This is a genomic window from Pseudoduganella sp. LjRoot289, from assembly GCF_964252925.1.
In the GTDB taxonomy this organism is placed as follows: Bacteria; Pseudomonadota; Gammaproteobacteria; order Burkholderiales; family Burkholderiaceae_D; genus Rugamonas.
The window spans coordinates 1,189,737-1,305,079 of record NZ_CAXUPN020000001.1; the positions used below are offsets into that span (position 1 = coordinate 1,189,737).

The 115,343-nt window shown below is 65.8% G+C and carries 94 protein-coding genes (2 of these 94 cut by a window edge); 68 read left to right on the forward strand and 26 right to left on the reverse strand.

Features of this window, described 5'->3' with window-relative positions:
- The 19 genes from ACSQ8Y_RS05205 to ACSQ8Y_RS05295 form a co-directional block, all read left to right on the forward strand.
- Nucleotides 1–330: the end of a fumarylacetoacetate hydrolase family protein gene (locus ACSQ8Y_RS05205; RefSeq protein ID WP_436265391.1), read on the forward strand. It extends 378 nt beyond the left edge of the window; only the last 330 of its 708 coding nucleotides appear in the window; its start codon lies off the left edge, out of view; its stop codon occupies nt 328–330.
- Nucleotides 331–332: 2 nt separating this feature from the next.
- A complete protein-coding gene (locus tag ACSQ8Y_RS05210; protein ID WP_436265392.1) occupies nt 333–1,586 on the forward strand; it encodes an aromatic ring-hydroxylating dioxygenase subunit alpha in 1,254 nt (417 codons plus the stop codon).
- Complete coding sequence (locus tag ACSQ8Y_RS05215; RefSeq protein ID WP_436265393.1) at nt 1,583–2,062, forward strand: aromatic-ring-hydroxylating dioxygenase subunit beta; 480 nt, start codon at nt 1,583–1,585, stop codon at nt 2,060–2,062. The genes ACSQ8Y_RS05210 and ACSQ8Y_RS05215 overlap by 4 nt, the downstream gene beginning before the upstream one ends.
- 10 nt (nt 2,063–2,072) lie before the next feature.
- On the forward strand, nt 2,073–2,387 hold the full coding sequence (locus ACSQ8Y_RS05220) for a non-heme iron oxygenase ferredoxin subunit (RefSeq protein ID WP_436265394.1): 315 nt from the start codon (nt 2,073–2,075) through the stop codon (nt 2,385–2,387).
- 41 nt (nt 2,388–2,428) lie between these two features.
- Nucleotides 2,429–3,604 (forward strand): ABC transporter substrate-binding protein, encoded by a 1,176-nt coding sequence (locus tag ACSQ8Y_RS05225; protein WP_436265395.1) that lies wholly within the window; start codon nt 2,429–2,431, stop codon nt 3,602–3,604.
- An 11-nt stretch (nt 3,605–3,615) separates the two neighbouring features.
- On the forward strand, nt 3,616–4,536 hold the full coding sequence (locus ACSQ8Y_RS05230) for a branched-chain amino acid ABC transporter permease (RefSeq protein ID WP_436265396.1): 921 nt from the start codon (nt 3,616–3,618) through the stop codon (nt 4,534–4,536).
- The gene (locus ACSQ8Y_RS05235; protein ID WP_436265397.1) at nt 4,536–5,588 is read left to right on the forward strand and encodes a branched-chain amino acid ABC transporter permease; all 1,053 of its coding nucleotides are present in this window, start codon (nt 4,536–4,538) and stop codon (nt 5,586–5,588) included. Before ACSQ8Y_RS05230 ends, ACSQ8Y_RS05235 begins: the two co-directional genes overlap by 1 nt.
- Nucleotides 5,585–6,337, forward strand: coding sequence for an ABC transporter ATP-binding protein (locus ACSQ8Y_RS05240; RefSeq protein WP_436265398.1), 753 nt, complete (start codon nt 5,585–5,587; stop codon nt 6,335–6,337). Before ACSQ8Y_RS05235 ends, ACSQ8Y_RS05240 begins: the two co-directional genes overlap by 4 nt.
- Nucleotides 6,334–7,056: an ABC transporter ATP-binding protein gene (locus tag ACSQ8Y_RS05245; RefSeq protein WP_436265399.1), complete on the forward strand. Its 723-nt coding sequence runs from the start codon at nt 6,334–6,336 to the stop codon at nt 7,054–7,056. The genes ACSQ8Y_RS05240 and ACSQ8Y_RS05245 overlap by 4 nt, the downstream gene beginning before the upstream one ends.
- On the forward strand, nt 7,056–7,766 hold the full coding sequence (maiA, locus tag ACSQ8Y_RS05250) for a maleylacetoacetate isomerase (protein ID WP_436265400.1): 711 nt from the start codon (nt 7,056–7,058) through the stop codon (nt 7,764–7,766). Before ACSQ8Y_RS05245 ends, maiA begins: the two co-directional genes overlap by 1 nt.
- A gap of 50 nt (nt 7,767–7,816) precedes the next feature.
- Nucleotides 7,817–8,917, forward strand: a complete 1,101-nt coding sequence (locus ACSQ8Y_RS05255; protein ID WP_436265401.1) for a porin — start codon at nt 7,817–7,819, stop codon at nt 8,915–8,917.
- Between the two features lie 68 nt (nt 8,918–8,985).
- Nucleotides 8,986–9,450 (forward strand): cache domain-containing protein, encoded by a 465-nt coding sequence (locus tag ACSQ8Y_RS05260; RefSeq protein ID WP_436265402.1) that lies wholly within the window; start codon nt 8,986–8,988, stop codon nt 9,448–9,450.
- A 66-nt stretch (nt 9,451–9,516) separates the two neighbouring features.
- Nucleotides 9,517–10,248, forward strand: a complete 732-nt coding sequence (locus ACSQ8Y_RS05265; RefSeq protein WP_436265403.1) for a 4'-phosphopantetheinyl transferase family protein — start codon at nt 9,517–9,519, stop codon at nt 10,246–10,248.
- A 155-nt stretch (nt 10,249–10,403) separates the two neighbouring features.
- Entirely contained in the window at nt 10,404–17,342 is a 6,939-nt protein-coding gene (locus tag ACSQ8Y_RS05270) for an SDR family NAD(P)-dependent oxidoreductase (protein ID WP_436265404.1), read from the forward strand.
- Nucleotides 17,339–21,613: an amino acid adenylation domain-containing protein gene (locus ACSQ8Y_RS05275; RefSeq protein WP_436265405.1), complete on the forward strand. Its 4,275-nt coding sequence runs from the start codon at nt 17,339–17,341 to the stop codon at nt 21,611–21,613. The genes ACSQ8Y_RS05270 and ACSQ8Y_RS05275 overlap by 4 nt, the downstream gene beginning before the upstream one ends.
- On the forward strand, nt 21,610–23,121 hold the full coding sequence (locus ACSQ8Y_RS05280) for a thioester reductase domain-containing protein (RefSeq protein ID WP_436265406.1): 1,512 nt from the start codon (nt 21,610–21,612) through the stop codon (nt 23,119–23,121). The genes ACSQ8Y_RS05275 and ACSQ8Y_RS05280 overlap by 4 nt, the downstream gene beginning before the upstream one ends.
- Before the next feature lie 5 nt (nt 23,122–23,126).
- Nucleotides 23,127–24,704: a GMC family oxidoreductase gene (locus ACSQ8Y_RS05285; RefSeq protein ID WP_436265407.1), complete on the forward strand. Its 1,578-nt coding sequence runs from the start codon at nt 23,127–23,129 to the stop codon at nt 24,702–24,704.
- 24 nt (nt 24,705–24,728) lie between these two features.
- Nucleotides 24,729–25,526 (forward strand): thioesterase II family protein, encoded by a 798-nt coding sequence (locus ACSQ8Y_RS05290; RefSeq protein ID WP_436265408.1) that lies wholly within the window; start codon nt 24,729–24,731, stop codon nt 25,524–25,526.
- A complete protein-coding gene (locus ACSQ8Y_RS05295) occupies nt 25,516–27,096 on the forward strand; it encodes a GMC family oxidoreductase (RefSeq protein WP_436265409.1) in 1,581 nt (526 codons plus the stop codon). The genes ACSQ8Y_RS05290 and ACSQ8Y_RS05295 overlap by 11 nt, the downstream gene beginning before the upstream one ends.
- 69 nt (nt 27,097–27,165) lie before the next feature.
- Here the strand turns inward: ACSQ8Y_RS05295 and ACSQ8Y_RS05300 are convergent, their stop codons facing one another.
- Entirely contained in the window at nt 27,166–28,755 is a 1,590-nt protein-coding gene (locus ACSQ8Y_RS05300; RefSeq protein WP_436265410.1) for a methyl-accepting chemotaxis protein, read from the reverse strand.
- A 175-nt stretch (nt 28,756–28,930) separates the two neighbouring features.
- The gene (locus ACSQ8Y_RS05305) at nt 28,931–29,893 is read right to left on the reverse strand and encodes a DMT family transporter (protein WP_436265411.1); all 963 of its coding nucleotides are present in this window, start codon (nt 29,891–29,893) and stop codon (nt 28,931–28,933) included.
- Nucleotides 29,894–30,010: 117 nt separating this feature from the next.
- On the opposite strand from ACSQ8Y_RS05305, the gene ACSQ8Y_RS05310 reads away from it, so the two are divergent.
- Complete coding sequence (locus ACSQ8Y_RS05310) at nt 30,011–30,889, forward strand: LysR family transcriptional regulator (RefSeq protein WP_436265412.1); 879 nt, start codon at nt 30,011–30,013, stop codon at nt 30,887–30,889.
- Between the two features lie 21 nt (nt 30,890–30,910).
- Here ACSQ8Y_RS05310 and ACSQ8Y_RS05315 read toward each other — a convergent pair whose 3' ends face one another.
- Together ACSQ8Y_RS05315 and ACSQ8Y_RS05320 are read right to left on the reverse strand one after the other, a co-directional pair.
- On the reverse strand, nt 30,911–31,825 hold the full coding sequence (locus ACSQ8Y_RS05315; protein WP_436269756.1) for a cupin-like domain-containing protein: 915 nt from the start codon (nt 31,823–31,825) through the stop codon (nt 30,911–30,913).
- Between the two features lie 34 nt (nt 31,826–31,859).
- Nucleotides 31,860–32,729: a LysR family transcriptional regulator gene (locus ACSQ8Y_RS05320; protein ID WP_436265413.1), complete on the reverse strand. Its 870-nt coding sequence runs from the start codon at nt 32,727–32,729 to the stop codon at nt 31,860–31,862.
- Between the two features lie 108 nt (nt 32,730–32,837).
- Here ACSQ8Y_RS05320 and ACSQ8Y_RS05325 point away from each other — a divergent pair, with 108 nt between their 5' ends.
- The 7 genes from ACSQ8Y_RS05325 (at nt 32,838) to ACSQ8Y_RS05355 (ending at nt 37,304) form a co-directional block, all read left to right on the forward strand.
- Nucleotides 32,838–33,200 carry a cupin domain-containing protein gene (locus ACSQ8Y_RS05325; protein WP_436265414.1) on the forward strand — a complete coding sequence of 121 codons (363 nt, stop codon included), beginning with the start codon at nt 32,838–32,840 and terminating at the stop codon, nt 33,198–33,200.
- Between the two features lie 124 nt (nt 33,201–33,324).
- Nucleotides 33,325–34,497, forward strand: a complete 1,173-nt coding sequence (locus tag ACSQ8Y_RS05330) for an acyltransferase family protein (protein WP_436265415.1) — start codon at nt 33,325–33,327, stop codon at nt 34,495–34,497.
- A 161-nt stretch (nt 34,498–34,658) separates the two neighbouring features.
- Nucleotides 34,659–35,606 carry a Gfo/Idh/MocA family protein gene (locus ACSQ8Y_RS05335; RefSeq protein ID WP_436265416.1) on the forward strand — a complete coding sequence of 316 codons (948 nt, stop codon included), beginning with the start codon at nt 34,659–34,661 and terminating at the stop codon, nt 35,604–35,606.
- A gap of 93 nt (nt 35,607–35,699) precedes the next feature.
- On the forward strand, nt 35,700–35,852 hold the full coding sequence (locus ACSQ8Y_RS05340; RefSeq protein WP_436265417.1) for a hypothetical protein: 153 nt from the start codon (nt 35,700–35,702) through the stop codon (nt 35,850–35,852).
- Nucleotides 35,853–36,048: 196 nt separating this feature from the next.
- The gene (locus tag ACSQ8Y_RS05345) at nt 36,049–36,255 is read left to right on the forward strand and encodes a FitA-like ribbon-helix-helix domain-containing protein (protein ID WP_436265418.1); all 207 of its coding nucleotides are present in this window, start codon (nt 36,049–36,051) and stop codon (nt 36,253–36,255) included.
- Nucleotides 36,256–36,476: 221 nt separating this feature from the next.
- Nucleotides 36,477–36,704 (forward strand): hypothetical protein, encoded by a 228-nt coding sequence (locus tag ACSQ8Y_RS05350; RefSeq protein WP_436265419.1) that lies wholly within the window; start codon nt 36,477–36,479, stop codon nt 36,702–36,704.
- Nucleotides 36,705–36,749: 45 nt separating this feature from the next.
- Nucleotides 36,750–37,304, forward strand: a complete 555-nt coding sequence (locus tag ACSQ8Y_RS05355; protein ID WP_436265420.1) for a protein tyrosine phosphatase family protein — start codon at nt 36,750–36,752, stop codon at nt 37,302–37,304.
- Between the two features lie 103 nt (nt 37,305–37,407).
- Here ACSQ8Y_RS05355 and ACSQ8Y_RS05360 read toward each other — a convergent pair whose 3' ends face one another.
- The 3 genes from ACSQ8Y_RS05360 to ACSQ8Y_RS05370 form a co-directional block, all read right to left on the reverse strand.
- Complete coding sequence (locus ACSQ8Y_RS05360) at nt 37,408–38,331, reverse strand: YiiX/YebB-like N1pC/P60 family cysteine hydrolase (protein ID WP_436265421.1); 924 nt, start codon at nt 38,329–38,331, stop codon at nt 37,408–37,410.
- A gap of 536 nt (nt 38,332–38,867) precedes the next feature.
- On the reverse strand, nt 38,868–39,347 hold the full coding sequence (locus tag ACSQ8Y_RS05365; RefSeq protein WP_436265422.1) for a hypothetical protein: 480 nt from the start codon (nt 39,345–39,347) through the stop codon (nt 38,868–38,870).
- Between the two features lie 374 nt (nt 39,348–39,721).
- Complete coding sequence (locus ACSQ8Y_RS05370; RefSeq protein WP_436265423.1) at nt 39,722–41,953, reverse strand: NADP-dependent isocitrate dehydrogenase; 2,232 nt, start codon at nt 41,951–41,953, stop codon at nt 39,722–39,724.
- Nucleotides 41,954–42,276: 323 nt separating this feature from the next.
- On the opposite strand from ACSQ8Y_RS05370, the gene ACSQ8Y_RS05375 reads away from it, so the two are divergent.
- From ACSQ8Y_RS05375 to ACSQ8Y_RS05390, 4 genes are all read left to right on the forward strand, one after another.
- The gene (locus ACSQ8Y_RS05375; RefSeq protein WP_436265424.1) at nt 42,277–45,426 is read left to right on the forward strand and encodes a glycoside hydrolase family 2 TIM barrel-domain containing protein; all 3,150 of its coding nucleotides are present in this window, start codon (nt 42,277–42,279) and stop codon (nt 45,424–45,426) included.
- Between the two features lie 21 nt (nt 45,427–45,447).
- Nucleotides 45,448–46,356: a family 43 glycosylhydrolase gene (locus ACSQ8Y_RS05380; RefSeq protein WP_436265425.1), complete on the forward strand. Its 909-nt coding sequence runs from the start codon at nt 45,448–45,450 to the stop codon at nt 46,354–46,356.
- 119 nt (nt 46,357–46,475) lie between these two features.
- Complete coding sequence (hppD, locus tag ACSQ8Y_RS05385) at nt 46,476–47,564, forward strand: 4-hydroxyphenylpyruvate dioxygenase (RefSeq protein WP_436265426.1); 1,089 nt, start codon at nt 46,476–46,478, stop codon at nt 47,562–47,564.
- 10 nt (nt 47,565–47,574) lie between these two features.
- Nucleotides 47,575–48,777, forward strand: coding sequence for an aromatic amino acid transaminase (locus ACSQ8Y_RS05390; protein WP_436265427.1), 1,203 nt, complete (start codon nt 47,575–47,577; stop codon nt 48,775–48,777).
- Nucleotides 48,778–49,143: 366 nt separating this feature from the next.
- Here ACSQ8Y_RS05390 and ACSQ8Y_RS05395 read toward each other — a convergent pair whose 3' ends face one another.
- From ACSQ8Y_RS05395 to ACSQ8Y_RS05415, 5 genes are all read right to left on the reverse strand, one after another.
- Complete coding sequence (locus ACSQ8Y_RS05395; protein ID WP_436269757.1) at nt 49,144–50,031, reverse strand: DUF2145 domain-containing protein; 888 nt, start codon at nt 50,029–50,031, stop codon at nt 49,144–49,146.
- A 77-nt stretch (nt 50,032–50,108) separates the two neighbouring features.
- Nucleotides 50,109–50,564, reverse strand: coding sequence for a hypothetical protein (locus ACSQ8Y_RS05400; RefSeq protein ID WP_436265428.1), 456 nt, complete (start codon nt 50,562–50,564; stop codon nt 50,109–50,111).
- A gap of 50 nt (nt 50,565–50,614) precedes the next feature.
- Nucleotides 50,615–51,109, reverse strand: a complete 495-nt coding sequence (locus tag ACSQ8Y_RS05405) for a GNAT family N-acetyltransferase (RefSeq protein ID WP_436265429.1) — start codon at nt 51,107–51,109, stop codon at nt 50,615–50,617.
- A complete protein-coding gene (locus ACSQ8Y_RS05410; RefSeq protein WP_436265430.1) occupies nt 51,072–51,386 on the reverse strand; it encodes a DUF1778 domain-containing protein in 315 nt (104 codons plus the stop codon). The genes ACSQ8Y_RS05405 and ACSQ8Y_RS05410 overlap by 38 nt, the downstream gene beginning before the upstream one ends.
- A gap of 82 nt (nt 51,387–51,468) precedes the next feature.
- Nucleotides 51,469–51,609 (reverse strand): hypothetical protein, encoded by a 141-nt coding sequence (locus ACSQ8Y_RS05415; RefSeq protein ID WP_436265431.1) that lies wholly within the window; start codon nt 51,607–51,609, stop codon nt 51,469–51,471.
- Between the two features lie 144 nt (nt 51,610–51,753).
- Here ACSQ8Y_RS05415 and ACSQ8Y_RS05420 point away from each other — a divergent pair, with 144 nt between their 5' ends.
- The 11 genes from ACSQ8Y_RS05420 to ACSQ8Y_RS05470 all read left to right on the forward strand — a co-directional run bounded on the left by ACSQ8Y_RS05420 (nt 51,754) and on the right by ACSQ8Y_RS05470 (nt 67,751).
- Complete coding sequence (locus tag ACSQ8Y_RS05420) at nt 51,754–53,202, forward strand: Gfo/Idh/MocA family protein (RefSeq protein ID WP_436265432.1); 1,449 nt, start codon at nt 51,754–51,756, stop codon at nt 53,200–53,202.
- 250 nt (nt 53,203–53,452) lie between these two features.
- Nucleotides 53,453–56,365: a TonB-dependent receptor domain-containing protein gene (locus ACSQ8Y_RS05425; RefSeq protein WP_436265433.1), complete on the forward strand. Its 2,913-nt coding sequence runs from the start codon at nt 53,453–53,455 to the stop codon at nt 56,363–56,365.
- Nucleotides 56,366–56,440: 75 nt separating this feature from the next.
- Nucleotides 56,441–58,702 carry a hypothetical protein gene (locus tag ACSQ8Y_RS05430; protein ID WP_436265434.1) on the forward strand — a complete coding sequence of 754 codons (2,262 nt, stop codon included), beginning with the start codon at nt 56,441–56,443 and terminating at the stop codon, nt 58,700–58,702.
- A 10-nt stretch (nt 58,703–58,712) separates the two neighbouring features.
- Nucleotides 58,713–60,434, forward strand: coding sequence for a DUF5060 domain-containing protein (locus ACSQ8Y_RS05435; protein WP_436265435.1), 1,722 nt, complete (start codon nt 58,713–58,715; stop codon nt 60,432–60,434).
- A 20-nt stretch (nt 60,435–60,454) separates the two neighbouring features.
- The gene (gene pelA / locus ACSQ8Y_RS05440) at nt 60,455–61,762 is read left to right on the forward strand and encodes a pectate lyase (RefSeq protein ID WP_436265436.1); all 1,308 of its coding nucleotides are present in this window, start codon (nt 60,455–60,457) and stop codon (nt 61,760–61,762) included.
- Between the two features lie 60 nt (nt 61,763–61,822).
- Nucleotides 61,823–62,434, forward strand: a complete 612-nt coding sequence (locus ACSQ8Y_RS05445; protein WP_436265437.1) for a glutathione S-transferase family protein — start codon at nt 61,823–61,825, stop codon at nt 62,432–62,434.
- Between the two features lie 63 nt (nt 62,435–62,497).
- Entirely contained in the window at nt 62,498–62,821 is a 324-nt protein-coding gene (locus ACSQ8Y_RS05450) for a DUF2946 family protein (RefSeq protein ID WP_436265438.1), read from the forward strand.
- Between the two features lie 81 nt (nt 62,822–62,902).
- Nucleotides 62,903–64,888, forward strand: a complete 1,986-nt coding sequence (locus tag ACSQ8Y_RS05455; protein WP_436265439.1) for a TonB-dependent receptor — start codon at nt 62,903–62,905, stop codon at nt 64,886–64,888.
- A gap of 55 nt (nt 64,889–64,943) precedes the next feature.
- Nucleotides 64,944–65,906, forward strand: coding sequence for a chromate resistance protein ChrB domain-containing protein (locus tag ACSQ8Y_RS05460; protein WP_436265440.1), 963 nt, complete (start codon nt 64,944–64,946; stop codon nt 65,904–65,906).
- A gap of 2 nt (nt 65,907–65,908) precedes the next feature.
- Nucleotides 65,909–67,078, forward strand: coding sequence for a chromate transporter (locus ACSQ8Y_RS05465; protein ID WP_436265441.1), 1,170 nt, complete (start codon nt 65,909–65,911; stop codon nt 67,076–67,078).
- A gap of 13 nt (nt 67,079–67,091) precedes the next feature.
- Nucleotides 67,092–67,751, forward strand: a complete 660-nt coding sequence (locus ACSQ8Y_RS05470; RefSeq protein WP_436265442.1) for a rhodanese-like domain-containing protein — start codon at nt 67,092–67,094, stop codon at nt 67,749–67,751.
- 11 nt (nt 67,752–67,762) lie between these two features.
- On the opposite strand, the gene ACSQ8Y_RS05475 is transcribed toward ACSQ8Y_RS05470, so the two are convergent.
- Nucleotides 67,763–68,332, reverse strand: a complete 570-nt coding sequence (locus ACSQ8Y_RS05475; protein ID WP_436265443.1) for a TetR/AcrR family transcriptional regulator — start codon at nt 68,330–68,332, stop codon at nt 67,763–67,765.
- 126 nt (nt 68,333–68,458) lie between these two features.
- On the opposite strand from ACSQ8Y_RS05475, the gene ACSQ8Y_RS05480 reads away from it, so the two are divergent.
- From ACSQ8Y_RS05480 to ACSQ8Y_RS05500, 5 genes are all read left to right on the forward strand, one after another.
- A complete protein-coding gene (locus ACSQ8Y_RS05480; protein ID WP_436265444.1) occupies nt 68,459–69,223 on the forward strand; it encodes a hypothetical protein in 765 nt (254 codons plus the stop codon).
- Between the two features lie 41 nt (nt 69,224–69,264).
- Nucleotides 69,265–71,787 carry a glycosyl hydrolase 115 family protein gene (locus ACSQ8Y_RS05485; RefSeq protein WP_436265445.1) on the forward strand — a complete coding sequence of 841 codons (2,523 nt, stop codon included), beginning with the start codon at nt 69,265–69,267 and terminating at the stop codon, nt 71,785–71,787.
- 17 nt (nt 71,788–71,804) lie between these two features.
- Nucleotides 71,805–74,342: a beta-galactosidase GalB gene (gene galB, locus ACSQ8Y_RS05490; protein WP_436265446.1), complete on the forward strand. Its 2,538-nt coding sequence runs from the start codon at nt 71,805–71,807 to the stop codon at nt 74,340–74,342.
- 107 nt (nt 74,343–74,449) lie between these two features.
- Entirely contained in the window at nt 74,450–77,110 is a 2,661-nt protein-coding gene (locus ACSQ8Y_RS05495; RefSeq protein ID WP_436265447.1) for a hypothetical protein, read from the forward strand.
- Between the two features lie 106 nt (nt 77,111–77,216).
- Nucleotides 77,217–77,636: a DUF3597 domain-containing protein gene (locus ACSQ8Y_RS05500; protein WP_436265448.1), complete on the forward strand. Its 420-nt coding sequence runs from the start codon at nt 77,217–77,219 to the stop codon at nt 77,634–77,636.
- 10 nt (nt 77,637–77,646) lie between these two features.
- Here ACSQ8Y_RS05500 and ACSQ8Y_RS05505 read toward each other — a convergent pair whose 3' ends face one another.
- From ACSQ8Y_RS05505 to ACSQ8Y_RS05520, 4 genes are all read right to left on the reverse strand, one after another.
- Entirely contained in the window at nt 77,647–78,486 is an 840-nt protein-coding gene (locus ACSQ8Y_RS05505; protein ID WP_436265449.1) for an alpha/beta fold hydrolase, read from the reverse strand.
- Between the two features lie 93 nt (nt 78,487–78,579).
- Nucleotides 78,580–79,071, reverse strand: coding sequence for an Ohr family peroxiredoxin (locus ACSQ8Y_RS05510; RefSeq protein WP_436265450.1), 492 nt, complete (start codon nt 79,069–79,071; stop codon nt 78,580–78,582).
- A complete protein-coding gene (locus ACSQ8Y_RS05515; protein WP_436265451.1) occupies nt 79,068–79,811 on the reverse strand; it encodes an SDR family oxidoreductase in 744 nt (247 codons plus the stop codon). The genes ACSQ8Y_RS05510 and ACSQ8Y_RS05515 overlap by 4 nt, the downstream gene beginning before the upstream one ends.
- Nucleotides 79,812–79,961: 150 nt before the next feature.
- A complete protein-coding gene (locus ACSQ8Y_RS05520) occupies nt 79,962–80,930 on the reverse strand; it encodes a LysR family transcriptional regulator (protein ID WP_436265452.1) in 969 nt (322 codons plus the stop codon).
- Nucleotides 80,931–81,031: 101 nt separating this feature from the next.
- On the opposite strand from ACSQ8Y_RS05520, the gene ACSQ8Y_RS05525 reads away from it, so the two are divergent.
- From ACSQ8Y_RS05525 to ACSQ8Y_RS05575, 11 genes are all read left to right on the forward strand, one after another.
- Nucleotides 81,032–82,021, forward strand: a complete 990-nt coding sequence (locus ACSQ8Y_RS05525) for a GlxA family transcriptional regulator (RefSeq protein WP_436269758.1) — start codon at nt 81,032–81,034, stop codon at nt 82,019–82,021.
- Nucleotides 82,022–82,197: 176 nt separating this feature from the next.
- Nucleotides 82,198–82,677 carry a carboxymuconolactone decarboxylase family protein gene (locus tag ACSQ8Y_RS05530; protein WP_436265453.1) on the forward strand — a complete coding sequence of 160 codons (480 nt, stop codon included), beginning with the start codon at nt 82,198–82,200 and terminating at the stop codon, nt 82,675–82,677.
- Nucleotides 82,678–82,756: 79 nt separating this feature from the next.
- Nucleotides 82,757–83,104, forward strand: a complete 348-nt coding sequence (locus tag ACSQ8Y_RS05535) for a cupin domain-containing protein (protein WP_436269759.1) — start codon at nt 82,757–82,759, stop codon at nt 83,102–83,104.
- A 122-nt stretch (nt 83,105–83,226) separates the two neighbouring features.
- Complete coding sequence (locus ACSQ8Y_RS05540; protein WP_436265454.1) at nt 83,227–83,772, forward strand: YbhB/YbcL family Raf kinase inhibitor-like protein; 546 nt, start codon at nt 83,227–83,229, stop codon at nt 83,770–83,772.
- Between the two features lie 275 nt (nt 83,773–84,047).
- The gene (locus tag ACSQ8Y_RS05545) at nt 84,048–88,283 is read left to right on the forward strand and encodes an AMP-binding protein (protein ID WP_436265455.1); all 4,236 of its coding nucleotides are present in this window, start codon (nt 84,048–84,050) and stop codon (nt 88,281–88,283) included.
- A gap of 94 nt (nt 88,284–88,377) precedes the next feature.
- A complete protein-coding gene (locus tag ACSQ8Y_RS05550) occupies nt 88,378–89,202 on the forward strand; it encodes a helix-turn-helix transcriptional regulator (RefSeq protein WP_436265456.1) in 825 nt (274 codons plus the stop codon).
- On the forward strand, nt 89,195–90,076 hold the full coding sequence (locus ACSQ8Y_RS05555; protein ID WP_436265457.1) for a LysR substrate-binding domain-containing protein: 882 nt from the start codon (nt 89,195–89,197) through the stop codon (nt 90,074–90,076). Before ACSQ8Y_RS05550 ends, ACSQ8Y_RS05555 begins: the two co-directional genes overlap by 8 nt.
- Before the next feature lie 106 nt (nt 90,077–90,182).
- Nucleotides 90,183–91,484, forward strand: a complete 1,302-nt coding sequence (locus ACSQ8Y_RS05560; protein ID WP_436265458.1) for an MFS transporter — start codon at nt 90,183–90,185, stop codon at nt 91,482–91,484.
- A gap of 47 nt (nt 91,485–91,531) precedes the next feature.
- Nucleotides 91,532–92,296, forward strand: a complete 765-nt coding sequence (locus ACSQ8Y_RS05565; RefSeq protein WP_436265459.1) for a maleate cis-trans isomerase family protein — start codon at nt 91,532–91,534, stop codon at nt 92,294–92,296.
- Nucleotides 92,296–92,766 (forward strand): hypothetical protein, encoded by a 471-nt coding sequence (locus ACSQ8Y_RS05570; RefSeq protein ID WP_436265460.1) that lies wholly within the window; start codon nt 92,296–92,298, stop codon nt 92,764–92,766. Before ACSQ8Y_RS05565 ends, ACSQ8Y_RS05570 begins: the two co-directional genes overlap by 1 nt.
- 74 nt (nt 92,767–92,840) lie before the next feature.
- A complete protein-coding gene (locus ACSQ8Y_RS05575) occupies nt 92,841–93,467 on the forward strand; it encodes a YbhB/YbcL family Raf kinase inhibitor-like protein (protein ID WP_436265461.1) in 627 nt (208 codons plus the stop codon).
- Between the two features lie 58 nt (nt 93,468–93,525).
- On the opposite strand, the gene ACSQ8Y_RS05580 is transcribed toward ACSQ8Y_RS05575, so the two are convergent.
- On the reverse strand, nt 93,526–94,419 hold the full coding sequence (locus ACSQ8Y_RS05580; RefSeq protein ID WP_436265462.1) for a LysR family transcriptional regulator: 894 nt from the start codon (nt 94,417–94,419) through the stop codon (nt 93,526–93,528).
- A gap of 106 nt (nt 94,420–94,525) precedes the next feature.
- On the opposite strand from ACSQ8Y_RS05580, the gene ACSQ8Y_RS05585 reads away from it, so the two are divergent.
- A complete protein-coding gene (locus tag ACSQ8Y_RS05585; protein WP_436265463.1) occupies nt 94,526–95,692 on the forward strand; it encodes a mandelate racemase/muconate lactonizing enzyme family protein in 1,167 nt (388 codons plus the stop codon).
- Nucleotides 95,693–95,948: 256 nt separating this feature from the next.
- Nucleotides 95,949–97,142: a Fic family protein gene (locus ACSQ8Y_RS05590; RefSeq protein ID WP_436265464.1), complete on the forward strand. Its 1,194-nt coding sequence runs from the start codon at nt 95,949–95,951 to the stop codon at nt 97,140–97,142.
- A gap of 57 nt (nt 97,143–97,199) precedes the next feature.
- Here the strand turns inward: ACSQ8Y_RS05590 and fabR are convergent, their stop codons facing one another.
- Nucleotides 97,200–97,856: an HTH-type transcriptional repressor FabR gene (gene fabR, locus ACSQ8Y_RS05595; RefSeq protein ID WP_436265465.1), complete on the reverse strand. Its 657-nt coding sequence runs from the start codon at nt 97,854–97,856 to the stop codon at nt 97,200–97,202.
- 162 nt (nt 97,857–98,018) lie between these two features.
- Between fabR and ACSQ8Y_RS05600 the strand changes: the two genes are divergently transcribed.
- The 3 genes from ACSQ8Y_RS05600 (at nt 98,019) to ACSQ8Y_RS05610 (ending at nt 103,865) form a co-directional block, all read left to right on the forward strand.
- Nucleotides 98,019–99,059 carry a ferredoxin reductase gene (locus ACSQ8Y_RS05600; protein WP_436265466.1) on the forward strand — a complete coding sequence of 347 codons (1,041 nt, stop codon included), beginning with the start codon at nt 98,019–98,021 and terminating at the stop codon, nt 99,057–99,059.
- A 16-nt stretch (nt 99,060–99,075) separates the two neighbouring features.
- Entirely contained in the window at nt 99,076–100,245 is a 1,170-nt protein-coding gene (locus ACSQ8Y_RS05605; RefSeq protein ID WP_436265467.1) for a fatty acid desaturase family protein, read from the forward strand.
- A 350-nt stretch (nt 100,246–100,595) separates the two neighbouring features.
- A complete protein-coding gene (locus tag ACSQ8Y_RS05610) occupies nt 100,596–103,865 on the forward strand; it encodes a discoidin domain-containing protein (protein ID WP_436265468.1) in 3,270 nt (1,089 codons plus the stop codon).
- Nucleotides 103,866–103,869: 4 nt separating this feature from the next.
- Here the strand turns inward: ACSQ8Y_RS05610 and ACSQ8Y_RS05615 are convergent, their stop codons facing one another.
- A complete protein-coding gene (locus ACSQ8Y_RS05615) occupies nt 103,870–104,646 on the reverse strand; it encodes an enoyl-CoA hydratase/isomerase family protein (RefSeq protein WP_436265469.1) in 777 nt (258 codons plus the stop codon).
- 479 nt (nt 104,647–105,125) lie between these two features.
- Here ACSQ8Y_RS05615 and ACSQ8Y_RS05620 point away from each other — a divergent pair, with 479 nt between their 5' ends.
- The gene (locus tag ACSQ8Y_RS05620) at nt 105,126–105,719 is read left to right on the forward strand and encodes a PEP-CTERM sorting domain-containing protein (RefSeq protein WP_436265470.1); all 594 of its coding nucleotides are present in this window, start codon (nt 105,126–105,128) and stop codon (nt 105,717–105,719) included.
- A 259-nt stretch (nt 105,720–105,978) separates the two neighbouring features.
- On the opposite strand, the gene ACSQ8Y_RS05625 is transcribed toward ACSQ8Y_RS05620, so the two are convergent.
- Nucleotides 105,979–107,103: a CaiB/BaiF CoA transferase family protein gene (locus tag ACSQ8Y_RS05625; protein ID WP_436265471.1), complete on the reverse strand. Its 1,125-nt coding sequence runs from the start codon at nt 107,101–107,103 to the stop codon at nt 105,979–105,981.
- Between the two features lie 87 nt (nt 107,104–107,190).
- Nucleotides 107,191–108,180: an alpha/beta fold hydrolase gene (locus tag ACSQ8Y_RS05630; protein ID WP_436265472.1), complete on the reverse strand. Its 990-nt coding sequence runs from the start codon at nt 108,178–108,180 to the stop codon at nt 107,191–107,193.
- 154 nt (nt 108,181–108,334) lie between these two features.
- Here ACSQ8Y_RS05630 and ACSQ8Y_RS05635 point away from each other — a divergent pair, with 154 nt between their 5' ends.
- Nucleotides 108,335–109,474, forward strand: a complete 1,140-nt coding sequence (locus tag ACSQ8Y_RS05635; RefSeq protein WP_436265473.1) for a glycosyltransferase — start codon at nt 108,335–108,337, stop codon at nt 109,472–109,474.
- Nucleotides 109,461–110,267, forward strand: a complete 807-nt coding sequence (locus tag ACSQ8Y_RS05640; RefSeq protein WP_436265474.1) for a DUF2334 domain-containing protein — start codon at nt 109,461–109,463, stop codon at nt 110,265–110,267. The genes ACSQ8Y_RS05635 and ACSQ8Y_RS05640 overlap by 14 nt, the downstream gene beginning before the upstream one ends.
- A gap of 101 nt (nt 110,268–110,368) precedes the next feature.
- Here ACSQ8Y_RS05640 and ACSQ8Y_RS05645 read toward each other — a convergent pair whose 3' ends face one another.
- Together ACSQ8Y_RS05645 and ACSQ8Y_RS05650 are read right to left on the reverse strand one after the other, a co-directional pair.
- The gene (locus ACSQ8Y_RS05645; protein WP_436265475.1) at nt 110,369–111,502 is read right to left on the reverse strand and encodes a hypothetical protein; all 1,134 of its coding nucleotides are present in this window, start codon (nt 111,500–111,502) and stop codon (nt 110,369–110,371) included.
- A gap of 174 nt (nt 111,503–111,676) precedes the next feature.
- The gene (locus ACSQ8Y_RS05650; protein ID WP_436265476.1) at nt 111,677–111,916 is read right to left on the reverse strand and encodes a hypothetical protein; all 240 of its coding nucleotides are present in this window, start codon (nt 111,914–111,916) and stop codon (nt 111,677–111,679) included.
- A gap of 187 nt (nt 111,917–112,103) precedes the next feature.
- Between ACSQ8Y_RS05650 and ACSQ8Y_RS05655 the strand changes: the two genes are divergently transcribed.
- Together ACSQ8Y_RS05655 and ACSQ8Y_RS05660 are read left to right on the forward strand one after the other, a co-directional pair.
- Nucleotides 112,104–113,543, forward strand: coding sequence for a SulP family inorganic anion transporter (locus ACSQ8Y_RS05655; protein ID WP_436265477.1), 1,440 nt, complete (start codon nt 112,104–112,106; stop codon nt 113,541–113,543).
- A gap of 313 nt (nt 113,544–113,856) precedes the next feature.
- Nucleotides 113,857–114,096 (forward strand): hypothetical protein, encoded by a 240-nt coding sequence (locus ACSQ8Y_RS05660; RefSeq protein ID WP_436265478.1) that lies wholly within the window; start codon nt 113,857–113,859, stop codon nt 114,094–114,096.
- 31 nt (nt 114,097–114,127) lie between these two features.
- Here the strand turns inward: ACSQ8Y_RS05660 and ACSQ8Y_RS05665 are convergent, their stop codons facing one another.
- The gene (locus tag ACSQ8Y_RS05665; RefSeq protein WP_436265479.1) at nt 114,128–114,349 is read right to left on the reverse strand and encodes a hypothetical protein; all 222 of its coding nucleotides are present in this window, start codon (nt 114,347–114,349) and stop codon (nt 114,128–114,130) included.
- A gap of 96 nt (nt 114,350–114,445) precedes the next feature.
- Nucleotides 114,446–115,343, reverse strand: the 3' portion of a protein-coding gene (locus ACSQ8Y_RS05670; RefSeq protein ID WP_436269760.1) for a hybrid sensor histidine kinase/response regulator. It continues 680 nt past the right edge of the window; only the last 898 of its 1,578 coding nucleotides appear in the window; its start codon lies off the right edge, out of view; the stop codon is at nt 114,446–114,448.

Sequence of the window (115,343 nt, forward strand, 5' to 3'; positions counted from 1 at the left end):
GGCCGCCCATGGGAATTCGGCAAATCGTTCGCCAGGTCCGCGCCCATCGGCCCGATTTCCACCGTCGCCGACGTCGGCCATCTGACCGAGGGCCGCATCGCGGTTACCGTCAACGGCGAGCCGCGCCAGAATTCCGATATCTCCAAGCTGATCTGGTCGGTGGCCGAATCCATCGCCTACCTGTCGGAGTACGAGGCGCTGGAGCCGGGCGACGTCATCATGACCGGCACGCCCGAAGGCGTGAACGCGGTGGTGGCGGGCGACGTGATGTTCGGTGTCGTGGCAGGCCTGGCGCCGATCACGGTGCGCGTCCAGGCCCAGGGAGCGTAACCATGGCCGCCGTGTTTCCTATCAAGCCTGTGTGGGACCAGCCGGGATCGAGCCGGATTCCGTTCTGGGCCTACACCGACGAGTCGCTCTACAAGCGCGAACTGGAACGCCTGTTCTACCAGGGCCACTGGTGCTACGTCGGCCTGGAGGCGGAGATTCCGAACCCCGGCGACTTCAAGCGCTCGGTCATCGGCGAGCGCTCGGTGATTTTGACGCGCGCCGCCGACGGCAGCGTCAACGTGGTCGAGAACGTGTGCGCGCACCGGGGCATGCAGTTCTGCCGCGAGCGGCACGGCAACAAGAAGGAATTCGTCTGCCCTTACCACCAGTGGAGCTACACCCTCAAGGGCGACCTGCAGGGCGTGCCTTTCCGGCGCGGCGTGAAGCAGGACGGCAAGGTCAACGGCGGCATGCCCAAGGAATTCGACACCAAGGACCACGGCCTGAACCAGCTCAAGGTGGCGGTGCGCGGCGGCGTGGTGTTCGCCTCCTTCGATCATGAAGTGGAGCCGCTGGAGGACTTCCTCGGCCCGGACATGTGCGGCTACTTCGACCGCCTGTTCGACGGCCGCAAGCTCACCATCCTGGGCTACAACCGCCAGCGCATCCCCGGCAACTGGAAGCTGATGCAGGAAAACATCAAGGACCCTTACCATCCGGGCCTGCTGCACACCTGGTTCGTCACCTACGGCCTGTGGCGCGCGGACAACAAGTCGGAGCTGAAGATGGACGCCCACTACCGCCACGCGGCCATGGTGTCGACCCGCAGCCAGCAGGCCGCCAGCAGCGAAGTGACGGCGGGCGTCACCAGCTTCAAGGCCGGCATGGAGGTGAACGACAAGCGCCTGCTCGACATCGTGCCGGAAGCGTGGTGGAAGGGGCCGACCGCCGTGATGATGACGGTGTTCCCGAGCGTGATCTTCCAGCAGCAGGTCAACAGCGTGTCGACGCGCCACATCCAGCCCAACGGCAAGGGCTCCTTCGACTTCGTCTGGACCCATTTCGGCTTCGAGGACGACACCCCCGAAATGACCGAGCGCCGCCTGATCCAGGCCAATCTGTTCGGCCCCGCCGGCTTCGTGTCGGCCGACGACGGCGAAGTGATCGAGCTGTCGCAGAACGGCTTCGAGCAAAAGCCCGGCCACCGCACCGTGGCCGAACTGGGCGGCTACGGCGCCGAGAACACCGACCACATGGTGACCGAGACGCTGATACGCGGCATGTACAACTACTGGCGAAAGGTGATGGACGTATGAACACCCTGGACTTCGACACTTGGCTCGCGCTCAACCGCCTGTACGCGGACTACGCGGCGGCGGTGGACAGCGCCGACTGGGACAAATGGATAGCGCTGTTCGTCGACGACTGCGATTACCGCGTGCAGCCGCGCGAGAACCACGAGCGCGGCTTCCCGCTGGCCACGCTGGCCCTGCTCAGCAAGGGCATGTTGCGCGACCGCGCCTACGGCATCAAGGAAACGCTGTTCCACGATCCCTACTACCAGCGCCACGTCACCGGCGCGCCGCTGGTCGAGAAGATCGAGCAGGGCGTCATCGTGGCGCAGGCCAACTACGCCGTGTTCCGCACCAAGCTTTCACAGGAGAGCACGGTATTCAACGTGGGGCGCTACCTGGACCGCATCCGCGTCACACCCGAGGGGCTGCGCTTCGAGCAGCGCCACTGCATCTACGACAGCGAGATGATCGCCAATTCGCTGATCTATCCCATCTGAGGAGACACCCATGGCAAACAACTGGATCGACGCGGCCGCCGAGGCCGACGTGCCGGACGACGACGTCACCTCCGTCGCGGCGGGCGGCGTGGAGCTGGCGCTGTACGGCGTGGCGGGCGAGGTCTTCGCCACCGCCAACCTGTGCACCCACGGCAACGCGCGGCTGTGCGACGGCTTCCTGGAAGGGCACGAGATCGAATGCCCGCTGCACCAGGGCAAGTTCGACATCCGCAGCGGACGCGCCAGCTGCGAGCCGGCCACCGAGGCGGTGCGCACCTATCCCGTCAAGATCGAAAACGGCCGGGTCTACGTGGACCTGGGCTGAAGAATCTGGATTGATACAACAACGATAAACAGGAGACAAACATGAACAAGAAATTTATCGCAGCGAGCTGCGCCTTGCTGCTGACCGGCGCGCAACTGCCAACCCTGGCGCAAGCGCAGATCAAAATCGGTTTCTCGGCGCCCTTGTCCGGTCCCGTGGCCGTGGTCGGCCAGGACCAGTACGACGGTTTCATGCTGGCGCTGGAGCAGGGCGGCGGCAAGTTCGGCGGCCAGGCCGTGACGGTGCTCAAGGAGGACGACCAGCTCAAGCCCGAGGTGGGCAACCAGATCGTGCGCAAGTTCATCGACAAGGAGCGCGTGCACGCCATCGTCGGCCTGGGCTTCTCCAACGTCATGATGGCCAGCCACAAGGTGATCGTCGATTCCGGCACCGTGGCCATCTCCACCAACGCCGGCCCGTCGCCGGTGGCCGGCGCGCTGTGCGCGGCCAATGTGTTCGCGGTCGCCTGGCAGAACGACGGCTCGGCTGAAAGCATGGGCAAGTATGTGCAGGAGAAGGGCTACAAGCGGGTCTACCTGATGGCGCCCAACTACCAGGCCGGCAAGGACATGCTGCAAGGCTTCAAGCGCTACTACAAGGGCGAGGTGGTGGACGAGGTCTACACCCAGGTCGGCCAGTCCGACTATTCCGCCGAGATCGCGCAGCTGCAGTCGGCCAAGCCGGACGCGGTGTTCGCCTTCTACCCGGGCGGCATGGGCGTGAACTACATCCGCCAGTTGAGCCAGGCCGGCATGCTGGCCAAGCTGCCCAACTTCTCCGTCTTCACGGTGGACGGCACCACCATGCCGGCGCTGCGCGACGCCGCCGTCGGCACCACCTTCGGCGCCATGTGGGACGCCGCGCTCGACAACCCCGAGAACAGCGCCTTCGTGGCCGCCTTCAGCGCGAAGTACAAGCGCGTGCCGAGCGAATACGCCGCGGCTGGCTACGACGCGGGCCGCTTGCTGGACGTGGCGGTGCGCAAGGCCGGCGCCCAGTTTGGCGACAAGCGCGCGCTGGCGGCAGCCGTGAAGGCGGCCGGCCCGGAATTCAAGTCCGTGCGCGGCCCCTTCCAGTTCAACAAGAACAATATGCCGGTGCAGAATTACTATGCCTTCCAGGTGGCCGGCGTGGCTGGCGTGCCGACCGTGAAGCTGCTGGGCACCCCTCTGCCGGCGCACGCCGACAGCTACCAGTCCAAGTGCGCGCTGCGCTGAGGTAGGGCGGCATGACCCTCAACCTCCTACTCACGCAGCTGCTGAACGGACTCCAGTTCGGCGTGCTGCTGTTCCTGCTGGCCGCGGGATTGACGCTGGTGTTCGGCATCATGAGCTTCGTCAACCTGGCGCATGGTTCGCTGTACATGCTGGGCGCCTATTTCGCGGCCACCGCCTACCAGCACACCAACTCCTTCGGGCTGGCGCTGCTGGCCGCCGTCGCCGGCTGCGTGGCGCTCGGCTTCGTGCTGGAAAGGGTGGCCATCTCGCGGCTGTACGGGCGCGACCACCTGGACCACGTGCTTGCCACCTTCGGCCTGGTGCTGTTCTTCAACGAGATCACGCGCATCATCTGGGGGCCGCAGCCTTACTTCCTGCCGCTGCCGGCTTTCCTGGAAAGCACGGTCGACCTGCTTGGCATCAGCTATCCCAGCTACCGCTTCGCCATCATCGTGGTCGGCCTGGCGGTGGCCGTGGGCACCCACCTGCTGATGCACAAGACGCGGCTGGGCATGCTGATACGCGCCGGCGCCGTCAATCCGGCCATGGTGTCCGCGCTGGGCGTGGACATCAAGCTGCTCAACGCGGTGCTGTTCTCGCTGGGCGCCGCGCTGGCGGGCTTGGCCGGCGTCATGGCCGGTCCCATCATGTCCATCCAGACCGGCATGGGCGAACCGGTGCTGATCACCGCGCTGGTGGTGATCGTCATCGGCGGCATCGGCTCGGTCAGCGGCGCCTTTTACGCCGCGCTTATCGTCGGCATCGCCGATACGCTGGGCCGCGCCTTCCTGCCCACGCTGCTGCGCGAACTGGCCAGCCGCGACACCGCCAACGCCGCCGGACCGGCGCTGGCGTCGATGCTGGTATATCTGCTGATGGCCGTGGTGCTGGCATTGCGCCCGCAGGGCCTGTTTCCCGCCGGGAGGACGTGATGGCACGCTTCGAGTCAATATTGGATTCCATCCGCAAGCCGGCCACGCTGCTGCCCTTGCTGCTGCTGGCCGCCCTGGCCCTGGTGCCGTTCGCTGCCAGCCTGGCCGACCAGCCCTTCTATGTGGTCTTCTTCGCCCGCATCATGATCTACGCGATCGCCGCCAGCGCGTTGAACGTGGCGCTGGGCCTGGGCGGCCTGGTGAGCCTGGGCCATGCGCTGTTCCTCGGCCTGGGCGCCTACAGCGTGGCGATCCCGGCCTACCACGGCATCGACAACGGCTGGGTGCACCTGGCCGTCTGCGTCGCCTCGTGCGGCGCGGTGGGGCTGCTCACCGGCGCCATCAGCCTGCGCACCACGGGGATAGGCTTCATCATGATCACGCTGGCGTTCGCGCAGATGGGCTACTTCGTGTTCGTCAGCCTGAAGCAGTACGGCGGCGACGACGGCACGCCGGTCAACGCCACCAGCCGCTTCTTCGGCTACGACCTGGGCCAGCCGGCGACGGCCTACGCCGTGGCGTTTGCCTTGCTGTGCGTGGTGCTCTGGTGGACCGCGCGGCTGCGGGTGGCGCCGTTCGGCATGGTGCTGCGCGGCGCGCGGCAGAACGCGCGCCGCATCAACGCGGTCGGCTTTCGTGCCCAACGCTACCAGCTGGCCGCCTACGTCGTGTCGGCTGTCCTGTGCGGGCTGGCGGGCATGTTGCTGGCTAATTTGACGGCGTTCGCCTCGCCCGCCACGCTGAGCTGGATCGTTTCCGGCGACCTGATCGTCATGATCGTGCTGGGCGGCCTGGGCACGGTGTTCGGCCCCTTGCTGGGCGCCGTCGCGTTCATGGGGGCGGAGGAACTGTTGAAGATGGTGACCGAGTTCTGGCCCGCCGTCTTCGGCCTGGTGATCTTCGTGGTGGCGCTGTTGCGCACGGTGGGCCTGGCCGGCTTGCTGGAAAAGCTGGCGCCGCGCACGCCGGCGCCACCGTCGGGGCCATCCGCATCGCCCGGCCCGGCCGCGCCGGGCGCCCCGGCTGCCCGCATCCTGGGAGAACATGCATGAGCATTTTGAAGACCGAAGCGCTGGTCAAGCGCTACGGCGGCATCCTCGTCACCGATTCGGTGTCGATCGATATCCGTCCCGGCGAGCTGCACGCCATCATCGGCCCCAACGGCGCCGGCAAGACCACGCTGATCAACCAGCTGTCCGGCGAACTGGCCTCCAACGAAGGCAAGGTCTGGTACGACGGCGAGGACGTCACGGCCCTGCCTATCCATGCGCGGGCCCGGCGCGGCTTGCTGCGCTCTTATCAGATCACGTCCATCTTCGAGGAATTCACGGTGCGCGAAAACGCCGTGCTGGCGGCCATCGGCGCGCGTGAACACGGCTGGCGCTTCTGGCAGCCGATGCTGGCGCGCAGCGCGCAGGTGGCGGCGGCCGACGAGGCATTGCGCGACTGCGGCCTTGCCGCGCGCGCCGGCGTCCCGGCCGCCGACCTTGGCTACGGCGAGCGCCGCCAGCTGGAACTGGCGATGGCGCTGGCCGCCCGGCCCAAGTTCCTGCTGCTCGACGAGCCCATGGCCGGCATGAGCGTGCAAGAGTCGGCCGCCGTGGTGGCCATGCTGGCGCGCCTGAAGGGCCGCTATTCCATCCTGCTGATCGAGCACGACATGGACGCGGTCTTCGCGCTGGCCGACCGCATCACGGTCCTGGTGTACGGCAAGGTGCTGTTCTGCGGCACGCCGGACGAGATTCGCAACCATCCCGAGGTACGCGCCGTCTACCTTGGCGAAGAGGAGGGTGTGGCATGACGACACTACTGGAGGTGCGCGATGTGCACGCATCGTATGGCCACGCGCAAGCGCTGTTCGGCGTCAGTTTCGACGTCCGCGCGGGCGAGGTGGTAACCCTGCTGGGACGCAACGGCATGGGGCGCTCCACCACCATCAAGTGCCTGTTTGGCATGCTGCCGCTGAAATCCGGCGCGATCGCATTCGGCGGCAAGCCGCTGGCCCGGCTGGCCTCGCACCACATCGCGCGGCTGGGCCTGGGCCTGGTGCCCGAGGGCCGGCAGGTGTTCCCCAATCTGTCGGTGGAGGAAAACCTGGTGGCGACGGCGCGCGCGCCGCGCCACGGCAAGCTGCAGCTGCAGCCGTGGACCCTGGAGCGGGTCTACCGCTTCTTCCCGCGCCTGGAGGAGCGGCGCGGCAACCACGGCTGGCAGCTGTCCGGCGGCGAACAGCAGATGCTGGCCATAGGCCGCGCGCTGATGACCAATCCGCAATTGCTGGTGCTGGACGAGGCCACGGAAGGATTGGCGCCCATCATCCGCGCCGAGATCTGGTCCGCGCTGGCGGCGTTGAAGGCCGAGGGCTTGTCGCAGATCGTGATCGACAAGAACGTGGGCGCCTTGCTCAAGTTCGCCGACCGTCACTTCGTGCTGGAAAAAGGCAAAGTCGTGTGGCAGGGGAGCTCGGACGCGCTGCGCGCCGACCCCGCCATTGTTCAGCAATATATGGGAGTCTCCTGATGCAGCCGTCCGACCCGAAACAACCAGCGCACGCGGCGCAAGCCGCATCACCGCACGATGCCCACCTCGTGCTGCACAACTACTTCCGCAGTTCGTCCGCCTACCGCGTGCGCATTGCGTTGGGCCTGAAAGGCCTGCCGTTCCGCTATTTGTCCGTGCACCTGAACCGTGACGGCGGCGAGCAGTTCCAGCCTGCGTTCAGCCAGCGCAATCCGCAGCAGCTGGTGCCGGTGCTGAGCGACGGCGCGCTCGACGTCAGCCAGTCGCTCGCCATCATCGAGTACCTGGACGAGGTGCATCCCGCCGCGCCGCTGCTGCCGGCGACTGCCGCCGGACGCGCGCGCGTGCGGCAACTGTCGCTGGCGATGGCATGCGATATCCACCCCCTCAACAACCTGCGCGTGCTAAAGTATCTGAGCGGCTCCCTGGGGCTGGACGAGGCTTCCAAGAGTGCCTGGATCAGCCACTGGCACGAGACCGGGCTGACCGCACTGGAAGCGGAGCTGGCGCGCGATGCGCAGCGGGGCCGCTTTTGCGTCGGCGACGCGCCGACCATGGCCGACTGCTGCCTGGTTCCCCAGCTCTTCGCCGCGCGCCGCTTCGGCATGGACATGGCGCCGTTCCCCACCTTGCTGGCCATCGAGGCGGCCTGCCTGGCCTTGCCCGCGTTCGAGCAGGCGCATCCCGCCCGCCAGCCGGACAGCGAATAAGCAGTAAAGATGCACCCGCAGCACCTACCACCACAACGGAGACCAAAGTAATGAAGAAATCAGCATACGCTTGCGCCATCGCCTGCCTCGGCACCCTGGCTGCCCATTCCGCCATGGCGCAAAGCAGCGTCAACATCTACGGCATCCTGGACAGCGGCGTGGTGTATACCAACAACGCCAACGCGGCCGGCGACTCCATCGTCAAGGTCCCCAGCCTGACGGGCAGCGTGCCCTCGCGCCTCGGTTTCCGCGGCACCGAGGACCTCGGCGGCGGCCTGCAGGCCGTGTTCGTGCTGGAGAGCGGCATGGGTGTCGATACCGGCGCGCTGGGGCAGGGCAACCGCCTGTTCGGCCGCCAGGCTTACGTCGGCCTGAAGGGCGCGTACGGCACGCTGATGCTGGGCCGGCAGATCAATATGACCTTCCTGGCGTCGGTGAAGTCGGACGTGCTGGGCCCCAATCTGTTCAGCATGTCCAGCATCGACCCCTACATCCCGAACGCGCGCAGCGACAATGCGATCGGCTACCTCGGCACCTTCTCCGACTTCACCGTGGGCGCCACCTACAGCTTCGGCCGGGACGCGTCCGCCGCCGGCGGACCGGGCGCCACCGGCTGCCCTGGCGAGGTGGCCGGCAATTCCAAAGCGTGCCGCCAGGTCACCGGGCTGCTAGGCTACGACAACAAGCGCTTTGGCCTGACCGCCACCTACGACATCATGTACGGCAACACCGGCGCGGCGGCGGGGCTGACCACCAGCGGCAGCAGCGACCGCCGCGCCACCCTGAATGCCTATGCGATGGCGGGCGACTGGCGCATCGGCGCCGGCGTCATGGCGCGCAAGAAGGAGGCCGCGACGCGCGTCAACGACCTGGAATCCGACCTGTACTACCTGGGCGCCAGCTACCCGCTGATGCCGGCCCTGACGCTGGACGGCCAGGTGGCCCGGCACGATGTCAAGGGCAGCGCCAACGACTCCACGCTGACGGCCCTGCGCCTGACTTATTCGTTCTCCAAGCGGACAGCGGTGTATACCTCGATAGGCCATATGAAGAACGCGGGCCTTGCCGCGATCGCGCTGGACGCCGGCGGCACGGTGGGCCAGGGTCTGAGCCAGTCCGGCGTATCGGCCGGCGTCCGTCACGCGTTCTAATTGTGGGGCCGGGGAGGCGCCCGCGTTTCCCCGGCCCTGCTTTCCCTCATATCAAAAGGATAGCCATCATGCGCGCACAACTACTCAAATTCATCGTTGCACTCTTCGCCCTGGCCATGTCCTTCGGCGCCGTGGCGGCCGACCAGCCGGCGTCCCGCGACGAGGCGGTCGCCATCGTCAAGAAGGCGACCGCTTTCATCCGCCAGAACGGCAAGGAGAAAGCGTTGGCGGAGTTCAGCAAACAGCAAGGACCGTTTGTCGACCGGGAGCTCTATATCGCCGTATTGGACCTGAACGGCGTCATGCTGGCGCACGGCGCCAATCCCAAGCTGATAGGCAAGTCGCTGCTCGACATCAAGGACGTCAACGGCAAGGCCTTTGTGCGCGAACAGGTCGAAGTGGCCAAGACCAAGGGCAGCGGCTGGGTCGACTTCGAATGGGTCAACCCGGTGAGCCAGAAGATGGAGCACCGCTCGGCCTACCTGGAACGCATGGACGACTACTTTGTCCTGAGCGGCATTTACAGGAAGTAGGCCGCGCCTGTCCGCCCCTTGCCGGAGTATGGCAAGATGGCGGCCCACCCACAACGGACAGCGGCTATGCGCATCGGTAATGACACGTCCCGGCGATACGACGGGGTGCTGCCATGGTCCTGGGAGACCGGCGGCCAGCAGCGGCTGACCTTGTTTTATGCCCGTTTCGATGCGCATCTTTTCGATCCCGCCCGGTTCGGCCGCGCCGGCATCGTGCGCCCGGAGAACATTGCGCGCAGTGTCGCCAAGCGCCAGGCGGAATTCTTCTTCGGGCGTCTGTGCGCCATGGCCGGGCTGGACCGGCTGGGCATGCCTGGCATCGAGGTGGCGGTCGGCGAGCGGCGCGAGCCGGTCTGGCCGGCCGGCGTAATCGGCAGCATCAGCCATTGCCGGACAACGGCGGCGGCGCTGGTGCTACCGGCGCGCAGCCAGGCTGGCGCCGGCATCGATATCGAGGAAGTGATATCCGAACCGTCGCGCCTGCAGGCCTTGATGGGCACCGTCGTGTTTCCTCCTGAACTGGCCCGTCTCGAACAGGTCCAGGGCGGCTGGGACTGGGGCGTGCTGCTGACCTTGGTATTTTCCGCAAAGGAAAGTTTCTTCAAGGGCGCCTACCTGCGCGTGAACCGGATCTTCGACTTCGATGCGCTCGAATTTGTCCGCATCGATGGCGCGCGGAGCACCATGGTGTTCGAGGTACGCGAGCATCTGTGCGACGCATTCCGCCCCGGTCAATTGCTCCAAGTCAATTTCACCATGTTCGATTCCCGCCACGTGTTGACGGCCTTCCTGGGCTGAGCGATGCCGCTCCCGCGCGTCCCGGACCCTTGTTCACTATGCAAGAAATGCATATGTCTCGCCATCCCGGCGCGATGGCTCTATAACTAGGGCCACGTCAACTGCTACTTCTGCTAGCGAGTTGATATTTCAACTCGAACACAGCGGAGATACGCATGAATAGTCAGCCTTTATACGCGGGCCGGGAAACAGTCGAGGACGAACACGGCGCCCCCTTCCTGATGATCAGCGAGGTCATCGCGGCGCACGCGGCCCGGTGGCCTTCGCGCCACGCGCTGGTCTTTCTGGAAGACGGCGAGGGTCCGGGCGCCAGCCTCGATTACCTGGCGCTGCACCAGGGCGCCATGGCGGTCGCCGCCGATTTGAAGCAGCGCGGATTGCGCGGCGAGCGCGTGTTGCTGCTGCTGCCTTCCGGCCTGGAGTATGTGCAAGCCTTCCTCGCCTGCCTGTACGCCGGCGTGGTCGCAGTGCCGGCTTATCCGCCGCGAAACAACTGGCATGCGGAACGGATCGGCGCCATCGCGCGCGACGCCGACGCGCGCGCAGCGCTGACGCAGGCTTCGCTGGCCGACGGCGTCCGCGAGCGCCTGCTTGCAAGCGGGGTGGAAGCGGCAGGCGCCATCATCACGCTCGATCATATCGACTTGCGGCAGCGGGGCTACGTCGACGAAGGGATAGTGGCCTCCGACCTCGCTTACCTGCAATACACCTCGGGTTCGACCGGCAATCCGAAAGGCGTGATGGTCAGGCATGGCGATTTGCTCGCCAACTGCGCCCTGTACGGCGACGCCCTTGGCCTCCACGCGGGCGACGCGACGGTGTCCTGGCTGCCGCTGTTCCACGACATGGGCCTGGTGCAGGGCATCGCGATGCCGTTGACCACGGGCGGCACGGCGGTCTTCATGCCACCCGCCGCATTCGTGCACAAACCGGTTTCCTGGTTGCGCGCCATCAGCCGATTTGGCGCCGTCGCCAGCGGCGGCCCGAACTTCGCCTATGACCTTTGCGTCGACAAGATTTCGCAAGAGGAGGCCGCTACGCTGGACCTCGGGAACTGGCGTTCGGCCGTGAACGGGGCCGAGCCGATAGCGCCGCAAACGGTATGGAAATTTGCGGAGAAGTTCGGGCCTGCCGGTCTTTCGCCCGGTGCGCTGACAGGCGCTTACGGCATGGCGGAAACGACACTCTGCGTTACGCTCGGCAAGCAGGGCGAAGGCGTCCCCGTGCTATGGATAGACAAACTCGACCTGGAGCGGGACCAGGTGACCTTTGTGGCGCCGGCCTGCGCCGGAGGCAGGCCCATCGCCAGCAGCGGCGCGATCGCGGGCGATTTTGAGGTGCATATCGTCGATCCGGCCGGCGGGCAGCGCTGCGGTGCGGCGCGCATCGGCGAAATCTGGATCGGCGCCGGCACCGTCTGCGCGGGGTACTGGAACAAGCCGCAGGAGAGCGCGGAGACTTTCGGCGCGGTGCTGGCCGACTTCCCCGGGCGGCGCTATCTGCGCACCGGCGACCTGGGATTCATGCATGAAGGCCGGCTGTATGTGACCGGCCGCCTGAAGGACCTGGTCATCGTCCGGGGCGCAAACCACTACCCGCAGGATATCGAAAGTACCGTTGAGCAAGCTCATCCGGCTCTGCGCAAGGGCGGATGGGGCGCGGTTTTCACGCTCGACGATGGCCCAGGCACGCCGCGGCTGGTCGCGGTGCAGGAGGTGGAGCGCACCGCCCGCAAGAACGTGGACGTGGACGAGGTGGGACTGGCTGTGATGTGGGCGATCGCCGCGCGGCACGGCATCGATGTCGACGTGGTGGTGCTGGTCGATCCGGCCGGCGTGCCGAAAACATCGAGCGGCAAGATCCAGCGCAAACCATGCAGAACGCTCTTTCTCAACGGTGCGCTGAAAGAAATAGGCCGCTGGCAGCGCCCGGCGGCGACAGCGGCGGCAACAGCGGCGGCAACGACGGCGGCAACGACGGCGGCAACAACGGTGGCAACAACTGTGGCAACAAGCAGCCGTACGCGGCCGGCTGGTGCGGCGTCCGCGGAGGCGCGCGACCGCGCCGCGCTGGCCGACATGTTGCGCAGCCTGGTGGCGCGCCTGGGCGGCTTGCCCCTCGACCGCATTTCCCCGCTGCAGCCATTTGCCGAGCTCGGCTTGAATTCGATGAAGCTGGTGGAACTCGCCGCCGAGCTGGGGCAGGTGCTAGGCGTGGCGCTGGCCCCGGCGACCGTGTTCGACCACCCGACCATCGAGCGCCTGGCCGCCCATCTCGGCGGGGCGCCGGGCGCAGCGCAACTGGCTGCGCAAACCGCTATTCCAGAGCACGGGCCCGGGACCGGCGACTTCGAAGCCGTGGCGATCGTGGGCATGGGCTGCCGTTTTCCCGGTGCCGATGGCCCGGACGAATTCTGGGAGATGCTTAAGGCAGGCGGCAGCGCCGTCGGCGAAATGCCTGCCGGGCGCAGCGCCCTGACCGGGTATCGGGCCGACGCATCGGACCCGTTCCGCTGGGGCGGCTTCCTGCGCGACGTCGATGGTTTCGACGCGGCCCTGTTCGGCATATCGCCGCGCGAGGCGCACAGCATGGATCCGCAGCAGCGGCTATTGCTGGAAACGGCCTGGCATGCGCTGGAGTCGGCGGGCATCCCGCCGGACGGCCTGGCGGGCAGCGACACCGGCGTGTTCGTCGGCATCAGTTCCAATGATTATTTCCGCCTGCAACGCGAGGCAGGAGTTGGCCGGGATACGTATTCCGGCACCGGAAGCGCGCTCAGTATTGCCGCCAACCGCCTCTCCTACTGTTTCCAGTTGCAGGGGCCGAGCATGGCGATCGATACCGCCTGTTCTTCCTCGCTGGTGGCGGTGCACCAGGCCTGCCGCAGCCTGGGCGACGGCGAATCCACGCTGGCGCTGGCGGGCGGCGTGAACCTCGTACTGTCCCCTGACTACGGCGTGATTTTCAGCGAGGCGCGGATGCTGTCGCCGAGCGGACGCTGTCACACTTTCGGCGAGGGCGCCGACGGCTATGTGCGCGGGGAGGGCTGCGGCGTGGTCGTGCTGAAGCTGCTGCACCTGGCCGAGCGCGATGGCGACAGGATATTGGGCGTGATACGCGGTTCGGCGGTCAACCAGGATGGTCCAAGCAACGGCCTGACCGCGCCCAACGGCCAGGCGCAGCAGCAGGTGATCCGCAGCGCGCTGCGGCGCGCCGGCTTGACGCCGGACGCGATCGGCTATGTCGAGACGCACGGCACCGGGACGCCGCTGGGAGACCCGGTCGAAGTGGCGGCCCTGAAGCATGTGCTGGACACGCCTGCCACCGGGGCATCCGGGCCGTGCTGGCTCGGCGCCGTGAAGCCGAACATCGGCCATCTGGAACCGGCGGCCGGCATCGCGGGGCTGATCAAAGCGGTGCTGGTGCTGGGGCACGGACAGATTCCGCCGGTGGCGACGCCCAGCGCGCAAAATCCCTACATCGACTTGAGCGGCAGCCGCTTGCGGATACCGCGCCGGTTGCAGGACTGGGACGGCGGGGCGGATCCGGTCGGCCGTCCCCGTTACGCCGGCGTCAGTTCCTTCGGCTTCGGCGGCACGAATGCGCACGTGGTCCTGCAGTCGGCGCCGGCTCCTGCCGTCAGCGCGGGGAGCGGCGAGCAGCCGTCCCGGCAGCCTGCGCCGCGCGTGATGCTGCTGACCTTGTCCGCCAACAGCGTGGACAGCCTGCGGCGCATGGCACTTCGCTACGCTGCCCTGATCTCGGGATCCGGCGCGGTGGCGGTGGCCGCCTTGTGCGAGGCGGCCACCGCCACGCGCGCGCACCTGTCGGAACGGCTGGCCGTCGTCGCGGCGGAACCAAAGCGCATGGCCGAATTGCTGGAGCGCTTTGCGGGCGAACCCGCGTCCGGCATGCCGGGACTGCGCCACGGGCGTGCCCAGCGCGACACGGGCGCGCGCTCCGATCCCTACCATCAGTGGATCGCGTCGATGCCGAAAGACTGCGACGAGCAAATGCATGTTGAAGCGTTGGCCGCCTTGTTTGTTGCAGGCGTCGAGCCGTCCCGCGTCCCCGGCAAACCGGCGCCGAGCCTCGCGCCGCCGTTGCCGCTGTACCCGTTCGATCAGGGGAGATACTGGTTTACGCCCGGCACGCCGGCACGCCACCATGGCGCGCCGGCGGAAGCCACCATTGCCGGGCGCAGGGTGGAGATCGCGCTCGACGATATCGCCTGTTTTGAAACGACGGTTCCGAACGATGCCACGGCTTACCTGGAAGACCACGCATTGCGCGGCCGGACGGTCATGCCGGGCGCCGCCTATGCGAGCCTGATGCTGGCAGCGGCCGGCGAAGCCGGGATAGCGGCCGGCATGGCGCCGCTGGCGCTGCAGTCGCTCACCTTCCTGCGTCCGCTGGACTTGACGCAGGGAGCGGTGCGGCTGCAGACCATCATCGAGCGCGGACGGGCTGGTGCCGGTGGCGGAGTGCGGGACGGGCGGGACGGATGGGAAGCCCGCGTGCTGGCCTGGGATACGGAAACGGAAAGCTGGGAAAAGTATGCGTCCGGCCGGCTCGCCGGGGGCGCGCAGCGGCTGCCGGTGGCGGCTGGCGGCGTGACGGCGAGGGCAGGCACGCAGCAGGACACGGCGCGGTTCTACGCGCAATTCGCGGCGCAGGGGCTGGAGTATGGTCCGCGTTTCCAGGCGCTGCGCGACCTCGCGGTCGACGGCGGCACGGCGCGCGCCAGCCTGGTCTTGCCTCCGGGTGCTGAGCGCGCCGGGAATCATGTCGGCGTGCTCCATCCGGTACTGCTGGATGCCGCCTTCCAGGCCGTCGGCGCGCTGCTGCACGCGCGCGGCGGCGGCCTGGAGCTGGCGCCGCTGCCCACGGGTGTCGACGAGCTTATCGTCTATGCATCCCCGGCCGGCACCGTGTATCTCGAGGCCCGATTGAGCGCGGAGTCGACGGAACACCATATTGTCGCCGACCTGGCGTTGCATGACGAGCGCGGGGCGCAGCTTGTGCACGTGCGCGGCCTGCGGGTGAGCATGGTGCGCCTCGACGCGGTCCTCGGACCTGCCGGTGCCGCGCCAGGCGCGGCAGGCACGGCGGACGCGCCGCAGTATCTGGCAAGCAGATGGCAGGACGTGTCGCCCGTCGCAGCACCCGTTGCCGTGCCCGTTACAGCGCCTGATGCCGGCGCCAGGCCTTGGCTGCTGTTGGCCGAGGCGGAAGCCGAGCTGTCCGGGCTGCATGCACATGCGCCGCGTTTCCACAGGTTCGCGGCCGGCCTTGACGAGGCGAGCCGGCTCGGAGACGCATTGGCCGGCGCTCTGTGCACGCCTGCGGCGTTCGCGGGCGTCGTGCTGTGGCTGGAAGCGGATCGGGCCGATGCCGGTGCGAGCGCCGCTGACGATGACGATGACGATGCGGCTGGGGCAGCCGTTGTCGATGCCGTTTCGGCTGAGGCTGCCGCTGCTACCGCTGTCCCTGCTGCCGCTGCCGCTGCCGCTGCTGCTGCTGCTGCTGCTGCAGTTTCCGCTTCCGCTGCAGCAGCAGTTTCCCCTTCCGCTGCCGCCGGGCGCTGCCTGCTGCTGTGCCGCCGGTTGCAGAACTTGCTCACTGCGCTGGCAGGCGTCGACGGCTTGCCTGCCGGCTTCCGCGTTTGCCTGCTGACGCGTGCCGCGTCATCGCCCGGCGGCGTCGCCGCGGCCAGCCCGGCGCAGGCCGGCGCCGCCGCGATGCTGCGTTCCGCCGCATTGGAATTCCCTGCTTTGACGCTGTCGCACATCGATCTGGCCGCGACGCCGGATGGGGCGGATCTGCGGATGCTGGATGCGGCGCTGGCACACGGCGATGAAAGCCAAGCGGCGATCCGTGGCGGCCGCTTGCTGGCGCCGCGCCTGCACGCGCTGCGGCCGCCGATCGAGACGCCACGGGCGCCCATCCGCAAGGATGGCGCCTATCTGATCACGGGCGGCATGGGCGGGATCGGCCTTTCCCTTGCTGCCTGGCTGGCCGAGGCAGGCGCGGGCCGTATCGTGCTGGCCGGCCGTCGCGCCAGCGGCGATGCGCGCACTGCGGCGTTGATCGCGCAATGGCGCGCACGCGGGGTCGATATCGTGTTGCGCCAGGCTGACCTGAGCCTGGACGCGGAAGTGGCCGCACTGTGCGCGGAACTGGCCGCGGCGCCGGCTCCGCTGCGGGGAATCTTCCACGCGGCCGGCGTGCTGCGGGACCGTCCGCTGGCGCAACTGGACGAACAGGACTGGCGCGACGTGCTGCAGGCGAAAGCGGCGTCGGCGCTGCTGCTGGACCACCACAGCAGGCAGTTCGCGCTGGACCATTTCGTGCTGTTCTCGTCGATCGCGGCCAGTTTCGGTTCGGCTGGGCAGTGCAACTATGCCGCCGCCAATGGCATGCTTGACGCCTTGGCGGCGCGGCGCGTCGGACAGGGACTGTGCGCATCCAGTGTCAACTGGGGGCCGTGGGCCGGGCATGGCATGGCGGGCGATCCCGCGCTGGCGCAGCGGCTGTCACGCCAGGGTTTGACGCCAATGGCGCCATCGGCCGCGCTGGAGGCGCTGGGGCGGCTTTTGGCCGGCGGCGCGCCAATCGCCGTCGCGGCGATTGACTGGGCGCGCTTCCTCGAAAGCCGGTCCGCGGCCCGCCTTCCCAGCCTGCTGCGTGGCATGTCCCCGGCGGCTGTTGCCGAAACGGTGGCGGATCCGCTGATCCTGCCCGAGGCCCTGGCCAAGCTCGACGCCGCGGCAGCCGGCCATGCGATCAGGCAGGGACTGGCAACCCTGTTGCGCCAGGTTCTGGACAGCGACGAGAGCGGCCCACTGGGCGAGGGCGGCGATCCGCGCGACGTGCGCCTGTCGACACTGGGCGTCGACTCGCTGATGGCGATCGACTTACGCAGCCGGGTGGCAGCCTGGGTGGGCGTCGATTTGCCGGCCCATGTGTTGATCGGCAATAGCTCGCTGGAAGAGGTGGCCGATCTGATTTATCAAAAGGTCTTGCTCGGCTATGTGAGCGTGGGCGCGCTGCCCGGCGGGGCAAGCGAGGATACGGAGGAATTCGTCCTATGACCATGATGGCCTTGCTGCAGGAGCTGCGCCAGCGCGGCATCACGGTGTCGTCCCAGGGCGACAGCCTGAAGCTGCAGGCGCCGCACGGCGCCTTGACTGCGGACCTGCGGGCGCGCCTGGCGGCCCGCAAAGGGGAGCTGCTCGGCTGGTTGCAGGAGCGGCACCATGCGGACGACACCGCCTTGCCGGTGTGCGTGCCGGACCCTGAAAGCCGTTACCGGCCGTTTCCCTTGTCCGACATGCAGCTGGGTTTCTATATGGGTGACGATCCGTACATGGAATTCCATGTGCGGCCGCATTACTATTCGGAAAAGCGGGTCGCCGGGCTGGACGTCGCGCGCTACGAGGCGGCATGGAACAAGGCGCTGGCGCGCCATCGCGGCGAGATCGTCACGGTCCGCCCGGACGGCCAACTGCAGGCAGTCAAGGACCCGGCGCCGCTGCGCTGCAAAGTGCAGGATTTGCGCGGCGCGCCGGCGCCGGAGGTCGAGCGCGCGCTGGAACAAGTGCGCGCGCAAATGGCGCGCTGCGAACTGCCGCTGGACACCTGGCCCTGGATCGACCTGCGCGTCAGCCTGTGGCGCGAGCAGGGCGCCGACATGGCGACCATACACTACAACCACAACAACTTCTTCTCCGACGGCTTCGGCACCACGCGCCTGCTGCAGGAAATCGACAGCTACTACCGCAGTCCGGCCCTGGAACTGTCGCCGTTGTCGCTCAGTTTCCGCGATGCCGCCCTGACGCTGGACGCCATCGCCCACAGCGCGGCGGGGCAGGCGGCGCGGCGTTATTGGGAGCAGCGGCTGGACGCCTTGCCCGACGCGCCCGCGCTGCCGCAGCGCGCCAGCATGGAACGCCGTTGCCGGTCCCGCCTGGAGCGGCGCGAGGGCACGATATCGAGCGCGGTCTGGTCGCAGTTCAAGGCGCGCGCCGCCGAAGCCGGCGTGACGCCGTCGAACGCGGTGTTCTGCGCCTACGCGGAAATCATCAGCGCCTGGGGCAACAGCCGCCATTTCGTGTTGAGCAATATGATGACGCGCCGCTTGAATATTCATCCGGAGATGCGCGACATCATCGGCAATTTCGCGTCGCTCTATCCGCTCGAATTCGATTTCCGCCAGGCAGCCAGCTTCACCGAGCGCGCCCGCGCGCTGCAGGAGCAGGTGATACGCGATGCCGCCCATTTGCAGTGGGGCGGCATGCAGGTGATGCAGGCGCTGAACCGGCGCAAGGGCAGCTTGGGCAGCGCAGCCATCCCCTTCGTGATCGGCAGCGGGCTGTTCATGGAAGGATACGAGCGCGCGCATTTCAGCTGCCTGGAGACTTCGCAAGTGATGCTCGACCACCAGTTCTGGGAATTGGCGGACGGCAGCTACTACTACGTGTGGGATCTGCTGGAGCCCTTTTTTCCGGATGGCCTGATCGACAGCATGTGGGGCGCATACCAGGGCTTGATCGAACGGCTGGCCGGCGACGGCACACTCTGGCATGCCACGGTGTTCGACCTGACGCCGCCCGCGATGTTGGCGGCGCGCGCGGCGGTGTGCTCTCCGGCGCAGCCGATACCGCCCATGCTGCTGCAGGACTTCCTGGGCGCCGCCGTCCGGGACCTGCCCGCGGCGCAGGTCCTGATCGCGGGGGAGCGGGCATGGACCTACGCCGAGCTTGACCAGGCCAGCGACAGCATCGCGTGCGCCTTGCTGGACGCCGCCGACGGCGGGGCGCCGCTGCGCGGCAAGACCGTCGCCATCGTCGCCGACCGCGGACCCGCTTTGTTCCAGGCGGTGTACGCGGTCCTGAAAGCGGGGGGCTGCTATGTGCCGCTCGATCCGGCGCTGCCGGAGGAAAGGCGCGGCTACATACTGGCGGACTGCGGCGCCGCCGCCATCCTGGCGCAGGGTGCGTACGCAGGCCTGCCGGGATGGCCGCAGGGCGTTCCCGTGCTCGTCATCGAGGCGGCGGCGGGCACGCGTGCGCCTGCGCCTGCGCATGCAGCCTGGGTGGACGCCGCGCCGGCGAAACCGTCCGACCTGGCCTACCTGATCTACACCTCCGGCTCCACCGGGCGACCCAAGGGCGTGATGCTGGAGCATGGCGGCGTGGTCAACACGGTGCTCGATGTCAACCAGCGTTTCAAGGTCGGTCTGGCGGACCGCGTATTCGGCGTGTCCTCGTTCGGTTTCGACCTGTCGGTCTTCGACTTGTTCGGCACGGTGGCCGCCGGCGCCACCCTGGTCTATCCCGACCCGGCGCAGGCGCTCAATCCCTCGCACTGGCTGGACGTGGTGCTGGAGCAGCGCGTGACGTTATGGAATTCGGCGCCGCCGCTGGCGGTGCTGCTGATCGAAACCGCCGAAAAGCGCGGCGCGCTGCTGCCGGACCTGCGCCTGGTGATGCTGAGCGGCGACTGGATCGCCGTCGACCTGCCGGACCGCATCCGCCGCATCGCCCCGCGCGCGCGGGTGGTCAGCCTGGGCGGCGCGACGGAGGCGTCGATCTGGTCGATCGCCTACGAGGTCGGGCAAGTCGATCCCGCGTGGCCGAGTATCCCCTACGGTTATCCGATGCGCAACCAGCCCTGGCACGTGCTGGACGATTGCGGCCGTGCCTTGCCCGACTGGAGCGCGGGCGAGCTGTATATCGGCGGCGCCGGACTGGCGCGCGGATACTGGAACGACAGCGCGAAAACGGCGGCGAGCTTCATGCCGCATCCGGTCACAGGCGAGCGCATCTACCGCACCGGCGATATCGGCCGCTACCTGCCCAGTGGCGCGATCGAATTTCTGGGACGCAGGGATGCGCAGGTGAAGATACAGGGGCACCGCATCGAACTGGGTGAAATAGAAGCGGTGCTGTGCGCCGAGCCCGGCGTCGGCGCGGCGGTCGCTGCCGTGCAGGCGGGCGCCGCCGGCAACGCGCAGCTGGTGGCCTATGTGGTGCCCGCCGCCGGCGCGGCGGTCCAGGTCCAGGCCGAGGCCCTGCGCGCGGCGCTGGAGAAAAAACTGCCGTCCTACATGGTGCCGCGCGCGATCGGGACGCTGGAGCGGCTGCCGCTCAGTGTCAACGGCAAGATCGACCGCAAGGCCTTGCCGCCCATGGCGGAACCGGCCGCCGCGCCGCTCACGCGTGCCGCACGGGGCCCGGCCGACGCCACCGAGCGCCGCCTGCTGGCGATCTGGCGCGACATTCTGCGCCGGCCGGAACTGGACGCCGGCGACGATTTCTTCGACCGGGGCGGGCAATCCTTTGACGCGGTGCGCATGATCGCCGCGGTGCGCGAGGCCTTCGGCGTTTCGCTGTCCCTCGGCGCGGTCTGGCGGGAGCGCAGCGTGGCGGGCGTGGCCGCATTGCTGCGGGCCGGGGCCGGGGCGGTGCAGGGACACGCCGGCCCGATGCTGACCTTGCGTGAACAAGGTCTCAGGCGGACCTTGTTCCTGGTGCACCCGGCCGGCGGCCACGTGATGTGCTACCGCGCGCTGGCGGGCTTGCTGGCGCGGCCTGTGCACGCTTTCCAGGCGCCCGGCCTGGACGGGCAGGACAGCTTGCCGGACTCGATCGAAGCGCTGGCGGCCAGCCATGTCGCGCTGCTGGAACAGCAGCAGCCGGACGGCCAGGTATTGTTGGGAGGCTGGTCGTCCGGGGCCCTGATCGCGTTCGAAATGGCGCGGCAGCTGCGCGGCCGCGGCCGCGCGGTCGGCGGGGTCGTGCTGATCGACTGCCCGGCCCCGCTCAGCGGCGAGCCGGTGGACGACAAGGTGCTGCTCGGCTGGTTCCTGGAGGATCTCGCGCTGGGCCTGCCGGTCGCCGAATTGCTCGCCTCGGTGGACGCGGTACAGGCGCGCGCCCAGCTCGAACAGGTTTCCGCGCTGTTGCTGCAATCCGGGCGTCCGCTCGCCATCGATCTCGAACAGCTCACGGCGATCTACCGGGTTTTCGGCGGCATCGTGCGGGCCAGCCGGGCATACGCGGGCGGCAGCGCCGACGTGGACATGCTGCTGATACGGGCGCGCGACGGCGTCGTCGGCGAGTTCGCCGCGCTGCCGCATCCGGCCCGGCCGGACTGGGGCTGGGCTTCCCGCACCTCCGGCAGCGTGCATATCGAAACCCTGGCCGGCAGCCACCACACGCTGCTCGCCGGGTGCTGCGTGGCGGCGGTGGCGGAGCGCACCGAACGCTGGCTCCGGCGGCGGGAAAAAACTTGCGAAGGTCGCGCCGCCAACCTTGGCGGCGCGGTGAACATGGTTGGTGCAGGTCCGGAGAGAAGATGAAACAGTTATTGCTGGAATTGAATGAGCGTGGCGTCAAGCTGCGCTTGAACGGGAACGAATTGCGTGTACATGCGCCGTCCCGCACTTTGACTCCCGCGCTGCGCTCGGCTTTGATTGAGAACAAAGACAGCATCATCTCGGAGCTTCGAGCTGGCTCCGCCGTCAATCAAACGCCGCCCCGGCCGGTGGCCGATGCGGCTGCGGAAGGGCGCGGCGAGCGCGTGGCGCCGCGCGACGCGCTCGAACAGACCGCACTCGACGCCTGGTCGCGCGGGATGGACTGCGTCGCCATCGCCGCCGTCGCCGCCGAACCGCCGCCGGCCATGCTGGCCGATGCCGCCGCCGGCATCGCCGATGCCGGGCAGATCGATTTCGGCATGCCGCCGGCGCCGGCCGTGGCGCGGGCGCTGCTGGTGACCGGCGGCACCGGCTGGATAGGGGCGCACCTGCTGGCTGAATTGCTGGCGGCCACCGACGCCACATTGTGCTGCCTGGTGCGGGCCGCGAACAAGGAGGAGGGCCTGCAACGCCTGATCGAGGGCATGCGGCGCCACGGCGTCATGCCGGACCGCGCCGCAATGGCGCGCATCGTGGTAGTCTGCGGCGATCTGGCCGCGCCCGGCCTGGGCCTGGACGAGGGCGAGTGGAACCGGATGGAGCGCTCGGTCGACGCCATCTATCATTTCGGCGCCTCGGTCGATGTGCTGGCCGATTATGCGTCGCACCGCAAAGTCAATGTCGCCCCGCTCGCTGCGCTCATGCGCCTGGCGGCCGAGCACCGTCTCAAGCCGGTTTTCCTTGCCTCGCCGATGGCGGTGTGCCGGCGCCAGATCGGCGGCCGTCTGGTGGCGCTGTCGGGCGAGCGCGCGCACGCCGACCCGAACGGCTTGCCCAGCCCTTATGCGCAGTCCAAATGGGTCGCCGAGCAAGTGTTGCTCGCGGCCGCGCAACGCGGCTTGCCGGTCAGGATATACCGCAGCTCGCATGCCTTGCCGTCGGCGCGCAGCGGCCGCGCGAAGCCCTGCGACAGCTACGGCAGCGTGTTGCGCGTGGCCTGCGAGGCCGGCGTGGTGCCGGACTGGAACGGCGCGAGCGTGCACGGCGTGCCGGTGGACACCTTGGCGCGCCTGCTGGTCGAGCATAGCTTGGCGCCGTACAAACAGCAGCAGGTCATCCACCTTGAGAACCGCAACCCGCTCGCCTTGCCTGCCGTGATGGCCATGCTGCTGGCGGCGCCGGAGGACGCGGACTGTCTGCAGCGGGTGCCGTTCGACGAATGGAAGGCGCGCTGCATCGAGGCGGCGGAGCGCCTGGAGGGCAGCGAGGCGGCGCTGGCCAGGCAATTGTTCCTGCAGCGCGCGGACGGCTGCGCAATCGACAATATGTTCACCCACCACCTGTTCGACACGCACCATTTCGAGCGCCGCGGCCATGCCGCCAAACTGTCCGACCTGACGCCGCGGGGATATTGGCGCGCGGTGGCCGGCAATATGCACGATTTGGGCTGATGGGTATGGGAACCGATCAGCATGACGACAGCCATCGCTACGACGTGCTCGTGGTGGGGGCCGGATCGAGCGGCGCGGTCATGGCCAGCCGCCTGAGCGAGGACGGCCGGCGGCGCGTGCTGCTGCTCGAAGCCGGTCCGGACCGGCCCTGCGAGACCATGTCGACGGCGATGCGCAACGCCAACCAGCCGGCCGTGTTGCCGGGCCTGAACTGGAAGATCCGCACGCGCATCAAGGGCGGGGCGGGCGGCATGTTCGACTACGAGGCCGGCAAAGTGGTGGGCGGGTCTTCGGCGGTGAACGCGGTGCAGGCGCTGCGCGGCGCCCCGGCCGACTACGACGAGTGGGCCGCCGAATGCGGGGGGCGATGGTCTTGGGAGCAGGTCCTGCCTTACTTCCGCAAGCTGGAAGACGACCCGGCCGGCGCCGCGCATTTGCACGGACGCGGCGGGCCGGTGCCGATCCGGCGCGAGTCCAGGCAGGAGCTGACGCCATTGCAGGCCGGGCTCATGGACGCCTGCCTCGCGCATGGTTTCGGCGCCGTCGACGACCACAACGATCCGGAGAGCGCCGGGGTGGGCGTGATCCCCAAGAATGTGCTCGGCGGTGTGCGCATGTCGACCGCGCTGACCTATCTCGCGGCGGCGCGCGGGCGGCCGAACCTGACGATCATCGGCGGCGCGCATGTGCACCGGCTGCTCTGGCATAGTGGGGATAGTGCGGCGCGGTGCGACGCCGTGGAGGTGGAAATCGGCGGGCGCATGCGGCGCTTGCACGCCGACCGGGTCATCCTGTGTGCCGGCGCCATGAGCACGCCGGCTATCCTGATGCGCTCGGGCATAGGCAATCCCGGCACGCTGCGTCCGCTCGGCATCGAAGTGCGGCATCCCTTGCACGGCGTCGGTGAAAACCTGATGGACCATCCTGTCGTCGGTATCTGGGGCGTTCCGCAAGCCGGCGCTTCCACGCTGGGCGAACCGATGCGGCAGACGTTGTTGCGCTATTCGTCCAGCATGTCCGGCCATCGCAACGACATGCACATTGCCCTCATGGCCGGTATCGACGCCGCCGAGACGTTCCCGCAACTGGCGCAGGCGACGGGGGCGAAGGCGGTGGCCGGCGTGACCGCCTGTTTCAACAAATCGACGTCGCGCGGCCATGTGCGCATCGTCTCGGCCGATCCCCGGGCGGCGCCGCAGGCGTCCTTCAATTGCCTGGGCAATGACGGCGATGTCCCGCCGCTGATGGAGGGCGTGCGCCTGGCCTGGAAGCTGCTGCAGCACGAGGGCCTGGGCGCGCGGTTTGCGCGCATCTTCGCGTGGACCGACGGCATGATCCAGTCCGACCTGGCGCTGGAGCGCGCCGTGCGCACCTTTGTGCGCCCCAGTGCGCACGCCTGCGGCTCGGCGAAGATGGGCATGTCGCCGGACAAGGGAGCGGTCGTCGATCCGTACGGGCGGGTGTTCGGGGTCGACAACCTGTGGATCGCCGACGCCTCCATCATGCCGTCGATCCCGAGCGCGCCTACCCATCTGACCAGCTTGATGATCGCCGAGAAGATCGCCGCAGAATTGAGGAATTGAGGAATTGAGGAATTGAGGAGTGAAATGATGCGTAAAGTGAATCTGCATGCGAGACCCGGGGCCGGCTTGCGCCGCTACGGTGGCGCGCCGCAGCCGTCGATGCGCCTGGTGTGCTTTGCCTGGTGCGGTGCGGGTGCTTCGGTCTATCGCAGGCTGGCGCCCGGTTTGTCCGGGCATATCGAGTTGTACGCGGCGCAATTGCCGGGCCGCGAAGAGCGTTTCAACGAGCCGCGCCTGCGGCGCATGGCGCAGGTCGTCGAGACGCTGGTCGAGGACATCGCGCCGCTTGCGGACCTGCCCTTGATTTTCTTCGGCCACAGCATGGGCGCGCTGGTCGCCTATGAAACGGCGCGCGCGCTGAAGGCGCGGTCCGGCCAGGAACCGGCCGCCTTGATCGTCTCCGGACGCAACGGGCCGGAAAGCGGAATCCCGTGCCGGCGCCCATGGCATGCCGCGGACGATGGCGCCTTTCTCGACCACATACGCGGCATGGACGGAACGCCGCCCGCCGTGATGGAAAGCGAAGCGATGATGAGCGCCCTCATCCCGCTGCTGAGGGCGGATTTCGAAGTGCTGGAAACCTATGTGCATCAGCCCGGACCGGCACTTTCCTGCCCGGTGCTGGCGTGCGCCGGCCACGCCGACGGGAGAGTGAGCACCGCCGGCATGGCGGCTTGGACACGTTACACGCATGGAGGGTGCACCATCCACTGGTTCAAGGGCGGGCACTTCTACCTGAACAGACAGCCGAGGGTGCTGACGCTTTGCATCGAACAATGGCTGGCCAGCCTGGCCAGCCTGCAGGTCAGCCATGAGAGCTGACGACGTGTGGGACGATATCGTCGTCGGCGCCGGTTCTTCCGGGGCCGTGCTGGCAAGCCGGTTGTCGGAGCAGCGCGGACGGCGGGTGCTCCTGCTGGAGGCGGGCCCCGATTTTCCGGCGCCGGAGCACACGCCGGCGGTGCTGATGGATGCGCGCGCGCCGGTCACGTCCGGCTTCAACTGGTCCTATTCGGCGTACGTGCGCGGCAGCGGCGGCAGCGCAGGGGCAGGGGGGGCGCAGCAGTTCCCGTATTTCCTGGGCAAGGTCGTGGGCGGCTCGTCGTCCGTCAATGGCGCGATCGCGCTGCGGGCCTTGCCGCGCGATTTCGCTCGCTGGGCCGCCTTGGGCAACAGCGAATGGAGCTGGGACCAGGTACTGCCATACTTCAAGAAAATCGAAACGGACCACGACTACGCTGACGAGGCACATGGCCGCAACGGCCCGCTGCCGGTACGGCGCGCCGACGAGCGCGAACTGGGGCCGCTTCAGCTGGCGTTCAAGCAAGCGTGCCACGGCGCCGGCATGGCCGGGATCGCCGACATGAACAGCGGCGCCTGCGTTGCCGGGGTTGGCATGGTGCCCAGCAACAGCGTCGACCATCTGCGGATTTCCAGCGCCCTGGCCTACCTGGCCCCGGCGCGGGTGCGCGCGAACCTGACGATACGGCCCGCTTGCGCGGTCCACCGGGTGCTGTTCGAAGGGCGGCGCGCGGTCGGTGTCGAATGGACCGATGGCGATGGAAGCCGGCACAGCGTGTTCGGCCGGCGCATTACGCTCAGCGCCGGCGCGATCAATACCGTTGCCATCCTGTTGCGCTCAGGCGTGGGGGGCCGCCGCCGTTGCCTGTCGCTGGACGTGCCGCCCGTGGCCGACCTGCCGGGCGTGGGCGAGAACCTGATCGACCACCCTGCCGTGATGTTGTGGATGACGCCCGGCCCGGGGGGCGGCGGCAAGGCGCAGCTGGCGCACCAAGTCATGGCGCGCGCCGCCAGCGGCCCGGATAGCGGCGCCGATCTCAATTTGTTTGCGCTGAGCGATTTTGAAACCCGCACCGTGCCGATGCTGACCGAATTGCTGAAATCGCCGCTTGCCAATGCGATCTCGGTGGTGCTGACCGATCCCGCGTCGCGCGGCAAAGTGTTTCTTGAACACGCCAAGCCCGGGGGCAAGCCGGTCATCGAACTCCAACTGGGATCGGATCCGCGCGACATCGACAGGCTGATGGCCGGCGTGCGCCTGGCCTGGAAGATCGCGCGGGCCGCGCCGATGGCCGACCGCACGCAGTCGATCTTCCTGTGGAGCGAAGCGATCATAGGCAACGACAGCGAGTTGAGGAGTGCGGTACAGCGCTTCATCAATGCGACATGGCATCCGGTCGGCACCGCCAGGATGGGCGCCGCGGACGATGCTATGGCGGTGGTCGACCAGCGTTGCCGGGTGCACCGCGTGGAGAACCTGCGCGTCGTGGACGCGTCGGTGATGCCGGCTATCCCTGGCGCGCCCACCAATTTAAGCTGCATGATGCTGGCCGAGCGGGCGGCGCAATGGATGAGGGAAGAAGCGCGGTGAGCGGGGAGGGCGCGCGCGGCCGCCGGCCCGCATCGGCCGCGGCGCCGGCTGGCAGGCGGGGCTGCCGGATCAGGCCAGGCCAAGCGCCTGGCTGGCCGGCATCTGCTGCCCGGACACCGGGCCGAGCTTGAATTTGCCGACCACATGCGTCAGCGTGTCGGTCTGATGCTGCATCGAAGCGGCGGCGGCGGCAGCCTGCTCCACCAGTGCCGCGTTTTGCTGGGTGACTGCATCCATCTGGGTGATGGCCTGGTTGATCTGCTCTATGCCGGAAGTCTGTTCATGGCTGGCCGCCGCGATCTCGCCCATGATGTCGGTCACGTTTTTGATGCTGTCGACGACGGCGCGCATGGACGACCCGGCCTGGTCGACCAGCTTGGCGCCGAGCGCCACCTGGTCGACCGAATTGCCGATCAGGGTCTTGATTTCCTTCGCGGCGGCGGCCGAGCGTTGCGCCAGGCCGCGCACCTCGCTCGCGACAACCGCGAAGCCCCTGCCTTGTTCGCCGGCGCGGGCCGCTTCGACCGCCGCGTTCAGCGCCAGGATGTTGGTCTGGAAGGCGATGCCGTCGATCACGCCGATGATGTCGACCACTTTCCTGGACGAGTCATTGATCGCGCCCATGGTTTCGACCACCTGCGACACCACCGCGCCGCCGCGCAGCGCCACTTCGGAGGCGGAAATCGCCAGCTCGTTGGCGTGGCGCGCGTGGTCGGTGTTCTGCTTGACGGTCGCGGTCAGTTCTTCCATCGAGGAGGCGGTTTCCTCCAGCGAACCGGCCTGCTGTTCTGTGCGCGCCGATAAATCCAGGTTGCCTGCCGCGATCTCGGTGGACGCGGCGGCGATGCTGTCGGTGCCGCGCCGTACCTGCCCCACCAGACCGGTCAAATTGTCGTTCATGTCCTTCAAGGCCTGCAACAGCTGCCCGGTCTCGTCGCGCGACCGGACCTCGATGCGGCTCGACAGGTCGCCGGAGGCGACGGTGCGGGCGATGTGCACCGCCTCTCCGATCGGACGGGTGATCGAACGGCTCAAGAGCCAGGCGGCGAGTGCGCCGAACAGCACGGCCGCGGCGCTGACGGCCAGCATCAGTTTGCGTGCGAAGCCGTAGCTTTCGAAGGCGCTCTGCTGCTCGTTCTTGCTCTTCTGGCGCTGCAAGTCGGCGTAGTCGTCGATGGCTTTCTGCCATTTCGCATTCATCGGTATGACCTCGCGCAGCAGCAGCGCGACGGCGGCGTCCTTGTCGGTCTTGGCCAGTTCCAGGAATTTGTCGTTGAACGGGCGCGTTGCGGCCCGCAGAGTGGCGATGTCGGCGACGAAGGCCTTGCCCGCGTCGTCCAGCGGCAGCTTCTCGAGCGTGGTAGCTGCCGTGTTGTAGGTGGCGCGGGCCGCGTCGATTTTCCGGTGCTCGTTGCGGGCCGCCTCTTCATCCGACAGCAGGGCGATGGTGCGTATCACGCGCGAGACGATGTGCGTCGAGGCGGCCATGTCCTCCAGCAATCCGATCTTGTAGAGGTTGACGTCGACGACGTGGTGCATCTGCTCGTTGGCGCGGTCCATGCCGTTGAGCCCCAAGGTGGCGACGCCGACGAGGAGCGTGAGCAGCAGGCCGAAGCCGATACCCAGGCGCGTGCCTATCCTTAAGTCTGCGATTTGCATATGGATCCCCAGTGCTGATATTTTTATACTCCACGTGGCGTGCCTTTGGGTACTGGAAGTTATCCCAAGCCATCATCGTGGCGCCTCAGCCGAATATACGCTCGCCCATACTCAATGTAAATCCGCGCTCGGTGAATTCGAAAATGCACCGGCCAACGCGCAACAAGCTCGCTGTTCAGCCTCGCCCGGCTGTCCGGTTGGTCAGTGTCACACCGGCGATGGCCAGCGCGCCGCCGACCACCATGGAGACCAGGATGGACTCGCCCAGCAGGAGCGAGGCGAGAGTGACGCCGAAGACCGGGACCAGGTTGTTGAACACGGCGGTGCGCGACGGACCGATGGCTTTCACGCCTTCGTAATACCACACGAAGCCCAGGACGGTGCCGAATACGCCCAGATAAAGGATGGACGCCCATATCCGCCAGCCGAAGCCGGACCACGCGATCGCCGGCGTTTCGAATGCCGCGCCGGCCGCCAGGAAGGCCAGTCCCCACAGGGCGGCACAAGTCGTGGCGGCCAGCGGCGTCAAGCCCTTCAGCGCAGCGCGGCCGATGATGGTGTAGGCGGCCCAGCTGGAGATGGCGCAGAACATCAGCACTTCGCCCATCCCCACCGACTGGCCGATGTCGTGCAGCGCGCCGGCCGGATCGCCGCGCGTGATCACCACCGCCGCGCCGAGAAACGCGATGGCGATGCCCAGCCATTTGAGCGGGCCGAGTCGTTCGCGGAACAGTAGGGCCGACGCCAGCGCCGTGACGATGGGATTGAGCGCGACGAACAGGGCGGTGCGTCCGGCCGGCATTCTCGCCAGTGCGGCGAAGAAGCACAGGTTGTACAGGAACACGCCGAAGAAGCCCAGCGCGGCGGTCATGGCCATTTGCGAGCGGTTCAGGCGCGGCAAGCCGCCCTCCAGCTTCCATACCAGCAGCAACAGCAGCGCCGCCGCCACCGTGAAGCGGCCGCTTGCCGCCGTCAGCGGCGGCAGGGCCTGCGCGAGTACGCGGCCGGCGATGAAGGTGCCGCCCCAGAACAGGGTGACGGCCACCAGCTTGATATACACCAGCGAGGCGATGGCTGGGGTGGGGGACGAAATTGCCGCCGTCGCTGGAGGGGAAGGCGCGGCCGAGGATGTGGTCATATTGTGATCTCTGCAGAAAGTGATGAATTGCCCGGCGGGCTTGCCGGGGATGGCGGCTTGGCATATATTAATGCTAATGACACCTCATGGAAAAATGAGTAATAACTCATAGTAAAGATGACATTCACCCAACTGGAAATCTTCGCGCTGGTGGCCGAACTGCGCGGCTTTACCGCCGCCGCCGCGCGGCTGGGCATCACGCAATCTGCCGTGTCGCACGCGCTCAAGGCGCTGGAGCGGGAGTGGGGCGTGGAGCTGATCGTGCGGCGCCAGGCCGCCGTCGAGGTGACCGAAATCGGCTTGCAGCTGCTGCAGCGGACGCGCGAAATCCTCGGCCTGTCGGAAGCGATGCGGCAGGAGGTGGCCGCCGCGCTGGGGCTGAGCCGCGGCGTGCTGCGTATCGGTTCGTTCGGGCCGACTTCGTCGCTCAAGCTGCTGCCGGCGATACTGGCGACATACCGCCAGCGCTATCCGGGCATCGAGGTGCACATCGACGAGGGGGCCGACGACGAAGTGCTGCAGTGGATACGCGACCGCCGGGTCGACGCCGGCTTCGTGGTGCTGCCCGAGGACAGCTTCGACACCGTGCCGCTGGTGGAGGACCAGCTGCTGGCGCTGGTCCCCGCCGCCCACGCGCTGGCGCGGCAAGCTTCGGTGACGCTGGCGGACCTGTGCGGCTCGCCGTTTATCATGTCCGAAGCGGGATGCGCGTCGCTGATCGAACCGCTGTTCACCGCGGCGGGGCTGGTGCCGCAGGTGCGCTACCGGATCGCGCAGCTCATCACCTTGCTCAACATGGTTGAACGCGGCGACGGCGTGTCCATCGTCGCGCAGCTGGCGCTTCCGGACCGCGTCGCCGCGCAGCACGAGCGCCTGGTCGCCCTCCCGCTCAAACCTGCTGTGCGGCGCCGCGTCGGGCTGGCGGTGCGCGACGTGCGCCAGGCGACGCCGGCGGCCAAGGCCTTCCTCGACGTGGCCAGGGAAGTGGCGCGCTAGCAGCGCTCCACCGGCTGCCTGCTAGGCCGGACGCAGCAGGCCAGGGGCGCCGTTCAGGGCCAGGGGCATGGCCCTGGCCCAGCGGTTGGAGGACAGCGAAAACGTCAGCGCGCGCACCTGGTGATACCAGCCGGCGGGCACGTACAGCAGGTCGCCGGGATGGACGATGACTTCGATCAGGGTCGCCTGGCGCGCCAGCGGGAACTTGTCGAAATCCGGCGCTTCCGGGTCGAACGGGGAGCCGAACAGGATGGCGTTCGCCTCGCTGGGGTAGAGGAATTCGTCGTGGTGGGGCGGCGACAGGAAAATGCGCTTGCTGCCCCAGATCTGCGCGAAGATGTTGTCGTCGTAGTCGCAGTGCAGCGGCGTCACGGTGCCGGCCGGGCCGATCCAGAAGCGCGGCGGCCCCATTTTGCCGAAATACGTGGGCCAGTGGCACATGCCGTTCAGTTCGCGCAGTTCCAGGTTGCCCAGGTAGGGCGGCAGATCATGGATGCCGGCGGCGACCAGGTCGAGATACTCGAGCATGGTCATGTCCTGCATGGCCCGGTCGGGCGCGAAGGCGGTGTTGATATAGTCGCCCACCCGCGCGCGCACCGGCAGGTGGCTGAAGCGCTCGCGCAGCGTTTGCGGGGTGAGGGCGGTCAGCGGCCAGCGCTTGACCACCCCGTCGACGAGGAAGGGCAGGCCTTCGGCGGCGCGCGCGCGGAACGCCGCCGCATTCAGCGCGCCCAGGCGCGGCACTGCGCTAATGGCGGGCAGCGCGCGTCCGGCTTCCCGTATCGCGACCCGCATGGCGTCGATCGACGTGACGCCGCGGACCTGCGCGTCCCTTTGCTCGCGCGCCAGTTTTCTTGCGGCTGCGTCCTCGGGCGACGTGGAGCGGGATGCTTCCAGCGGCGGCAGCAGGCGTGGCGATTCTTTTTCTTTCGACATCATGTGTACCAATTATTCGTTCAAAAAAACACTGCTATGGCGCAGCCGCGCCCAGCGTCGCTGCGGCATGGTGCAGGGTGACCGCTTGCGCCAGCGACGCGACTGCGGGCCGCTGATGGCGGGCCGGGCCCAGCAAGGCGATCGCAAATGACGGCAATGCCGGCAAGCCGGCATCGGCGCCCAGCACCGCCAGCCCGGGCGGCACCGCGCCGGCCAGCCAGACTGCCGTGGCGAGGCCGCTACGGACGGTCGCGCTGGTCGCCTCGATGCTGGCATTGTCGAATACGACCTTGTATTCAATGCCGTGATCGGCCAGCGCCGAAAATACGGCGGGGCGGAATACGCAGCTTGGGCTCACAAAGCACAGCGGCAGCGGACGCTGCAGGTGCGCTTGGCCGTCGCTGCTCCAGACCAGGGCCTGAAGCGACAGATGGGACCCGCCCAGCGTGCCATGCGGCCCTTCGACAACTGCCAGGTCGACCTCTCCGGACCGGTACGCATCGGCCAGTTCCTTCGACGACCCGGAAACCAGCTCGACCGCCACGTCCGGGAACTGTTCCGCATGGGCTTTGAGGACGGGGACGATAAAGGCGCCGGCCAGGTCGTAGGGCACGCCCAGGCGCACCTTGTCCGCCGCGTCCTGCACGGCATCGGCCAGCAGGCTGTCGTTCAAGGCCAACAGCTGGCCGGCCTGCGACAATACGCGTTCTCCCGCCTCCGTCACCTTGCTGCCGTGGGCATTGCGTTCCAGCAGGGCCTGGCCGAACAAGGCTTCCAGGCGCTTGATTTGCTGGCTTACCGCGCCTTGCGTCATGTGCAAACGGTTCGCCGCCGCCGACATATTGCCCGATTCGGCCACCGCCAGCAGCGTGCGCAGCAGGCGCAGGTCTATATGTCTGGTCACGGCCGGCAGTCCATTAGGATTGTTAATGTCCGCCATTATAAACATTCGATTACAAAAGGACGCGGCTCGCCGTAATGTGGCGGCTGACAACTATTTGGGGGGAATTCAATGCAACAGGCATGCAATCTCGCCGGCGCGCTCGCCGGACTGTCCGCGTACTGGTCGCCGCGCGTGGTCGGGCAGGTCAACGATCAGTTCATCAAGGTGGCCAAGGGCAAGGGCGAAGTGGTCTGGCACGACCATGCGGACGAGGACGAAATGTTCATGGTCATTTATGGGCGGCTTACCATCCGCCTCGAGCACGGGGAGGTCACGCTTGGCCCCGGCGAATGCTACGTTGTGCCGAGGAAGACGCTGCACCAGCCGTACGCGGAGGAGGAATGCGGTTTCATGCTGATCGAGACCGTCACCACCAGGCATACGGGTGACCGGGTGACGGCGCAAACGGTCGCTATCGAGGCGCAACTGTAGGCCACCGAAACGACCTCAGCCGTCAATGTCGGTTATCATGGCGCCCGGTCCGCGATATCAACACCAGCTCGTCTTGCGTGTGGAAACAATGAGTGGTCGGTAAATCGCATGGCAAGGGATGGTAATGAAGGCAGTAGCGGCAAATTCGGGGTCGGCAAACGCAGCCCCGGCCCAGTTTGGTTTGATTAATCTGTTGAAGGCCGGCGCGGCGCAGCTCATCGTACTGCACCACCTGGCCTTCTATGGCCCCATGTCCGACCATGCGCGGGCGCTGATGCCCGACCTGATCGTCTGGCTGGAGGGCAACGCCCGCATTGCGGTGCAAGTTTTCCTCGTCGTGGGCGGCTTCCTGGCTGCCAAATCGCTGTCCCCGGCCGGCCTGCCCGGCCTGGCTGCGCCGTTGCAAACCGTCTGGCGGCGCTACACCAAGCTGGCCCCGCCGTTCCTGGCGGCGACGCTGCTGGCTGCCGCCGCTTCCGCCTTGGCCGGGGCCTGGATGACACACGGTTCGATTTCCGCACCGCTCAGCATTCCCCAGTTGTGCGCCCATGCGCTGCTGCTGCATGGCGTGCTGGGCTATCCCTCGCTGTCGGCGGGCGCGTGGTACGTCGCCATCGATTTCCAACTGTACGCGGCCATGGTCTTGCTGCTGTGGACCGGCGGCCGCCTCGCCTGCGGCCAAAAGTCGCGCTGGCTGATGCCGCTGCTGGTGCTGGCCGCCGTCAGCGCCTCGCTGCTGCACTTCAACCTGGACAGGGCATGGGACGACTGGGCGCCGTATTTCATCGGCAGCTATGGGCTGGGCGTGCTGGCCTGGTGGGCAGGCGACACCGCGCGCCGGCCGGGCGCGGTCGCCCTGCTGGTGGCGATGATATTGCTGCCGGCCCTCGCTGCCCTGATCGTCGACTTCCGCAGCCGCATCGCCCTGGCACTGGCCGTCGCCTGCCTGCTGTTCGTGTTCGGACGCGTCAAAACGGGCGCCGGTTCCGGCCGCGCATGGCGCCTCGTCGGCCGGCTGGCGACGACTTCATATTCGGTCTTCCTGGTTCACTTCCCGGTGTGCCTGGTGGTGAACGCCGCGTTCACCCGCTTCGTGCCGCCGGAGCCGCATTTCCAGGCGGCCGGCATGGCGCTCGCCTGGGCCGCCAGCCTGGCGGCGGGCGCCGCCTTTTACCGCTGGGTGGAGCTGCCGCTGGGCCGCATGGTGTCCGCGCCCAATAGCCCGGCGGCATCCACGTGGCCGAAAATGCAGCCAACGGGCCGCGTGCTTGAGGCTGCGTCGCCACAGTTGAGGTGAGCTTTGGCCGACGGCGTTATCGTGATTATCGCGTTGGCAACTGCTGCCGGGTGATGCGCGCTGTTTTTGCAAAAATCTCATAGCTCGCGCGATAAAATTCATAGGTGTCGTATCGTGAGGGCGGTTACCCTCCCGGAACAGACAATTACCTAGGTATCGCAATGGCAACTTCCACAAACAAACCCGTCATCAAGATCGGCCTGGTCGGCCTGGGCAAGATCGCCGTCGACCAGCACATTCCCGCCATCCGCGCCAACCCCGGCTTCGAACTGGTGGCCGGCTGCTCGCCGCACGCACGGCCGGACGGCATCTCCGCCTACCACGACATGGCCGGCATGCTGGCTGCCCATCCTGAAATCGAGGCGCTGGCCATCTGCACGCCGCCGCAGGTGCGCCATCGCATCGCCAAGGAGGCGCTTGCCACAGGACGCCATGTCTTCCTGGAAAAGCCGCCCGCCACCACGCTGGGCGAGGCCGAGGCCTTGCGCGACTTCGCGGCCGAGTGCCGCGTGAGCTTGCTGGCCAGCTGGCATTCGCGCTTCGCCCCGGCAGTGGGCGCCACGCGCGACTGGATCGCGCAGCGCAAGCTCAAGAACATCCACATCGTGTGGAAGGAAAACGTGCGCCAGTGGCATCCGGGCCAGGCCTGGATCTTCGCCCCCGGCGGCATGGGCGTGTTCGATCCGGGCATCAACGCCTTGTCCATCCTGACGACCATCGTCAGCGACGCCGTCATCGTCAAGCAGGCCAACCTCCACATCCCGGTCAACTGCGACTCGCCGATCGAGGTGCAGATGGAGATGGCGACCGAACAAGGCGTGCCGGTGCGGGCGGAATTCGACTTCCTGCAGGAAAACCTGCAGACCTGGAGCATTTTCGCGGAGGCCGAGGATGGCGGCAAGCTGGCGCTGAGCATGGGCGGCACCATACTGGACATCGACGGCAAGCGGGTGATGGAAGAGGGCGAGCGGGAGTATCCGGGCCTGTACGCGCACTTCCACGAGCTGATCAGCAGCGGCAAGTCCGACGCCGATTTCGCGCCGCTGCGCATCGTGGCGGACGCCTTCATGCTGGGTAAGCGCATCGCCGCCCCTGCCTACGTCGAATAGGCTGCAGCTTCCCGCGAAGGTCTGCCGTCCGTCCAGCCGTGCTAGAATTTACTGCTTATTTGGCAATTCTGGTAACGACCTGGAGAACCACAGTTGAATGAACTGGCCTTCCTGGGCAGCATAGCGCTGCTCTACCTGATGCTCGCCGTCAGCCCCGGCCCCAATTTCCTGGTCATTACGATATCGAAGCCGCTGGCGACCGGTTTCCTCAAAGTCTGCCGCAGGCCTATCATCACGGCCTGCTGACTTCTTCGCCGGGCGCGCGCACAAGCTATGGCCGGGCCAAGCCGCTGATTGACCGGGCGAGCGGGGGACTGCTGACGTTTTTCGGCGCCAAACTGGTGCTGGGGAAATAGCAGCCTATATTCATCGGGTAGCTGTGGACGGGGGGAGGAATCGTTCTACAATACTGCTATCACTGATAGCCTCGACGGAGGTGGGTATGTCCCAATTGATAGTTCGCGATCTAGATCAAGATGTGGTGGATGCGCTCCGGCGCCGAGCTGCCACACATGGCCGTAGCGCCGAGGCTGAACATCGGGAAATTCTGCGTTCCACGCTCTTGGAAAAGCCAAAGAAGAGATTGCTCAAGGATGTCTTGGCGGCCATGCCTTATTTCGGCGACGACGATCTGTTCGACGTACGTTGAGGTTGCCGCGTGGTTTATCTCATTGATACCAATGTCATATCCGAATACCGGAAGGGCGACCGTTGCAATCGGGGCGTTGCCAAATTTTTCGAAAAGGCGGACGACACGGAGCTATTTTTGCCGGTGCAAGTGATAGGCGAAATCCGCGCCGGAGTCGCCAAGGCATACCGGCAAAAAACGATCAAAAGGCCGAAGTCTACGAGCAATGGCTTGAAGTGCTCATGACGGAATTCGAGAATCGAATTATCCCCTTTGATACCGACTGCGCGCAGCTATGGGGTACGCTATTGTCCGGCGAAAAAAGGGATCCGCATACGATAGACAAACAAATCGCGGCAATTGCCATAATGCATGATATGACCTTGCTTACCGGCGACCGAGGTGGTGGTTATCAAGGAATTTCAGCTCGCAATTTGAAGATCGTTGATCCGTTTCAAGACAGGGGTTGATCCCATACTTCATCGAGCTTATTTGTTTTTGATCAGGCCCACTACATGCGCTTCAACACACTACCTGGCAGCATTTTGATTGCAACCGCTGTGCTGACCTCTGCGTTGTCCGCAGCGCCGGCGCGCTCGGCAGAGCTGAGTATCGAGGCGCCGAATGTCGTTGTCATCTCGCCCAAGATCGTGACATCGGGCCAACCGACTGCAGCGGCACTGTCGCAGCTCGCCTCGCAAGGCTTCAAAGCCGTCATTTACCTCGCGCCACTTACCGTCCACGACGCCATTGCCGGCGAAGGCGATATTGTTCGCCGCCAGGGGCTCGAATTCATCAATATCCCGATCCAGTTCGGCCAGCCCGGCGAAGCCGACTTCGAACAGTTCGCCGAGGCGATGGGCCGGCTGCAGGACCAGAAGGTCCTGGTGCATTGCCAGGTCAACATGCGGGCATCGACCATGACGTTCCTGTATCGCGTGATCAAGGCGCATGAACCACCGGAGCAGGCCTACGAGGCGGTTGCGCGGGTCTGGTCGCCAGGAGGCCCGTGGAAGCGGCTTATCATATCCCAGCTGCGCAAGGCGGGAATTGCATTCGATCCCTACTGATCTATTCGTTGGCGGCTAGCGGCTACATGCTGCCGTTCGCCAGCGGCCGGTTTTGGGTATGGCATTTGGGGCTGGGCGATAGGCTGTTCGAACATACTTAGCCCTAATTCCGATGGCTTTTAAACGTGAGCCAAATCTTACGCAAACGTAGACGCCATTGATATCCTTCGAAAATATTCCGCGCTCGCCAATTTGACTGCGCTCCCTGCTTAAGGGCTTGGGCAAGGTGGCTAGTCATGTCTAACGGCGGCCTAGGGGTCAACTGGATACCGGTCACGCGCTTATATAGGCGATTGGCCTGCGCCTCAAGCGAGGCCAGATTGGCCCCAAATGTTGGTAGCGCAGCCTCATCACGAGCGCATTTTTCCTGGAACCAAAGCGACAGCTTGAGGTCATCGCGAAGGATTTCAATCGAGGCTGAATCTGTTGCAATCTCGGAGGCCAACTGCTGCTTCTTAACAACCCAATCCATGCGATTTGAATAAATCGAAGTCACTTCTAGCCAATCATTATTGCCGGAAAAATGAGACTGAAGGTCGGAGGGAAGGACAGTAGAGGTTAGTAGCCGACTATGAGGCCGAACATCCTCAGCCTTTTCATAAACCCGTGCCACCAGCTGGGAGCAGAAGCTGCGATAGGACCTGTCAGTGCTTCCGGGCAGTTCGGGCATATTAATCCCGAAGTTGTAGCCTTGGCCCATGAAATACTTCGCGGCGTCACGGAAGCGCATCATGATGTCTGCGGCGCCTTGGTTCGCCGCGTATGTGTCAAGGTCCCGGTGGCGATAAATTTTCCATGGGGAGTCGGCCAGTTGCTTAGTGAAAAATTCGTGCAGACCAAATGCATCTACGCCACTATCAGGCATTGCTTGGACGCCGAAATTAATGCTGCACATTACCGCAGCGTGGCTGTAGTCGGCGACGCTTCCTGGACGCAAAAGACGCTGAACGTGGACGTTCCAAGAAGCCCCGCAAAGAATAATGTCACCCGCCAGAGGGGTCGAATACTTAGGAATGAGTTCAGACATGTCGTTGAGGTCGGAAGGTGTTCAAAAATTGTCTTGTATGCGGCGGCTTGAGTAGGCAAGGTATTCCCTGATATTGTGGCTTCGTCTATCTTGAAGAAGGGCAAAGCTACGCTGCAAGGAGCCTTCCAATGATACGATACCATTCTACTCAAACCGGCAGCTTTGCAGCTACCATTTTTTGCGTAGACAATTCCGCTTCGCGTCGCTGAGCTCTATTCTCTCTTGATGCACTCCACCGACGAGTAACGGCCAATAAAAGCGCGCGAGGGTCAGTTCCGGCAAGTGGACAAAATTCCAGATTCCAGATTGCCCGAACTGACCTCGGCCTCCCACAACGACAGACGGCACGGCCCATCGCAAAAAATTCTGGCATTGGAGGGAGGAGGTGTCTCTTTTCTGCAGCTAGTCTAATCTGGTCGAAACGGCGAGAGTTCGGTCTAATAGCGTCTAGAATAGCCCAGGCACCATTTTTTCTAGACCGAATTCGACTTTGCAAGGAAATCCGTAGACTGAATTAGCCCTTCTACCACCTGAGGCTAGACTACATTAGACAATTCGGTTTTGCTTTTAGACTGCTTTCGCTGCAGTTCTTCAAAGCGTATTCTGCAGTCGGCAGCGCGGATCCAGAAGTCGTCGCCGGGGAAGCGCAGCAACACGAAGCGCCATGCGTTGCGGCCTTTCGCGTGACGATTGGCGAATAATGATGGAGTCAACGATGCCCCATCGTCGGTAACGATGTACTCATTGACCACGTTGGCGAACTCAACGGTGTTGCAGTAGCTGGTTCGCAGGCTGGTTCCATCTGGCAGAAAGATGTTCTTCCATTGAAACCCTCGCTTCGCCCGGCCATTTTTGCGCAGTGCGAGCCGTTCCATTTCAATCTTCAGCCAGCGCTGCACGAGTTCCGTCACGAAGGTCTCGGGCTTGACGCCTGGATGTGTCTCCATCAAGTGGAATTCGAGGTTCAGGAAATCTATGAAGGGAAGTTTTATAGACTGCGTCGGTTCATATCCCATGATTGGATCCTTTCGAAAGAAGTCTAAAGATTGGACCAATGAAACGGAATATAGTTCGCTTTAGATTATCGCTGCGTGGAAAAGGACCGAATTAGACTTGGAGCATGGCCCAGTAGACCATTCTAGACGATCGCCAGTGTATTTCAGACTGGATTAGACTCAGATGGGCCCAATTAGACTGAACTAGACCAAAGGCGGATTTGGCATACCCGGTCCCGAGGCGGTGCCGTTGGGTTGGCTAACTTCCGTTTGGGGCGATAGCCGACATCTATCAAGCGCACATGGCATCGGATTTGGTCCGGGCGAGCGTTTCGCTTACCGCAAAAGAAAAAGCCCTCCGGTGTTGAGCCGGAGGGCTTTGTGCTTATTCAGCCTTAGATGGTATCCAGTGCCTTGTTGAAGCTGGCGCTAGGACGCATCACAGCGGTGGTCTTCGCCGGATCCGGGAAGTAGTAGCCGCCGATGTCCATCTCCTTGCCCTGTACTTCAGCCAGTTCCGCGACGATCTTGGTCTCGTTCTCAGCCAGCGCTTTCGCCAGCGGCGCGAAGTGCGCTTTCAGCTCGGCGTCGTCGGTCTGGGCGGCCAATGCCTGCGCCCAGTACAGCGACAGGTAGAAGTGGCTGCCGCGGTTGTCCAGCTCGCCGGTACGGGTCGATGGCGACTTGTTGTTGTCGAGCAGCTTGCCGGTGGCTTCGTCCAGCGTCTTGGCCAGGATCTTGGCCTTGGCGTTGCCGGTCTTGATGCCCATGTCTTCCAGCGACACGGCCAGGGCCAGGAACTCGCCCAGCGAATCCCAGCGCAGGTGGTTCTCTTCCACCAGCTGCTTGACGTGCTTCGGTGCCGAACCGCCGGCGCCGGTTTCGTACATGCCGCCACCGGCCATCAGCGGCACGATGGACAGCATCTTGGCGCTGGTGCCCAGTTCCAGGATAGGGAACAGGTCGGTCAGGTAGTCGCGCAGGATGTTGCCGGTCACGGAGATGGTGTCCAGGCCGCGGAAGGCGCGCTCCAGCGTGAAGCGCATGGCGCGCGTCTGCGACATGATCTCGATGTCCAGGCCACTGGTGTCGTGGTCCTTCAGGTAGGTCTGGACCTTCTTGATCACTTCGTTCTCATGCGGACGGTAGGTGTCGAGCCAGAACACGGCAGGCATGCCGGAGTTGCGCGCGCGGGTGACGGCCAGCTTGACCCAGTCGCGGATCGGCGCGTCCTTGACCTGGCACATGCGCCAGATGTCGCCTTCTTCCACGGTCTGGGTCAGCAGCACTTCGCCGGTGGCCAGGTCGGTGATGTTGGCGACGCCGCCTTCCGGTACTTCGAAGGTCTTGTCGTGCGAACCGTATTCCTCGGCTTGCTGCGCCATCAGGCCCACGTTCGGCACCGTGCCCATGGTTTTCGGGTCGAAGTTGCCGTGCCATTTGCAGAAGCCGATCATCTCCTGGTAGATGCGGGCGAAGGTCGATTCAGGCATGACAGCCTTGACGTCCTTCGGACGGCCGTCGGCGCCCCACATCTTGCCGCCGATGCGTATCATGGCCGGCATCGACGCGTCGACGATGATGTCGTTCGGCGAATGGAAGTTGGTGATGCCCTTGGCCGAGTCGACCATGGCCAGCTCCGGACGGTTGGCGTGGCAGGCGTGCAGGTCCTTCAGAATTTCTTCCTTCTGCGAAGCCGGCAGCTTTTCGATCTTGTCGTACAGGTTGGCCATGCCGTTGTTGACGTTGACGCCCAGTTCGTCGAACAGTTTGGCGTGCTTGGCGAACGCTTCCTTGTAGAAGATGCGCACGCAGTGGCCGAAAACGATAGGGTGGGACACCTTCATCATGGTGGCCTTGACGTGCAGCGAGAACATCACGCCGGTCTTGCGCGCGTCTTCCAGTTCGCGCTCGTAGAACTCCAGCAGCGCTTTCTTGCTCATGAACATGCTGTCGATGATTTCGCCGGCTTGCAGCGACACCTTCGGCTTCAACACGATGGTCTTGCCGGAAGCGGTGATCAGTTCCATTTTGACATCGCGGGCTGCGCCCAGCGTCATCGACTTTTCGCCGTGGTAGAAGTCGCCGTGGTGCATATGCGACACGTGGGTGCGGGAAGCCTGGCTCCACTCGCCCATCGAATGCGGGTTCTTGCGGGCGAACTCTTTGACGGCCTTCGGCGCGCGGCGGTCGGAGTTGCCTTCACGCAATACCGGATTGACCGAGCTGCCGATGCACTTGCCGAAGCGGGCCTTCAGGGCTTTTTCTTCGTCGGTTTTCGCGTCTTCCGGATAGTCCGGCAGCTTGTAGCCGCGGCTTTGCAGTTCGCGCACGCAGGCGATCAGCTGGGACACCGAGGCGCTGATGTTCGGCAGCTTGATGATGTTGGTATCCGGGTTCTGGGTCAGGGCGCCCAGTTCGGCCAGGGTGTTCGGTACTTTTTGCTCGTCGGTCAGGAATTCCGGGAATTCGGCCAGCACGCGCGCCGCCACCGAGATGTCGCTGGAGACCACGTCCACGCCGGCTGGCGCGGTGAACTTCTTGATGATAGGCAGCAGGGAATAAGTCGCCAGCAGCGGCGCCTCGTCAGTCAGGGTGTAGATGATCTTGGATTTCTGTGTTGTCATGGTTGGTTATTCCCTTGTGTGCGGTCGGCGCCGGCGGCTGATTTTGTCAGTTCCAGGCTCCTGGTGGTCTTTGTTTACTGGGCGGCAGGGATGTCGCGCGCGGACGCTTTCCCGGCCCAAGTGCGTATTTTAGACTGTTCCCACTATTATTTGGCGTAAACCCTTTCGTGGCGACAATCCGCACGGCCTAATCAGGCAGATTCCCGGCGGCGGGACGTATGGCTTTTCGCGAAAAAGGCATATCAAATCGAGATATCTGCTCAAAAATGATATGTGTTAGTATGGAATAGTTGTTATCGATAACTATTTGAGACGAAAACCCCATGCCCAAGCGCCTTACCCCTATCGCCCTGGCGGCGGTGATGCTGTGCTCTTCCACCATGCATGGCGCAAGCGCGGCCATGGCCACGCCGGACGGCGCGCCGCAGGCGGCCGAGTGGGAGCAGCCCGAGGTGTTCGCGGTGAACCGCGAACCGATGAAATCGACCTTCTTCAACTTCGAAACGCGCGAGCAGGCGATCCGGGGCGACATGGCGGCGTCGAAGTATTACCGCTCGCTGGACGGCACCTGGTCGTTCGCCTATTCGCCCACGCCGGAAGCGCGCCCGCAGCGCTTCTACGAGCCGGGCTTCGATATCGCCGGCTGGAAGACCATCCAGGTGCCCGGCATGATACAGGCGCAGGGCTACGGCCTGCCGGTGTTCACCAACATCAAATACCCGTTCCCGATGAACGAGCCCTTCATCCCGCACGGCATGAACGAAGTGGGTTCCTACCGGCGCGACTTCGACGTGCCGGCTGCCTGGGACGGGCGCGACGTGTTCCTGCACATCGGCGCGGCGGGCGCGGCCTACTACGTCTGGGTCAACGGCCAGAAGGTCGGCTACTCCGAGGATTCCAAGCTGCCGTCCGAGTTTGAGCTGAGCCGCTACATCAAGCCGGGCAAGAACACCATCGCCATCGAGGTGTACCGCTGGGCCGACGGCTCCTACCTGGAAGACCAGGACTTCTGGCGCGTGTCCGGCATCGAGCGCAGCGTGTACGTCTACGCCGAGCCCAAGACGCGCCTGCGCGACTACAGCGTGACCGCGCTGCTCGACAAGCAGCGCTACGCGGACGGCGAGTTCGCGCTGCAGGCCGACATGGCCGGCCAGCCGGGCAAGGGCGAGATTTCCGTCACCGTGTACGACGGCGAGCGCGCCGTGCTGACCGGGAAGGGCGCCGTGGCCGACGGCCGCGCCGCGCCCGTCAAGGGCGTCATCCCCAACGTCAAGGCATGGTCGGCTGAGACGCCCAATCTGTACCGCCTGGTGGTGGAGTACAAGGGCCAGGACGGCGCGCTGATTTCGGCCACTTCGCGCCAGATCGGCTTCCGCACCGTGGAGGTGAAGGACGGCGAAGTGCGCGTGAACGGCAAGCGCGTGATGATCAAGGGCGTCAACCGCCACGAGCACGACCCTGTCACCTACCGCGTGATGTCGATGGAATCGATGCGCAAGGACATGGAGCTGATGAAGCAGGCCAATATCAACGCCGTGCGCACATCGCACTACCCGAACGATCCGCGCTGGTACGACCTGGCCGACCAGTACGGCATGTATGTGTTCGACGAAGCCAATATCGAAACGCACGGCTACATGGAGGCGGGCGACAAGGCCGGCCCGGGCAAGCGTGAAACCATCCAGCTGGGCTACAAGGCGCACTGGAAAGAAGCCCACCTCGACCGCGTGTCACGCATGGTGCAGCGCGACCGCAACCATCCATCCATCATCATCTGGTCGCTGGGGAACGAGGCCGGCACCGGCCCCAATTTCGAGAACGCGGCGCAGTGGATACGCCAGAACGACCCGACCCGCCTGGTGAGCTACCTGGGCCAGGGCACGCTGGGCGAAGAGCATCTGCCGAACTCCTATGTCGACATCTATGCGCCGATGTACGACGATATCGAGAAGATGGCCGACTACGCGCAGGACCCGCGCTACAAGCAGCCGATGATACAGTGCGAATACGCGCACGCCATGGGCAACTCGCTGGGCAACCTGGAAGACTACTGGGAAGTGATACGCGCGCACAAGAAGCTGCAGGGCGGCTTCGTGTGGGACTGGGTCGACCAGAGCGTGTACGCCAAGGACGCGCAGGGACGCAGCTACTGGGCCTCCGGCTTCGACATCAATCCCACGCACGGCGACAACAGCGTGGTCGGCGACGGCGTGGTGCGCTCCGACCGCACGCCGGACCCTGAGTACTTCGAGCTGCAGAAAGTCTATTCGCCGGTGACCTTCAAGGGCGATCCCAAGACGGGCAAGCTGACGGTGGTCAACCGCTACGATTTCAAGGACCTGTCCGAGCTGGACTTCAGCTGGACCATCACGCATGACGGCGTCCCCGCCGCGCGCGGCACGCTGAGCGGCGTGCGCGTGGCGGCCGGCGGCACGCAGACCTTGCCGATCCAGCTGCCCGCGCTGAAGGCCCCGGCAGGCGTCGAATCGGTGCTGACGGTGCAGGCGCGCTACAAGAGCGCATCCACCCCCGGCGTCGCGGCGCAAAGCGTCGCCGGCTGGTCGCAGTTCGTGCTGGCGCCGGCGGCGAAGGCCGCGGCTGTCCCTGCCACCTCGGCCAAGCCGGTGCGCGACGGCGACACCATCACGCTGGCTGCGGCCGGCGCCAGGCTGACGATGGACGCCCGCACCGGCCTGGTGAACTTCAGCGCCGGCGGCCAGGCTCTGCTGGACGGCGGCACGCCGAACTTCTGGCGCGGCCTGACCGACAACGATGAAGGCAGCGGCGTCGACAAGAGCCACAACGTGTGGAAGACCTTCACCGAGCGGCGCAATGTGCGCGCCGTCACGGTGGGCGAGCGCAGCGTCAAGGTGCTGTACAGCTTTGGCGCTGGCGCGGCGCACTGGGAAACCGAGTACGCGCTGTCTGCCGGTGGCGCGCTGCGCGTGAAGTCAGTCTTCACGCCGCTGCGCGACGACTTGCCGGATCCGTTGCGCCTGGGCTTGCGCTTCAACCAGCCAGCCCGCCTTGAAAACGTGAAGTGGTATGGCCGTGGACCGCAGGAATCGTACGCCGACCGCCAGACCGGCTACGCGCTGGGACTCTACGAGGGCAAGCTGGCCGACCAGTACCACGGCTACATCCGTCCGCAGGAGAGCGGCAACAAGACCGGCGTGCGCTGGCTGGCGCTGGTCGACGGGCAGGGTGCTGGCCTGAAGGTGGAGGGCGCGCGGCCGCTCTCCGTCAATGCGCTGGCATTCCCCTACGAGGACCTGTACCTGCGCCCGCGCGGCGAGTGGAAAAGCTCGGAGATCAAGCCTCACGGCGACGGCTCGCTGCTGGTCGACATGGCGCAGATCGGCGTCGGCGGCGACACCGGCTGGAGCCTGGACGGCCGCGCGCACCAGAAGTACCGCATCAAGCTGGAACCTGCCAGCTATGAGTTTACGGTGACGCCTGCCAGCTACAAATAATTGCAAACTGAGAGACAAACTATGAATAAATCCACCCTCGCACTGGCCTTGACCCTGGCCTCGTCCTTGCTGGCGCCGTCGTCGCAGGCGCAAACGCTGCTGAGCAAAAACTTCAGCGCCGATCCGTCGCCGCACTATTTCAAGGGCAAGTACTACGTCTACGCGACCGATGACCAGAACAACTCCGGCAACAAATGGGATTCGACTTCCTGGCGCTTGCTGACATCCAGCGACCTCAAACAATGGGAAGACAAGGGCCCCTTCCTGCCGGCCACGGTGTTCAAATGGGCGGCGGCGGGCGCCAATGCCTGGGCGCCGGAGGCGATGGAATACAAGGGCAAGTATTACTTCTTCGCGCCCGTGAACCAGACGCAGATCGGCCTGGCGGTGAGCGACTCGCCGGACGGCCCCTTCGTCGACGCGCTGGGCAAGCCGCTGGTTGACAAGGCGCGCGACGCCAACGCGGGCGACGAGCCTATCGATCCGGCGGTGTTCATGGACGCGGACAAGCGCATCTATATGTATTTCGGCACCCGTGTGCCGAAAGTGGTGGAGCTGGCGCCGGACATGCGCGGCACCGTCGGTCCGATCCGGGACGTCGCGGTGAGCGGCTTCCCGGCCGCCAGCAAGCCCTATGGCGAGGCGCCCTTCCTGCACCAGCACAAGGGCGTGTACTATTTCTCCTTCTCCACCGGCTGGCCGGGCCAGATCGTCTACGCGACGGGCAAGTCGCCGCTCGGCCCCTTCAGCTACAAGGGCGTGCTGATCGACTACCTGAAGATCTCCACCAACCACCACGCGATCCTGGAGCAGGATGGCAAGACGCTGCTGTTCTACCACGACAACATGCTGCCCGGCGGCGGCAGCCACAAGCGCTCGATCCTGGTGCAGGAGATTCGCTACGACGCGGACGGCAATATGTTGCGTTAAGTGGCGTAGAAATGCACATATTGTGCATGCGTTAGCGTGTGGGCCTGTAATGTTGCGTAAAACATGCATGGCCAGCGCAATATAATTTCACACTCAAGTTGACAAAACGGGAGTGTGAAATGTCTGATCTGTTTGAAAATCCGATGGGCCTGATGGGCTTCGAGTTCGTCGAATTCGCCTCCCCGGTGCCGGGCGTGCTGGAGCCGGTGTTCGAGGCCATGGGCTTCACCAGGGTGGCCCGCCACCGCTCCAAGGACGTCACCCTGTACCGCCAGGGCGGCATCAATTTCATCGTCAACAATGAACCCGGCAGCGCCGCGTCCTACTTCGCCGCCGAACACGGCCCGTCGGCCTGCGGCATGGCCTTCCGCGTCAAGAACGCGCAGCAGGCCTACCGCCGTGCGCTGGAACTGGGCGCACAGGCGATCGACATGCCGGTCGGCCCGATGGAACTGCGCCTGCCTGCCATCAAGGGTATCGGCGGCGCGCCGCTGTACCTGATCGACCGCTTCGAAGAAGGCAAGTCCATCTACGACATCGATTTCGAATACATCGACGGAGTGGACCGCAATCCCCAAGGCGCGGGCCTGACGCTGATCGACCACCTGACCCACAATGTGTACCGTGGCCGCATGGCTTACTGGGCCGGCTTCTACGAGAAGCTGTTCAACTTCCGCGAACTGCGCTACTTCGACATCAAGGGCGAGTACACCGGCCTGACCTCCAAGGCCATGAGCGCGCCGGACGGCATGATCCGCATTCCGCTGAACGAGGAATCGTCCAAGGGCGCCGGCCAGATCGAGGAATTCCTGATGCAGTTCAACGGCGAAGGCATCCAGCACATCGCGCTGTTCACGCCTGACATGATCGGCACGCTGGACCAGCTGAAGGAAGCGGGCGTGCCGCTGATGGACGCGCCGCCGGACACCTACTACGACATGCTGGAAGCCCGTTTGCCGAACCACGGCGAGCCGGTGGCGGAGCTGAAGGCGCGCGGCATCCTGCTCGACGGCACCAGCGACGGCAGCGGCAAGGACGGCGGCCGCCGCCTGCTGCTGCAGATCTTCTCCAAGACCTCGCTTGGCCCGGTGTTCTTCGAATTCATCCAGCGCAAGGGCGACGACGGCTTCGGGGAGGGTAACTTCAAGGCGCTGTTCGAGTCCATCGAGCGCGACCAGATCCAGCGCGGCGTCCTGAAAACTTCCTGACAGGCCAACCATGTTCCAGAATGTCGAATCCTACCCGGGCGATCCCATCCTTACGCTGAACGAGCAGTTCGGCGCCGACCCGCGTGCCCACAAGGTCAACCTGAGCATAGGCGTGTACCTGAACGAAGCGGGCAAGATGCCTGCCATGCGGGCCGTGCTGAGCGCCGAAGCCGCGCTGGCCGAGACGCTGGGCACGCGTCCTTATCTGCCGATGGAAGGCAACGCGGCCTACCGCAGCGCGGTGCGCGAACTGACCTTCGGCCCCGATGCCGTGGCGGCCGAGCGGGTCGCCATCGTGCAGACGCTGGGCGGCTCGGGTGCGCTGAAAGTGGGTGCGGACTTCATCGCCCGCTACTTCCCCGAGGCGAGCGTGTGGGTCAGCGACCCCACGTGGGACAACCACCACAGCATCTTCGGCGGCGCCGGCCTGCCGGTGAAGAAGTACCGCTACTACGACGCGGCAACCGGCCACGTCGACTTCGCCGGCATGATGGCCGCGCTGGAGGCGCTGCCTGCGGGAGACGTGGTTCTGCTGCACGCGTGCTGCCACAATCCCAGCGGCGCCGATCTCGACGAGCCTCAGTGGCGCGAGCTGGCCGCGCTGGTCAAGCGACGCGGCTTGCTGCCGTTCTTCGACATGGCCTACCAGGGCTTCGGCCAGGGCGTCGAGGAAGACGCGTTCGCCATCCGGCACTTCGCCGCCGAAGGCCTTCCCTTGTTCGCGGCGACCTCGTTTTCCAAGAACTTCTCGCTGTACGGCGAGCGTTGCGGCTCGCTCAGCGTGGTCTGCGGCGACGCGCGGCAGGCGGAGAATGTGCTGGGGCAGCTGAAGGCGACGATACGCCGCAACTATTCCAGCCCGCCGACGCATGGCGCGCGCATCATCGCGCGCGTGCTGGGCGACGCAGGACTGCGCGCGGACTGGCGCGCGGAGCTTGATGGTATGCGTGAGCGCGTGCGGGCGATGCGCATCCAGCTGGACGAGGCGTTGCGTGCAGCGTGCCCGGAAGGAGATTTCGGCTACCTGCTCAAGCAGACCGGCATGTTCAGCTACACGGGCTTGGCTGCGGCCGAGGTGGACAGCATGCGCGAGGAGTCGGCGGTGTACCTGGTCGGTTCCGGGCGCCTGTGCCTTGCGGCGCTGACGCCAGCCACGGTGGCGCCCACCGCGCAGGCCATGGCCCGCGTGCTGCGCCGGCGCAGCGGCGCATAAGCACAGCCGAATAACTGCCATTGCCGCGAACGACTGTCATTCCAGGAACTGCCATGGCCGCGAACGGCGGTCATTCCAGGAACTGTCATTCTCGCGAACGCGGGAATCCATGCGGCGCTAGTCTGTAGGCGGGGTATGGATTCCCGCCTGCGCGGGAATGACAATTTTCGATTTCCGCCTGCGCGGGAATGACAATTTTCGCGGTGCTGTTTTGTAGGGAAAGCATGGATTCCCCTTGCTGCCGCAAGTCGTTCCGAAGGCATGGGGCATGCCCCGCTAATTCCCTGCTACACCCGGCGCGGCGGTCCACCGATGCGAAATGACACTTCAGGGTGCTGAGCCCGCCGGCGCGTGGGCCGTCCGTGTTCAGTCCAGGGGGATGACCTTGTCGCCATCGGACGGGCGGCAGCCTTCGGCGATTGGCGCCCAGCCGCGGTGCACCACGACCTGCTTGCCGTCGTGGCAGATCTCCACGCGCTCGCTGCCCGGCAGGCGCCGACGCATCAGCGCTTCGATGGAGGAGGGCAGGCTGACCTGCAGTTTCATCGCGGCGCGGTCCGGGTCGGGGTGGTCGTCGAGGTTCAGCAGGGGAATGAAGCGGGCGGCCAGCATCAGCAGGCGCGAGCCGACATCGACCGGATCCGGCGCGTAGTCTTCCGCCCGCAGCCAGCGCTGCGCGCGTGCGCGCAGGTCGTCGCTGTCGGCCATGCCGGCCCAGGCCACCGCCAGCATTTCTACAAGCCACTGGTTGCAATTCTGGTATTGAAGTCCGTAAGCGTAGGCATTGGCGCTGTACTGGCCCGCGAGCAGGTGCAGCACGCGCGGCGTGTCCAGCAATGCGCCGCGCAGCGCCGGAACGGCGTCCACAGGCACGCGCACCAGCGAAATGTAGCCGAGGGCCGGGTCGTCCGTGCCCATCGCGAAGCCGGCCAGGCCCTGGTCGAAGATGCGCGGGCGGCCTTCGTCGCAGGCGTAATACAGCTGGCGCGCGGACCATACGCCGTTGTCGGCCTTCCACGCCAGCGCCGCGTGCGAATAGCGGATGCCGAAGCGGGACAGGTCCAGACCGGAACGGCTGACCAGCGCGACGCTGCCGTCGCTCGCCGCCAGCTCTTCGCGCACCACGGCGGCAAAGCGCAGCAGGCGGTCCTGCTCGGGCGCGGTCAGATCGCGCGCGCGGTCGCAGAAGCGCGATTGGCCCGAGGTGCTCGACATGCCGGGCATGCCGGAGGAGGCTTGCGCCATGCCCGGCATGGCGGCAGATACCGCGCATGCAGCGGCGCAGGCCGCAATCGCCGCCGCGCAGGCCTTCAACAACTGCTTGCGAAGCTTCAAATGCTCACAGGGCGTGCGGCCATTTCGCCATACCACTCATCGGCCAGTACCAGGTAGAACGCGATGCGCGTGTCGTTGCGTGCGAACTCGATGCCGTAGACGCGGTTCTGCGCGTACACCAGGTCGCCCTTGTCCAGCTGCTGCTTGTCGAAAGTCGTTTTCGGCAGGTCCAGCACGATGCGCTTGTTCGGCTCGTCGCCCTGCATGGTGATGCGCGTCATGCCGTCGCGGCCCGGCGTCTGGGCGATGTCGATGATGTGGTAAGTGCCGTCGGCGGTCTTGTTGTCGCCGCTCGAGCTCTTGCTGGAGCCGCTCAGCGAATCGGACACGCTGCCGCTGGAGGCGGAACCGGCGCTGGATGCTGACGAAGTGAAGCTGTCGGCGGCGGCGTTGAAGCTCAGCGCCAGCGCGCCGGCCAGGCAGACAAAACGGAAAGAGGAAAGAATGTGCACGGTTTATCCTTGAGTCGCAGCAAAAATGGAAGAACCGCCATCATAACGGATCATGCAGCAAAGTTGGCGATGGGCATGAATAGTGTTCGGGGATTCGAGGGCAGGGGCATGAAACCATATCTTGCGTAGAAAGCCGCAGCCGCATCGTCCTTCGCGTCAACAAAAAACGCGTAGCCTGCCACTTGTTCCGCCGCAGCGCGCACGCGGTCCATGGCATTCATCAGCAAATCAACTCCGAGACACTGTCCCTGCATGTCCGTACGGATGGCCAGCCTTGCCAAGGTATAGCCAGGTACGTCGCGTGGCAGCTTTCGTGCGTATGCTACTGGCAAGGCGTCGTTGGGAGTCATCGAACGTATGGCTAGCGCATAAAAGCCCAGGACCTCGGCGGGAGCCGCATCGTCCAGCAGGACGTAGGTTCTGGAAATCCTCTTCCTCATGTGCTGGCCAGCCATCTCTTGCAGCCATGTGTTGAGGGCTGCGATTCCACAATCAAAGGCGCTGACATCATGCGTCGCGTTCAGCGGGCTGATTGTATAGGCCATTGCTTATCCTGTTCTTGTACCGCGCATAAGCCTTGGACAAGGCCTTGTTGGGCGGACTTGGGTTATCCAGCGCGCTGATAAACATGGCTGCATCTTCTTGGGAGAATCGTATCGTTCGTTCCTGGTCGATGATTTTCTCGGCTTTTTCCAGAGCGGCCTGCACGAGAAATTGATTCAAGGTGGCACCGCTGAGATCAGCCGCCTCCTGCAATTTCTCCGCGACCAGGCTGGACACGCGGGCAGTAATCCTGCCTCGTTCCTCGGTTGCGGCACTCATATGTTTCCTCCTCGACGCCTATGCCATTTGATCATGGTAGCATGCTGGCGGCAAAATGCCACCACATCGCAGGCAGGACGAGCTAGCGCCTGGCCCATGCCACCAGCGGCGCCAGCAGGCGCGGGCCCCAGGACCGCGTGAAAGCGGCAAGCAGTATGGCGGCCGCCAGCGACATCACCCACACCAGCACCGCCATCGACATGCGAGATGTAATCAAAATCATGATTGGTCAAACCAATTTGTGAATTGGTCTTGCCGCTGCTTGCGCCTGGGACTATATTCACGGCAGCAATGCCCAGTGACATCCCGTGATGCGGCTAGCCAGCGCCGCGTCTGACCAAGCAAGCAACCGTGAAGGAAACTCAGCGTGAAAGAAAAAGGCTTAGCACCGATCAACCGGCGCAATTTGTTGAAGGCGGCTGGCGCCGCCGGCTTGATGCTGGCAACCAGCGCGTACGGCGCGGACGCGCGCAAGCGCTACGCCGTGGTAGGCGTGGGCTCGCGGGCCCGTATGTTTACCGGGGCCATCACGGGCAAATACAAGGACGGCAATGAGATCGTGGCCGTGTGCGACCGCAATCCCGGCCGCGCCGCGCTGGCCGCCAGGAAGATCGCTGCAACCGGCGCCAGCCAGCCGCGCCCTTACGCGCCGGAGGACTTCGAGCGCATGGTCCGCGAAACGAAGCCGCACTTCGTCATCGTCACCACCACCGACGCCAGCCACGACGACTACATCGTGCGCGCGCTCGATGCGGGCTGCGACGTCATCACCGAAAAGCCGATGACCACCACGGCCGAGAAGGCCCAGCGCATCCTGGATGCGGTCAAGCGTTCCGGCCGCCATATCCGGGTGACCTTCAATTATCGCTACTCGCCGCCGCGCACCCAGGTCAAGGATTTGCTGATGAGCGGCGAGATCGGCGACGTGCTTTCGGTGGACTTCACCTGGCTGCTCAACACCGTGCACGGCGCCGACTATTTCCGCCGCTGGCACAGCGACAAGGCCAATTCCGGCGGCCTGATGGTGCACAAGGCCACCCACCATTTCGACCTGGTGAACTGGTGGCTGGGCGCGCAGCCGGAATTGGTGCAGGCCTTCGGCTCGCGCCAGTTCTACACGCCCGCCACGGCCAGGCGCATGGGCCTGCAGGGCGCGCACGAGCGCTGCCTGACCTGCACCGAGAAGGCCAAGTGCGGTTTCTACTTCGACCTGGCGGCCGACCCCGGCCTGAAGGAACTCTACCTGGACAACGAGAAGCACGACGGCTACTTCCGCGACCAGTGCGTGTGGCGCCCGGAGATCAATATCGAGGACACGATGAGCGTGATGGTCCGCTACGACAACGGTGCCCAGCTCAACTACGCGCTGCAGGCCTACGACGCGTGGGAGGGCTACCGCATCGCCTTCAACGGCACCAAGGGACGGCTGGAGCACAGCATCGTAGAATCGGCCGGCGTGGCGGGGGCGGACGCGGTGCAAAGCAAGAGCAACGCGGTGACCACGCGCATTATCCCGCTGCGTGGCGCGGCGCGCGAGGTCGAGCCCTGGACCGGCGCCGGCGGCCACGGCGGGGGAGACGATGCGATGCTCGCTGAAATCTTCGGCGCCGCCCCGGCGGATAAGTACAAGCGCGTGTCCGACGAGCGCGCTGGTGCGTATTCCATCCTGGTCGGCGTGGCCGCCAACCGCTGCTTCGAATCCGGCGGCACCGTGCGCATCGCCGACCTGGTCACTGGCCTGACGCCGCCGGACCGGGCGCCCATGCCGGACCGCAAGACGCCGGTGCCGATGCCGTTCAGGGTGAAAATGCCCTGAGCTGCGGCCGGACCACCTAAAACTGGGTGGTCTGGCCACTCATGTGGAGAAAATGCAACATTATGGCGTCTCCTGCCGCTTGCATTTTCATAGGGGAAACGGTGAAAAACTGTATGAGCATGTTACCGATCCGTTGGAACAGGTTTTATTTTGCTTGTTAAGGTGGTCTGGCCAATTTAATATCTGGCTATACCAGATGAAAAACTGATCGAGCCAATTCGAATCGGAAACCTTGAGGAGGAGACCCCCAATGAAACAAACAGTCCAACCCCGCTTCCAGCGCGCCGTGCTGGCGTCCGCTGTCAGCCTGGCGGTATTGCAGATGGCCGGCCAGGCGCAAGCGCAGAGCGCCGCGCCGGCCGAGCCGCAAATCCAGGCCGTGGTGGTGACCGGTTCGCTGATCCGCCGCGCGGCCGATGAAGGCGCAACGCCGGTTATGACCATCAAGGCCACCGAGCTGCAAGCGCGCGGCCACACCGAATTGAAAGACCTGGTGCTGGAGCAGCCGCAGTCGCTGTCGCTGGGCACCAACTCGGGCGCCGCCGGCCCCGTGACCAATCTGCGCGGCCTGGGCCCGATGCGCACGCTGACGCTGCTGAACGGCCGCCGCCTGGCAAACGAGCCGCTGCAGGACCAGTACGTGTCCGTCAACGTAATCCCGCGCATGGCGCTGGACCGCGTCGAAACCCTGAGCGGCGGCGCCGCCTCGATCTACGGCGCGGACGCCATCGGCGGTGTGCAGAACTACTGGACCAAGCGCGGCTACCAGGGCGCCACCATCAAGGCGGAGTACGCCACACCGGAAATGAGCGGCGGCGGCGATACCAAGAGCCTGGGCGCCATCTTCGGTTACGGCAATCTGAACAAGGACGGTTTCAACGCCTACATCGCGATCGACCACCAGAAGAAAACTGCCTTGTTCCAGGGCGACCGTCCGGAGCAGCACGACCCGGAAATCCTGCGCACGCTGGGCCTGGGCCTGACCCCGGATGCCCGCAACGCCAGCCCGATCGCCAACTTCGGCTTCACCCGCGCCGCCAACTCGAACTACAACCCGGCCTTCGCCACCGGCTGCGCGGCGCCTTACGCACTGCCCACCCTGGGCAACGCCAGCGCCAACACGCCGCCGGTCTACGCGCCCGGTTGCTTCCGCAATCCGCTGTACTGGAACGCGGTGACGGACGGCAGCGAGATCACCACCGTCGCGGCCCGCGCCAGCTGGAATCTGCCCGGCGGCCATAAGATCGACCTGGACGTCCTGCACAGCAATTTCACGGTGCAGAAATACCGCGGCATGCAGGTGCCGGGCGCCACGCAGCCGTTCACCTCGTATACGCTGCCGTCCACCAGCCGCTTCTACCCAGGCAAGGGCATCACGCCCGCCGTGCAGGTCGTGGGCAGCAATACCGGCTCCAATACGCCGGCCATGTTCATCGATGCGGCCAAGACGCCGGGCACCGCCTCCGCGCTGAACATGAACAACCGCGCCATCTTCTTCCAGTGGGGACCTGCCGAGCTGGGACCTGCCTACCGCAACGACGAGCAGACCAACAACCGCATCGTGCTGTCGGCTGAAGGCGAAGTGCTGGGCTGGGACTACCGCGTGGGCCTGAACCACGGCGCCTCCGAGCGCGACACACGCGTCGGCGAAGGCTACATCCTGTATTCGAAAGCGCAGGAAGGCTTCGACAAGGGCATCCTGAATCCGTTCGGCCTGCAGGACGAAGCCGGTGCCGCCTACCTGCGCAGCATCCAGGCGGAGGACTACACCTACCGCCTGAACAAGGCCTACAACCAGAGCGTCGACGCGACGTTCTCGCGCGCCCTGATGGCGCTGGGCGGCGGCGACCTGACGCTGGCGGTGTCCGGCGAACTGCGCCGCGACTCGGCGCGCACCTTCAACGCAGCGCTGGACTACGTGATGAAGAAGGCCGACGGCAGCTACAACATCGACGCGGCCGGCAACGTGGTGCAGTCCGACCTGGTGGGCGAGACGCCGCAGGGCGTGGCGAAGAAGCTGCGCCGCGACATCTCGTCGCTGGTGATGGAAATCGACGCGCCGCTGACGTCCACTTTCCTGCTGAACGGCGCCGTGCGCGCCGACCACTACAAGGATCTGAAACAGACCACCGTGAACCCCAAGCTGGCGGCCCGCTGGCAGCCGCTGAAAGAACTGGTGGTGCGCGGCTCCCTGTCGACCGGCTTCCGCGCGCCGTCCATCATGGACATCCAGAACCCGACGCCGGAAGTGCGCACCCAGGTCATGGACGATCCGGTCCTGTGCCCAAGCGCGCAGCCGACGGTTGCCGGCACCGGCACGCCGAAAGCGGGCTATACCGCCGACCAGGTCTGCAACGTGACCACCAACTACTGGACCAAGACGCCGAACAACGCCTTCCTCAAGCCTGAGAAATCGCAGGGCTTTTCCTACGGCGCAGCCTACGAGCCGATCAAGGACCTGACCGTCACAGTCGACTACTGGGGCCTGAAACTGAAGGACGTGCTGGGTGCGCTGACCATCGCTGAAGTGCAGCAGAACCCTGCCAAGTACGCGGAGTACATCATTCGCGGTTCGAACGGCGTGATCGACCACATCGTGGCGAGCCAGGCCAACCGCGGCCAGACCCGCATCCGCGGCGCGGACGTGTCGGTTGCCTACCGCTTCCCTGCAACCAGCTTCGGCACCTTCGACGCCAAGCTGGACGGCACCTGGTACGACAAGTACGAGTTCCAAAGCGAGAAGGGCGGTGTGTGGCTGCAGAACGTCGGCGTCATCACCAATGACGGCCGCTACGGCGGCGCAGGCCCGAACGCCGGCCTGGCCGGCATGCCGCAGATGAACCCGCGCTGGAAGCACACCGCGTCGCTCACCTACGGCACCGGCGACTGGAGCGGCACGCTGTCGCAGCGCTACCAGACCGGCCTGACCGACCTGACGCCGCGTGTGGGTTCGACGCTGACCAAGGTCGATGCCTACAGCCAGTTCAACCTGAACGTGCGCTACAAGGGTTTCAAGAACACGACCATCAGCCTGGGCGTGAACAACCTGACCAACGAATGGCCGCCACTGACCTCCAACAGCATCTACAGCGGCGGCTACGTGACCAGCATGGCTGACATGATGGGACGTGTGTACCGTCTGTCGGTGGAATACAAGTTCTAAAAAAGTAGCAGTGTGAAAGGCGCGGCCCCTTCAGCGGGGCCGCGCCTGCAATCGTTTACAGGAGACCGACCCCAAATGACGCTTCGTTGTCTTGCCGGCGTATCCGCAATCCTGGCCCTGGCGGCGTGCGGCGCAGCTTGCGCCAATGCCGCGAACGTAGCCAACGCCGTCGATTCGGCCAGGCCGATCGACCGCGAGGCACTGGTCGGGCGTCACCAGCCCCGCTTGCAAGCCATCGACACCATGGGGCCGCTCAGCCTGGGCAATGGCCGCTTCTGCTTCACGGCTGACGTCACCGGCTTGCAAACCCTGCCCGATCATTACCGTGCAACCGGAACGCCGCTCGAAACGCAGGCCCGCTGGTCCTGGCATGAGAACGCCAATCCCCAGGGCTACAAGCTGTCCGACGCCAACCGCGATTACACGGCGCATGGCCGCACGCAGGGCTATCCCACCAATCAGAACTCTCCCGCCGGGCAATGGCTGCGCGAGAATCCCCACACGCAGCCGCTGCCGCAGGTCGGCTTCGTGCTGGCGGGCGAGGGCGCGCGGCCGCTGACCGCCGCCGACGTCGGCTCGGTGGACCAGCGGCTGGACCTGTGGGCCGGCCAGTTGCACAGCCGTGTGTCATTGCTGGGACGGCCCGTCAGCGTGCGCAGCGCCGTCAGGCCGGATAGCGACACGCTGGCGCTGCGCATCCGGAGCCCGCTGTTCGCCAGCGGCAAGCTGGCGGTGCGGGTGGCGCTGCCGCTGGGTTACGACCTGGCCGTCAAGCACAATCCGCCGCTCGACTGGTCGCACCCCGATGCGCACCGCACCAGCGTGCTGGAGCAGAGTGGCCGCACGCTGACCGTGGAGCACAGCCGCGATGCGTCCCGCTACGCGATGACACTAGCCGGTTCCGCGGCCTTGACCGTGAAGCGCAGCGGCCCGCATGCCTTCGAAGTCTCGCCCGCCGCAGGCGACACGCTGGACCTGACGCTGTCCTTCTACTCGCAAAGCACCGTACCTGGCGCTGGCGGCATCGGCGTCGGCGCTGTCGCCAACGCCGCCAGCGCCAACGCTGCAGCCAACGGCAATGCTAATGCCGCCTCGGCTGCCGCGCCCCCGATCTACAGCGATTCGATCTTCGAGCGCAGTGCCGCCCACTGGCGCAGCTACTGGCAATCCGGCGCCGCCGTCGATTTCAGCGGCAGCACGGACCCGCGCGCGCATGAGCTTGAGCGCCGCGTCGTCCTGTCGCAATACCTGGCCGCCATCCAGCTCGGCGATGAACTGCCCGCGCAGGAAAGCGGCCTGACGACCGCCACGTGGTACGGCAAGCACCACACCGAAATGGTGTGGTGGCACACCGCGCACTTCGCGCTGTGGGGGCGGCCCGAGTACACAGCGCGCACGCTCACCTGGCACCAGCGCACTTTGCCATCGGCCCGCGCCGTGGCGGCGGAACGCGGCCTGAAAGGCGCACGCTGGATGAAAATGACCGGACCGGAAGGCCGCGAAAGCCCCGGCGGCAATCCGCTGATCATGTGGAATCAGCCGCACCCCATCCATCTGGCCGAACTGATATACCGCGCCGATCCCGGCCCGGCCACGCTGGCGCGTTACGGCGAGCTGGTGTCCGAAACTGCGCAGGCGATGGCGTCCATGCTGCACTGGGACGCCGCAGGCAGGCGCTACGTGCTGGGACCGCCGCTGTGGATAGCGCAAGAGATCTACGACCAGTCGACCAGTATGAATCCGACATATGAACTGAGCTACTGGGCCTGGGGCCTGGAAACGGCGCAGCGCTGGCGCGAACGGGCCGGCCTGCCGCGCGATCCCGAGTGGGAGTTCAAGCGGACGCACTTGTCCGCGCTGCCGCGGAAGGACGGAAAATACGTCGCTGTCGAGTCCCACCCGGACACCTGGGACAACGCCGACAGCCGTCACGACCATCCGTCCTTCCTGATGGCGCTGGGCCAGTTGCCCGGCGACGGCGTCGACCGCGACACGATGCGCCGCACGCTGAACGCCGTGCTTGCCAAATGGGACTGGGCGACCAAGATCTGGGGCTGGGACTATCCGATGATCGCCATGACTGCGGCGCGGCTGGGAGCCGCCGAACAGGCGGTTGATGTGCTGCTCAAGCCGGACGGCCCGAACAATGGCTACACCAGGGCCGGCCACAACCCCAACAAGGGCTTGCCGGTCTACCTGCCCGGAAACGGCGCGCTGCTGGCGGCGGTGGCCATGATGGCCGGCGGCTGGGACGGCGCGCCGGCGCGCGCCGCTCCCGGCTTCCCCGCGGACGGAAGCTGGACCGTGCGCGCAGAAGGCTTCCAGCCCCTGCCTTGACGATAAAGATATGAGAAAACGAACCTTGTCACTGCTTGCTTCCGCCTTCCGGCCGCAGCGCTGCCTGGCTCCGTGGCCGACCCGCAGTTTGGCTCGCGGCCCGGCACACGGCCCGGTACGCGGCCCGGTACGCGGCCCGATGCGCGGCCTGATACGCGACCTGATACGCGGTCTGACGCGCGGCCTTGCGTTCTGGCTGGCGCTGCTTTTCGCGCTGTGCGCGCCGCCGTCCTGGGCACAGATGCCGGTCGAGCGCTGGGGGAGCGTGGACATCACGCTGGCTGGCCCATCCAGCGGCAACCCCTTCATGGAAGTGGACCTGTCGGCGATCTTCAGGCAGGGCGCGCGCACGCTGAAGGTGGCGGGCTTCTACGATGGCGAAGGCCAGTACCGCATCCGCTTCATGCCGCCCGAGGTGGGCGAATGGGAGTACGAGACGCACAGCAACCGTGCCGAACTGCGCGGCTTGAAGGGCAAGCTCACGGCGGTCGCGCCGGCAGCCGGCAACCATGGCCCGGTGCGCGTGAAGAACACCCGCCACTTCGCGTACGAGGACGGCATGCCGTTCTGGCAAGTAGGCACCACCAGCTACGCGTGGGCGCATCAGACCGAGGCCCTTGAACAGCAGACATTGAAGACGCTGTCCGGCGCGCCGTTCAACAAGCTGCGCATGGCCGTCTTCCCCAACCACGACGACAAGAACGAGCCGCCGCGTTTTCCTTTCGCCGGGCAGCCGCCCAAGGGATGGGACCTCACGCGTTTCAATCCCGAATTCTTCCGCCACCTGGAGCAAAGGATCTCGCAACTGCGCGCGCTCGGCATCGAAGCGGACCTGATCCTGTTCCATCCCTACGACAAAGGCTACTGGGGTTTCGACCGCCTGCCGGCCGACGTGAACGAACGCTATCTGCGCTATGTGGTGGCGCGCCTTGGCGCCTACCGCAATGTGTGGTGGTCCATGGCCAATGAGTTCGATTTCCTGAAAGAGAAGACCATGCCGGAGTGGGACCGCTATTTCCAGATCGTGCAGGAGGCCGACCCCTATCAGCACCTGCGCTCCATCCACAACGCTTTCGTGTTCTACAACCACACCAAGCCATGGGTCACGCACGTCAGCGTGCAGAGCGGCGCCATCGCCGAGGACTTCGAACGCGCCGTGCTGTTGCGGGACGTGTACAACAAGCCTGTGGTCTACGACGAGGTCAAATACGAGGGCAACTTCTCCCGCCGCTGGGGTCAGCTCACGCCGGAGCAGATGGTGCTGCGGTTCTGGATGGGCGCCATCGCCGGCACGTATGTGGGCCACAGCGAAAGCTTTGAAGACCCGCAGGGCATGGTCTGGCTGGCGAAGGGCGGCAGCTTCAAGGGCCAAAGCCCGCCGCGGCTGGCGTTCTTCCGCAAGATATTGAGCGAGAGCCCGGCGGAAGGGCTGGAACCCATCGACAAATGGCAGAACCACCCGTTCGCAGGCAAGCACGCGCAGTACTACCTCGGCTACTTCGGCCTGGCTACGCCGGCAAGCTGGCCCTTCGTGCTGTTCAAAACCGGCCTGGAAGACGGCATGAAGTTCCGGGCCGAAGTCATCGACACGTGGAATATGACCGTCACCCCTGTCGACGGCACGTTTGAAATCGTCAAGCGCGACAACTACACCTACGCCGACAAAAACGGCCGCAGCATCGCGCTCCCCGGGCGGGCATACATGGCGCTGCGGATAGTGCGGGTGCCGTAAGCCCATACAGGAAAAATACCATGCGCAACATCCTCAATACCACGGCCGCGTGTCTTGTCGTCTGCGCCGTTCCGGCCGCCCATGCGGCCGTCATCGGCACCATGCAGCCGGCGGAAGCCGTCACCGAGGCTCGGCTTGCCGGCGTTGCCGATCTCGCGCCGCAGGAGCGCGAGGCCTGGCTCGCCTATCTGGCCCGCTCCCGTGAACAGATGGCGGCGGACAAGGCCGCCCTTGCGGCGGAGCGCGCAGGTGCAATCGCCCTGGCCGGAACCAGAGCCGAAGCTGAACCTGTTCCGGCCGCGCCACCCCACGCGCAAGGCGGCGACGGCGGCATGCCCCTGCGCCGTCCCGCCGCGTGGTACGGCACTCCCGAAGCGCGCCGAGTCGCCGCGAACATCGTGAGCTTCCAGACGCCCGCCGGCGGCTGGGGCAAGAACGTCGACCGCACAGGCCCGGCGCGCCTGCGTGGCCAGTCCTATGTCGCGGACGCGGGCTGGAGCTATGTGGGCACCATAGACAACAACGCCACGACCAGCGAACTGCGCTTCCTCGCCCGCGTTCAAGCCCAAGCATCCGGCGCGCCGGGCGATGGCTACCGCGCGGCCATCCTGAAGGGCATGCGCTACCTGCTCAACGCCCAATACCCGAACGGCGGCTACCCGCAGGTCTACCCCTTGGCCGGCGGCTACCACGACGCGATCACCTTCAACGACAACGCCATGGCGGCCGTCGTGGAATTGCTGGCCGACGTCGGGGGCGGGCAGGGCGACTACGCTTTTGTCCCGGGCGCCGTTGCAGGCGAGGTACGCGCCGCAGCCGGCAAGGCTATCCGGCTGATATTGTCCACCCAGGTGGTGGCCGGCGGCGTGCGCACCGGCTGGTGCCAGCAGCATGACGCGCTCACGCTGGCGCCGGCCGGCGCACGCAACTTCGAACCGGTATCGCTGACCAGCGCGGAAAGCGCCCACCTGCTGATGTTGCTGATGCGGCAGCCCGCCCCGGAACCGGAAGCCGTCGCCGCCGTCCATGCCGGCGCAGCATGGCTGGAGCGCAGCGCCTTGCGCGGCATGGAGTGGAGCGCCGCCACGCCGCAGGCGGGCCGCCAGTTGAAGGCCGGGCCGGGCGCCGGCCCGCTCTGGTCGCGCCTCTACGACATCCCGACCATGAAGCCCATCTTCGGCGACCGCGACCGCAGCATCCACGACGACGTCAACGACCTGAGCGCCGAGCGCCGCAACGGCTACGCATGGTACGGAACCGGCCCCGCCGCCGCGTTGGCGCTCTACGCCAGCTGGTCGCGCAGCCACCCCATGCCGGCGTCACCGTGAAAACGCACGGTCGTGCGAGTCGGGTAGGATAGCCATTCCTGCCACTCACACGACACTGCGATGATCGAACTACACCACCTGAACGCATCCCGCTCGCGCCGCATCACCTGGCTGCTTGAAGAGCTGGGCCTGGAATACAAACTGGTCCAGTACGTGCGCGACCCGAAGACGCACCTGGCGCCGCCCGAGCTGGCGCGCATCCATCCGCTGGGCAAGGCGCCGGTGCTGTGCGACGACGGCCAGGTGCTGATCGAGTCGGGCGCGATCATCGACTACCTGGTGCGCAAATATGGCCAGGGCCGTTATGCGCCGGCTCCGGAGTCGGCGGACTACAACCGCTACGTGCAGTTCCTGCACTACGCCGAAGGCTCGGCCATGCTGCCGCTGATGCTCAAGCTGTACACGGGACGCCTGGGCGAGGGCGGCGCGCCGCTGCAGCCGCGCATAGAGAGCGAACTGAAAAACCACTTGGGCTACCTGGACCGCGAGCTGGCGGGGCGCGAGTACTTCGTCGGCGGCGCGCTCACCGGCGCGGATGTGCAACTGTCGTTCGTGGCGCAAACGGCACTGCGTTTTTCCGGCCGCGACGCCTATCCCAACCTGACCGCATTCGTCGACCGCATCGAGGCGCGCCCGGCTTATAAGAAAGCTATCGAAGCTCACGGCGCCTGAAATTACGGTTAAAATACGCTGCCTTCTTTCGCCTGGTCCAATGTTGTTCCAATGTTAAGCCGCTTGCTTCCACTGCTGGTTGCCTACCTGATGCTGATGTCGCAGCAGGTAGCGCTGTCGCACGGCTATACGCACTGGGCGCAGGAACAGCGGGCGGTGGCGGGCGCGATGGTCGCTTCGGCAGGCAGCACGCCGGACCCGGCGCTGGTGGAACATACCTGTCTCAAATGCCTGTCCGCCGCCGAACTGGCTTTTGCGATCGCCGCACCGGTCGTCCGCTTCGACATCGCCGCGAGCGAGCCGGTTCCGCGCTGGCTGCGGCCGACGCTCGTCCTCGAGCGCGTTACCACCGTTGTCTTCCAATCCCGGGCTCCCCCGGTCCTCTGACTACAAACTATATACGACCGCGACGCGCCGCTTCGGTAGTGCGCGTTGCTTCACGCATTTTTTTGTCAGTTCGAGGTTTATATGATTACCAAACGTTCGCTCATCGCCACGGCGGTGCTGTCCGCCGTTTCGTCCTTCTCCGTCGCCGACTCCGGCGATGCCGCCATACCCAAAGTGCTGGTGACGGCCAATCCTTTCCGCACCGCCGAGAGCGACCAGATCCTGACGCCGGCCAAAGTGCTGTCGGGCGACGAACTGCGCGACAAGGTCGGCAGTTCCCTGGGCGAGACGCTGTCGCAAGAGCTGGGCGTTTCCACGTCTGCGTTCGGTGCAGGCGCGTCCCGCCCCATCATCCGTGGCCTTGAGGGCGCGCGCGTCAAGATGCTGGAGAACGGCATGACCGTGTCGGACGTGTCCGGCCTGTCCAACGACCACGCGGTCGGCTCCGAGGGCGCCGTCGCGCAGCAGATAGAAATCCTGCGCGGGCCGGCCGCGCTGCTGTACGGCTCGGGCGCGATCGGCGGCCTGGTCAACGTCGTCAACGAGCGTATTCCAACGGCCCTTGAGAAGAAGCTGACCGGCCAGATCGAGGCACGCTACAGCACCGTCGACAGCGGCAAGAACATGTCCGGCACCCTGGACGGCGCGGTGGGCCAGTTCGCGCTGCACGCGGACGGCAATCTGCGCAACGCGGACGACTACAAGATTCCAGACACCCGCGTCCTGAACGACCCGGCCTCCGGCTCCGGGCGCCTGCAGCACTCCGGCACGCGTGAACGCAACGCCGGCCTGGGCGGCTCCTACATCGCCGACTGGGGTTTCGTGGGCGCCTCCGCGTCGCACCTGACCAATGTATATGGCATTCCGAGCGACGAGGGCTCGAAGATCGACCAGAAGCAGACGCGCTACGATATCGACAGCCTGGTGCGCAAGCCTTTCGACGGCTTTGATTCCTTCAAGTTCAAGGCCGGCTTCACCGACTACCAGCACGCGGAACTCGACGAGGCGAACAGCCCGGTCGTGATCTTCAAGAACCGTTCCCTGGAAACGCGCGCCGAACTGGCGCACAGCCCGATCGCCGGCCTGCGCGGCACCTTCGGCGTGCAGACCGAAAATACCCACTTCTCGGCCCTCAGCCCCGAAGGCGCGGCCGACACGGTGCCGGTCACGCACTCCAGGTCCGCCGCCGGTTTCCTGGTCGAGGAAACCAGCGTGGGCGCCTTCCAGTTCAGCGGCGGCCTGCGCCTGGAATCGGTCAAGCGCTCGCCGGTCACTGGCCTGGACCGTTCGTTCAACCTCAAATCCGGATCGCTGGGCGCACTCTGGGCCTTCACGCCGGGCTACGGCGCCGGCGCCACGTTCTCGTACGCCGAGCGCGCCCCGGCCACCGAAGAGCTGTATTCCGGCGGCCCGCACGACGCCACGGTGACCTTCGACGTCGGCAATCCCGACTTCAAGAAGGAGGCTTCGCGCAACGTCGAACTGAGCGTGCAGAAGACTGCGGGACTGGTGCGCTGGAAGGCCAACGTGTTCCGCAACAAAGTGCGTGATTTCATCTACGGCCACGTGACCGGCAATTTGCTGGACGAGGAAGGCAACCCTGGCGACGAACTGCGCGAGCGCATCTTCCAGCAAGCCGACGCCACCATCCACGGCGCCGAAGCCGAAGCCACCTACAACGCCACGGGCAGCGGCTGGTCCGGACGCGTGTTCGCGGACACCTCCAAGGGCAAGCTGGACGTGGGCGGCAGCTTGCCCCTGCAGCCGGCCAACCGCATAGGCGCCAGCGTGGGCTACCGCGAAGGCGCCTGGCGCGGCGGTTTGTCGCTGGTGCACGCCGAAGGGCAGCAGCGCGTGGCGTCGTTTGAAACCACCACCACGCCGGGCTACAAGCAGCTCAATGCGAACATTTCCTACACGCAGAAGATCGGCACGCAGGACGTGACCTGGTTCCTGCTTGCGAAGAACTTGCTGAACGACGACATCCGTCTGTCGACGTCCATCCTCAAGGACATCGCACCGCTGCCGGGCCGCAATTTCGTCGTGGGCGTGCGTTCGCACTTCTGATGTAGAGATAACTATAGACCTTGTAGTGATCGCTACTTGATAGTATGCTGGGTGGATGACGAATCGTTCTCCACTCTGGCTGCTGTTGGTTGTCAGCTTGCCGACCAACGGCGCTACCGCCCGCATGCGCATCTGGCGCGCCCTCAAGGCGCTGGGCTGCGGTGCGCTGCGCGACGGCGCTTACCTGTTGCCCGAGCAGGGCGCGCTGCGCCAGCAACTCGACGAGCTGGCCGGCGCAACCGTGCGCGATGGCGGCAGCGCCTGGCTGCTCACGGTGCATGCCGACTCGGAACAGCAGCAGGCCGCCTACCGGGCACTGTTCGACCGTGCCGAAGACTATGCAGCTTTCGGCAAGGCCATCCTGGCCGTGCGCCAGGAGCTGACGGCCGCAGCGCCGGCTGAACTCAACCGCTCGCTGCGCAAGCTGCGGCGCGACTTCGAGGCCATCCGCGCCATCGATTACTTCCCCAATGCATCCAGCGCCGCAGCCGAATCGGCCTGGCTGGACTTCGTCGACGCGGCGGAGACGGTGCTCTCGCCGGGCGAGCCGCAGCCCGCCGGTGGCGCTATTGCCAGACTTGATCCAGCCGACTACCGGGCCCGCACTTGGGCCACCCGCCGCCGCCTGTGGGTGGACAGGGTGGCGAGCGCCTGGCTGATACGGCGCTTCATCGATCCGCAAGCGAGCTTCCTGTGGCTGGACGCGCCGGCCGATTGCCCAGCCGGCGCGCTGGGTTTCGATTTCGACCAGGCCGCCTTCACCCATGTCGGCGAGCGCGTGACGTTCGAGGTGCTGCTGGCCAGTTTCGGTCTGGAGCGGGACCGTGGGCTGGTCCGGCTCGGCGCCATGGTGCACGCGCTCGACGTGGGCGGCGTCTTCGTGCCCGAAGCGGCCGGATTTGAGGCCATGCTGGGCGGTGCGCGCCAGCGCGCGGCCGACGACGACCAGTTGCTGCGGGAAATGGGCGTGGTGCTCGATTCCTTGCATACCCATTTTGCGAACGAAGGAGGAGAGTGAGCATGCAGGAATCGCCAGCGGACAAACCCGTCTATACGCTGTGGCAAATGGTGCTGTACATGTTGCGCCTTGGCGCGCTGGGCTTCGGCGGCCCGGTGGCCCTGGTCGGCTATATGCACCGCGATCTGGTCGAGACACGGCAATGGGTCACGGAAGCGGACTATAAAGAAGGCCTGGCGCTTGCGCAGCTGGCGCCTGGTCCGTTGGCCGCGCAACTCGGCATTTACATGGGCTATGTCCACTACCGCGTGGCGGGCGCCACGCTGGCCGGCATCGCCTTCGTGCTGCCGTCGTTCCTGATGGTGGTGGCGCTGGGCTGGGCGTACGTGCGCTTTGGCGGTTTGCCGTGGATGCAGGCGGTGTTCTACGGCGTCGGCGCGGCAGTCATCGGCATCATCGCGATGAGCGCCAAGAAACTGACGGCCAAGAGCATAGGCAAGGACAAGCTGCTGTGGGCGATCTACCTGCTGCTGGCGGCGGTGACGGTGGTGACGGAGTCTGAGATCGCCTGGCTCTTCATCGCGGCCGGCGTGCTGGTGTGGCTGATGCGCGCACCGCCCGCCTGGCTGCGGCAGCGTGGGCTGCCGGCGGTGGCGATGTTGCCGGAAGGGCCGGCCATGCTGGCGGCGCTGGACCTGTCCCAGCTCGGTCAGATCGGCCTGTTTTTCGCCAAGGCGGGGGCTTTCGTGTTCGGCTCGGGCCTGGCCATCGTTCCCTTTCTGTACGGCGGCGTGGTCACCGAACACCACTGGCTGACGGACAAACAGTTCGTCGACGCGGTGGCGGTGGCCATGATCACGCCCGGACCGGTGGTCATCACGGTGGGCTTCATCGGCTACCTGATCGCGGGCCTGCCCGGCGCCATGGTGGCCGCACTGGCCACCTTCATCCCATGCTACCTGTTTACCGTGCTGCCGGCGCCGTACTTCAAGAAATACGGCAAGCTGCCCGGCGTGCTGGCCTTTGTCGACGGCATCACGGCGGCGGCGATCGGCGCCATCACCGGCTCGGTAATCGTGATCGCGAAGCGCTCCATCATCGACGTGCCAACCGCCTTGATCGCGCTGGTCACCATCGCGCTGTTCTGGAAATTCAAGAAATTGCAAGAGCCTGTCGTGGTGGCGGCCTCAGCGTTGCTGGGCCTGCTGATCTATCCATTGCTGCATTCGTAACCGGGAGCATTCCATGAGCACTTCACAACAGATGGCCGAGCTGTCCCTGTCCTGCGCGGGCGGCGCGGGCGGGCCGTCGCCGGCGATGGCGCTGGCTCTGGCCGCCAGTTTCGGCGGCGAACGGCAGTGGGCCGACAACGTCGCCGCGCAGACTGCGCACGGCGACGGGGCAGGCTGGATCGTTTTGAATTACCTGCCGCATGACGGCACGCTGTTCAACCAATGGATGCCCGGGCATGCCCCGCAAGCGGATGGCGGCGTTCCCATCCTGGCCATCGAAGTCCCGGGCGGCGCGGTGGACCAAGTGAATTGGGCTGTCGTCGAGTCCAATTATGCCCAGGCCGTGCACCACGCAAGCAGTGAACTTTCGGCGCCGCTCGGAGCGGCTGAATCGGCCCTGGTGATCGACGTAAGGCGGGCAGGTGTCTATGCCCAGGCGCCGGCGACGCTGCCCGGCGCGCAATGGCGGGACCCGGCGGCTGTCGCGCAGTGGATGCAGCAGTTGCCGCCGGATCGCGACATCCTCGTGTACTGTGTCTACGGCCATGAGGTCGGCCGCAACACCGCAGTCCGCCTGCGGGCGCACGGCTTCAACGCACGCTTCCTCGAAGGCGGCATTGACGCCTGGCAAGCGGCCGGCTTGCCGCTGGAGCCGAAAGGCGCAGCCAGCTGATGGATGCGGCATTACCGGCCTGGCGCAGCGTCGGGCGGCCGGGCCAGCGCATCCAGCAAGGCGCCGGTGCTGCGCCGCAGCGCTTCGTCCACGGCGGCGAGTTCGCAGGCGGGCCGGCCCAGCACCCAGGTTTCCACCAGCGCGAGCTGGCTGTCGGCGATCTGGCGGGCGATGGCTTCCAGCGGCAGCAGCGGACGCAGAGCGTCCATGCCTGCCAGCCGTTCGGCGATCAGCTCGGCCAGCGCCGCTGCGAGCTTGGGCCGTGTAGGCCAGGCGAGCAGGACGCGCGCGACGCGCTGGTTGTCGCGGAAGTGCTGGAGCAATCCGGGCAGGCGCTCCGCCGCCGGCTGATCCAGGACCAGATCCGCCAGCACCGCAAACGGTTCGCCTATGCTGGCGCGCAGCAGGTCATGCTTGGTCCGGTAATGCTCATAGAAGGTCGAACGGCCGACGTTGGCGCGCTCCACCACGTCGCCTATCTTGAGCGCGTCGTAGCCTTGATCGAGCAGCAGGCCGAGAAAGGCGCCGTGCAAGGCGGTGCGCGTTTTCTGCCTGCGCCGGTCCGGCGTTTCCTCGCTCATGGGCTTTACCTTTCCAGACACTTTACGTGGTTTGTCCGCTAGCGGACGAATCGGCACAACGCTTTGCCATCCTGCCGCGGCAGCGATGATATTACTGGGGCTCCATCCACAAAGTAAAGGAATCCCATGAATCTTCATCCCGCTGCGGCTGTGCCCAGGCACCAGCGCCTGCTTGCGCTGACCATGGCCGGCACCACCGGACTTGTGCTGCTGGCGCTGTCCCACCATCCCGTCGCCGGCAACGCCAACTCCTTCCAGGAAAGCCTGGCCCGGATCGCCGCCTTGCAGGCCAGGGACGGCCTGGTGCACGGCGTACTGATCGTGATGCTCGCGGTGCTGGCGGGCGGCTTGTACATGTTCGGGGCGCTGCTTGGCGGCCGCCGTCCGGCTGTGGTGGCGGCGATGGCGGCATATCTGGGTGCTTGCTGTGCGCTGGTCGCGGCCATGCTGATGGACGGTTTCGTGGTGCCCCAGCTGGCCAGGCAGTTCCTCGCCGCCCCGCAAGCCGACATCGACATGGCGCACCTTGTCTTGCGCGTGATCGGTATTTTCATCCAGGTCCTGAGCAAGGCCGGCCTGCTGATGATGTGCGCGGCACTGCTGGCCTGGTCGTACGCGCTGGCCACGAGCGCGTGGCTGCCGCGCCGCTGGCGCTGGGGCGCGGGCTTAGGCTTCGTCGCTGGCCTGGCGCCGGCGGTCTATCTCTGCGCGGCCGACATGCGCTTGTCTCCTGCCAGCCTGATGGCGATCTTCGCCTGCCATGCGCTATGGAATATTCTGGCGGCCACCATGCTTTACCGGCTCAGCAGCGAGCAGCACGGCTCCGCCATGCATTTTTCATATGCCAGCGCACAAAAAAAGCATAGCTTGATGGCGCGTGCGGCAAAATAATAGCCGGTATCATTTGCGCAATGAAAAGCGCTATGAGAAACGTGAACCGCACTCGATGGGCGCTTGCCGTGGCGCTGGCCGCTGGCCTGCCGGCCCTGGCTGAACCGCTTGCCCTGTACGATGGAAAAGCCGTCGCCAGCGTGGTCCACGAGGACAGCAGCACCGCGTCGCTGGCGGCGCAATTGCTGGCGCGGGACCTGCAAGCCGTCAGCGGCCTGCCTCCCAAACTCGGCAAGCGCCTGGCCGACTGCGCTGCGACCTGCGTCGTCATCGGCAAGTTCGATTCGGCGCTGGTGCGGGAAGCGCTGAGCGAGGCGGGAGCGGCCGGCGCCGGGCTCGACGACCTGCGCGGGGAGTGGGAACGTTACCGCCGGGCCGTCGTCCACCCGGCCCGAGATCCGGCGCGCAGTTATTTGCTGATCGCTGGTTCCGATGCCCGTGGCGCGGTGTACGGCGTGGTCGACCTGACGCGCGAAATCGGCGTCTCGGCATGGGAATGGTGGGCCGACGTGGCGCCGCGCCAAGCCGTGCGCGTAACAGTGAGCGACGCGCCGTTCGCGTCCGCGGCGCCCTCGGTGCAGTACCGCGGCGTGTTCCTGAACGACGAGGACTGGGGCTTGCAGCCTTGGGCGGCCAAGACCTACGATCCGGCGGGCGGCGACATCGGCCCGCGCAGCTACGCGCGCATCTACGAGTTGCTGTGGCGCCTGAAGGCCAACACCATCTGGCCTGCGATGCACGATAGCACCAAGCCTTTTTACCAGTTTCCGGGCAACCCGCAGATGGCGCGCGACTATGGCATCGTGGTCGGCACCTCGCACGCCGAGCCGATGATGCGCAACAATGTGCGCGAATGGACCAAGGCGGATGGCCAGTTCAATTTCTTCACCAACCGCGACAACATGGTGCGCTATTGGCAGCGGCGGGTTGAGGAGGCCAAGGACTTCGAGAATATATATTCGGTCGGCCTGCGCGGCGTGCACGATTCGGCCATGGAGGGGGCGGAAACCGTCGAGCAGGCGCGCGATGCCGTCGCCGAAGTGGTCGGTGTCCAGCGCGGCTTGCTGTCCCGGGCCCAGGGCTTGCCGCCGCAGCGGATTCCCCAGGTGCTGACGCTGTACAAGGAAGTGCTCGACGTGTACAAGGCGGGTTTGAAGGTCCCGGAGGACATCACGCTGGTCTGGCCCGACGATAATTACGGCTATCTGGCCCAGCTGAGCGGGCCGCAGGAGGCTGTGCGTGCCGGCGGAACGGGGCTGTACTATCACATCTCCTATTGGGGACGCCCGCATGACTACCTGTGGCTGGCAAGCACCCACCCGGCGCTGATACGCGAGCAGCTCGACCGCGCCTACCGGACCGGTTCGCGCAAGACGTGGATCGTCAACGTGGGCGACATCAAGCCGGCCGAGTACCTGAGCCAGTATTTTCTCGACCTGGCCTTCGACGGCAAAGCTTTCAACGAGACGCCGGGTGCGCACTTGCAAGCCTGGATGGGGCGGCAGTTCGGTGCGCAGCATGCCGCCGCGCTGGCTGGCATCATGATGGAGTACTACGACCTGGCGTGGGAACGCCGGCCCGAGTTCATGGGCTTCGGCCAGACCGAGCCGACGAGGCCGAACGGCATCAACGCTTATATGCAGTCGGGCGGCGGGGAGGCCGCGCGCCGTATCGCGCGCTACGAAGCCTTGGTGCGCCGTGCTGAAACGGCGGGCGCCGCGTTGCCGGCCGACCGCAGGGACGCCTACTTCGAACTGGTGCTGTATCCGGTGCGGGCCAGCGCCAATCTGAATGCGCGTATTTTGAAGCTGGAGCTGGCGGCGGGGCTGGCGCGCCACGGCAGGGCGGGTGCGCAGGCCTATGTGGATGAGGCCAGGCTGGCGCACGCCGCTATCGTGGCCGATACGGCGCGCTACAACAGCCTGGCGCAGGGCAAATGGCGGCACATGATGGACATGGCCCCGCGCCGCTTGCCGGTGTTCGACGAGCCTGTCTATCCGGCGTATCCGGCGCCGGTCAAGGCGCGCGCGCCCGAGCCGCTGCGCCGGGCGCCGCAGGTGCTCAGCCTCGCTGCCGCGCAGGCCGCGCCGCACCCGCTGTGGGAAACGGTGCCGCAGCTTGGCAGCGCTGGCGCCAGTTTGCGCACACTGCTGACGCTGCCCTCGGCCGCCGCTCCCGCCCCCGCGGCCGGGAGCCTTGCTGTGACAACGCAGCCGGTGCCGCCGCTCGAATTCCCGTTCGAGCACGTGGCCGGCGGCGCAGCCACGATCAAGCTGGTGGCCTTGCCGGTCCATCCTTTAACGTCGGCCAACAAGCTGCGGCTGGGCGTCAGCCTCGATGGCGGGCCCGTCGAGGTGCTTGATTTCGCCACCTACGGGCGCAGCGACGAATGGAAGCGCAATGTCCTGAGCAATAGCGCCGTCCGCAGCCTGGTCCGCCCGCAGTTGGCGCGCGGGCGGCACCGTTTGCAGCTGTATGCGATGGACCCCGGTTTCCTGCTCGACCGTATCGACATCATTCCCGATGGCGCCCCTGATTTCTACGGCGCTCCGCCAGTACGTTAACCTTTACACCCTACCTCATGCGACCACTACCTTATCTGCCCCTGCTCGCCGCAAGCCTGGCCCTGAGCCTTCCCGCCCACGCCGCCGAACAGGCCGTGCGCGAGCGCACGTCCTTCAACGCCGACTGGCGCTTCATGAAGGGCGAGCCGTCCGGCGCGGCGAACGGTGCCGGTATCGGCGCCGGGACCGGCGCCGATACCGGCCTGAACGACGCAGCCTGGCGCAAGCTGGATCTGCCGCACGACTTCGGCATCGAGGGACCATTCAAGCAGGAGTACCAGGGCGAAACCGGCAAGCTGCCGTGGTGGGGCGTGGCCTGGTACCGCAAGCATTTCACGGCCCCGGCCAGCGATGCCGGCCGCAAGGTCTACCTCGATCTCGACGGCGCCATGTCGCACGCCACCGTGTGGCTGAACGGGAAGCAGGTGGGCGGCTGGCCTTATGGCTACAGCTCCTTCCGCGTCGACCTGACGGCCCACCTCAAGCCCGGCGCCGACAATGTGCTGGCGGTGCGTATCGACAACCCGCCCGATTCTTCGCGCTGGTATCCGGGCGGCGGCATCTACCGCAACGTCTGGCTGGTGAAAACGGCGCCGCTGCACGTGGCGCACAACGGTACTTTCGTCACCACGCCCATCGTCAAAGCCGACGCGGCCACCGTGGACGTCCAGGTCACGCTGGAAAACGGCGGTGGCAACACTGCCGCCCAGGTGTCGACCGCGATCTACGCGCTGGACGCGGCGGGCCGCCGCAGCGGCCCTGCACTGGCGCAAAGCGCCGCCTCGGCGCTGACCAAGGTAGGCGCCGGACGGCAGATCCTGCTGGCGCAATCGCTGCAACTGGCGCAAGCGAAAATGTGGAGCCCGCGCGCGCCGCAGCGCTACGTGGCCGTCACCACCGTCACCGGCGAGGGCAAGGTGGTCGACGAAGTCGAGACCCCGTTCGGCGTGCGCACGGTCGCCTTCGACGCCGCGCGCGGCCTGCTGCTGAACGGCGAACATGCGCCTATCCGGGGCGTGTGCATGCACCACGACCTGGGCGCGCTGGGCGCGGCGCTCAATGTGCGTGCGCTGGAGCGCCAGCTTGAAATCCTCAAGGAGATGGGCGTCAACGCCATCCGCACCACCCACAATCCACCCGCGCCGGAAATGCTGGAGCTGGCCGACCGCATGGGCTTCCTGATCGTGGAGGAAGCGTTCGACGCCTGGCGCCTGGGCAAAACCAAAAACGACTACGGCCTGCTGTACGACGAATGGCATGAAAAAGACTTGCGCGCCATGGTGCGGCGCGACCGCAACCACCCCAGCATCATCATGTGGAGCATCGGCAACGAGATCCGCGAGCAGGGCGAGCCGGAAGGGTGGAAGATGGCGGCCCACCTGGCCGACATCGTGCGCAGCGAGGACCGCACGCGCTTGACGACGGCCGGCTTCAACCATGTCGTTTCGGGCTACAACGGCTTCCAGACCGCCGTCGACGTGGTCGGCTTCAACTACAAGCCGTGGGAATACCCGGCCTTCCACAAGAGCGCGCCGCACATCCCCGTGATCGGCAGCGAGACCGCGTCCACCGTCAGTTCGCGCGGCGAATACTTCTTCCCCGTCAGCGACGACAAATCCAAGGGGGCGGCCAATTTCCAGGTCAGCAGCTACGACCTGACCGCGCCGCCCTGGGCATCGGCGCCGGAGCTTGAGTTCAAGGGCCTGGACGACAACCCCTTCGTGGCGGGCGAATTCGTCTGGACCGGCTTCGACTACCTGGGCGAGCCCACGCCGTACAACGCCGACACCACCAACGCGCTGAACTTCACCGATCCCGCCGCCAGGGCGCAGGCCGAGAAGGATCTGGCGGCCCTCAGCAAGATCAAGATACCGTCGCGCAGTTCGTATTTCGGCATCGTCGACCTGGCCGGCTTCAAGAAGGACCGCTACTACCTGTACCAGGCGCGCTGGCGGCCGGAACTGCCGATGGCGCACTTGCTGCCGCACTGGAACTGGCCGGAGCGCGTCGGCCAGGTGACGCCGGTGCACTTGTACACTTCGGGCGACGAGGCCGAGCTGTTCCTGAACGGGAAGTCGCTGGGCCGCAAGCAGCGCGGCGCGCGCGACTACCGCTTGCGCTGGGACGACGTGGCCTACCAGCCCGGCACGCTGAAGGCGGTGGTCTACAAGCAAGGCAAGCCCTGGGCCGAGGACACGGTGCAGACGGCGGGCAATGCGGCCAAACTGGCCTTGACGGCCGACCGCGCGGCGCTGCGGGCCGACGGCAAGGACCTGTCCTTCGTGACGGTGGCGATCACCGACAAGGAGGGCCGGCCGGTGCCGCGCAGCGCCAATGCGGTGCGCTTCAGCGTCAGCGGGCCGGGCGAACTGGTGGCTACCGACAACGGCGACGCCACCAGCCATGTGTCCTTCCAGTCTGCCGAGCGCGCCGCCTTCAACGGGCTGGCGCTGGCCATCGTGCGCACCCGGCCGGGGCAGGGCGGGACCATCGTGGTCAGCGCGGCCAGCGAAGGACTGGCGGGGGCGAAGGTGGTGCTGAACAGCCAGCCCTGAACGGCGCACAACACCATCAGCCGCGGTGCCGGCGCGCAGCCCTTGTGCGCCGGCCCGGCTTGCAGCATTATTGGCGTCCCGATATTGATGAGAGCTGTATTCCGGAGATGACGACAACTGGATCTGAAGCGCTGGATTTCCGCCACATCCGTGGTGAACTCGAGCCGGCAAAGCGGGACTATTTCGAACAGCTGGTATGCCATCTGGCCGCACTGGACAAGTCCGGCGAGTTGCGCCGAATTCATGGCGCCGGCGGCGACGGCGGAGTCGAGGCGATCCGGCTGCTACCGAACGGCGGCAAGATCGGCTACCAGGCGAAATATTATCCGGTGGCGGACGGCATAGACTGGAAGGCGATCGACAATTCGGTCACGACCGCCTTGACGCACCATCCCACACTGGTGCGCTACGTTGTCGCGCTGCCCTGCGATTTCACCGGCAAGCGGAAGGCGCGCGGCGGCGTGACGGAAGGCATGTGGGGCAAGTGGGATGCGCGCGTGGCGACCTGGCAGGCGCACGCGCAGCTGCTCGGCATCACGGTGCAGTTTGAGGCGTGGACGGCCTTCGAACTGGAGCGGGATCTGCTGAAACCGGCGGCCCACCATTTGCGCCAGTTTTTCTTCAACCGGCTGGCGTTTTCAGAGGAGTGGTTCCACCGCGCGGCGCAACGGACGGTGGCCGCGCTGCAGGCACGCTACAGCCCTGCGGAGCATGTGCCGACCGAAAGCCAGATGCCGTTCGACGTCATTTTCCGCCGCCAGCCGCTGACCGACCACTTGCACGAGATCTTTTTGACCGCGCGCGAGTCGCAGCCGGCCGCGGCGCTGTCCGCCCTCGGTTTGCCGCCGGACCAATTGTCCTACGGCATCGCCTGCGAGACCTTGCTGGGGGAATTCCTGCGCTTGCAGACCAGGGTCAACGACGGCTTCGACCTGCCCTGGCCATTGGAAGCCTGGTTCGACCGCTGGCACGACGCCACCAGGAACTTGACCGACCTGTACCACGGAGCGACCCGGCACCTGCCGAACGATGAGCTTACTCATCGGGTGTCGGCCATGATGCGCGTGACCGATTTGATTTCGCCCGAGATTTTCGGCGGGCACTGGGCCAGGCTGTTGCCTGTCGATAGAAGCCGCGCGCTCCTGCTGGTCGGCCGCGCGGGCGCCGGGAAATCGCATGCGCTGGCGCACGCGGCGCAAACCGCGCTGGCCAGCGGCGCGCCGGTGATCCATGTGCTCGGCCAGCACATCCTCGACCACGATCCCCGCGTCTCCATCCTCAAACAGCTCGATCTGGCCGGCTGGCGTTTCGATGACCTGCTGGCGGCCCTGGATCTCGCGGCGGAAGCGGCCAACACGCGGGCCATGCTGGTCATCGATGGCCTGAACGAGGGGCACGGCCTGTCGGTGTGGCGCAATCATCTGGCTGCGCTGGTGAGCGACGTCAACAGGTATGAACGGGTGGTGCTGGCAGTCAGTTGCCGCGAGGAGTACCTGGACTATGTGGTGCCTGCCGGGCTGATCCACGACCGGCATCAGATCCATCGAATGTCCGGCGTGCCCTTCGATCCCTTGGGGAAACTGGTACAGGTCGAGATCAGCGGTTTCCGCACGATGCAGGAAAGGGAGGCTGCCTTGATCCAGTTCATGGACCGGAACGGCATTGCCCGTCCAGGCCCGCTGATGCTCGACGATGAACTCTTCAACCCCCTGTTCTTGTCGTCGGTCTGCCGGAGTATGGCCAAGGCGGGTATCAAGGTCTTTCCGCCGGGCTTGCACGGCACTTTCTCCATGTTCAACTTTGTCCTGGAGGCGAAGGCGAGCAGCTTGGGTAGCGGGCACGATGGCAAACCGCGCCTGCTGGAAAGCTTGCGCGCGGCACTGCACGCCTTGGCGGCACAAATGGTCGTCCGGCAATCGGACCATCTGCCGCTGCAGCAGGCGGCGGCTGTTCTGCAGACGCTGTCCCAGCAGTTTCCGGTAGCCGGGCTTACGTGGCTCGAGATCCTGGAGGGCGCCGATATCCTGCGCCGCGATGTCGACGGGCAAGCGGCGGGCAGCGGCGCCTGGTCCCTGGCGAACGAGGTGGTGCGCTTCGCGTTCCAGCGATTGCAGGACAATTTTCTGGCGGACCAACTGGCGACGGCGGCCGGGGACATCGGGCACGCGTTCGCCGGCGAAAACTGCTGGGCTTTCCTCGTGCGTCACACGAAGGATATGGCTGGGGAGCCGACGCTGAAACTCGTGCCTGCCTGGCGCGGCGTGCTGGGCGCGTTATGGGCTATCGTGGCGGATCGTTTCGGACGCGAGTTATGTGACCTTCCCAGTTTTTTCGGGAACCCGGACGGCAGGTACTTTGAATCAGAGATGCGTGCCGTTTTCCGCGCCTCGCTGCGTGAACGCGCGCCCACCGCTTTCACTGCGCGGACCGGCGAGCTTTTCGACATCCTGTTCCACGAACGCTGGCACGAGCAGCATGAAGTCTACCTGTCCTGCGCTTGCATTCCCGGCCACCCATGGAACGCGGACTACCTCGCGCGCAAACTCGAGGCGATGTCGCCGGAGATGCTGGACAATAACTTTGTCCACCAGTTCGATCGCTGGCAGGACGGTGCAACGCGTGGCGCCGGGCAGATTTTAAGTTGGCTGGAAGCGGTCGATAGCGCAAAGGCGGACAGCGAAGTGCTGCGCCTTGCCCGGCTAACGGCCCGTTGGCTGGCCAAAGTCGACAGCAGTGCCATCCGGGACCGGGCCGCCGCTTTGCTGTAGCAGGCCGGCGTCCGGGGCGGGCGTTAGGTCGCGAACAGACCGATGCCCGTCCAGGCCCCAAAGTAGGCGCTCCGTACACTCCCCACACCTTTCGAAAGGCAACATCATGGGTATGCTCAGCAACATCTTCCACAAGATCTTCCCCGGCTCGCATCCGGCCGTCACGCAGGCGGGCGGCAACGCGCCCGCCGCCGCACCGGCTAGCGCACCGGCTGCGGCTCCCGCAGCGCCGCCCCAGGCCGGGGCGGTCCCTGCCAGCGCCATGCCCGAGGTGGACGTGACCGCCATCCTCGACCAGATGGCCCAGGGCGCCGGCCAGCCGCTGAACTGGCGCAGCTCCATCGTCGACCTGCTCAAGCTGCTGCATCTGGACAGCAGCCTGGAGGCGCGCAAGGAGCTGGCCAGGGAACTGCACTACAGCGGCGATACCGGGGATTCGGCGGCCATGAACGTCTGGCTGCACAAGCAGGTGATGGCGAAACTGGCCGCCAACGGCGGCAAGGTGCCGGCCGACCTGGCGGCCTGACTTCCGGCTGTTACGAACGCAGGAAGGCCAGCAGCTCGGCGTTCAGCTTGTCCTTGTGCGTGGTCGGCAGGCCATGCGGCGCGCCGGCGTAGATGCTCAGCTTGCCGTCCGGCAGCAGTTCGACCGCGCGGCGGGCGGTGGCGGCAATCGGCACGATCTGGTCGTCGTCGCCATGGATCACCAGGGTCGGCACGGTCATCTTCTTCAGGTCTTCGGTGAAATCGGTTTCCGAGAACTGCTTGATGCAGGCGTAGGCGCTGCGGATGCTGCACTGCATGCCCTGCAGCCAGAAGGTGTCGCGCACGCCTTCGGAAATTTTTGCGCCTTCGCGGTTGTAGCCGTAGAAGGGGATGGTCAGGTCCTTGAAGAATTGCGCACGGTCGGCCCGCACCGAGTTGCGGATGCCGTCGAACACTTCCATCGGCACGCCGTTCGGATTCGCTTCGGACACCAGCATCTGCGGCGTGACCGCGCCCACCAGCACCGCGCGCGCGACGCGGCCGGTGCCGTGGCGGCCGATGTAGCGCGCCACTTCGCCGCCGCCGGTGGAGTGGCCCACCAGCGTGGCCGCCTGCAGGTTCAGCGCCTCGATCAGCGTGGCCAGGTCGTCGGCGTAGGTGTTCATGTCGTTGCCGTGCCAGGGTTTGCTGGACAGGCCGTGGCCGCGCCGGTCGTGCGCGATCACGCGGTAGCCGTGTTCGGCCAGGAACAGCATCTGGTCTTCCCAGGCGTCGCCCTGCAGCGGCCAGCCGTGGCTGAAGACGACCGCCGGGCCATCGCCCCAGTCCTTGAAGTGGATCAGTGTGCCGTCGCGCGCGGTGACGGTATTGATGGTACGGGTGGTGGTCATGGCTGCTCCTTTGCGGTTGGTGGAACCCCCATTCTGGGCAGCGCACGATAGGGTGTCTAGCTGGACAAAGGAGAGAGACCGGGGTCCCTGGCATCAAACCAGCGTCACCACGTTGAGCATGCCTTCGCGCGCCATCTTGGCGTAGGGACAGACCCGCTCGGCGTTGCGCACCAGTTCCTCGGCGCGGGCCTGCTGCAGGCCCGGCAGGCATACCTTGAGCACGGACGTGAGCAGATACATGCCGTCGACCGGGTCGCGCGCGAAGGAGACGGTCGCCTCCACCGTGGCCCCTGCCGCGCTGAGATTGGCCTTGGCCGCCAGCAGGCTGACAACCCCGTGGAAGCAGGCTGCGAAGCCGGCCGCAAACAGCTGCTCCGGGTTGGTGCCGCCGCCGGGGCCGCCCAGTTCGACCGGCAGGCGCAGCGGCAGATCGAGGTTGCCGTCGTCCGAGCGCGCCACGCCGGACGCGCGCCCGTGCCCGGCCTCGCCCCCTACCACCTTCACCGTCGTCATGTACAGCGGCTCGATCTCTTGCCCCGTGTATTTGTCGAGCAGCGAGAGCGGCGGCGGGGCGAGCGGCTTCATTTGCTTTGCAGCCAGCCTTGCACTGTGGCCTTACCCAGGCGCGCCTTGCCCGCCGGCACCAGCGTGCGCTCGCCCAGCAGGGCGCCGAAGTAGCGCGCGTTGGGGTCGGCTACCACCTTGCGGGCGTCCTTGACCGTGACCAGGTATTGCTGCACCAGGTCGGACAGGCGCATGGCCTCGGGACCGGCGATTTCCACCGTGCCGTTGACCGGCGCGGCGAGGGCGTAGTCGGCCATGGCTTGCGCGACGTCGTCCGATGAAATCGGCTGCACAAAGGCCGGCGACAAGTGCACCGCGCCGCCGTCCGTCGCCGACTGCGCGATGCCGCCCAGGAATTCGAAGAATTGGGTGGAATGCACGATGGTGTAAGGCACTTTTGCTGCGCGGATCAGTTTTTCCTGCGCAATCTTGCCCCGGAAGTAGCCGCTTTCGGCCAGCAGATCGGTGCCCACCACGGACAGGGCGATGTGGTGCTTGACGCCGGCCAGCTCTTCGGCGCCCAGCAGGTTGCGGCCGGCGGTCTCGAAGAACTCCAGCACCGCCGCATCCTCGAAAGAGGGCGAGTTGGCGACGTCGATAACGACGTCGGCGCCGGCCAGCACGGCGGCCAGGCCTTCGCCGGTGATGGTGTTGACGCCGGAGGCGGGCGAGGCGGCGATCACTTCGTGGCCGCGCGCTCGCAGGATGTTGACGGTCTTGCTGCCGATCAGGCCGGTACCACCGATGACGACGATTTTCATTTTTAAGCTCCAGGTGATGAGCGCGAGGAGACGCGCTTCGGGTTCCAGTGTAGGAGCGCCCCCGGACCGGCGCTAGATACGCGGCGGGATGCACGCTGGTGAACGGCAGGCACCAATCGGCACCGATCGGCAGCTGTCTGCAACAATGAGTCAGGCGAAATTGGTGATGCAGTGGAGGTCGAGCGCACGCACCTGCAGCGTGATGTAGTCGATGAACACGCGGATGCGCGTAGGCAGGTGGCGCCGGCTCAGGTAGCAGATATAGTGGCCGCTGTCGTTCGGCGCATACTGCGCCAGCGCCGCCACCAGGCGCCCGCTGCGCAGGTGTTCGCAGATCTGGTAGCCCGCCATCTGGGCGATACCTTCGCCGTTCAGCACCGCCTGCAGCACCAGCTCGGCGTCGTTGAAGGTGCTGGAGGCCTTGGGAAGCACTTTTTGCGCGACGCCGCCGACCTTGAATTCCCACTCGTGCACCCGGCCCGAGGCCTGCCGGAAGTTGACGCAGCGGTGCCGCGCCAGCTCGTCGACGGCCTGCGGCAGGCCGTGCGCCTTGGCGTACGCGGGCGCGGCGCACACCAGCATCTGCATGGGTATCATCTTTTTGGCCACCACCTGGCTGTCGTCCATGCGCCCGTTGCGGAACGAGACGTCGACCCGGTTGGAAATGAAGTCGCAGGGATGGTCGTCGAGCGTCAGGTCGATCGCGATATCGGGATACTGCGCGCGGAAGCCGCCGAGCAGCGGCGCCACCACCTTGCGTCCGAAGCCGGGCGTGGCGCACACGCGCAGCTGCCCGCGCGGCACGCCGGAACGCAGGTCGCGCATCTCCTCCACCGCCTGCACGATGCGCTCCACGCCCGGATTGCAGCTCTCGTAAAACAGTTCGCCCTCGCTGGTCAAGGTGGTGCTGCGCGTGGTGCGCAGGAATAAACGCGTGTCGAGCTGCGCCTCGAGCTTGAGGATGCTGCGGCTTACCGCCGAACGTCCTATGCCCAGGCGGTCGGCCGCCCTGGCGAAGCTGCCCTCGGACACCACGGCGATGAATGCCACCACGCCCGCGTAAGTGGTGGCGAAGCTCGACGCGAGTGCGTCGGTTTCAAAGGGCGTGTGCAGGTCCATGTGTGGTCGGCTATGATATTGAATGGCAAGTAGCTATAGCTTATTAAGCGGGAAACAATTCGACAATGACAAATACCGTGCGATTTACGCCAGACGCGCCGATGCGCAAGCCTCTGCTGCTGTTCGCGGCCTTCCCGGGCATGAGCATGCTCGACATGTCGGGGCCGCAAACGGTGTTCCATTGCGCCGGCCGGCGCATGGAAGAACGGGGCATGCAGGGATACCAGGCCCATACCGTGAGCGTGCGCGGCGGCCTGATGCCCACCATGGAGGGGGTGGCGATACAGACCGAATCGCTGGCCGGCTTCGCGCTGGCCGACATCGACACCATCATCGTGCCCGGCACCTTGAACATCGAGCAGGCGGTGGCGCAATCGGAGGAATTGCTGGCATGGCTGCGCCTGGCGGCCGGGCAGGCGCGCCGCATCGCGTCGGTATGCAGCGGCGCCTTCATGCTGGCGCGCGCGGGCCTGCTGGACGGCCGCCGCGCCGCCACCCACTGGGCCATGTGCGAGCGCTTGCAGGCGCTGCATCCGCTGGTGGAGGTCGACAGCGACGCCATCTTCGTGCAGCAGGACAAAGTCTGGACTTCGGCAGGGGTGACGTCCGGCATCGACCTGGCGCTGGCGCTGGTGGAGGCGGACTGCGGCCGCGCCATCGCGCTCGACGTGGCGCGCGAACTGGTGGTCTTCCTCAAGCGTCCCGGCGGCCAGGCCCAGTTCAGCACGCTGCTGCAGGCGCAGTCGAAGGATGGCGCAGCGTTCGACGAGCTGCACCTGTGGATCAACGACAACCTGGTCAGCGGCGAACTGACGGTTGAAACGCTGGCCGCGCGGGCGAGCATGAGTCCCCGCAACTTCACCCGCGTCTACAAGGAAAAGACGGGGCGCACGCCCGCCAAGGCGGTTGAAGTGTTCCGGCTTGAAGCGGCGCGCCGCATGCTGGAGGAGTCGGACCGGCATATCGACCAGGTGGCCCGCCTGTGCGGCTACGGCGACGAAGGGCGCATGCGCCAAAGCTTCCAGCGCAACCTGTCGCTGTCGCCCAGTGTCTACCGGGAGCGCTTCCGTTCCGCGTCCAGTTTCTCCTGACGCAGTCCCCGATGCAGTCTTCGATTGGTGCGTGGCGCTCACCAGCGTGGGGCCCGCCACGTACCTACCGCCGCTGCCGGTGTGCTTCTAGAATCGGTCCCGTATTGCGAATTTTCGCGACCGGGCCGCTCAGCCGCCCTGAGTGCGGGCCCAGGCCCACAAACCAGGAGTTCATCATGTCCCAGCGCCTCAACTATCAGGAACAATCGCCCGAACTGTTCAAGAAACTCATCGAATTCAATACCGTGATCAAGCAGGGCGCGATCGAAGGTCCGATCCAGGACCTGGTGGCCATCCGTGCCTCGCAGATCAACGGCTGCGCATTCTGCCTGGACATGCACATCAAGCAAGCCACCATCCACGGTGAACGCGCGCTGCGCATCCACCACCTGGCCGCCTGGCGCGAGTCGACGTTGTTTGTGCCGCGCGAGCGCGCAGCGCTGGCCTGGACCGAGGTGCTGACACGCTTGCCGGAGCAGGGCGTGCCGGACGATATCTACGAGCGCGTGCGCACCCAGCTGTCGGAGAAAGAACTGTCGGACCTGACCTTCAGCGTCATGACGATCAACGCCTGGAACCGCGTCAACATCGCCTTCAAAGTGGTGCCGGGTTCCTACGACCAGGCCTTCGGCCTGACGGCCGCCAAACTGGCGTGAGGACGGCAACATGGACACCAAGAAAATCGGGCTGGCACTGGGCCTGAGCCTGGGGCTGGGCCTGGGCCTGAGTCCAGGCATGGCCTTGGCCGCATCCGGCGGCGTGTCCTTCAAGCCGCTCATCAACAAGGATATTCCCGAGTCGCCCGGAAAGGAAGTGCTGATGATTACCGTGGACTACGCGCCCGGCGGCGAAGACCCGGTGCACCGGCACGATGCGCATGGTTTCGTCTACGTGCTGGAAGGCTCCATCATCATGGGCGTGAAGGGCGGCAAGGAAGTCACGCTGAAGCCGGGCGACACGTTTTATGAGGGGCCGGCCGACCTGCACACGGTGGGCCGCAACGCCAGCAAGACCAAGCCCGCCAGGTTCGTCGTCTTCCTGCTGAAGGAGAAGAACAAACCGGTGCTGATTCCGGCCGAGTAGCGCCTGCCGCAAGTCCGGTGCTTAAGGATAAAAGTTGACGGTTTTTGGACTAACGCATTGAGTTCGAAAGCCTTATGATGCATTTTTCCTAACTCACCGGACTTGCTCTTATGCACTACTCAATGATCAAATTGGCCCTGCCTTTCGCCGCACTCGTATCCGCTTCCGCGCTGGCCGACACCTTCAAGCTGACCAGCACCGATATCGCGCAGGGCAAATCCATGAGCAACGCTCAGGAATTCCAGGGATTCGGCTGCGGCGGCGGCAATTTGTCCCCGCAACTGTCGTGGAGCGGCGCTCCCGCAGGAACCGAAGCGTTTGCCGTACTGGCCTACGATCCGGACGCGCCGACCGGCAGCGGCTGGTGGCACTGGCAAATCGTCAATATCTCGAAAGACGTCACCTCCCTGGCAGCGGGCGCCGGCGATCCGGCCAGGAACGCCACGCCATCCGGCAGCCTCGACATCAAGAACGACTACGGCGTCACGGGCTTCGGCGGCGCTTGCCCGCCGAAAGGCCACGGCGTGCACCGCTACCAGTTCACCGTTTACGCCTTGTCCAAAAAGCTGGATCTGCCCAAGGAAGCCTCCGGCGCCCTGACCGGCTACATGGTGCGCGCCAACGCGCTTGCTTCGAGCACCATAGAAGCAACGTACAAGCGAGACTAAACCCCGTCTTCCGGACCGCCGCTGCCCGTGGCCGCGCCCGGAATCCCCGCTGTACCAGCGTACAGTAGCGGACCCCGGTCCGCATTCCTTCGCCCCACGGCACACCATCTGATTGCTAGTAATGCTTACCTATTAGAAGGCAAAGCAATTGCCCTAAAGCTGCAGCGCAGAATAGAACCTACATTTGAAAACACGCACGCGGCGATTTTCCGCGTCCCCTTTCCTGCCTGCGGGGGGAGGGGGGAGTGCGTAGCGTCAGTTAAGAGGAAAAGCAATTGAACCTACTAGTAGAAAAACGCAGCGCCAAGGTAAGACTATTGGCGCTACACGGCAGCGGCAGCAATAGCGCTGTCACCAGGATGCAACTGGACAATCTCGGCATCACGGACGCCGAGTACGAGGTGGTCTGGGCCACCGGCCCCATCGCCGTCGACGAGCCGGGTCCGGGCCTGGAAGGCCTGGTTTCCGGCCCATGGCATTCATGGCTGCCGCGCGACACCGCCGATGGCATGCTGGAGCAGGGCGTCCTGCTCGATGCCATCTGCGGCGCGATCCGCAAGGTGACCGCGATCCTGGAGGCCGAAGGCCCGTTCGACGGCGTTTTCGGTTTCAGCCAGGGCGGCGTGATTGCCACCCTCGTCAACGGCTTGGCAGGGGACGAAGCCCTGCTCTCGGCCCTGCAACAGCGCATGGGGGGCGCCGTTTCGCCTGTGCTGCACGGCGCAGCGCCGTTCCGTTCCGCCGTCATCGCCTGCGCGGCCGCGCCCTTTTCCTTGTCCGAGCTGCGCACCAGGGCCGGATTGGGCCCTGCGCCGGCGAGCAATCCCGAGATGCACAGCATCCATCTGATCGGACGCAGGGACGGCTTCAAGCCATGGTCCGAGTCGCTCGCGCTTGCGCTCAATTCGGCCAACACCAGCGTCCTTTACCTGGACGATGGCCATGAAATCAACCGGCTCCACCGCAACGACGCCGAATTGTGCGCCCGGATACGGCAGTGCTTCATCGCGCAGCCATCCGCGCCACGCCGTGAACTGGAATGGATGAAGTCCAGTGATTTCAGCTCGCGTTCGGTGGCCAGCGACGTGCAGCTGACTGCCGTGAAGCTCGAGACGGAAGGACTGTGCGATACCATCATCGGCATGCTGGCCGCCCAGCCTTCCAGCGCGCCCTTGCTGCGCCTGGCGCGCGAGCGCGACGCCGGCGTGACGACCACCTATGGCCAGATGCTGGCGTTCTGCCAGCCGGGCGGCGACGGCGACCTGCGCCGCCTCGGCGTGCAGGCGGGCGAGGTGGTTGCCTACCTGGCGCCGGCCGGCGGCAGTGCGGCCGCGGCGGCCGCCTTCCTGTCGATCGCATCCCAGACCTGCGCCGTGCCGTTCGGCCCCAACATGAGCGAGGCCGACGCCCTGATGGCGCTGGAGCAGTATGGCGTGAAGCACATGGTGCTGTTCGAAGCCGTCGCCGCCCCGGGTGTGAGCGCCGCGTTCGACAGCTACGCGAAGCAGGGCAAGGCGCGCCTGCACTATGCGGTGCATGCCGACGTGCCGACGCCGGGCTTGTTCAGGTATTTGAACCCGGCGCACGGCTTCCAGAACCAGCCGGCCCTGGTCAATCCTGCGGACGCCAACTGCCTGCTGCTGCGCACCTCGGGCACGACTTCCAGGCCCAAGGTCGTGCCGCAAACCCAGCGCGACCTGGTATTCAATGCCGCCATCCTCGCCGACGGTGTCGGCATAAGCGCCAGCGATGTCACCTACAGCGTCATGCCGCTCGATCACATCGGCGGGCTCAGCGCTTCCGTCCTGTGCAGCATCGCGGTGGGCGCGTCGGTCACCTGCGACGGCGCCTACAATCCGCAGGCGATGGTGGAAGCGCTGATGGATTCCCACCCCCGGCCGACGTGGTACTCCGCCGTGCCGACCATCCACAACGCCACCGTGCGCTATCTGCGCGACAAGGCGGACACCTACCTCGACCAGCACGGCCGGTGGCGCGAGCACGGCCTGCGCATGATACGTTCCGGTGCAGCCGCGCTGAAGGAAGCGGACCGCGCGGTGCTGGAGACGACGTACGGCTGCGAAGTGGTGGCCACCTACAGCATGTCCGAGCAGATGCCGATCTCCCAGCCGCCGCGCAGCGGGGCGGGCTGGTATCAGCAGCCGGGCGCGGTGGGCGTGCCCGTCACCGTCTCCATGGCGGTGGTCGACCCTGCCACGCTGCGCCCGCTGCCGTTCGGCGTGGCGGGCGACGTGGCCATTTCCGGACCGACCGTGTTCGCCGGCTACATGGACAACCCGGCCGCCAACGAGCAGTCGCGCTTCCTGCTGCCGTCGCACCGCGACGGTCGGCTCGACACCTGGTTCCTGACCGGCGACCTGGGCGAACTGGCGCCGGACGGCACGCTCACGCTGCGCGGCCGGCTCAAGGAACTCATCAAGCGCGGAGGCGAGCAGATCGCCCCCGCCGAAGTGGAAGACATCCTGACGCAGCACCCCTGGGTCAACACGGCGGTATGCTTCCCCGTTCCATCGGACATCTATGGCGAAGAAGTCGGCTGTGCGCTGGTGCTGGAATCGTCTTATGCCAAGCAGGTCAGCCAGCGCGACGCGGTCAAGGAGATGCGGGATTTCCTGCGCGAGATGGGCCTGGCGGCCTATAAATTCCCGACCTTTTTGAAACTCGTGACGGACGACGAACTGCCGAAGACGGCCAGCCGCAAGTACATCCGCAATGGACTTGCCGAAGTGTTGCAAATGGGGGCGGGCGCCGCTGCCAGGTCCCAGCCGCAGGCCCAAGCGCCGGTGCTGCCGGCCGGGCGCCAGGATGCGCCCAAAGTTGACTGGTCCACGCTGGCCGGCCTGCGCTTTGTGCTCGCGTGCTATGTGATGTTCATGCATTTCGGCTCGACCGAGTCCTGGGGGGCCGTATCGAACCTGCGCCAGTTCCCCTGGCACATCCATGCGTTCTTCGCGCTGGCGGGCTTCTCGCTGGTTGTCTTCATGCCGCCGGTGATCACCCGCAAGCTGTCATTCGTCACCGGCCGGATATCCGGCATGTATCCCTTGTATGCGCTGGCGCTGTTGCTGGGGCTGGGCAATTTGCTGGTGGACTGCCAGCCTTCCACGTTCTCCTCCGTCTTCCACTGGAACGCCCAGCCGGGCGACGCGGGCCACTTGTTCTGCGAGGGCACGCCTTTCCTGCATGACTCCTGGCTGGGGAACCTGCTGCTGACGGTGGGCATACACGTCACTGGACTACAGGCCACGCCGCTGTGGGGCGCGTCCTGGTTCATGGGCTTCTACCTGTGGTTTATTTCGGTGTACTTCCAGTGCCTGGTCGTGTTCCCCTTTCTGTACAACGCCCTCCACAAGCATCGCGGCAACACGAAGCGCCTGCTGGTGCTGACGGTGCTGGGCCTGGTGGTCAATGTGCTGATCCTGGCGGCGTTCTGGTATGGCTACGCGGTCGATGCGACCGGCTTCGTGCAATTCGACGCGGCCGGCCACGCGGTCCCGTCTTCCGCCGCGCAGATCGACATGGCAGGCAAGCACAATGCCGGCATCCTCGGCTTCTACCTGTTCGCGCCGTTCTGGATACTGTATTTCGTTGCCGGCATGTGCGCCGCCTTCCTGTACGACGCCGTGCGTCCTGCCGAACAGCGCCGCGCCCACCTGTGGGGCTATGTGGCGGACGCGATCACGCTGTTCATCATCGCGGTCAGCGTCGCGCACGTCGCGCAGGGCTACATTCCGCACGACGACTTGACCAGCAAGTTCTTCATGCGCCCCGAGGCCGCGAACTCCTTCATGGACCCATCGGCGGTGAACCGCATCTGGGACGACGTCTACTCGCGCATGTTCGCGCCGATTACCCTGCTCTGGATCTTCGCGCTGAGCACGGGCCACGGCGTGACCGCCAGGGTCTTGCGCTTCACGCCGCTGTCGCAGACCATCGCGCCGGCCGCCTACGGCTGCTTCCTGTTCCAGCAGATGATAGGCCAGTGGTACTACGCGCTCACCCGCCATGGCGAGTGGTGGAACTGGTGGAGCTACCGCAAGGCCTTCTACTGGTTCAGCCCGCAGCCGGTACCGGTGGAATGGTATGAGTACTTCTATCTGGTCGGACTGACCGTGCTCTTCACCAAGATGGTGGAACCGCTCGATCCGGTGATCCGGCGCGGCTACGCCTTCGCGGTCAATTTCTTCAAGGGCGGAAGCAGCCAGCCCCAGTCCGAAAAGGACTCGATGAGCGAGATCCTGTACATCGTCCAGCGCATGACGGGCATGGACGCGGAACCGGAATGGAACCTGGTGGAGTGCGGCCTGGCGTCGCTGGGCATCGTCCAGTTCACGCACGCGCTCGAAATGGAGTTCTCCACGCCGGTGCGCAAGGTCGGTTTGTCGGTGTCGGACATCATGGCCGCGCGGGACATCCGCGAGATTGCCTCCATCGTGGACGTGGCCAGGAGCGAGGCGCAGCAGCAAGCCGGGGAGCTGCAAACAGCTTGATCCGGCGCGGCAGGGTGCGCCTTGGCTCGCCCTGCCGCTCTTTATGTTCGTATGGAAACTTGGTAAAATGGCAAATATATTTTAAGGGTGCCATATGAAAACCGATGTCTACATGCAGGAATTGATCGAAGCAGCAAAGAAGACTCTGAATGAAGAGAAACAGCTGCCGTTTTCAGTGTATTCATCCATCACGGAGCAGCATATTTTAAATGCGCCCGTCATCAGGCCCTTGCTGATATTTGTGCTCGCCGGCGTCAAGCAGCTGGGACGGGACAGTGAAATAGTATGCCCGTCGGGCGGCTTTGTGTTTTTATCCAATAGCCCGACTATTGATATGAGAAATATACCGGACGATGAGGAATATTTTGCTGTACTGGTGGAGTTCGACCACTCGGACTTTGACCAGTTCAAGAATAGAAGAAACAGCGCGAAAAAATATGTGCAGGGCGAGATTGCTTATGTTTTGGCAAAAACGCTGCAGCAGTATATGGAATGGTCGACTTATGCCCACCCGGAGGCGTGGCATTTCCGAAGGAAAGAACTTCTCCAGATAATTTTCCAGCTGGGTCATGAGGATGTGAGCGCCATTGCGGAACATCCCAGCCTCAGCCACCAGGTGCATGATCTCATCAGCAGCGATATTGCGGGCGATTGGGGTGTGGAACGTTTGACTTCGAAGCTGGCTTTGAGCGAATCGACTTTCCGGCGGAAATTGAAGGCCGAAGGAACCGACATCAACGCCATCGTCAATAGAACCAGGCTGGGCCATGGGCTCCACTTGGTGCAAACGACCATGGAGCCGATAGGACGCATTGCGGAGCGTTGCGGGTATATTTCCCAATCGCGGTTTACCGATAAATTCAAAAAACTGTTCGGGCTGACACCGAGCGAACTTAGAAAAACACGAATGCATGATTGATCCCTTATCACTGAAACTGTTCGTCAGCGTCATCGAGGCGGGAACGATAGCCGCCGCGGCGGCGCGCCACCATATCGCGGCGGCCGCCGTCAGCAAACGCGTCAGCGAGCTGGAGGCCAGGCTCAGCACGCAGCTGCTCATCCGCAGCAACAAGGGCATAACAGCCACGGCTGCCGGTTTTGCGCTGATCAACATGGCGCGCGGCGTGCTGCACGAGCTCGACAACATCGTCCTGCACATGCAGGATTACGCGACCGGCGCACGGGGTTCGGTGCGGGTGCTGGCGAATATTTCGGTCATGACGCAGTTCATGCCGCAGGCATTGAAATCCTTCAAAGACAAATATCCCCAGGTCCAGGTGAACCTGGAGGAAATGGTCAGCACGGCCATCATACGCAGCGTCGCGGAAAATGGCGCGGATATCGGCATCTTCACCGACGTGCCGCACGGCGACGATCTGGAAGTCTATCCCTACAAGACGGACGAACTGGTCTTGATCGTTCCGCAGCATCACGCACTTGCCGGCCGCCAGTCGGTTTCTTTCGCCGATACGCTCGATTTCGATTATGTCGGTTTGCACGTGGGCAGCAGCCTTAATTTCCAAATGGCCGAGGCGGCCAGTAAATTGGGGCGCACGCTGAAATTGAGCATACAGGTGTTTGGCTATGATGCGCAATGCCTGATGGTCGAGGCCGGGCTGGGAATATCCATTCTTCCCAAAGCCAGTTTGCGCACCTATAGCGGCCTGTCCATCCAGAAAATAGATTTGGAAGATGTGTGGGCGCACCGGCGCCTGGATATCTGCGTCCGTTCCTACGCAGGGCTGTCGGTCGCGGCGAAACTCTTATTCGACCATTTGCAGGCGGCGGCGTGATTTTCCCGCCATCGCGAAACGCGATGGCATGAACGCAGATTAATTCTTTACCGGATATCCTTCCCGGTACATCATGCTCTCCATAATAACCACGAGGGAGATCAATATGCAAAACGCCAATATCAGCATGGGCGCAGTCGCGCCCCCGCCGTCGATTCAACGGCAATATCTGACGCTCGCCGGTTCCTGGGTCGCCTGGCTGTTCGATGCCATGGACGCGGGTATTTTCGGCTTCGTCATGCTGGCGATCGCCGCCAGCTTCGCGGTCAGCCTGGGCGATGTGGTCTCGACCGTGGCCTGGTTCCTGCTGGCCACCGGCCTGGGCGGCTATACGCTGGGCAATATCTCGGACCGCATCGGCCGCAAGAAAACGATCCTGTTGTCCGTGCTGGCCTACGGCACCGGCACGCTGCTGTGCGGCTACGCCAGCAGCCTGGCGGAACTCAATGCGTGCCGCTTCATCGTCGGTTTCGCCGTCGGCGGCCTGTGGTCGGCCGCCGCCGCGCTGGTGAGCGAAGTGTGGAAGCCGGAAGGGCGCGCCAAGGCGATCGCCTTCATGCAGACCGGCTGGTCGGGCGGCAACCTGCTGGCCGCCGTGCTGGCCTGGAACGTGCTCAATCCATCCGATCCGGAGGCGTGGCGCACCCTGTTCATCTACGCCAGCCTGCCGGCCTACCTGACGCTGCTGTTCGTGTTCTTCTTCGTCGACGAATCGCCGGTATGGCTCGCCAATCGCGGCTATATGCAGCTGAACAAAGGCAAGCACAGCCCGTTTGAAATCTTCCGCCCGCAGCACCGCCGTGCGGTGTTCCTCGCCCTGACCATTTCGACGCTGGGCATGCTGGGCTACTGGATCATCCTGACGTTCACGCCGGCCTTCCTGCAAAGCATCCTGAAGGTGCGCATCGACCAGGCGCCGGTGTTCCTGGTGTGGAACGCGCTGGGCGCGATCGCCGGCTATATCGGCTACGGCTACCTGGCCGAGAAGATCGGCCGCCGCTATGCGTTCGCGATCTTCTTCCTGGGCATGGCCGTCATGGTGCCGGTGTTCACCTTCAGCGCCAGCAATATGCCGCTGACCGACGGCAAGCTGGCCTTCACGCTGCAGAACATCGTCGTGCTGGGCGTGCTGTCCGCCTTGCTCGGTTTCTTCACCGGCTATTTCAGCGGCTTCGGCGCCTGGTACTCGGAACTGTTCCCGACCAGCATACGCTCGACCGCGTCCGGCTTCTGCTTCAATTTCGGCCGCGTCGGCGCCATCGCCGGCATCAAGCTGGTGCCCTTGCTGATACCGGTGATCGGTTTCACGCTGACGATCACGCTGGCCTCCGTGTCCTACCTGCTGGCCGCCGCGATGGTGTTCGCCCTGCGCGAAACCAAGGGCGCCGTCCTGAGCAGCGGTAATTGAGTCCGGTAACCGAGTCCAATTGACCTCCATACTTTACAAGGTGTTTTATGCGTACTTACCGTATCGGCCAGATCGTTCCCAGTTCGAACACGACCATGGAAACCGAAATCCCGGCCATGTTCCAGGCGCGCTACCGGCAGTTTCCCAATGAGCGCTTCACCTTCCACTCGGCGCGCATGCGCATGATGCATGTGACGCCGGAAGCGCTGAAGAAGATGGACGTCGAGAGCGACCGCTGCGCGCTGGAACTGAGCGACGCGCGCTGCGATGTGATGGGCTATGCCTGCCTGGTCGCCATCATGAGCCAGGGCCTGGGCTACCACCTGGAGTCGGAACGCCGCCTGTCGGCGACCGTCGCGGACAACCACGCGCCGACGCCGCTGGTCAGCTCGGCCGGCGCGCTGGTCGACGTGCTGAACGAACTCGGCCTGAAGAAGGTCGCCATCATCACGCCGTATATGAAACCGCTGACGCAGCTGGTGGTCGACTATATCGAAGACGCCGGTATCTGGGTCACCGATTCGATCAGCCTGGAAGTGTCGGACAACCTGGCGGTCGGCAAGCTTGACCCGATGGATCTGCTGAAGCACGTGGAGCGCCTGGACCACTCGAACGCCGACGCCGTCGTGCTGTCGGCTTGTGTACAGATGCCGTCGCTGCCCGCGATCCAGCTGGTGGAGGACCGCATCGGCAAGCCGGTGCTGTCGGCGGCGGTGGCCACCGTGTACCAGATGCTGAAGAAACTGGACCTGAAACCCGTGGTGCCGGACGCGGGCTATGTGTTGTCCGGCAAACTCCAGGCGCTGCGCTAGTGCCGGCTACCGTCAACGTCGCCATCCTGGACGACTACCAGGGCGTGGCGCTGAGCCTCGCCGACTGGTCGGCGGTGCAAAGCCGCGCCAAGGTCACGGCGTTCCACGACCATCTTGCGGATGAAGACGCGGTGGCGGAGCGGCTGGCGCCTTTCGACGTCATCTGCGTCATGCGCGAGCGCACGCCGATGACGGCGGCCTTGCTGGCGCGCCTGCCCCGGCTGAAGTTCATCGTCTCCACCGGCCCCCGCAACGCTTCCATCGACGTCGCGGCGGGGGAGAAGCATGGCATCGCGATCGCCCACACGGGCCATTTCCCGGCGCCGGCCATGGAGCTGACGAGGGGCCAGATCCAGCGCTTCTACCAGGACGCGGCCGCCCACATCGCCAACTATATAGGGGTATCTCGACATACCTGTCGTTCCGCATCGGCGGACCGCCGCGCAGCACCGAGCCCTGCGCGGGAATGACAAATCGGCGGTTATTCGGGATCACCATAGAACAATCCACTTTTCCATCAACAGCAAATAAAGGAATAACAAGCATGAAACTTTTCAGCCAGAGCTTTGACAACGGCGCAGCGATTCCAGGCGAATTCGCCTTCGCGGTCATCGACCCCATCAACCACATCGCCTTGTCCAGCAACCGCAACCCGCACCTGGCGTGGAGCGACGTGCCGGCCGGTACCCAGTCTTTCGTCGTGGTGTGCCACGACCCCGACGTGCCGAGCAGCGGCGAGTCGGTCAACCAGGAAGGCAAGGAAGTGCCGGCGACCTTGCCGCGCGTGGACTTCTTCCACTGGCTGGTGCTGGACATTCCAGCCGCCCAGCGCGAGATTGCCGCCGCAGAGCACAGCAACGGCGTCACGCCGCGCGGCAAACCCGGCCCGGGCGGCCCTGCCGGCGTGCGCCATGGCGTCAACGACTACACGAACTGGTTTGCCGGCGACGAGCACATGATGGGCAGCTACTTCGGCTACGACGGCCCGTGCCCGCCGTGGAACGACACCCTGGTGCACCACTACATCTTCACGGTGTATGCGCTCGACCAGGCCAAAGTGTTGGTCGACGGCCCCCTGGACGGCGCCAGCGTGCGCGCCGCGCTGGCCGGCCACGTGCTTGCCGAGGCGAGCATCACCGGCACTTACACGCTGAACCCGCGCCTGCGCTAAGCCGGCCCGTCGCACCTGGCGCCCGCCGCCGGCCTCAAGCCGGCGTGCCGGCGCCATTTCAGCTTTTGAATTCCGCCGCCAGAAAATCGATGAATACGCGCATTTTTGCCGGAAGGTTGCTGCGGCTTAGGTAATACAGGTATAAGTCGGCCGGGGGCAGGGTATAGCCGGGCATCACCTCCCTCAGGCGGCCGCTGGCCAGATATTTCGCGGCGTCCCATTCCGACCGCTGCACGATGCCGTGCCCGTCCAGCGCCCAGTTCAGGACGATGTCGCCGTCGTTGCTCGACACCGCGCCGCGCACTTTGACCAGTTCGACCGACCGTCCTTTCAGCAGGCGCCACGTGCCGTAGACGTCGTCGTTCTGGCGGTGCAGGATGCAGCGGTGGCGGTGCAGTTCCTCCGGCGTCTGCGGCTCGCCCGCCGCTTTCAGATACGCCGGCGAGGCGCACAGGAAGCGCCGGTTCGCCATCAGCTTGCGGGCGGTCAGCCGGGTGTCCGGCAATTCGCCGAAGCGGATCGCCAGGTCGTAGGCTTCTTCCACCAGGCTGATCGGCCGGTCCGTCAGGTGCAGTTCCACTTCCACCTCGGGATAGGCGTGCGCAAAGCGCGACACGATGGGGGCGATGTGGGTGCGGCCGAAGCCCGGCGTGCCGTTGACCCGCAGCAGGCCTTTCGGCGCGGCGCGGCCGCTCGATACCGACTCTTCCATGTCGCGGATCTGGTTCAGGATCTGCGCCGCCTGCGCCAGGTACAGTTCGCCCTCGTTGGTGAGGCTGATGCGGCGCGTGGTGCGATTGACGAGGCGCACGCCGAGGCGCTGTTCCATCAGACTCAAGCGCTTGGTGATGGCCGGCGGGGTGACGCCCAGCTCGCGCGCGGTGGCTGTCATATTGCCCAGTTTGGCCAGCAGGACGAAGAACGCCAGGTCCGGTGCCGTTTCAATTTTCATTTGAAGTGAAGAATGGTTTCAATTGTGGTTAATTATAGGCGATGGATTCAAGAGTAAGCTGTGTTCCATGCACTGACCACAGCCCTTTTCCCTATAGGAGATACGCATGAAAATCGTTGAAATCCGCGAAAAAACCGTCGCCATCAGTTCCCCGATCCGCAACGCCTACATCGACTTCAGCAAGATGACCTTGAGCCTGGTCGCCGTGGTGACCGATGTCATCCGCGATGGCAAGCCGGTGATCGGCTATGGCTTCAATTCCAACGGCCGTTATGGGCAGGGCAAGCTGATGCGCGAGCGCTTCATCCCGCGCGTGCTGGAAGCGGACGCGCAAAGCCTGGTCGACGACAGCGGCGCCAACCTCGACCCGCACAAAATCTGGAACTGCATGTTCACCAACGAAAAGCCGGGCGGCCACGGCGAACGCTCGGTGGCTATCGGCACCATCGACATGGCGGTATGGGATGCGGTGGCCAAGATCGAAGGCAAGCCGCTGTTCCAGTTGCTGGCGGACCGGTACGGCAACGGCACGGCGGACCGCAACATCTTCGTCTACGCGGCGGGCGGCTATTACTATCCGGGCCAGAACCACGACAAGCTCAAAGACGAGATGCGCAGCTACATCGACCGTGGCTATACGGTGGTGAAGAAAAAGATCGGCGGCGCCTCGCTGGACGAGGACCTGCGCCGCATCGACTCCATCCTCAGCGTGCTGCAGGACGGCCAGAAGCTGGCAGTCGATGCGAATGGCCGCTTCGACCTCGACACCGCGATCCGGTATGCCAAGGCGCTGTCGCAATACGACCTGTTCTGGTACGAAGAGCCGGGCGACCCGCTCGACTTCGAGCTGCAGGCCACGCTGCGCAACTACTACAAGAATCCCATGGCGACCGGGGAGGACCTGTTCTCCATGCAGGACGCGCGCAACCTGATACGCTACGGCGGCATGCGCGCCGACCGCGACTGGCTGCAGTTCGACTGCGCGCTGAGCTACGGCCTGGTCGAATACCTGCGCACGCTGGACATGCTGCGCGAACACGGCTGGTCGCCCAAGCGCTGCATCCCGCACGGCGGCCACCAGATGTCCCTGAATATCGCGGCCGGCCTGGGCCTGGGCGGCAACGAATCGTACCCGGACCTGTTCCAGCCCTACGGCGGCTTTCCGGACGGCGTCAAGGTCGACAACGGCCACATCCTGCTGCCCGAACTGCCGGGCATCGGATTCGAAGGCAAGGCCGACTTGTACCGCGAGATGGTCAAGCTGGCGGAATAGGCCGCCGCAGCTCGGCAATATGTCTATCCTTGCAGCCGCTACTGAATACCCGCTGCCCACAATCGATTCGGCCTCTTGTCCCAACGATTCGCGAATGGATCTGCCCCTCGCTTGACGGCATACCCGGACTACTTCACTGTTTTGACAGAACCTGCGTCATCGTCTCTACCGGAAAATAGATCGGCAACAAAATCCTTGAACTCGGTCCAATATTCTTGAACTTTCCAGTATAATCAAATACTTGTGAGTTCTTTTGATGGGCAAGGAGATCGGCAAAATGTACACAGAAGTTCATCAGTTCGAGCCCACTCTGCCGAGCGACCGCCTGTGGGCAGAGTTGCATCCCATCGCCGAGAACATCGTCGTAGCCTCGGTAAAACTCACCGGAAAGGCCCACTCGACCACGCGCACAGCCATTCGGGAACTGGTACGGCAGATGAATTCCTATTACAGCAACCGGATCGAAGGGCAGAGCACGCACCCCATCAACATCGCCAAGGCGCTGGAAGATAAATTTTCCCAACGGCCCGACGAGGCGCGGTTGCAGCGCATCGCGATTGCACATATCGGTGCCGAACAGGCGCTGGAAGCTGCGATGGGCGACCGGCCTCCGTTGATGTCCGATTTTTTGATTGAGGCCCACCGCGAAATGTACGGACGGCTGGCGTCGGCAGATCGACTGTCCGACGACGGGCTTGAGATCGTACCCGGACAGCTGAGAACCAGGGATGACGCTGTCGGCGACCACGTCGCCCCCACCGCCGCCTCACTGACAAGGTTCCTGAGCAGGATGGATCAGCAATACGGGCCCGCCCGTGGATGGGAGCAAACGTTGATTGCCGCCGCCTGCGCCCACCATCGGGGCGCCTGGGTTCACCCTTTTTTGGACGGAAACGGCCGGGCCACACGGCTGCAAACCCACTGCGCCCTATGGAAGCTATCCGAAGGGTTGTGGTCCCCAAGCAGGGGCTTCGCGCGCGACACTTCCCGCTACTATGCGGCCCTGAAAGCGGCCGACGCTGCACGCCAAGGGGACTACGACGGCAGGGGCAATCTCAGCGAAAAGGGATTCTCGGCATGGATCCATTACTTTTTGTCCATCTGCCAGGACCAAGTCGGCTACATGACGAAGATGCTGGACCTGGACGGCGTGCGTCAGCGCATCGAGGCACTCATCATCCAACGCGGCGTCGCCGACAAGGCGTACCGCCGCGAGGCGATCCTGCCCTTATTCCATGTATTCGCATTGGGCCCCGTGACGCGCGGCGAGTTCTCACAAATGACAGGGCTCGGCGAACGGACAGCGCGCACACTGATCGCGAAACTACTCCAGGATGGGCTGCTGCTGGCGGATCACCGCGTCGGTCCGGTCCGGATGGGGCTGCCGCTTGACGCCCTCAACACCTTGTTCCCAGCGCTCTACCCCGAAGTGAGCCAGCCCATGGAATAATACCCGCTCCACCGTGGAGGGACGTGGCTTGTTGCTAATATACGCCAACTCGCCCGGTCACCCCGCCTGTTCCCGCCAATGCGCCCCGCCCAGCAGGATCACCTGCAGCTGAAGCACGAAGTTCTCCTCCATTTCGTTCTCCAGCAGGGGCTGGCCGGGCGGCAGGTCGAGGATGTCGGTGGCGGCGGCCAGCATGGTCATCACGATCAGGCCGCACACCATTTGCAATCGCATCGTCGGCAAGTCCGCGAACCGGCCCAGGGCGCGGATGTCCTGCGCCATTTCGTTGGTGAAGTGCGTGACGTCGGTGCGGATCGCCAGGCGCAGGATGCGGCTGCCGCCCGAGCGCTCGGTGGAGATGAACTGGAACAGCAGCCGGTTGGCCTTCACATAATCGAGATATACCCGCACCGAGCGGCGCAGTATCGATCCCTTCGACACGTCGATCCGCCGCGCCTCGCGCAGCAGCCGGCGCAGCGTGATGCCTACTTCTTCCACCAGCTCCAGCCCCAGTTCGTCCGTGTTGCGGAAGTGCCGGTAGAAGGCGTTCGGCACCACATCCGCCTGGCGCGCGATTTCGCGCAGCCCCAGGCTGGTGAAACTGCGGCCTTCGCCCACCAGCGTCAACGCCGCCTGCAGCAAGGCCTTGCGGGTGCCGGTCTTGCGCTCGGGGCGGGCCGGGTCTGATTCCGGCGTTTGTTCGGGTTCGCTCATGGTAACGGTGTGGACAAGTGTGCGGCCATTTTACACGCCTTGCTCCAGGCCATTAGCGAGCATCGCCTCTAATTCGGCTGCTACGTATTGACTTGATGTGTACAAGTGTACACAATCGAAGCTATGAAGACACTACGAACAGCTTTGACACGCCTGGCGGACATGTTTGCCTACCCTCTGCGCCATTCCCATTACCTGGAGCTGGTGAACCCGCTCTGGACCCGCCACGCGCTGATGGCGCGGGTGGTGAGCGTGCGCCAGGAGACCCCGGACAGCCGCACCTTGACCTTGCGTCCCGGTTCCGGCTGGCGTAGCCACCGTGCCGGCCAGTTCGTGCGCCTGGGCGTGCCCATCGCCGGCCAGCGCCATACCCGCACCTATTCGATTTCCTCGCCGCCGGGCCGCGCCGACGGCTGCATCAGCGTCACCGTGAAGGCGGTCGCGGACGGCCGCGTGTCGCAGCAGCTGGTGCGCGAGGTGAGGGCGGGCGACTATCTGCCGCTGGGCGAACCGCAGGGCGACTTCGTGCTGCCGGAGTCCATCCCCGTGCTGCCGCTGTTCATCACCGGCGGCAGCGGCATCACGCCGGTCATGAGCATGCTGCGCCACTACGTGCAGGAGTACGAGGTGGTGCCGGACACGGTCCACATGCACTACGCGCCGCAGGCCGGTGAAGTGATCTTCGGCGAGGAACTCGATGCGCTGGCGGCCAGCCAGCGGCATTACCATCTGCTGCGCTACTACACCCAGGCCGGCGACGCGCGCTTCTGCGCCGAACAGCTGGAATCTGCTTGCCCGGACTGGCGCGAGCGCGAAGTGTGGGCCTGCGGACCGGCCAGCCTGCTGGAAGCAGTCGAGGCGCACTGGCAGGCTGCCGGCCAGCCGCATCTGCTGCACGTGGAGCGCTTCCACGCGCCGCTGGCCGCGCAGGCGACGGCGGAAGCCACCGCCGGCCGCGTCACCTTCGCCGGCAGCGGCACGGAGGCGGCGTCCGACGGTGTGAGCAGCCTGCTGCGCATCGCCGAGGAAGCCGGACTGAATCCGCCGCACGGCTGCCGCATGGGCATCTGCCACGGCTGCGACACCAAACTGGTGAGCGGCTGCGTGCGCGACCTGCGCAATGGCGCGCTGATCGCCGAAGCGGGCGACACGGTCCAGGTCTGCGTCTGCAGCGCCGTGGGCGACGTTGAACTCGCGTTGTAAAGAACAAAGGAAAACCATGCCGATACCATCCCATCTGACGCCCGCCGACATCGCCGATTTCGGCCGCGAAGTCGAAGCGATACGCAACGAAACCATGGCCAGCCGGGGCGAGCGCGACGCGCGCTACATCTACCGCCTGCTGAAAATCCACCGCGCACTGGAGGTCGGCGGCCGCCTGGCGATCTACGCCAGCCTGGCGCTGCTGCCGCAATGGGGCCACGCGCTGGCCGCATGGTCGACCTTCTGGCCCGTGATGGCGCTCGGCACGTTGATGCTGGGCGCGGCCAAGATCCTGGAGAACATGGAGATCGGCCACAACGTGCTGCACGCGCAGTGGGACTGGCTGCGCGACCCGAATATCCAGTCGGGCCGCTGGGAATGGGACCACGTGTGTCCGTCCGACCAGTGGAAGCAGGCGCACAACATCAAGCACCACACCTGGACCAATGTGCTGGGCAAGGACGCCGACGTGGGCGGCTACGGCTTGCTGCGCCTGTTCTCCGGCCAGCGCTGGAAGCCCTTCAACCTGGGCAATCCGCTGTACGCGCTGCTGCTGGCGATCTTCTTCGAATGGGGCATCGCCATCCAGGAGCTGGAGCTGGGCCGCGTGATGCGCGGCCGCATGAAGTGGGCCACGCTGCGCCCGATGTGGCTGCGCACGCGCGCCAAGATCTGGCGCCAGGCGCGCAAGGACTACCTGCTGTTCCCGCTGCTGGCCGGCCCGTTCTTCTTCTACGTGGCGGGCGCCAACGCGGTGGCCAACATCATCCGCAACCTGTGGACTTATCTGATCATCTTCTGCGGCCACTTCCCGATGGACGTGCACGTGTTCACCAAGGCCGAAGTGGAGAACGAAACGCGCGCGCACTGGTATGTGCGGCAGTTGCTGGGCTCCTGCAATATCAGCGGCGGCAAGCTGTTCCACATCATGAGCGGCAACCTGAGCCACCAGATCGAGCATCACCTGTTCCCCGACATGCCGAGCAACCGCTACGCCGAGGTGGCGCCGCGCGTGCGCGCCTTGTGCGCGCAGTACAAGCTGCCCTACAACACCGGCTCGCTGACGCGCCAGTTCGGCACCACCGTGCTGCGCATCCTGCGCATGACCTTCCCCGGCTACAGCCCGCTGCTGGACGGCCCGCCGCCGGCGCGGCCGGCCCGCACTACGCCGGTCCAGTCGGCCTGAACACGTTAGGCGAGCTGAGCCGCATTCGGGGGCAGACGCTCGCCGTTAAGTTAAGTGATTGGCGCCATGCATAGGCTTACTTGGTATGGGTTCCCGCGAAGGCGGGAACCCATACCTCGCATGCTTTCGAAGTGCGATTGCCTTACCTTAACAGCGAGGGTCAGACCCCAAGGCGGCTCAGCTCGTTTGTAGTAGGGAAGAGGCGGGGACGGGAGCAAACACTCATGCGGATGCGCAATTGGCGGAACGGGTTTGGGCCATAATCGGGCGACCCTCCTAGTCCGTTTGCAAGGTATTCCGTGGCCCGACCATTACTGAGTCTTCCCAGCACCGCCAAGCTAGCCGCAGTATTGTCCCTGGCCGCGAGTTCCGCCGCCGTCCATGCGGCCGACGTGCGCAATCTGGCCGGCCAGTGGCGCTTCGCCATCGACCGCAGCGACGTGGGCGTGGAGCAGGGCTGGTACGGGCGCGAACTGGCAGACCGGATCGTGCTGCCCGGCATCCTGCAGGCGCAGGGGAAGGGCGACGAGATCAGCACCAGAACGCCTTGGGTGCTGTCGCTCTACGACAAGAACTGGGACCAGCGCGAGGACTACAAACCGCACACGACGCCTGGCAAGGTCAAAGTGCCGTTCCTGTCGCAGCCGGCGCGCCATTACCTGGGCGCGGCCTGGTATCAGCGCGACGTGGAGGTGCCGCAGGCTTGGCGCGGCAAGCGCGTGGTGCTGTTCATGGAGCGGCCGCACTGGGGTTCGACGGCCTGGGTGGACGGCAAGAATATGGGCTCCAACCTGAGCCTCGTGGCCGAGCACGAATACGACCTGGGCCTGCTGGCGCCGGGCAAACACCGCGTCTCCATCCGCGTCGACAACCGCATGCTGATGGCCTACCGGCCGGACGCGCACAGCGTATCGGACTCGCTGGGCATGAGCTGGAACGGCATCGTCGGCAAGGTCGAACTGCGCGCCACCTCGCCGGTCTGGCTGGACGACGCGCAAGCCTATCCCGACGTGCAGCACAGGTCGGTGCTGCTCAAGGTCCGCATCGGCAACGCGGCCGGCGGTTCAGGTGCGGGCGTGCTGACGGCGAACGGCGTGGCGCACAAGGTGAGCTGGGACGCCGGTGGCGGCAGCGCCGAGATCAGGGTGCAGTTCCCGGCATCGGCACAGACCTGGGACGAGTTCCACCCGGCGCTGCACCAGATCAAGCTGCAACTGAAGGGCGACCACGCCAACGATACGCGCGACGTCAGTTTCGGCTTCGCGCAGATCGCCGCGCGCGGCAAGGATTTCGTGCTGAACGGCCGCCCCCTGCTGCTGCGCGGCACCCACCACGGCGGCGACTTCCCGCTCACCGGCTATCCGCCCAGCGATGTCGCCTACTGGCGCAAGATCTTCCAGATCAATAAGGACTGGGGCATCAACCACATCCGCTTCCACTCCTTCAACCCGCCCGAGGCGGCATTCCAGGCGGCCGATGAACTGGGCATGTATCTGCAGCCGGAGCCCGGCATGTGGAACGAGGTCTCGCCCGGCACGGCCATGGACAAGATGCTGTACGAGGAAACCGACCGCATGATACGGGCCTACGGCAACCATCCGTCCTTCCTGCTGCTCAGCCCCGGAAACGAGCCGAAGGGACGCTGGAAGGAGGCCTTCGACCAGTGGATCGCGCATTACCGCGTGGCCGACCCGCGCCGCTTGTACTCCAACGGCACCGGCCACACCGAGAAGGAAGTGCCGGGCCTGGGCGAGGGCACCGACTTCCTGGCCATGCAGCGCATCGGTCCCAAGCCGCTGCGCGGCAACAAGGGCTGGTTCGGCAAGGACTACGGCGATACGCTGGCCGACATCCATGTGCCGGTGGTGTCGCATGAAACCGGCCAGTGGGTGGCTTATCCGGACTTCAGCGTCATCCCCAAATTCACCGGCTACCTGCGGCCCGGGAATTACGAAATCTTCCGCGACTCGCTGGCCAAGCACGGCATGGCGGACCGCAACAAGGATTTCGCCATGGCATCCGGCAAATTCCAGGTGCAGAACTACAAGGAAGAAATCGAGGCCAATCTGCGCACGCCCGGCATGATGGGCTACCAACTGCTGGACTTGCACGACTACCTGGGGCAGGGCACGGCGCTGGTGGGCATCCTCGACACTTTCTGGGAGTCGAAGGGATACGCGACGGCCAGGGAGTTTCGCCGCTTCAATGGCGAGACCGTGCCGCTGGCGCGCCTTGGGAAGCGGGTCTACACCGGGGACCAGGCGCTGACGGCGGAGGTGGAGATCGCGCACTTCGGCGCACTGCCGCTGGCGAACGCGCAGCCGTACTGGAAACTGGTGGACGCGGCGGGCAAGGTGGCCGCCGGCGGCGAGCTGCCGCGCAAGGATATCCCCATCGGCAAGAACATCAGTCTTGGCACGGTGCAGGCCGCGCTGTCGCCGCTGCCGGCGCCTGCCGCCTACCGCCTGGTGGTGGGCCTGCGCGGCACGGATGCGGAGAACGACTGGAACATCTGGGTCTATCCGGCGGCGGCATTGCCGGCGGCAGAACCGGCCGATGTGTTGGTGACGCAGAGCTGGCCGGCCGCCGAGGCGGGGCTGAAGGCGGGCGGCAAGGTGCTCTACCTGCCGCGCGCGGCGGACCTGGACTGGACCTCGCCACCGCTCGACACGGTGCCGGTGTTCTGGAACCGCCTGATGAATCCGGCCTGGGGACGCATGCTGGGCGTGTGGGTCGACCATCGCCACGCCGCGCTGGCGCAGTTCCCCACCGAGGCCTTCAACGACTGGCAGTGGACCGAGCTGGTGGCGGGCACGCGCGCGCTGAACATGGACAAGCTGCCGCCCGGCCTGCAGCCCATCGTGCAGCCGGTGGACGACTGGAACCGCAACTTCAAGCTTGGCCTGCTGTTCGAGGCCAGGGTGGGCAATGGGAAACTGATGGTGGCGAGCGTGGACCTGGAGCGCGACCTGGACCGCCGCGTGGTGGCGCGCCAGTTGCGCAAGTCGGTGCTCGATTACATGGCCGGCGCGGCCTTCGATCCGCAGACCGCGATGGAACCGTCGCAGTTCAGCGCCGCGCTGTTCGATACGCTGGTGATGAAGAAGCTGGGCGCAGTGGCGGCCACTTCGGCCGGCGGGCGCGATGCGGCCAGCGCCGTGGACGGCGACCCCAACACTTTCTGGACAGCGGATGGCAAGCGTGGTCCGCGCTGGTTGACGCTGGCGTTTCCGCAGCCGGTTTCCTTCACCGGCCTGGTGCTAATGCCGCGCCAGAACCACCGCGACCACGAGGGTGACGTGCGCGAATACCTGCTGCAGGCCAGCGATGACGGCGCCACGTGGCGCGAACTGAAACGCGGCGCGCTGGTGTCGACATTCGACCAGCAAACCATCCAGCTGGGCCGCAAGGAAACGGCGCGCCATCTGCGCTTTACCGCACTGTCCGGCTTCGGCGCGGACACCACGAGCGCCATCGGCGAGCTTGCGCTGGTCTACGCCGGCCCGGCGCTGCCCGAGAATGGCGCAGCGCTCACCTACAAGCGGGTGCGCTCGGCGTCCAGCGACATCGACGAAAATTTGCCGGTGAACGAAAACGGCAAGCCGGCCCGCAAACCCTAGCAGCCTAGTCGAAAGCGGAGAAGTCGGGGCGGCGCTTCCCTTTGAATGCACTGACGGCCTCGCGCACCTCGGGGCCGGACAGCGTGGCAACGAAAGCCTTGCCTTCATGGCTGATGGTGTCGGCCAGGCTGGCGTGCTGGCCCTCGCGCAGCAGGCGCTTGGTCAGGCGTACGGACGCCGGCGCCAGCGCAGCGAGCTCCCGGGCCCACGAGCGTGCCAGCGCCAGTTCTTCGCCGGGTGCAGCCAGTTCGTTGACCAGGCCGGCGCGCATGGCTTTCTCTGCGTCGAAGAAGCGGGCCAGCAGCATCAGTTCGGACGCCAACCGAGTGCCGGCAGCGCGCGGCAGCAGCCAGCTTGAGGCGAATTCCGCCGTTGCTCCCAGCGCCGTGAAGGGGAGGCGGAACTGGGTATCGCTGGCGGCCACCACCAGGTCGCAGTGCAGCAGCATGGTGGCGCCGCCGCCGATGGCCATGCCGTGCACCGCCGCCAGCAGCGGCTTGGGAAACGCCGCCAGGCGCTCGGTCAGCCGTTCCAGCGGCGAGCCGGCAAAGCCCTGGTGCAGCACGCTGGTCGCCATCCCGCGCATATCGGCGCCGGCGCAGAACGCGCTGCCTTGCCCCGACAGCAGCACGACGCGCACTGCCGCCGTTTCCTGCGCATCGCGCAGCAGCGCGTCGAGCCGGGACACCCACGCGTCGTCCATGGTGTTCAGGCCGTCCTCGGACGAGAAGGTCAGATGCATCACGCCTTGTTCCAGCGCTGATTCGATATTGCCAGCCATGAGGTTGCTCCTTGGGTTATGCGGGGATAGCACGCGATGAAGCTCAGGGTAGCAGGCTTGCGATGGCCGCGTCGCCCGGCCATGTGTGGATGCGCCATCGCCTCGGCCGGTCCGACATTCGTACACGAAGCGCGAAGCGCCGCGCACGAAAGCGCATGGGGTCAAGTCTCCGACAAGACCGTTAGCCGTGCAGTTCGGAAATGTGAGGAAACGCGGTAATTTGTCCGAATGTCGGACCCCTGGCCCAGGACCTGACCCCGCGACCTGCTAGCCCTCGTCACGCTGACGGCGGATGCCAACTGCTGCCGGTGTGTCGCTGGCGCTTACAGCAGGCAGAGAACGCGAGACAGGAACTCGGCCAACTCATTGATAAATAGGCAACTCAGCGCCGCTGGCTCGAATGTTGCACTAGGTGGGAACCCGCTGCTTAGGTGCGCGGGTGATTTACCAGCCCCGCAAATCCACAATGGAGTACTCCCATGCTAATGAAGATCCCGTTTAAGGCCAGCCAAATATCTGGCATTCGCAGCGCTGCAGTGGCAGTCGTTGCCACCGCAGCGCTCAGTTTCGTCTCCAATGCGAGCGCCATTCCTTTGTTGACGTGGTCGATCACCGGTCCAGGTGTAAGCTCGTCGACGCAGACAGGAGATACAACCGCGCTGACATATGCCTTATCCGGGCCGGCTGTTCATACAACACAAACCTGGACCGCGACCGCCCTGGCCACCGAGGCCGGTGACTACAGTTTCGACTGGGATTACTCGGGCTTCCACGCATTTTTCCGTGTGACCGCCTTCCTCCGTGCAGACGGCACGCCGCTGGTTGGCGTAGGGCCGGTGGATTGCTGCAACCCGCCTTCTGGCGGATTCGACTATCACGGCACGTATACCTTTGCCAACATCAATGCCGGCGATGTGTTGCGGTTCACTTTGGGCGGCAGAAATAATGACTCGAACACCACGCTCAACGGGACACTGACACTTGATCAGCATGGCGTACCCGAGCCGGCATCACTGGCGCTGATTGGTATAGGGCTCGCGGGTTTTGCTGCCTTCAGGCGACGAGCGCGCTGACGCGAGCGGCCGGTTTTTGGCCCGCTTTGAGGAACTCGTGGCATTCCGCTCAGCCTCTTCGTGATGCCGGGTGCACTGACTTCCAGGAAGTGGGCCCAATCCGGCGGCTTGCTGCGCGATCCAGCCAGGCCTGGCCCATGAGCTGGCCGGCGAAGTAGACCACGTAGGCGTTCGCGCCGCTGGCGGTCGTAGCGTACCTGGACGGTCTTTTCGCGCAGGTCGAGCGGGCATACGAAGCGTTGCTAACACGCAATGCAGTTCAGGCTAGCAGGCTTGCAATGGCCGCGTCGCCCAGTCCTGCTTCGCGCAGGATTTCCTCGCTGTGTTCGCCGCGCGCCGGCACCGGGCCGGGCTCGGCCGGGCAAGTGGAGAAGCGCGGCGCGGGGCGCGCCTGCAGCACGCCGTCGCGCGTGAAGTAGACGCCGCGCGCGGCCATGTGCGGGTGCTCCATCGCCTCGGCCGGCGTCAGCACCGGCGCGAAGCAGGCGTCGCTGCCTTCCAGCAGGTCCACCCAGTGCGATCGCGGCCGGGCGGCGAAGAGCGCTTCCAGCCGGCTGCGCAATGTTGCCCAGGTGCGCGAGTCATAGGGCTGTTTGAAATCGGCGTCGTCGCCCAGGCCCAGCTTGGCAAACAGCAGCGCGCTGAACTGCGGCTCCAGCGCGCCGATGCTGATGTAGTGGCCGTCGGCGCACAGGTAACTGCCGTACCAGTGCGGGCCGTCCAGCAAACCGCGCCCGCGCTCCATAGGCTGCTGGCCGGCGGCGTGTATCGACAGCATCAGGTTCATCATGTTGGCGCTGCCGTCGACGATGGCCGCGTCGATCACCTGGCCCTTGCCATGTGCGCGCGCATGCAGTACGCCGGCCAGTATGCCCATGGCCAGGTACAGCGCGCCGCCGCCCAGGTCGCCCACCAGCGTGGGCGGCGCCATCGGCGCCGTGCCCGGCATGCCGGAATACCACAGCGCGCCGGACAGGGCGATGTAGTTTATGTCGTGCCCGGCCGCTTGCGCCAAGGGGCCTTGCTGGCCCCAGCCGGTCATGCGGCCGTACACCAGGCGCGGGTTGCGCGCCAAGCACGCGTCCGGGCCGAGGCCCAAGCGCTCCATGACGCCGGGCCGCATGCCTTCGATCAGCACGTCGGCCTGTTCGACCAGGGCCAGCACCGCCTCGACCGCCCGCGGGTCTTTCAAGTCCAGCGCAAGGGAGCGCTTGCCGCGGTTGACGATGGCGTTCTTGCCCAGGTCGAGCGGATCGCCGCTCTTACCGCCGGCGCGCTCGACCAGCGTTATCTCGGCGCCCATGTCGGCCAGCAGCATGCCGCAGAACGGCGCCGGACCCAGGCCGGCAATTTCCAGCACGCGCACACCTTCCAATACTCCCATCCTCGTCTCCTGTTATCGTCCGCTTGAATGCGCCTATCTTACCGTGGGGCGCCCAGGCCCGGCAGGAGTTGTTTTCCGATGTTTTCCTTAGCCCGCGCTCGCGAGCGGGCTGAAGCGCCCGGCCTGCAATGCCTGCGAGACGTGCGATACGGCCTGCAGCAATACCTGCTGCGACAGGTGCTGGATCATGTGGCCGGCGCCGGGCAGCATGGCCAGCCCGGCCTGGGCTATGTCGGTCCCCAGGCGCAGCGAGTTGTGCTGCGCGCTGGCGATGGCGTCGCCAGCGCCGGTGACGATTTCGACCGGCATGGCCAGTTCGGGATAGTGTTTCCGCAGCGCGGCCGCGCTGGGTATCATCATCGCCGTTTCGGCCGCCTCGGCGCGCAGCTGGCCGGGGCGCAGCATCATCCACGGCGGCAGGCGGCGGAAACTGTCCGGCACCGGCGACGGGTGGAAGGCGCGCTTGACCAGCAACGGCCAGAGCAGGCGGCCGAGCAGCGGCGAGACGGTGTAACGCATCAGGTCGCCGATCAGGGGCACGGCGGGCAGGGCGGTCAGCACGTCCAGCCGCACGCTGGGGTAGTAGTAGCCGGACGCCAGCACCAGCCCGGCCACCTGCGCCGGCCGCTCGCGCGCCATGGCCAGCGCCACCAGCGTCGCCCACGAGTGCGCCAGCACCACCGCGCGCTGCACACCGAGCTGGTCGAGCGCCTTGCCCAGCAGGCTGGCTTGCGCGGACGGCGTCCAGATGGTGCTGCGCGGGCGTTCGCTGTAGCCGAAGCCGGGGCGGTCGAAGGCGATCACGCGGTGGCTGGCGGCCAGCTGGTCGAACAGGCCGCTGTTGCGGAAATCCTCCACCGTCACGCCGTTGCCGTGCAAGAGCACCACGACCTCGCCTTCACCCTGGTCCAGATAGTGCAGCCGCACGCCGTCGACCGTGATGAAGCGGCCGCGCGGCGGGTTGTCGCGCTCGACCTGGCGCGTCTTGAACTGCACGACGGCCCAGGCGGCGGCCAGCGCGGCGGCCGCCGTCCATGCGTATGTCACCGGCCGCGCCGGCTTGTTGATCTGCTTCATGATGCCTCCCCAGCGAGTTGTCCAAGGGGGCATGATGGGCCCCGCTTGCGCGCCGGCGCGTAGGAATGCCGCGCCGCGTCGTGTAGGAAGTGGGCTGGCGCGAACCAACGCGCCGCAGCCGTGTCCAACTGCCAGCAGGGGACGCGGAGGTGCTATGCATGTGGTCGACGTGACGATGTTTTATGCGGGTGCGGGAGGCGGCGTCAGCACCTACCTGGACGCCAAGGCGCGCTGGCTGGCCAGCCACAGCGCCGTGCGCCATACCATTGCCAGTCCCAACCTGCCGCGCCATGCCGGCCAGCTGGCCAGCGCCGGGCCGCCGCACACGGCGGCCATACCCAGCCTGGCCTTGCCCGGCCTGTACGGCTACCGCGTGCCCAGCTCGGCCGCCGCCGCGCGCGTGCTGCAGCGCCTGCAGCCGGACCTGATCGAGGTCGGCGACGCCGGGCCGTGCGCCTGGGCCGCGCTGCGCGCCAGCCGCCAGCTGCAGGCGCCGCTGGTGGCGTTCTACCATTCGGATTTGCCGCAACTGCTGCGGCGCCGCTTCGGCCCGCTGGCCGGGCGCCTGGCGCGCCAGTACGTGCAGCGGCTGTACCGGCATTGCGACCTGCTGCTGGCGCCCAGCGCGGCCATGGTGCGGCACCTGGCGGGCATGGGCCTCGACGCGGTGCAGCAGCCGCTCGGCATCGACACGGCCATCTTCGATCCGCAGCGGCGCGATCCCGGCCTGCGCGCCGAGCTGGGCCTGCCCGAATCGTCCCGGCTGCTGGTGTACGCGGGCCGCTTCAGTGCCTGCAAGCGGCTCGATGTGCTGGCCGCCGCCGTCAAGCGGCTCGGCGCGCCCTACCACCTGCTGATGGTGGGCGGGCGCACGCGCCGCCGCAGCGGCGCCGTGACGATGCTGCCGTTCCAGTCCAACCCGCGCGCGCTGGCGCGCCTGCTGGCCAGTTGCGACGCGCTGGTCCACCCGGGCGACCGCGAAACCTTCGGCCTGATCGTGCTCGAAGCGATGGCCTGCGGCCTGCCCGCCGTGGTCACAAGCGGCGGCGCGGTGGCCGAACTGGTGCAACCTGGCACCGGCGTGGTGGTGGCGCCCAACAGCGCAGCGGCGCTCTGCGAGGGCGTGGATGCGGTGTTCCGGCAGGACACGGCGGCGCTGGGGGCGGCGGCGCGCAGCGCGGTATGCCCGCGCTACGACTGGAACCGCATCCTGCCGCAGATGCTGGCGCGCTACGACGCACTGCTGGAGGGCAAACAGGCGCAGGCGCAAGGAGGTTCGCGTGCCAGCCGCTGAAACGCCGGCCACCGGGCCGTCCGGCGTGCCGCGTGCGCTGTGCGTGTCCATCCATGACGTGGCGCCCGCGACCTGGCCGGACTGCCTGCGCCTGTGGCAGGCCGTGCGCACGGTGGCGGACATACCGCTGACGTGGCTGGTGGTGCCGCGCTACCATGGCGGGGCTGGCGGCGAAGGCTGCGGAGACCTCGCGCGGTATGAGGCCGGGTTGGAGCGCGTGCTGGCGCAGGGCCATGAACTGGCGCTGCACGGCTACACCCACCTGGACGCCGGCCCGCCGCCGCGCGGCCTGCGGCAGCGCTTCCTGCGCCGGATGTTCACGCAAGGGGAGGGCGAATTCGCCGCGCTGGGCCGCGAGCAGGCGCGGCGCAAGCTGCTACTCGGCAAGGCCTGGTTCGCGCAGCGCGGCTGGCCGCTGCGGGGCTTCGTTGCGCCCGCCTGGCTGCTGGGCGACGGCGCCTGGGAAGCGCTGCGCGCCGAATCCTTCGCCTATACCACCACCTTCGCCCGCTTCCACTGGCTGCAGCGGCCCGTATCGCTGTCCGCGCCGACACTGGTGTATGCGGCCCGCAACGGCGCCGGGCGCGTGTTTTCCCGGGTAGCGCTGGACGCCATGCTAACGCTGCAGGCGCGCCAGCCCCTGGTCCGTCTCAGCCTGCATCCGCGCGATGCCCGCCACCCGGAATTGTTGCGTCACCTGCAGCGGCTGACCGGCGCGTTGCTGGCCACGCGCCAGGCGATGACCAAGGCCGCCTTCGCTGAAACGGTCGTGGCCGCCCGGTATTGTCGCTAGGATGTGTTGATGGCCGCAGTGCGCAGGACAGGCGCGGCTACGACATCCGCTTCGGCGCCGCCCATGCGGGTGCGGGCACTGCCCTGGTCTCCCCACTGAGGTTATTTCGGGCGGCGCGGCGGCAGCGCCACCGGCAATATCATGCGGACGCGACCCGGAGTGGCGCCATCCGCGCCGCTAAGCGAGAGCAGCCCGCCCAGCCGCTCGCAGGCTTCGCGCGCGTCGGCCAGGGTCGGGCAGCGCGCCCCGCTGGCGGGCTGTTGGGCGCTGCGCGGCGCGCCCGGCATATCGGCCGGGCCCGAGTCCCGTATCAGCATATCCAGCAGATCGTGGTCGATTGCCGCGCTCAGTGCCAGCCCGGCGCCGTCCGGTGCGGTCCGGCTGGCGTGTTCCAGCGCGCCGGCCAGGCCGCGCGCCAGCAGTTCCGGGCCGCGCAGCAGCAGTGTGTCGCGCTGCGCGCAGGCCGCGTACAAGGTCTGGCCGCGCACGGCGATGCCAGGCGCCGCCAGTCCCAGCGCCTGGTCCAGCATCTGGCCGAGCGGGGTGTGGCCCGGCTGCCATGCGCTGATGCGTTCGGGCCCCGCCGTCTGCCCGATCAGTCCTGCCATGAACGACGACGGTTGCCGGGACTGCGGATCGGGCGGGTCCTCGCGCTCCGTGGGCTCGGCGTCCGCCTCCCTGGCCGCGCCATACGGCTTGTCGCGCCGGTATTCCTTGTGTGACAGCGCGGAGATGAATTCCCGTTTGGCTTGCTGGGCCAGCCCCAGTGCCGCCTCCAGCGCCGTGCGGCCTGTGACGTCGATATCGACGCAGAAAACGCCCAGCGCCTCACCGCATGCGCCCCGGGCCAGCAGCGGATGGGAAACGATCTGGCGCACCGTGCCGTCCGGCCGGGCAATGGCCAGTTCGACGCCATCCTGTGGCGGCGGATCGCGCAATGCGACGGCGGACGGCATCATGGAGGCGTGCGCCGGGGCGCCGTCGCCGGCCAGCACGCGGTGCGCCGGCTTCAGCTTGCCGTTGGCGCAGCGTACCGGCGCGCCGCCCCACAGCTCGGCTGCAGCCTGGTTGTAGCAGACAATGGTGTCGTCGAAGTCGCAGCAATAGGCGGGCAGCGGCAGCCGTGCGATTTGCGCACGGCGCGCCGCTTCCAGCAGACGCGACAGCATGGACTGGTTGCGGCGCGGCTGGCCGCTGGCTGGCGCCATGAAGGCGCCGTCGGCGGGGGCGTTCATGGCGCGCGGCGTGCGCGGCGGGGGCTGGTGAAGGCCGGAATGGGCTTGGACATGTGGCGCTCCTGCAATTGTTCAACTTGCATTACACACCCTGGGCACGCCTGCGCGTGTGGGCCCACGGTGCCGCTGCCTGTAGGCGCGCGCGCCGTATTGATGAGCCGTGGCCGGCATGTGTCACGCGAAGCAGGAACCCCAGCCGCGCTGGATTTCACGCACCGCGTGCTGCACCGCCGCCTCGATGGCCAGCGCACTGTTGGAGAAGGCGCTCACGCGCGGGGTGCACCAGCTGGTCTTTCGATTGCCGCGCGAGACGCGGAACTGCGGCCGCCACTGCGAGCCCATCTGGACGGCGCTGGCCTCGATGACGAAATCGCGGAAGGTGGACTGCTGGACGGCTTCATCGGCTGCTTTCATGTTTTTCTCCCTGTGTGGAAGCTATCTTTGCGCGCTGCGCCGCCATCGTCGGTGCGCAAGCGCACATAGATTCGCAGCAAGCTTGCTTGCCCTGCCGGGCTAGCCCAGCCGTACGCTGGTATAATTCCGGCACCTGTAGCAGCCCACCGCGTGTGGGCTGTTTTCTTTTCCGCGTCTGTATTTCCTCATGAACAATATTCGCAGCAATGTCCTGGCCGGACTGACCACGTCCTTCGCCCTGGTGCCCGAGTGCATCGCCTTTGCGCTGGTGGCCGGGCTCAACCCCCTGATGGGCTTGTACGGCGCCTTCTTCATCTGCACCGTCACCGCGCTGTTCGGCGGCCGCCCCGGCATGATCTCGGGCGCGGCCGGCTCCATGGCGGTGGTGATCGTGGCGCTGGTGGCGCAGCACGGCGCGCAATATCTGCTGGCCACGGTGGTGCTGGGCGGCGTGCTGATGGCGCTGTTCGGCCTGCTGCGCATGGGGGCGCTGATCCGCATGGTGCCGCACCCGGTGATGCTGGGCTTCGTCAACGGCCTGGCCATCATCATCGCCATGGCGCAGCTGGAACACTTCAAGCTGGACGGGCAGTGGCTGCACGGGGCGCCGATGCTGCTGATGGCCGGCCTGGTGGTGCTGACGGTGCTGGTGGTGTGGCTGCTGCCCAAGCTGACGAAGGCGGTGCCGCCGGCGCTGGCGGCGATCGCCGTGGTCGGCCTGCTGAGCGTGGCGCTCGGCCTGCCGGCCCGCACCTTGGGGGACATGGCGCATATCGCCGGCGGCCTGCCGGACTTCCACCTGCCGGCCGTGCCGGCCACGCTGGAGACGCTGCGCATCATCCTGCCCTACGCGGTGTTGATGGCGCTGGTGGGCCTGCTGGAGACCTTGCTCACGTTCAACCTGACCGACGACATCACCGGCACCCCAGGCCAGGCCAACCGCGAATGCGTGGCGCTGGGCGCGGCCAACGTGCTGTCCGGCCTGTTCGGCGGCATGGGCGGCTGCGCCATGATAGGCCAGACCATGATCAATCTCGGTTCGGGCGGGCGCACGCGCCTGTCCGGCGCGGTGGCGGGCGTGATGATGCTGCTGTTCATCCTGTTCCTGTCGCCGTGGATCGAGCTGATTCCGCTGGCGGCGCTGGCGGGCGTGATGTTCGTGGTGGCGCAGCAGACCTTCGCCTGGGGCTCGCTGCGCGTGCTGGGCAAGGTGCCGCGCCACGACGCGCTGGTGATCGTCGCCGTCACCGGCATCACGGTCGCCACCGACCTGGCCACGGCGGTGTTGTGCGGCATCGTCATCGCCGCGCTCAGCTTCGCCTGGCAGCACGCGCGCGACATCCGTGCCGACGTCGACGACAGTGTGGCGGGGCAGCGCACCTACACGCCGCACGGCACGCTGTTCTTTGCTTCGGCGACCCATTTCCAGGAGCTGTACGCGCCCGCTGCCGACCCGGCGCGCGTGGTGCTCGATTGCCGCCACCTGCGCCTGGCCGACCACTCGGCCATCGCCGCGCTGGAAGCGCTGGGCGAGCGCTACGCCAGGGCCGGCAAGTCGCTGCGGCTGACGCACTTGTCGCCGCGCTGCGAAGGCTTGCTGGCCAGGGCCGGGGTGGCGCTGCAATAAGGAACGACAAATTGGAGCTTATTCGAGGCAGCCAATAGTTGTAGGGCACCTCGAAATACCTGTCGTTCCGCATCGGCGGACCGCCGCGCAGGGTGTAGCAGGGAATTCGTGGGGTACGCCCCACGCCTGCGGAACGACTTGCGGCAGCAAGGGGAACCCATACTTCGCATGCTCAGAGGAGTAGCATGGATTCCCGCCTGCGCGGGAATGACAATTTAGCGGTTATTCGAGGTTCCCTGTAGTCGGCGATCGCATTCCACTGGCCTGTTGTAGAATTCGGCCACGCATACCAGACTCGCACAAGGCCCATCGCATGAACACTATCTTCGCCGCTCCCGTATTCGACGCCACCGTCATCTTCGAAGGCAACGAGCTCTTCAAAGGACAGGGCGCGGCCCGCATGTGGGCCGAAAAACTGGCCAAGGAACTCGAGACCCCCATCGACGTGCGCAAGATCGGCACCGGCTGGGTGCTGTGCGGCACCGTGGACGGCGCCGACTGCATCTGGGGTATCCACGGCCAGCGCTTGAAACGCATCGAAACCCCGGCCTGACTTGCTGACGTGCTGCTCGCATGCGGAAGGCCTAGCCCTTGCGCGAGCCGGCAACCAGCACCGCGGCGCCGGCCGCGATGGCAATCACACTGGCCCACAGCGGAATGTTGACGGTTTCCTTCTCCTGTACCGACAGGGCGATCGGGCCCACGCTGGCTTTGTGCGTTTCCTTGGTAAAGCTGAAGCTGCCGAAGGACACGCCTGCGATGCCGCCGCAGATGAGGATGATGCCGATGATTTTCGTGGCGTTCATGATTTTTTCTCCCGATTAAAATAATAGTGGCTGCATGCGTATGATGCGTCCCATCAATTAATCCTTCTGTTCGGTATGGCACACAGGCAGGCCTATTCAGGCCAGGTGCGTTGAAATGGCCTGGTGCAGCTGCATGAAGTCGACCGGCTTGGTCATGTGCAGGTCGAAGCCGGCGTCCAGGGCGGCCTGGCGGTCGGCGTCCTGGCCCCAGCCGGTGGCGGCGATCAGCAATATCCCGGCGCCGCCGGGCAGCAGGCGGATGCGGCGCGCCAGTTCGTAGCCGTCGAAATCCGGCAAGCCGATATCGAGCAGCGCCAGGCGCGGCTGGAACGCGGCCAGGGCCGCCAGCGCGGCGCCGCCGCTGTGCGCGGTGCGCGTGCTGTAGCCGACGAAATCGAGCGCCATCGCCAGGCTCTCGGCCGCATCGACGTTGTCGTCCACGATGAGCGCCGTGGTGCCGGCGGCGTCGGCCACGGGGACGGGCGCGGGGGGCGGCTGCGGTGCGATCGCTTCGGCCGGCAGCGGCAGGCGCACGGTGAACTGGCTGCCGTGGCCAGGCCCTTCGCTGTGCGCGCTGGCGCGGCCGCCGTGCAGCTCGACCAGGCCGCGCGTCAATGCCAGGCCTATTCCCAAGCCGCCTGGGGCGCGCTCCATGGCCGGTGTAAGTTGCGAGAACATGCTGAAGATATTGTCGAGCTGCTCGGGCGGGATGCCGATGCCGTTGTCGCGCACCTCGATGACGGCGTCGCCGCCTTCCTTGCGCAGCGTGAGCTGGATGCGGCCGCCCGACGGCGTGTATTTGCTGGCGTTGGTCAGCAGGTTGGAGACGATCTGTGTCAGGCGCACGGGGTCGCCGCGCAGCAGCAGGGGCTGCGTGCCCGCGTCCACCACCAGCGTTTGCCCGGCCGTATCGAAGGCCGGCTGCGCCGCCTCGGCCGCGGCGCCCAGCACGGCGCGCAGCTCCACCGTCTCCAGCCGCAGTTCGATCTTGCCC

Coding starts and splice junctions, on each gene's coding strand:
- ACSQ8Y_RS05575 (WP_436265461.1), top strand. CDS start 92,841: ATGAAACTTTTCAGCCAGAGCTTTGACAACGGCGCAGCGATTCCAGGC.
- ACSQ8Y_RS05510 (WP_436265450.1), bottom strand. CDS start 79,071: ATGAAGCCGCTCGCCCCGCCGCCGCTCTCGCTGCTCGACAAATACACG.
- ACSQ8Y_RS05375 (WP_436265424.1), top strand. CDS start 42,277: ATGCCCAAGCGCCTTACCCCTATCGCCCTGGCGGCGGTGATGCTGTGC.
- ACSQ8Y_RS05370 (WP_436265423.1), bottom strand. CDS start 41,953: ATGACAACACAGAAATCCAAGATCATCTACACCCTGACTGACGAGGCG.
- ACSQ8Y_RS05425 (WP_436265433.1), top strand. CDS start 53,453: ATGAAACAAACAGTCCAACCCCGCTTCCAGCGCGCCGTGCTGGCGTCC.
- ACSQ8Y_RS05330 (WP_436265415.1), top strand. CDS start 33,325: ATGAAGGCAGTAGCGGCAAATTCGGGGTCGGCAAACGCAGCCCCGGCC.
- ACSQ8Y_RS05240 (WP_436265398.1), top strand. CDS start 5,585: ATGAGCATTTTGAAGACCGAAGCGCTGGTCAAGCGCTACGGCGGCATC.
- ACSQ8Y_RS05280 (WP_436265406.1), top strand. CDS start 21,610: ATGAAACAGTTATTGCTGGAATTGAATGAGCGTGGCGTCAAGCTGCGC.
- ACSQ8Y_RS05350 (WP_436265419.1), top strand. CDS start 36,477: ATGACGGAATTCGAGAATCGAATTATCCCCTTTGATACCGACTGCGCG.
- ACSQ8Y_RS05505 (WP_436265449.1), bottom strand. CDS start 78,486: ATGACCACCACCCGTACCATCAATACCGTCACCGCGCGCGACGGCACA.
- ACSQ8Y_RS05520 (WP_436265452.1), bottom strand. CDS start 80,930: ATGGACCTGCACACGCCCTTTGAAACCGACGCACTCGCGTCGAGCTTC.
- ACSQ8Y_RS05215 (WP_436265393.1), top strand. CDS start 1,583: ATGAACACCCTGGACTTCGACACTTGGCTCGCGCTCAACCGCCTGTAC.
- ACSQ8Y_RS05225 (WP_436265395.1), top strand. CDS start 2,429: ATGAACAAGAAATTTATCGCAGCGAGCTGCGCCTTGCTGCTGACCGGC.
- ACSQ8Y_RS05405 (WP_436265429.1), bottom strand. CDS start 51,109: ATGGCCTATACAATCAGCCCGCTGAACGCGACGCATGATGTCAGCGCC.
- ACSQ8Y_RS05265 (WP_436265403.1), top strand. CDS start 9,517: ATGCGCATCGGTAATGACACGTCCCGGCGATACGACGGGGTGCTGCCA.
- ACSQ8Y_RS05275 (WP_436265405.1), top strand. CDS start 17,339: ATGACCATGATGGCCTTGCTGCAGGAGCTGCGCCAGCGCGGCATCACG.
- ACSQ8Y_RS05600 (WP_436265466.1), top strand. CDS start 98,019: ATGTTTGCCTACCCTCTGCGCCATTCCCATTACCTGGAGCTGGTGAAC.
- ACSQ8Y_RS05630 (WP_436265472.1), bottom strand. CDS start 108,180: ATGAAGCAGATCAACAAGCCGGCGCGGCCGGTGACATACGCATGGACG.
- ACSQ8Y_RS05655 (WP_436265477.1), top strand. CDS start 112,104: ATGAACAATATTCGCAGCAATGTCCTGGCCGGACTGACCACGTCCTTC.
- ACSQ8Y_RS05410 (WP_436265430.1), bottom strand. CDS start 51,386: ATGAGTGCCGCAACCGAGGAACGAGGCAGGATTACTGCCCGCGTGTCC.
- ACSQ8Y_RS05365 (WP_436265422.1), bottom strand. CDS start 39,347: ATGGGATATGAACCGACGCAGTCTATAAAACTTCCCTTCATAGATTTC.
- ACSQ8Y_RS05535 (WP_436269759.1), top strand. CDS start 82,757: ATGGCCTTGGCCGCATCCGGCGGCGTGTCCTTCAAGCCGCTCATCAAC.
- ACSQ8Y_RS05615 (WP_436265469.1), bottom strand. CDS start 104,646: ATGGCTGGCAATATCGAATCAGCGCTGGAACAAGGCGTGATGCATCTG.
- ACSQ8Y_RS05245 (WP_436265399.1), top strand. CDS start 6,334: ATGACGACACTACTGGAGGTGCGCGATGTGCACGCATCGTATGGCCAC.
- ACSQ8Y_RS05305 (WP_436265411.1), bottom strand. CDS start 29,893: ATGACCACATCCTCGGCCGCGCCTTCCCCTCCAGCGACGGCGGCAATT.
- ACSQ8Y_RS05560 (WP_436265458.1), top strand. CDS start 90,183: ATGCAAAACGCCAATATCAGCATGGGCGCAGTCGCGCCCCCGCCGTCG.
- ACSQ8Y_RS05455 (WP_436265439.1), top strand. CDS start 62,903: ATGATTACCAAACGTTCGCTCATCGCCACGGCGGTGCTGTCCGCCGTT.
- pelA (WP_436265436.1), top strand. CDS start 60,455: ATGCGCAACATCCTCAATACCACGGCCGCGTGTCTTGTCGTCTGCGCC.
- ACSQ8Y_RS05515 (WP_436265451.1), bottom strand. CDS start 79,811: ATGAAAATCGTCGTCATCGGTGGTACCGGCCTGATCGGCAGCAAGACC.
- ACSQ8Y_RS05660 (WP_436265478.1), top strand. CDS start 113,857: ATGAACACTATCTTCGCCGCTCCCGTATTCGACGCCACCGTCATCTTC.
- ACSQ8Y_RS05255 (WP_436265401.1), top strand. CDS start 7,817: ATGAAGAAATCAGCATACGCTTGCGCCATCGCCTGCCTCGGCACCCTG.
- galB (WP_436265446.1), top strand. CDS start 71,805: ATGCGACCACTACCTTATCTGCCCCTGCTCGCCGCAAGCCTGGCCCTG.
- ACSQ8Y_RS05500 (WP_436265448.1), top strand. CDS start 77,217: ATGGGTATGCTCAGCAACATCTTCCACAAGATCTTCCCCGGCTCGCAT.
- ACSQ8Y_RS05525 (WP_436269758.1), top strand. CDS start 81,032: ATGCGCAAGCCTCTGCTGCTGTTCGCGGCCTTCCCGGGCATGAGCATG.
- ACSQ8Y_RS05475 (WP_436265443.1), bottom strand. CDS start 68,332: ATGAGCGAGGAAACGCCGGACCGGCGCAGGCAGAAAACGCGCACCGCC.
- ACSQ8Y_RS05380 (WP_436265425.1), top strand. CDS start 45,448: ATGAATAAATCCACCCTCGCACTGGCCTTGACCCTGGCCTCGTCCTTG.
- fabR (WP_436265465.1), bottom strand. CDS start 97,856: ATGAGCGAACCCGAACAAACGCCGGAATCAGACCCGGCCCGCCCCGAG.
- hppD (WP_436265426.1), top strand. CDS start 46,476: ATGTCTGATCTGTTTGAAAATCCGATGGGCCTGATGGGCTTCGAGTTC.
- ACSQ8Y_RS05210 (WP_436265392.1), top strand. CDS start 333: ATGGCCGCCGTGTTTCCTATCAAGCCTGTGTGGGACCAGCCGGGATCG.
- ACSQ8Y_RS05270 (WP_436265404.1), top strand. CDS start 10,404: ATGAATAGTCAGCCTTTATACGCGGGCCGGGAAACAGTCGAGGACGAA.
- ACSQ8Y_RS05530 (WP_436265453.1), top strand. CDS start 82,198: ATGTCCCAGCGCCTCAACTATCAGGAACAATCGCCCGAACTGTTCAAG.
- ACSQ8Y_RS05585 (WP_436265463.1), top strand. CDS start 94,526: ATGAAAATCGTTGAAATCCGCGAAAAAACCGTCGCCATCAGTTCCCCG.
- ACSQ8Y_RS05645 (WP_436265475.1), bottom strand. CDS start 111,502: ATGAACGCCCCCGCCGACGGCGCCTTCATGGCGCCAGCCAGCGGCCAG.
- ACSQ8Y_RS05345 (WP_436265418.1), top strand. CDS start 36,049: ATGTCCCAATTGATAGTTCGCGATCTAGATCAAGATGTGGTGGATGCG.
- ACSQ8Y_RS05470 (WP_436265442.1), top strand. CDS start 67,092: ATGAGCACTTCACAACAGATGGCCGAGCTGTCCCTGTCCTGCGCGGGC.
- ACSQ8Y_RS05325 (WP_436265414.1), top strand. CDS start 32,838: ATGCAACAGGCATGCAATCTCGCCGGCGCGCTCGCCGGACTGTCCGCG.
- ACSQ8Y_RS05495 (WP_436265447.1), top strand. CDS start 74,450: ATGACGACAACTGGATCTGAAGCGCTGGATTTCCGCCACATCCGTGGT.
- ACSQ8Y_RS05445 (WP_436265437.1), top strand. CDS start 61,823: ATGATCGAACTACACCACCTGAACGCATCCCGCTCGCGCCGCATCACC.
- ACSQ8Y_RS05635 (WP_436265473.1), top strand. CDS start 108,335: ATGCATGTGGTCGACGTGACGATGTTTTATGCGGGTGCGGGAGGCGGC.
- ACSQ8Y_RS05435 (WP_436265435.1), top strand. CDS start 58,713: ATGAGAAAACGAACCTTGTCACTGCTTGCTTCCGCCTTCCGGCCGCAG.
- ACSQ8Y_RS05335 (WP_436265416.1), top strand. CDS start 34,659: ATGGCAACTTCCACAAACAAACCCGTCATCAAGATCGGCCTGGTCGGC.
- maiA (WP_436265400.1), top strand. CDS start 7,056: ATGCAGCCGTCCGACCCGAAACAACCAGCGCACGCGGCGCAAGCCGCA.
- ACSQ8Y_RS05540 (WP_436265454.1), top strand. CDS start 83,227: ATGATCAAATTGGCCCTGCCTTTCGCCGCACTCGTATCCGCTTCCGCG.
- ACSQ8Y_RS05665 (WP_436265479.1), bottom strand. CDS start 114,349: ATGAACGCCACGAAAATCATCGGCATCATCCTCATCTGCGGCGGCATC.
- ACSQ8Y_RS05360 (WP_436265421.1), bottom strand. CDS start 38,331: ATGTCTGAACTCATTCCTAAGTATTCGACCCCTCTGGCGGGTGACATT.
- ACSQ8Y_RS05310 (WP_436265412.1), top strand. CDS start 30,011: ATGACATTCACCCAACTGGAAATCTTCGCGCTGGTGGCCGAACTGCGC.
- ACSQ8Y_RS05555 (WP_436265457.1), top strand. CDS start 89,195: ATGATTGATCCCTTATCACTGAAACTGTTCGTCAGCGTCATCGAGGCG.
- ACSQ8Y_RS05480 (WP_436265444.1), top strand. CDS start 68,459: ATGAATCTTCATCCCGCTGCGGCTGTGCCCAGGCACCAGCGCCTGCTT.
- ACSQ8Y_RS05235 (WP_436265397.1), top strand. CDS start 4,536: ATGGCACGCTTCGAGTCAATATTGGATTCCATCCGCAAGCCGGCCACG.
- ACSQ8Y_RS05550 (WP_436265456.1), top strand. CDS start 88,378: ATGAAAACCGATGTCTACATGCAGGAATTGATCGAAGCAGCAAAGAAG.
- ACSQ8Y_RS05295 (WP_436265409.1), top strand. CDS start 25,516: ATGAGAGCTGACGACGTGTGGGACGATATCGTCGTCGGCGCCGGTTCT.
- ACSQ8Y_RS05605 (WP_436265467.1), top strand. CDS start 99,076: ATGCCGATACCATCCCATCTGACGCCCGCCGACATCGCCGATTTCGGC.
- ACSQ8Y_RS05220 (WP_436265394.1), top strand. CDS start 2,073: ATGGCAAACAACTGGATCGACGCGGCCGCCGAGGCCGACGTGCCGGAC.
- ACSQ8Y_RS05300 (WP_436265410.1), bottom strand. CDS start 28,755: ATGCAAATCGCAGACTTAAGGATAGGCACGCGCCTGGGTATCGGCTTC.
- ACSQ8Y_RS05580 (WP_436265462.1), bottom strand. CDS start 94,419: ATGAAAATTGAAACGGCACCGGACCTGGCGTTCTTCGTCCTGCTGGCC.
- ACSQ8Y_RS05395 (WP_436269757.1), bottom strand. CDS start 50,031: ATGCCGGGCATGGCGCAAGCCTCCTCCGGCATGCCCGGCATGTCGAGC.
- ACSQ8Y_RS05285 (WP_436265407.1), top strand. CDS start 23,127: ATGGGAACCGATCAGCATGACGACAGCCATCGCTACGACGTGCTCGTG.
- ACSQ8Y_RS05465 (WP_436265441.1), top strand. CDS start 65,909: ATGCAGGAATCGCCAGCGGACAAACCCGTCTATACGCTGTGGCAAATG.
- ACSQ8Y_RS05355 (WP_436265420.1), top strand. CDS start 36,750: ATGCGCTTCAACACACTACCTGGCAGCATTTTGATTGCAACCGCTGTG.
- ACSQ8Y_RS05590 (WP_436265464.1), top strand. CDS start 95,949: ATGGGCAAGGAGATCGGCAAAATGTACACAGAAGTTCATCAGTTCGAG.
- ACSQ8Y_RS05390 (WP_436265427.1), top strand. CDS start 47,575: ATGTTCCAGAATGTCGAATCCTACCCGGGCGATCCCATCCTTACGCTG.
- ACSQ8Y_RS05620 (WP_436265470.1), top strand. CDS start 105,126: ATGCTAATGAAGATCCCGTTTAAGGCCAGCCAAATATCTGGCATTCGC.
- ACSQ8Y_RS05430 (WP_436265434.1), top strand. CDS start 56,441: ATGACGCTTCGTTGTCTTGCCGGCGTATCCGCAATCCTGGCCCTGGCG.
- ACSQ8Y_RS05460 (WP_436265440.1), top strand. CDS start 64,944: ATGACGAATCGTTCTCCACTCTGGCTGCTGTTGGTTGTCAGCTTGCCG.
- ACSQ8Y_RS05625 (WP_436265471.1), bottom strand. CDS start 107,103: ATGGGAGTATTGGAAGGTGTGCGCGTGCTGGAAATTGCCGGCCTGGGT.
- ACSQ8Y_RS05415 (WP_436265431.1), bottom strand. CDS start 51,609: ATGATTTTGATTACATCTCGCATGTCGATGGCGGTGCTGGTGTGGGTG.
- ACSQ8Y_RS05315 (WP_436269756.1), bottom strand. CDS start 31,825: ATGTCGAAAGAAAAAGAATCGCCACGCCTGCTGCCGCCGCTGGAAGCA.
- ACSQ8Y_RS05290 (WP_436265408.1), top strand. CDS start 24,729: ATGATGCGTAAAGTGAATCTGCATGCGAGACCCGGGGCCGGCTTGCGC.
- ACSQ8Y_RS05650 (WP_436265476.1), bottom strand. CDS start 111,916: ATGAAAGCAGCCGATGAAGCCGTCCAGCAGTCCACCTTCCGCGATTTC.
- ACSQ8Y_RS05565 (WP_436265459.1), top strand. CDS start 91,532: ATGCGTACTTACCGTATCGGCCAGATCGTTCCCAGTTCGAACACGACC.
- ACSQ8Y_RS05260 (WP_436265402.1), top strand. CDS start 8,986: ATGCGCGCACAACTACTCAAATTCATCGTTGCACTCTTCGCCCTGGCC.
- ACSQ8Y_RS05230 (WP_436265396.1), top strand. CDS start 3,616: ATGACCCTCAACCTCCTACTCACGCAGCTGCTGAACGGACTCCAGTTC.